We start from the raw sequence: 115,343 nt of genomic DNA, 5'->3' as shown, positions 1-115,343 counted from the left end.
TCACCGGCACCGTCGTCGGCGGGCTCTTCCAGGCCTTCACCGTCGGCCTGTTCACCTTCTACTTCACCGCCGAAGGCCCCCGGGTCCGGCGCACCGTCTGCTCGATGCTGCCGCCCACCAAGCAGGCCGAGGTGCTGCGCGCCTGGGAGATCGCGCTCGCCAAGACCGGCGGCTACCTGTACTCCCGCGCGGTGCTCGCGCTGGTCTCCACCCTCGGGCACTGGGCGTTCTTCACGATCCTCGGACTGCCCTACGCCGCCGCGCTCAGCGTCTGGGTCGGCGTCATGTCACAGTTCGTCCCCACCATCGGCACCTACCTGGCGGGCGCGCTGCCCGTCCTGGTCGCGTTCACCGGACGGCCCGTGGACGCGCTGTGGGTGCTCGTGTTCGTGACCGTCTACCAGCAGATCGAGAACTACCTGCTGCACCCGCGGATCACCGCCAAGACCGTCGATGTGCACCCCGCCGTCGCCTTCGGCGCGGTGATCGCCGGCGCCGCGCTGCTCGGCGCGGTCGGCGCGCTGATCGCCATCCCGGCCGCGGCCACCCTGCAGGGCTTCGTCGGGACCTACGTGCGCCGCTACGAGGTCGAGGACGACCCGCGGATCGACCGCGGCGAGGAGCGCCGCAGCCGGCGGCGGGAGGCCGTGCGGCGACTGCGGCAGATGGTGTCCGGCACGGAGCAGCCGGAGGAGACGCCGCGCTCCGAGGGCTGACGGCCGCGCGCCCGTGCACCTCCTCACCCGGCCCCGTCACCGCCCCGCCGTGGTTCCTCCGGCGCGAGTAAGCGGTTTCCCCCGCCGCCGGGCTCTTGATGGGTGAGGAGGTGCTCATGGGGGACCAGCAGACCGGCCCGGACGACGAGTTCCGGGCGTTCATCGTCGGTGCCTGGCCGTGACTGATACGGACGGCGTACCTGCCCGGGTGGCCGTGGTGGAGGCGAGGACGGGTCTCCACGCCGCCAAGTGGCGGTTCTTCGACAAGCAGCGCGTCGAGCTGCCGGACCCCGGTCTGCGCCTGCTGACCGACTAGACGCAATACCGGTGACTTTGTGTGGCTTTGGTCGTTGGGCTGGTTGTGCCAAGGCCTGGACAGGTGAAGTCGTCGGCGGGTGAGCGGTTCTCGGACCGGATCGCGCTGGGAGTGCTGACGCGGGCGTTCCCGCCCGAGCTGGTTGATGAGGTGGTTGCTGGGTGCGGCCGGGTCGAGCGGCGTCATCGGCTGTTGCCGGCACGGGTGGTCGTGTACTTCGTCCTGGCGATGTGCCTGTTCTGCGGGCAGGGCTATGAGGAGGTCGCGCGGCTGCTGACCCAGGGCCTGGAGCGGGAGGGCGGGCGAGGGGCTTGGCGGGTGCCGACTACGGCGGCGATCGGTCGGGCCCGGCTGCGGCTGGGTCCGGAGCCGCTGCGGGCCCTGTTCGACCGGGTCTGCCACCCGGTGGCCACGAAGGGGACGGTCGGCGCGTGGTTTCGCGACTGGCGGCTGGTCGCGGTGGACGGCACCACCTTCGACCTGCCGGACACGGCGGCGAACGCGGAGTTCTTCGGCCGGCCCGGCACCTGCCGGGGACAGGGCAGGAGCGCCTACCCGCAGGCACGGGTGGCGGCCCTGGTCGAGTGCGGCACCCATGCGGTGTTCGCGGCCGAGGCCGCCCCGCTGGCGGTCCACGAGACCGTGCTGGCCCGGCGGTTGTTCACTTCGCTGTCCGGGGGGATGCTGCTGCTGGCCGACCGGGGCTTTCGCGGGTTCGACCTGTGGCGGGCCGCCACCGGCACCGGTGCGGACCTGTTGTGGCGGGCCAGGAGCGACGCCGTGTTCCCGGTCGTGACCTCACTCGACGACGGCTCCTACCTGTCGGAGATCGTCGCGGCCCGGGACAAGAACCGCCGCGCCGACCCGATCCGGGTCCGCGTCATCGAGTACACCCTGGGCCCACGCGGCAAGGACGGCACCGTCTACCGGCTGGTCACCAGCATCCTGGACCCCGAAGCCGCCCCGGCCGCGGAACTCGCGGCGCTCTACGCCCAGCGGTGGGAGATCGAGACCGCACTGGACGAGATCAAGACCCACCAGGGCGGCAGGAACCTCGTCCTGCGCTCCCAGCACCCGCGAGGGGTGGAACAGGAGATCTTCGCATTCCTCCTGGTCCACCACGCCCTGCGCGACCTGATGCACCAGGCCGCCCACCGCACCGGCTGCGATCCCGACCGGCTCTCCTTCGTCCGCACCCTGCGCATCGCCCGCCGCCATGTCACCGGACAGGCGGCACTTTCCCCCCTCGCGACTCGCCCGGGCACTCACCCGGAGCCTGCGCGAGATCGGTGAACGGCTGCTGCCCGCACGGAGATTGCGCACCAACCCCCGCGTCATCAAACGCAAGATGTCCAACTGGGCACTCAAACGCCTGATGCACTTCGACCCGCCACGACCGGGCCGGCCCGGCGTCGTCCTGGTCGGACCGACCAAGACCACCCCGACGCGCCAAAAATCAACCTAAATCACCGGTATTGCGGCTAGACGCCTGCCGTCGCGGCCCCGCCCCCGCAGCTCGGGGCGGGGCCTTGGCGGGTCGGCGGTCTAGGATTGGATTCGAACGTATGTTCTTTGTACGCTTCGGCGCAGAGTTTTCCACAGGCTGAGCCCGTCCGGGGCCGATTGTCGGTGGGACGCGCTAGCGTCGATGACGATGAAGCGCAACGGACAGAACCCAAGGGTGGAAGCCATGGCAGGAACGGACCGCGAGAAGGCCCTGGAGGCCGCACTCGCCCAGATCGAACGGCAGTTCGGCAAGGGCTCGGTGATGCGTCTCGGCGAGAAGGCGAACGAGCCGGTCGAGGTGATCTCCACCGGGTCCACCGCGCTCGACGTGGCGCTGGGCGTGGGCGGTATCCCGCGCGGCCGAGTGATCGAGATCTATGGTCCCGAGTCCTCCGGCAAGACCACCCTGACCCTGCACCTGGCCGCCAACGCCCAGAAGGCCGGCGGCACCGTCGCCTTCGTCGACGCCGAGCACGCGCTCGACCCCGAGTACGCCAAGAAGCTCGGCGTGGACACCGACGCCCTGCTGGTCAGCCAGCCGGACACCGGTGAGCAGGCGCTGGAGATCACCGACATGCTGATCCGCTCCGGCGCGATCGACCTGGTGATCATCGACTCGGTGGCCGCGCTGGTGCCGCGCGCCGAGATCGAGGGCGAGATGGGCGACTCGCACGTCGGCCTCCAGGCCCGTCTGATGAGCCAGGCGCTGCGCAAGATCGCCGGTGCGCTGAACCAGTCGAACACCACCGCGATCTTCATCAACCAGCTGCGCGAGAAGATCGGTGTGATGTTCGGCTCCCCCGAGACCACCACCGGTGGCCGGGCGCTGAAGTTCTACGCCTCGGTCCGCCTCGACATCCGGCGCATCGAGACCCTGAAGGACGGCACCGAGGCGGTCGGCAACCGCACCCGCGTCAAGGTGGTCAAGAACAAGGTCGCCGCGCCGTTCAAGCAGGCCGAGTTCGACATCCTCTACGGCGTGGGCATCAGCCGCGAGGGCGGCCTGATCGACATGGGTGTGGAGCACGGCTTCATCCGCAAGTCCGGCGCCTGGTACACCTACGAGGGCGACCAGCTCGGCCAGGGCAAGGAGAACGCCCGCAACTTCCTGCGTGACAACCCGCAGCTGGCCGACGAGATCGAGGCCAAGATCAAGGGCAAGCTCGGCATCGGCCCGAAGCCGGCCGAGGGCGAGGGTGACGCTCCCGCGGTGGAGATCCCGGCTGCGGCCGCCCCCGCCAAGGCTGCCGCCAAGAAGACGGCGGCCGCCGCCAAGGGCTGAACCGTTGATGCATCGGCACCACACTGACCGCCCGGCACCGGGTCCGTCCGAGGACGGGCCCGGTGCGGGCGTATGGGCGGAAGAACAGAACGAGGCCGCCGGCCCGCCCGACTGGTTCGCGGCGGTGGCCGAGGAGCCGCCTGCGGCGGGCGAGTTGCCCCTGGCGGGGGAGTCGCCCGCGATGGGGGAGCTGCGCCTGGCGGGGGAGTCGCCCGCGGTGGGGGAGCTGCCCGGGCTGATGAGGGCGTCCGAGCTGGCCGGGGGGCGGCGTCGGCGACGCAGCGCGCTGGGCGAACTGCCGGTCGCGGCACCGGGGGAGGAACGACCGCGGCCCAAACGGCGGGCGAAGTCCGAGCGTTCGGAGCGCTCGGATCGGGCAGAGCGTTCGGATCGGGCAGCGCGCTCGGATCGGGCAGCGCGCTCGGAGCGTTCGGAGGGCGCGCGCGCTGGGCGGCGTGAACCGGCTTACGCCGAGCAGGGGGATCCGGCGGAGCGGGCCCGGGACATCTGTCTGCGACTGCTCACCGGGGCCGCGAAGTCCCGCAAGCAGTTGGCCGATGCGCTGCGCCGCAAGGAGATTCCGGACGAGGTCGCCGAGCAGGTGCTGTCCCGGCTGGAGGAGGTCGGGCTGATCAATGACGCCGCCTTCGCCGAGGCCTGGGTGGAGTCCCGGCACGCGGTGCGCGGTCTGTCCCGGCGGGCGCTGGCCCAGGAGTTGCGCACCAAGGGAGTCACCGGGGAGACCGCGGAACAGGCACTGCTGCAGGTCGATGCCGAGGACGAGTCGGAGGCCGCCCGGGCGCTGGTGGCACGGAAGTTGCGCTCCACCGCGGGCCTGGACCGGGAGGTGCGGATGCGCCGACTGGTCGGGGTGCTGGCCCGGCGAGGCTACTCGGAGGGCCTGGCCTACCGCGTGGTCCGGGAGGCGCTGGACGCGGAACCGGCGGAGGACGGCAACGACTGGTAGGGGAGCGGGCCCCAACTGGCGCTGTATGGCAGGCGGGTGAGCATGATGAACGCTGATCGGATCACCGGAGCCAATTCTCGATCGCATCTTGACCGTTTCGTAACCTCGGCCTAGCCTCGCACTCAGTGGCTGGACGATCGCGGAGGTCATCTCAGCGGCCGCGCGCAGGACGGGGAGTGGCCGGATGGGGATCGCTCAGGACACCGGAACGGGTTCCTCCCTGCTGCTGGTGGCGGGCGTACTGATCGGTGCGCTCGGCCTGGTGCTGGGCATCGGCTTCCGGATGCTCCGGCAGCGCCGCGCCGAACTCGACCGCCGCGAGGAGCGGTTGACCGCCGAACTCCACCGCCTGCACCTGCACGAGGACGAACTCGCCGCCCGCGCCACCGAATCCGAGCGGGTGCGCGGCGAACTCGCCGAACGGGACACCGAGAGCCGGCTGCTGCTGGAACGCACCGCCGGGCTGACGTCAGCCCAGGCCCGCGACGAAGTGGTCCGCACCGCCGAGGCCGAGGCCCGCCGGGAAGCCGCGCTGACCGTCCGGGAGATCGAACGGCAGGCTGTCGTCGAGGGCGAGGGCCGGGCCCGCGAGATCATCGCCTCGTCCATCCAGCGGCTGGCCGCCGAACACACCGCCGACACCGTGGTCACCACGCTCCGGCTGCCCAGCGAGGACATGAAGGGCCGGGTGATCGGCCGGGAAGGCCGCAACATCCGGGCGTTCGAAGCCGTCACCGGCGTCAACCTGATCGTTGACGACACTCCCGGGCTGGTCCAGCTCTCCTGCTTCGACCCCGTCCGGCGGGAGAGCGCCCGGCTCACCCTGGAGTCGCTGCTCACCGACGGGCGGATCCACCCCGCGCGGATCGAGGAGATGCACGAGCGCAGCCGCAGCGAGGTCGAGCGGCTGTGCGTCCGGGCCGGGGAGGACGCGCTGCTCACCGTCGGCATCGGCACCGTCGGCGAGATGGCGCCCGAACTGGTGCGCACCCTGGGGACGTTGCGGTACCGCACCTCCTACGGGCAGAACGTGCTCGGGCACCTGGTGGAGTCCGCACACCTGGCCGGGATGATGGCCGCCGAGCTGGGCGTCGACCCGGAGCCGGTGCGACGTGCTGCGCTGCTGCACGACATCGGCAAGGCGCTCAGCCACGAGGTGGCGGGCAGCCACGCCCTGATCGGCGCGGAATTCGCCCGGCGGCACGGGGAGTCGGCGGAGGTCGTCCACGCGATAGCGGCCCACCACGGCGAGGTCGAGGCGAAAACCGTCGAGGCGGTGCTCACCCAGGCCGCGGACGCCTGCTCGGCCGGGCGGCCCGGCGCGCGGAAGGAGTCCGTGGAGGCGTACGTCCGGCGGCTGGAGCGGCTGGAGGAGATCGCCCGGGCGCACGACGGGGTCACCAAGGTGTACGCGATGCAGGCCGGGCGGGAAGTCCGGGTGATGGTGCAGCCGGAGCTGGTCGACGACGTGCGCGCTCAGGAGATCGCGCGGGACGTGGCTCGGCAGGTGCGGGAGGAGCTGACCTACCCGGGGCAGATTCGGATCACGGTGGTGCGGGAGAGTCGTGCGACGGAGTTTGCGCGGTAGGCCAGTCCGGTAGGGCGCGTCCACGTGCAGGTCACTGTCCAGCGTCGCGATCTTGCGGTTGGGTGCGTTCCCCTTCGCGCAGTTCTCCCCCACGCGCCCCTGTCTTCGCACCCGCTCGCGTCCCTGGATTCGCATCCGCCCGCGCCAGTCTTACTGCGAAGCTTCCTTTTCCAGGCCCGGGGCAGCCGTGAGGGGGGCGGTGAGGGTGTGGAGAGTTTCGGGGTGGAGGCCGGGGGTGGTGCCGAGGAGGTGGCCGTCGGGGCGGATGAGGAGGACGGTGTGGGGGGTGGCGCCGGGGTAGGTGTCGGTGACGAGGACCTCGGTGGGGACGGGGAGGGCGTCGGCGAGCTCGGTGAGGCGGGGCAGCAGGCCGGTGCCGAGCCAGTGTTCGGCGGACCAGACGGTGGTGCCGGGGGCGACCAGGAGGAGCAGGAACGCGGTGCCGAGGCGGGCCCGGAGGGTGTCCGCGGTGCCGTCGGCGGTGACCACGGGCAGGTCGGGGACCTGGACGCCGGGGGCGGTGGGGGCGAGCTGTTCGGTGAGTGAGGTGCCGCGGCCGGTGCCGCGTTGTTCGGGGACCCGGACGGCGACGCCGGAGGGCGTCGCCGGGTAGGCGGGGGCGCCGCCGAAGCGGCCGGTGCCGAGTTGGCCGTCGGCGAGCAGCGGAGCGTTCTTGCGGAAGGAGCCGGAGATCAGCGCGCGCCGGGTCTGGGCCCAGCCGCGCAGCGGGCGCAGCAGCGGCATGGTCTGGTCGACGGCGCGCAGGCGGGCGCCGACCGCGCCGCGGCGTTCGCTCTCGTAGCCGTCGAGCAGGGCGCTGTCGGCGGGGGAGCTGCCGGGGGGCAGGTGCCAGGCGAGGGCGAGCCGCCAGGCGAGGTTGTCGGCGTCGCGCAGGCCGTCGGCGAGGTTCTGCATGCCGAGTGCGCCGTGCAGGTGGGCGGCGTCCCCGGCCAGGAAGCAGCGGCCGGTGCGGAAGCGGCCGGCCAGGCGCTGCTGGTAGGTGTGGTCGGCGGCGGCGAGCAGTTGGTGCGGGGGGAGTTCGCCGCACCAGCCGGTGAGCGCGGAGGTGACCCGGGTGAGCAGGGTGTCGCCGGTGACGATGCCGGGCCAAGTGGCGTGCGGGTCAACGGGTTCGGTGGGCTGGGGGCGGCCGGGGGGCAGGCGCCAGTCGAGTCGCCACAGGCCGTCGGGCAGCGGGCGGGCGGAGACTTCGCGGTCGCCGCGCCACGGCGGTTCGCGGTGCAGCCGGGCCTCGCCGGGGAAGGGCAGATCGACGCGGACGGTGGCGACGGCGTGCCGGTCGACGGCGGGCCGGCCGGGGAAGCGGACCTTGAGGAGCTTGCGGACGGTGGAGCGGGCGCCGTCGCAGCCGATCAGGTGGCTGCCGTGCCAGCGGGTCTCGCCGTCGGCGGAGGTGGTGCGGACCGTCACGCCGTCGCGGTCCTGGGAGAGTTCGACCACCCGGTGCTGCGGGGTGAGGCGGATCAGCGGGGTGGCGGTGGCGGCGTCGCGCAGGCCGCGCTGGAGGCGGTGCTGGGCGAGGTGCAGGACCGGCTTGTCGTCCAGCGGCAGGCGCAGCACCTCGGCGCGGCGGCGCCAGACGGTGAAGGCGTCCCAGCGGGCGGCGTCGGCGCCGACCCGGGTGTAGCCGATGCGGGAGAGGAAGGCGGCGGTGTCGGAGCCGAGGACGAGGGTGCGGGGGCTTTCGGGGCAGACGCCGGTGCCCTCGTCGAGGACCACGCTGGGGACTTCGTTGCGGGCCAGGGCGAGGGCGAGGGCGAGACCGACCGGCCCGGCCCCGACGATGATCACTGCATCCATGTCGGGGCCTTCGGGCGGGCGGCGTCGGCCGCCGCTGCGTCATATGCCGGGTGGGAGGTCCCAGGTGGTGTCACGAAGAGCAATGCAACAGATCACCTGGGTGTCCGTCAAGCAGCGGTTGTGCTGCGGCGGCTCGCGCCGCGGCGGCCGCGGGACTCGATCCACCGGGCGAGGGCGGTGAGGGCGAGGCACAGCGCGATGTAGATCGGGGTGCCGACCAGGACCACCGGGATGTACGGGTAGCCGTCCGAGTTGGAGGCGATGAGCTTCATCTCCCACAGCAGCTCGGGGTAGGTGATGATGTAGCCGAGCGAGGTGTCCTTGAGGGTGACCACCAGCTGACCGATGATCGCCGGGAGCATCGAGCGGACGGCCTGCGGCACCAGCACGATGCCCATCACCTGGGTCTTGCGCAGGCCCAGGGCGTAGGCGGCCTCGGCCTGGCCGCGCGGGACGGCGTTGATGCCGGAGCGGATGATCTCCGCCTGCACGGCCCCGTTGTAGAGGGTCAGGCCGATCACCAGCGCCCACATCGGCTGGGCGCCGAACGCCGCGCGGTACAGCGCGAAGATCATGATGACCAGCGGCATGGCCCGGAAGAACTGGACCACCACATTGCTGGCGACGCGCACCGGGAAGTGGTCGGAGAGCCGGCCGGTGGCGAGCAGCGCGCCGAGGACCAGCGAGCCGACCGCGGCCAGGCCGAAGGCCTCCAGGGTGGACAGCGCACCGTCGAGGATGCGCTGCTGGACGGCCGTGTACTCGAACGGCGACCAGAGTGCGGCGTCGAACTGCCCGGCGTCGGAGAGGCGGGCGACGATGTACCAGATCAGGGTGGCGATGCCGACCAGGCCGAGCAGACCGAGGATCAGGTTGCGGGCCCGGGCCCGGGGGCCGGGGACGTCGTACAGGACGGAGGCGGTACGGGTGCTCATCGGGCCACCGCCAGACGACGCTCGAGGGTGGAGAACACGGCGTTGATGCTGAAGCTGATCGCCAGGTAGGCGAGCGCGATCCAGAAGAAGATGGCGAAGATGTCGTAGGCCTCCTCGGACAGGGCCTTCTGGAAGCTGAACAGCTCAGGCACGTTGAAGGCGCCCGCGATGGCCGAGTTGCGGGGCAGGGCGATGAACACCGAGCCCATCGGGGCCAGCACCGAACGGGCCGCCTGCGGCAGCACCACCAGGCGCAGGGTCTGGCCGAAGCCCATGCCGAGCGAGCGGGCCGCCTCGGCCTGGCCGATCGGCACGGTGTTGATGCCGGCGCGCAGCACCTCGCAGACGAAGCTGCCGGTGTAGGCGCTGAGCGCGATCACCGCGAGCGTGAAGCTCTCGAAGTGCACGTTCAGCTGCGGCAGTACGAACGTCACCGCGAAGAACAGCAGGGTCAGCGGGGTGTTGCGGAAGATCGTCACCCAGGCGGTGCCGAATATTCGGAGCACCGGGACGGGCGAGACCCGGAAGGCCGCCAGCACGACGCCCAGCAGCAGGGCGAAGAGGGCGCTGAGCGCGCTCAGTTCGATCGTCCGCAGGAAACCCTCGGCGAATGCCGAGAAGTTTCCGTTCTCGAAGATCAATCCCATGCCGGCGGCCCTCCTTTCTCAGTAGTGGGGTCTGACCGGGCGTCAGCCGGCGATCGGGTCCAGGGCCGGGATGCTCGGCGCGGCGGAGCCGGACAGACCGAGAGTGGCGTCGTACGCCTTCTTCCAGTCGCCGTTGTCCTCGTGCGCCTTCAGGGCGTCGTTGATCGCCTTCTGCAGCACCGCGTCGCCCTGCTTCAGGCCGACGCCGTAGCGCTCCTCGGAGAAGGGGGTGCCGACGACCTTGAGCTTGCCCTGGTTCTTCGCCGCGTAGCCCTTGAGGATGGAGTCGTCGGTGGTGACCGCGTCGACCTCCTTGGTCAGCAGCTTCTCCACGCACAGCGAGTAGGTGTCGAACTGGGTGACCTTGGCGCCGTACTTCTGGATGTTGCCGATCGAGGTCGAGCCGGTGGCGGTGCAGACCGACTTGTCCTTGACGGTCTCGGCACCGGTGATGTCGGTGTTGTCCTTGTTCACCAGCAGCGACTGGCCGGCGATGTAGTACGGGCCGCCGAACGCGACACCCTTGTCCTTGCGGGTCTGGGTGATCGAGTAGGTGCCGACGTAGTAGTCGACCTGGCTGCCGGAGATGGAGGTCTCACGGTTGGCGGAGGCGATGGAGGAGAACTCGATCTGGTCGGCCGAGAAGCCGAGGTCGGCGGCGATCATCTTGGCGATCTCGATGTCGAAGCCGCTGCGCTTGCCGGTCTGCACGTCCTCGAAGCCGAGGAACGGCTGGTCGGCCTTGGCGCCGATCTTCAGCTTGCCGCGCTTCTTGGCCTCGGTCCACGCCGGAGAGCCGTCCAGCTTGACGTCGGTCTTGACGGTGTAGGTCGGCAGCTGCGGGGCGGCCGAGCCGTTTGGGGCGGTCTCGGCGGGGGAGCCGTCCTTGCCGCAGGCGGCGACGGCCGTCAGGGCGAGCACGGACAGGGCAGCGGCAACGGTGCGACGGGCCTTCATGCGGTCGTTCTTCTCCTCGGGTGGGGGGCCACGGCAGGCTCCGGGCCACTGCGAACTGACGATTGCTGACGCTTGATCGACTGCGGGAATCAGTGCTGCAGGATCTTGGACAGGAAATCCTTGGCGCGGTCGGAGCGCGGCGCGGTGAAGAAGGCGTCGGGAGTGTTCTCCTCGACGATCCGGCCGTCCGCCATGAACAGCACGCGGTTGGCCGCGGAGCGGGCGAAGCCCATCTCGTGGGTGACCACGACCATGGTCATGCCCCGCGCGGCGAGCGAACGCATCACCTCCAGCACCTCGTTGACCATCTCCGGGTCGAGGGCGGAGGTCGGCTCGTCGAAGAGCATCACCTTCGGGTTCATCGCCAGCGCGCGGGCGATCGCCACGCGCTGCTGCTGGCCGCCGGACAGCTGCGACGGGTACTTGTCGGCCTGGGCGCCGACGCCCACCCGGTCCAGCAGCTCGCGGGCCGTCTTCTCGGCCTCGGCCTTGGCGACCTTGCCCACCTTCACCTGGGCGAGCACCACGTTCTCCAGCACGGTCTTGTGCGAGAACAGGTTGAACGACTGGAACACCATGCCCACCTGGGCACGCAGCTGGGCCAGTTCGCGGCCCTCGGCCGGCAGCGGCCGGCCGTCCACCTCGATCGTCCCGGAGTCGATGGTCTCCAGCCGGTTGATGGTGCGGCACAGCGTCGACTTGCCGGAGCCGGACGGGCCGATCAGCACCACGACCTCACCCTGGGCGATCTCCAGGTCGATGTCCTGCAGCACGTGCAGGGCGCCGTAGTGCTTGTTCACCCCGCGCATGGCCACCAGCGGCGCGGCTTCGCGCAGCTCGGCACTGTTCTCGGTCATCGCCGTCCGCTCCCTCGTCCTCCGAACCCGGGGCCAACTCGCTTGGTCCGCAGAGCCGGTGATGGTCCGTGTGATGTTCGGGGGCCCGGAGCCGGCGGAGCCCTCGGCCCCCCGAACGGGGCGACTTTAGGCAGGTACACGACGTCCAGTCAGCCGATCTGAGCTGAACTTGAGGATCACGGTTCGGCTACGCCGGGTAGTCACCGAACGCCGAATACCGGAGCGGTAACGGACCGGCCGATGCGGTTGACCTGGTGACGTCGGATGGGAGTGGATGCCAGGATGGCCCGGTCCCACGTCGGACCGCGCCATGCCGCCCACCCGCCGACGGCTACCGGGCCGGCGGCCCGCACGCACACCGACGAACACCGCAGGAAGGAGCCCGATGCGCCTGCTCCTGGTCGAGGACGACGACCGCGTCGCCGCCGCCCTGGTCGCGGTGCTGGGCCGGCACGGCTTCCAGGTCCGGCACGCCCGCAGCGGCCACGAAGCGCTGGACGCGCTCGTCCCGGACGGCAGCGAGCCCTACCGGGTGGTGCTGCTCGACCTCGGACTGCCCGACCGCGACGGCTTCGAGGTGTGCAGCCGGATCCGGGCCGGCAGCGCCGTCCCGGTCATCATGGTGACCGCCCGCGCCGACATCCGCTCCCGCATCCACGGGCTCAACCTCGGCGCCGACGACTACGTGGTCAAGCCGTACGACATGGGCGAACTCCTCGCCCGCATCCACGCGGTGGCCCGTCGCGGCACCCCCAGGACCGCCGAGGACAGCGGCCCCGAGTTCGACGGCCCGCTGGCCTCCCGCGGCGTCGAGATCGACCGCGAACGCCGCCGGGTCAGCGTCAACGGACGCGATGTGCCGCTCACCCGCAAGGAGTTCGACCTGCTGGCGCTGCTCGCCCAGAGCCCCGGCGTGGTCTACCGCCGCGAGCAGATCTTCAGCGAGGTCTGGCGCTCCGGCTGGGAGGGCAACGGCCGCACCCTGGAAGTCCACATCGGCTCGCTGCGCACCAAACTCGGCCTGCCCGGCCTGGTCGAGGCCGTCCGCGGCGTCGGCTACCGGCTCATCCCCGACGACCCGGGCAGCCCCGACGGCCCGGCCGGGTCGGCCGGCGACGCCGCGGAGCGCTGACCCGCCGTGCGCAACCGCCTGCTCGGCATCCTGATCGCCCTGATGGCCTGTGTCCTCGCCGCCCTCGGAGCGCCGCTGGCCTACCTGATCGCCTCGTCCGAGCAGTCCAAGGTCGTCGTCGACCGGATCGACGACGCCGCCCGGTTCGCCCAGGACCTGCCCACCCAGGGCGGCGCCAGCACCAGCGCCGTCAAGGGCGACCCGCAGCCCGTCCCCGGCGACAGCGGCCGGCTGCACGCCCTGACCAGCGAAGCCGCCCGCTACCGCGAGCTGTACGGGGCCCGGATCGGCGTCTTCCAGCGCGACGGCAGCGCCGTCGCCATCGCCCCCGACAGCTGGCAAGCCCCCGAGGACGGTCCCGGCGCCCAGGCCTACCGGGAGGCGCTGGCCGGCCGCCGCAGCCACAACCCGCCCCAGGTGTGGCCGTGGACCGGCGACCGCACCCTCACCGTCGCGCTGCCCGTGGTCCGCGACGGCGACGTGGTCGCCGTGGTGCTCACCGAATCGCCCACCGGGCCCCTGCGCGCCCGGATCCTGCACCGCTGGCTGGTGCTGGCCGGCGGCGAGGCGCTCGCCATGATCGTCGCCATCCTGCTCGCCATGCGCCTCACCGGCTGGGTGCTGCGCCCCGTCCGCACCCTCGACCGGGCCACCCACGACATCGCCACCGGCCGGCTCGGCGCCAGGGTCGCCCCCAGCGGCGGACCGCCCGAACTGCGCCGCCTGGCCCGCTCGTTCAACGACATGGCCGACCACGTGGTGCTCGCCATCGACCAGCAGCGGGCCTTCGTCGCCGACGCCTCCCACCAACTGCGCAACCCGCTGGCCGCGCTGCTGCTGCGGGTCGAACTGATCGGACTCGCCCTCCCCGAGGGCAGCGAGGAGGAGCTCGCCGCCGTCCGCGAGGAGGGCGCCCGGCTCGCCCGCGTCCTGGACGACCTGCTCGGACTCGCCACCGCCGAAGGCTCCCGGCCCGAACCCGAACCCGTCGACCTGGCCGAACTGGTCCGCACCCGGACCGACGCCTGGCAGCCCCTCGCCGACCGGCGCCAGGTCCGGCTCCAGTGGCAGGGACCGCCGATGGCGCACGCCTGGGCCGACCCGATCGGCTTCGGCAGCGCGCTGGACGCCGTCCTCGACAACGCGCTCAAGTTCTCCGCCGTCGGCAGCGCCGTCCGGGTCGGCCTGACCATCACCAAGGACGAGGTCACCGCCACCGTCACCGACGCCGGACCCGGCCTCACCGAGGAGGAACTCGCCCGGATCGGCGACCGGTTCTGGCGCTCCTCCCGGCACCAGAACGTCGACGGCTCCGGCCTCGGCCTCTCCATCGCCCGCACCCTGCTGCTGGCCGGCGGCGGCAGCCTCGGCTTCGCACCCGCCGAACCGAACGGGCTGAGCGTGCTGCTCACCGTGCCGCGCCGGAAGCGGCGCTGAGGTCGGGGCGCGGTAAAAGCTGTAAACAGCGCCTCAGGGCTTCACGGACTGGTAATAGCGTTTCGCGCCCTCGTGCAGCGGCAGCGGGTCGGTGTACACCGCGGTGCGCAGGTCCACCAGCTGCGCCGCGTGCACCTCGCCGCCGATCCGGTCCCGGCTGTCGATCACCACCCGGGTCAGCGCCTCCACCAGCGCCGGGTCCACGTCCGCCCGGGTCACCAGCAGGTTCGGCACCGCCACCGTCGGCACCGGCGTGCGCAGCGGCTCCAGTAGCGGATAGGCGTCCGCCGGGATGGTCGCCGCCCGGTACGCGTCCATCCCGCCGCCCTCCAACTGGTGCAGCGGGTCCGACAGTTCGCCCATCGGCACGATCCGGATCCGGGTGTGCTCCGAGAGGTCGGTCAGCGCCGCCGTCGGCAGACCGCCCGACCAGAAGAACGCGTCCAGCTGCTTCGCCTGCAAGCGGTCCGCCGCCTCGCCCACCCCCAGCTTCCTCGGCTGCACGTCCGTGTCCGGGTCCAGGCCCGCCGCCTCCAGCAGCCGCCTGGTCACCAGATTCACACCCGACTTGTCCTGGCCCACCCCCACCCGCAGCCCGCGCAGGTCCGACACCTTGCGCACCGGCGAATCCGCCGGCACCACCAGCTGCATGTAGTCGTCGTACAGCCGGGCGATCGCCCGCAGCTCCGGCTTCGGCTGGTCCCTCTTCAGGAAGCTCGCCACCGCGTCCGCCGTGGCGATCGCGAAGTCGTCCTGGCCCGACACCAGCCGCTCCAGGTTCTCCAACGAGCCCTGGGAGTTGTCCAGCCGGACCTTCACCCCCGGCATCGCCGACCGCATCGAGTCCTTCAGCAGCACCCCGTACCGGTCGTACACCCCGCGCGGAACCCCGGTCGCGAACGCCGCCTCCCCGCGCAGCCCCGACCCGGCCCGCGCCGAGGCCACCCACCACCCACCCGCACCGGCCACCACCAGCAACAGCACCGCCAGCACGCGCACCAGCGGACTGCGCACCGCGGAACGCAGCACGGCACCGGTGGTTCTGGGCGGATCGGTCGAAGCAGCCATGCAGGGATACTGCCAGCCGCGACCGCCCGGCGGGAGGCCCCTGTCGCTGCCCGTACCCTTGCTCTGTGGGTATGGAGGAGAGCTTGCGAACTTACAAGGTCGTCACGTACGGCTGCCAGATGAACGTCCACGACTCCGAGCGCCTGTCCGGGCTGCTGGAGGAGGCCGGCTACACCAAGGCCGCCGGCGACGGCGAACCCGACCTGGTGGTCTTCAACACCTGCGCGGTCCGCGAGAACGCCGACAACAAGCTGTACGGCAACCTCGGCCGGCTCGCCCCCGCCAAGCAGGCCAACCGCGGCATGCAGATCGCCGTCGGCGGGTGCCTCGCCCAGAAGGACCGCGAGACCATCGTCCGCAAGGCCCCCTGGGTCGACGTGGTCTTCGGCACCCACAACATCGGCCACCTGCCCGCCCTGCTGGAACGCGCCGCGATCGAGCGGAAGGCGCAGGTCGAGATCCTGGACTCGCTGGAGACCTTCCCCTCCACCCTGCCCACCCGGCGCGAGTCCGCCTACGCGGCCTGGGTCGCCATCTCGGTCGGCTGCAACAACACCTGCACCTTCTGCATCGTCCCCGCCCTGCGCGGCAAGGAGGAGGACCGCCGGCCCGGCGACATCCTCGCCGAGGTCGAGGCACTGGTCGCCGAGGGCGTCGTCGAGGTCACCCTGCTCGGCCAGAACGTCAACGCCTACGGCTCCGACCTCGGCGACCGGCAGGCGTTCTCCAAGCTGCTGCGGGCATGCGGGGAGATCGAGGGGCTGGAGCGGGTCCGCTTCACCTCGCCGCACCCGAAGGACTTCACCGACGACGTGATCGCGGCGATGGCCGAGACGCCGAACGTGATGCACCAGCTGCACATGCCGCTCCAGTCCGGCTCCGACACCGTGCTGCGCGCGATGCGACGCTCCTACCGGCAGGAACGCTTCCTCGGGATCATCGAGAAGGTCCGCGCCGCGATGCCGGACGCCGCCATCTCCACCGACATCATCGTGGGCTTCCCCGGCGAGACCGACGAGGACTTCGAGCAGACCCTGCACGTGGTCCGCGAGGCCCGGTTCGCCAACGCCTTCACCTTCCAGTACTCCAAGCGGCCCGGGACGCCCGCCGCGGAGATGGAGAACCAGATCCCCAAGGCCGTGGTGCAGGAGCGCTACGACCGGCTGATCGCCCTCCAGGAGGAGATCTCCTGGGAGGAGAACAAGAAGCAGATCGGCCGGAAGCTGGAGATCCTGGTCGCCGAGGGCGAAGGCAAGAAGGACGACCGCACGGACCGCCTCTCCGGGCGCGCGCCCGACAACCGGCTGGTTCACTTCACGCGTCCTGAGGGGGGCGTGCGCCCCGGCGACATGGTGACCGTCGAGATCACCTACGCCGCCCCGCACCACCTCCTGGCGGAGGGCCCCGCCCTCGGCGTCCGCCGCACCCGCGCGGGCGACGCGTGGGAGCGGCGGCAGGCCGCGCCCGCGACGAAGCCGGCCGGCGTGATGCTGGGCCTCCCGTCGATCGGCGTCCCGGCACCGCTGCCTGCGGCGCCGGGCGGCTGCGGCTGACGGGTGCGAGAACAGGGGCGCGTGGGGGTACCTCCCAGCCCTGGCGGGCCGGGAGGTACCCCCACGCGCCCCCGGGTGGGGGCCCACGGCGGTGCCCCCGCCCGGGTTGTTGGGCGGAGGGGGGGGCGGGGCGGGGGGGGCCTACCCCGGGGGGGGGGGGGCCCCCCCCCCCCCGGGGGGGGGGGGGGCCCCCCCCCCCCCCGCCCCTGGTTTCGCACCCACGCAGTTCCCCGCGCCCCTGTTGTTGCCCTCACTGGTTAAAGTGATCGACATGCTTGTTGCCGCCGCCGTGTGCCCCTGTCCGCCGTTGCTCGTGCCCGAGGTCGCGGTGGGGGCCGCGGGGGAGGCGGAGGCGTTGCGGGGGGCGTGTCTGGACGCGGTGCGGGGGCTCGCGGACGTGGAGCTTGTCGTCGTGGTGGGGACGGGCGAGAAGGCCGGGGTGTGGACCGAGGGCGGGGCGGGGTCGTTCCGTCGGTACGGCGTGCCGAAGGCGGTGCGGCTGCCGCTGGGCGGGGTGGACGGCCCGGAGCTCTCGCCGGCGTTGACGGTGGGGGCGTGGCTGCTGGAGGAGGCGGGCGTCCAGGTGCCGACGCATGCCGTCGCGGTGCGGACGGACACGGCTGCCGAGCGGCTGCTGGGGCTGGGCCGGGGGCTGGCCGAACTCGCCGATCGGGTGGGCCTGTTGGTGCTGGGCGATGGCAGTGCCCGGCGTTCGGTGAAGGCCCCGGGGTACCTGGACGAGCGGGCCGAGGGCTACGACGCGGCGGTGGCGGCGGCGCTGGGTGCCGCGGACGTCGAGGCGCTGGCCGGGCTGGACGCGGAGCTCTCGGCGGAGCTGCTCGCGGAGGGCCGGGCCCCGTGGCAGGTGCTGGCGGGTGCGGCGGAGGGCGCGTCGCTCGGCGGTGAGCTGCGCTACGAGGACGCCCCGTACGGTGTCGGCTACCTGGTGGCCTCCTGGCGCTGAGCGCCAGCAGACCACCACGGCCCGGGGTTTCAGTCGTCCTTCGGCTTCGTCGCGAAGTCGTCGCGGGCGTGCTTGGCGGCCGAGGCGCCCTTCTCGATCTTCTCGCTGTACTTGTGCTTGGTGGCCTTGTCGATGGTCTCGCCGGCCTTGTCCACCATGCTGTCGATCTTGTCGCCGTGCTTTCCGGCCAGTTCGCTGGCCTTGTCCTTGAGTTCCTCGGCCTTGCCCTTGAGATTGTCCATAAGGCCCATGGAGTGCGTTCCTCGCTTTTCGTGTCAGACCGGTACCAGACATAGCTGATCTTCCCCGGTCAACGAGGCCGCGACACGAGAGGTGCCTGGGTTTTGGGAGACTGGTGGGGTGAGCGGTTCCTCCTCTTCTTCTCCTGTACATCCGCGCCGGGTGGTGTCGGTGGTCGGTTCGACGGCGGCCGGCAAGTCCGATCTGGCGGTGGCGATCGCCCGTGAGCTCGGCGGGGAGGTGGTGAACACCGACTCGATGCAGCTGTACAAGGGCATGGACATCGGCACCGCCAAGCTGACCGAGGACGAGCGCGGCGGCATCCCGCACCATCTGATGGACATCTGGGAGGTGACCGAGACCGCCTCGGTGGCCGAGTACCAGCGCCTCGCCCGGGCCGAGATGGACCGGCTGCTGGAGGCCGGCCGGGTGCCGGTGCTGGTGGGCGGCTCGGGGCTGTACGTGCGGGCGGCGATCGACGAGATGGAGTTCCCCGGTACGGACCCCGAGGTGCGGGCCCGGCTGGAGGAGGAGCTGGAGCGGGTCGGCCCGGGGGCGCTGCACCGGCGGCTGGCCGAGCTGGACCCGGCGGCGGCGGAGGCGATCCTGACCAGCAACGGGCGGCGGATCGTCCGGGCGCTGGAAGTCATCGAGATCACCGGGCAGCCGTTCACCGCGAACCTGCCGACGCAGCGCGCGGTGTACGAGGCGGTGCAGATCGGCGTGCAGGTGCCGCGGCCGGAGCTGGACCGGCGGATCGAGCTGCGGGTGGACCGGATGTGGGAGGCCGGCCTGGTGGACGAGGTGCGGGAGCTGGAGCGGGTCGGGCTGCGCGAGGGGCTGACCGCGAGCCGGGCGCTGGGCTACCAGCAGGTGCTGGCGTTCTTCGCCGGCGAGTGCACCGAGGAGGAGGCCCGGGCGGAGACCGTGCGGGCCACCCGGCGGTTCGCCCGGCGCCAGGAGTCGTGGTTCCGGCGGGACGACCGGATCCACTGGCTGGACCGCCCGGAGGGCGCAGATCCGGTCGAACTCCTGGGCCGTGCAATGGAACTGATCGACCGCCCGGAACGTCCCGGCGACACCGGCTGACCGGCGGATTTCGGCTGCCCAGGGGCGTGATCAGGCCAGTCGCCCGGGCAGCTGCACCGGCAGACGCAGGTGCAGGAGGTACCGGCGGTCACGACCGGATCACGTCCTGGCATCGGATCACCCGATCACCCCGTGGGACGCCCTGTCCGGGTCTTGCCGCGTGCCATCATCGGTAGCACCGAGGCCCGGCACGCGGGCCGGCCTCACCGCCCGCGAGCTCCGGAGCTCGCGTCGAGCCGTCAGGGGAGGCCGCGTGTCAACGGGTACCGGCCCCGAAACCGATGAGCTGCTGGGCGACGTGTCCGACGGTTCCGAGACGCTGCCCGAACTGGCCGTCCCGACCACCTCGTACGCGGTGGCGCTGCCCGCGATCGACGACCTGGCCACCGCGCCGGGCGTGGTGCACGTGCGGGACATCCGGCCGCGCCGGCGGCTGCGCTGGTGGCAGATCCTGCCGATCGCCGGGACGGTGATGCTCGGCTCGCTGATGTTCGCCTTCCCGCTGGCCTTCGGCAGCGAGGGCGCGACCGCGATGATCGGGATGCTCGGCCTGCTGATCACCGCCGCCTCGGTCGGCTGGGGTGCGATGGCCGCCCGCCGGGCCGGTTACAAGTGGCCGGGCGTGCCGCGCCGGGGCAGCTCCGAGCGGGCCGGCTGGAAGGCCATCGTGGTCTACACCCTGCTGGTGGCGCTCGCCCTGGCGCTGGCCGTCTGGCGAGTCGTCCACCTGCGCGGTTAGGGCCTGTCCGGCCGATCTTGCCGGGCGCGCGCCGCCGGATCATCCCGGCTGGAAGCACCGGCAAACCATCCAAGTACACCCAGTACGAGGACGGTTCGCCGGCACTCCCAGCCGGGCGCCCGACAACGCACGCTGATCCGACAAGATCGACCGGACAGGCCCTGGCCTCGACCGGCCGTTACCATCGGCGGTGTGAGCGAGCGCAGCGGAATCAGCGGAACGGCCTTCCTCAAGGGGCACGGCACCCAGAACGACTTCGTGATCGTCCCCGACCCGGACGGTGAACTGGAGCTGTCGGCGGCCACGGTCGCGGCGCTGTGCGACCGGCGGGCCGGGATCGGCGCGGACGGGGTGCTGCGGGTGGTGCGCTCGGCGGCCGAGCCGGATGCGGCGGGGATGGCCGGGCAGGCCGAGTGGTTCATGGACTACCGCAACGCGGACGGCTCGATCGCCGAGATGTGCGGCAACGGGGTGCGGGTGTTCGCCCGCTACCTGGTGCACGCCGGGCACGCGAAGCCGGGCGAGCTGGCGGTCGCCACCCGGGCCGGGGTGAAGCAGGTGCGGATCGCCGAGGACGCGGCCGACGGCACCCCGGGCGAGATCACCGTGGGCATGGGCCGCGCGGTGCTGCCCGGCCCGGACGGCATCACCGTCACCGTCGACGAGCGCAGCTGGCCCGCGCTGAACGTCAACATGGGCAATCCCCACGCGGTCGCGTTCGTGGAGGACCTCGCGCACGCCGGGCACCTGTACGCCGCGCCGGTCACCGCGCCCCGGGGCGTGTACCCCCAGGGCGTGAACGTGGAGTTCGTGGTGGACCGCGGCGAGCGGCACGTGGCGATGCGGGTGCACGAGCGCGGCTCCGGCGAGACCCGCTCCTGCGGGACGGGCGCGTGCGCGGTCGCGGTGGCCGCGATCCGCCGCGCGGGCCTGGACCCGGCGGACACCGGACGGGCCGTCAGCTGGACGGTCGACCTGCCCGGCGGGCGGCTGGTGATCGAGGAGTTCCCCGACGGCCGGATCGAGATGACCGGCCCCGCCGTGATCGTCGCCGAGGGCGTACTGGTGTAACGGCAGGTCAGCCCGACGGGCCGTCAGCGCCCGCTTCCCAGGCCGGTATCCGGCTAATCCCCCCGTTCGGGTGATACCGGTGGCAGAGCGGAAGCGGGGGCTCGCCGAACCTGCTGTGCTCGGTAGCATGGACCACCGGGTCGGCCGTCGCTCCGGTGTTGCTGCCGGAGGTGCAGATGACCATCCGCTCCGAGTTGGCGGGCTCGCCGTCCAAGCAGCAGGCGAGCCGCTTCAGCCGTGCGGCGCTCGGCCGGGCCGGCCGGGCGGCGCTGCTCGCCACCGGGCGGACGCCCGTCCCCGACGCCATCGAACCGATCGTGCAGGCGCATCGGGTGCACCACCCGCAGGCCGACCTGGCGCTGCTGGCCCGGGCCTACCGGGTCGCCGAGGAGAGCCACCGCGGGCAGACCCGCAAGAGCGGCGAGCCGTACATCACCCACCCGCTCGCCGTCACCATGATCCTCGCCCAGCTCGGTGCGGACACCACCACCCTGGTCGCCTCGTTGCTGCACGACACCGTCGAGGACACCGAGGTGACGCTCGATCAGGTCGGCGAGGTCTTCGGGCCGGAGATCGCGTATCTGGTGGACGGCGTCACCAAGTTGGAGAAGGTCGACTTCGGGGCGGCCGCCGAACCCGAGACCTTCCGCAAGATGCTGGTGGCCACCGGCGACGACGTCCGGGTGATGGTGATCAAACTCGCCGACCGGCTGCACAACATGCGCACCATCCGGCACATGAAGCCGGCCAGCCAGGTGCGGATCGCCAAGGTCACCCGGGACGTGCTGATCCCGCTCGCCGAACGGCTCGGCATCCAGGTGGTGAAGGCGGAGCTGGAGGACATCGTGTTCGCCACCCTGCACCCCGAGGAGTACGAGCGCACCGGCGCGGTGGCCGGCGGCCGGTCGGACGGCGTGCTCGCCCCGTTCGCCACCGAACTCGGCCGCCAGCTCGCCGAGGCCGGGATCGCCTCCGCCGTCACCGTCCGCCCCCGGCACCTGGTCTCGTTGCACCGGGTGATGATCAAGCGCGGGGCCGGCCCGGACGGCACCGGGCTGCGGCCCGCCGACTTCGGCCGGCTGCTGGTGGTGGTCGAGGAGAACGCCGACTGCTACGCGGTGCTCGGCGAGCTGCACACCTGCTGGACGCCACTGCCCGGCGAGTTCAAGGACTTCGTGGCCGCCCCCAAGTTCAACCTGTACCAGTCGCTGCACACCGCGGTGGCGCTGCCCGGCGGCGAGGTGATCGAAGTCCTGGTGCGCACCCGGCGGATGCACGAGGTCGCCGAGACCGGCGTGGTCGCGCTCGGCGACCCGCGCACCGCCGACCGGCAGGGCGCCGCCGACGACCCCGAGGACCGCACCGACCCGGCCCGCCCCGGCTGGCTGGCCCGGCTGCTGGAGTGGCAGCAGGACACCCCCGACCCGGACGCCTTCTGGTCCGCGCTCACCGCCGACCTGCGCGACGACCGCGAGATCACCGCCGTCACCGAGGACGGCACCACCCTGCACCTGCCCGCCGGGGCCAGCTGTCTGGACGCCGCCTACCTGATCGGCGAGGAGACCGGCCACCGCTGCATCGGCGCCCGGATCAACGGCCGGCTCACCGCGCTCTCCACCGAACTGCGCGACGGCGACGTGCTCGGCCTGCTCACCGCCCCGCCCGGCGAGGACAGCGGCCCCGACCCGGAGTGGCTGGAGTACGTCCGCACCCCCGCCGCCCGGCTCGCCATCGAGCGCCGGCTGGCGGCCGGACCGCTGCCCGCGCCCGCCGCCGAACGGCCGCCCGCGGGCGACGCCCCGGTACCTGCCGCCGCACCGCCCGCGCCGCCCGCCGCCGCCCCCGGCGCGCCCGCGGACGTGCCCGAACTGCCCGGCGCCGCCGTCCGGTTGGCGCGCTGCTGCACGCCGGTGCCGCCCGACGAGGCGACCGGCATCGTGCTGCGCGGCGGGGCCGTCGCGGTGCACCGGGCGGGCTGTTCGACCGGCACCCGGATGCTGCGCGGCGGCCGCCGGGCGGTCGCCGTCCGCTGGCTGCCCGGCGGCGCCCCGCAGTGGGGCTACCGGGCCACCCTGCACGCCGAGGCGCTGAACCGGCCCCGGCTGCTGGCCGACCTGACCGCCGCGATCTCCGGCGAGGGCGTGTCGATCTTCTCCGCCGAGGTCGAGCCGCCCCGCCAGCTGCGGGTGCGGCACAGCTACACCCTGGAGCTCGCCGACGCCGCCAAGCTGCCCGCGGTGATGCGGGCGATGCTCCGGGTGTCCGGCGTGTACGACGTGTACCGGCCGGGCGGGCCCGAGGAGCTGCCCGGCCGGGCCCCGGCGCCGGTGGCCGGGGCGGAGCGGGCCGTGCCGGGGCCGGTGGCGGGGGCCGCCGCGGCGGCTGGTAAAAGGGATGACTCGGGTACAGCGGGCGTGCGACCATCGTGGGGAATTCACGGCGGTTCCGCCGTGTTGTCCGAGAGCATCACCCGATCGATCCAAGGATGAAATGACCTCCACGTTCGACAGCCGCACCCGATCGAGCGAGTCGGCCAACCGCCTCGCCGACCTCAAGGCGGAAGCCCTGATGGACGAGGACCTCGCGGCGATCGACGAGGGCCTCGGCAACTACGACGGAGAGCAGTACGACCGTTCCGAGCGTGCCGCGCTCCGGCGTGTCGCCGGCCTCTCCACCGAACTGCAGGACGTCACCGAAGTCGAGTACCGCCAGCTCCGCCTGGAGCGCGTGGTGCTCGTCGGCGTGTGGACGGACGGCACGCTGGAGGAGGCGGAGAACTCGATGGCCGAGCTCGCCGCGCTCGCCGAGACGGCCGGCTCCCAGGTCCTGGACGGCGTGATCCAGCGCCGTGACAAGCCCGACGCGGCCACCTACATCGGCTCCGGCAAGGCCAAGGAGCTGCGCGACCTGGTCGCCTCCACCGGCGCCGACACCGTGGTCTGCGACGGTGAGCTCACGCCCGGTCAGTTGATCCACCTGGAAGACGTGGTGAAGGTCAAGGTCGTCGACCGCACCGCGCTGATCCTGGACATCTTCGCCCAGCACGCCAAGTCCCGGGAGGGCAAGGCGCAGGTCTCGCTCGCGCAGATGCAGTACATGCTGCCGCGCCTGCGCGGCTGGGGTCAGTCGCTGTCCCGGCAGATGGGTGGCGGTGGCTCCGGCACCTCGGGCGGCGGTATGGCCACTCGTGGTCCCGGTGAGACCAAGATCGAGACCGACCGGCGGCGGATCCGCGAGAAGATGGCGAAGCTCCGCAAGGAGATCGCCGAGATGAAGAAGGGCCGCGACACCAAGCGGCAGGAGCGGCGGCGCCACCAGGTGCCCTCGGTGGCCATCGCCGGGTACACCAACGCCGGCAAGTCCTCGCTGCTCAACCGGCTCACCGGCGCCGGCGTCCTGGTGGAGAACGCGCTGTTCGCCACCCTGGATCCGACGGTCCGCCGCGCGCAGACCCCGAGCGGCCGGCTGTACACCCTGGCCGACACCGTCGGCTTCGTCCGGCACCTGCCGCACCACTTGGTCGAGGCGTTCCGCTCCACCATGGAGGAGGTCGCCGACGCCGACCTCATCCTGCACGTGGTGGACGGCTCCCACCCGGAGCCGGAGACGCAGCTCGCCTCCGTGCGCGAGGTGATCGTCTCGGTCGAGGCGCAGAACGTGCCCGAGATCGTGGTGATCAACAAGGCGGACGCCGCGGACCCGGCGGTGCTCCAGCGGCTGTTGCGCCGCGAGCCGCACGCCATCGTGGTCTCGGCCCGCAGCGGCCAGGGCATCGAGGAACTCCTCGCCCTGATCGACGAGGAACTGCCCCGCCCCGCGGTGGAGGTCAAGGTCCTGGTGCCCTACACCCGCGGCGACCTGGTCTCCCGGGTGCACGCGGAGGGCGAGCTGATCAGCGCCGAGCACACCGCGGAGGGCACGCTGCTGCACGCCAAGGTGGCGGCGGTGCTGGCCGCCGAGCTGGAGCGGTACGCGGTCGTCACCGCGTAGCCGCAGCGCACGAACGACGGACGGCCCGAGGCGGGAGCTCCCGCCTCGGGCCGTCCGCATGTCCGGGCTACTGCCCGCTCTTGTCCTGCAGGAAGGCCTCGAACATCCGCTTGGCGTCCGGGCCGAGGTTGGGTCCGGCCATCCAGGTGTCGTCACCGATCGAGTTGTCGGAGAACAGCACCGTCTTGCCGTCGTGCTTGGTGAACCAGCCGCCGCCGGAGGCGCCGCCGGTCATGTCGCAGCCGATGGCGAGCATCGGCGGCCGGGAGGAGTCGAAGACGAACGGGGTCGGCTTGACGGCGGAGTCGCAGTGCTCCAACTCCTGGCCGTCGAACGGCTCGTCGGCCGGGTAGCCGTACGAGGACGCCGAGGTGATCTCGCCCGGCTGGGCGCCGAACCAGATCGGCATCGAACCGCCCACGGTCTCCTCCAGCGAACGGCTGGAGCCGTCCTGCGAGGCCACCCGGACCACCGCGAAGTCGAACTGGCTGATCGCGCTGCCGCTGTGGCCCTCCTTCTGGGTCGTCCACTGCGGCATCACGTACAGCGAGCGGGCCGCCCAGACGCCCAGCGGGGCGATCTGCTCACGGGTGGCGCTCTTGCCCTTGCCGTTGCTGGCCGCACCGGACTTGTTGTAGGAGGGGACGAAAACCAGCTTCTTGTAGTAGTCGCCGCCCTTGCCCCCGTGCACGCAGTGCGCGGCGGTCCACACCAGGTTGCTCTTGCCGGGGTGGCTCGGGTCGGACACCACGGTGCCCGAGCACACCATGCCGCCCTCCGGGGACTCGAAGAGGATCTTGCCGACCACCGCGGTGTCCGCGCTGTACGGGTGCGGCTGCGCCTTGGCCGGGATGGTCTTCGGGAAGACCACATTCGCCAGCGACGGCCACTGCTTGGTGTTCGGCTTGTCGACCTTGACACCCTGCGCGCCGGAGACCTTCTTCTGGTCCCAGAAGGCCTTGATCGCCTCCAGATCCTCCGGCTTGAAGCCGTTCTTGGAGGCCCAGTCGGCCCAGTCGGAGGCGCTCCAGCTGGAGACCTTGGCGAGGGCGCCCTGAATGTCCTTCACATCGACGCCCGGCTGCCCGGAGCTGTTGCTTGCCGGCGGCGCCGCGTTCGCGGTCTTGCTCTGGCTCTGGCAGGCGGCGGTGGTGACGGCGAGTACCGTCACCAGGGCGGCCGCGGCGGCGGAGCGCACACGGCGTGCGGTGCGGTGCTGGCTGGTCATGGGTGATTCCCCCCGTGGTCGTCGTTCGGTCGAGAAGGTCGTGCGGAGGTGACGGGCGGTCACTTCCGGGAGATGTAGTCGAGGGCCTGGCGGGCCACGCCCTCCAGGTAGGGGCCGTTCAGGGTGGTGTGCGCCTGGGTGCCGATGGAGGTGTTGCTGACCAGCCGCTGGCGGCCGTCCGGGCCGTCCGCGAACCAGCCGCCGCCGGAGGCGCCGGCCGTCATGGTGCAGCCGATCACCAGCATCGCCGGGCGGGTGGCGTCGAAGCTCCGGGAGGCCGGGCGCCCGGCGTCGCAGCGCTCCAGCTCCTGCCCGTCGAACGGCGCGACCGCCGGATAGCCCCAGGCCTGGATCGCGAGCTGCTCGCGCGGCGCGTCGAACCACACCGGCACGGCGGTGCCGAGCACCTCCTCCAGCGAGCGGCTCTCGCCCTCCGGGCCGCGCACCTTGATCACCGCGAAGTCGTACTGGTTCGCGGCGTCCCCGCCCCTGGTGCCCTCGGTGGTCCACAGCGGTGAGGTGATCACCTTGTCCGCCCACCACTGCCCGAGCGGGGCGATCTCGGCGAGCGAGGCCCGGTGGTGGTCGCTGGCCGCGCCCGAGCTGTTGTACGCCGGGACGAAGACCAGGTTCTTGTACCAGTCGCCGCCCTTGCCCCCGTGCACGCAGTGCGCGGCCGTCCACACCAGATTGCTGTGGCCCGGGTTCGCCGGATCGGCCACCACGGTCGCCGAGCACTGGCCGGTGCCGCCGTTCGGCGCCGTCAGGAAGACCTTCCCCGACGCCGGATAGCTGGTGTACGGCCGCGGCACCGGCTGCGCGGCGACCGCCGGGAGCGGCCCCGGCCCGCTGCTCGCGGACGGTGACGGCGATTCGGCCGCCGGCGATTCGGCAGCCGCCGGCGCGGGCTGCTGCGGCGGCGCCTGGTCCATCGTCTCGGCGCTCCACGCGCCCGCCACCACCGGATTGCGGAAGCTGTGCCGCTGCGCCCAGCGGTCCCACTCGGCGAACCCCCAGTGCTTCAACTCGGCGAAGCTGTGCGGGTTCCCGTCCCCGCCCGGGCCGCCGTCCGAACCGCAGCCGGCCACTCCGCCCAGCAGCACGGCCGCGGTCAGCGCCGCCAGCACCCCCCGTGCCCTCACTCTCAACCCCCCTGAAACGGTCCGTTCCCCCGGGACAGTCTTTCATTCGGGCGCGGGCCACCGGCGGGCGGTGCGGTCCTGTTGGCGTCCGGTCACCGAACCGTGATGGTGACGGTCCGTCAGGATCCCAGCCGGTCGGCCGCTGCGCGGATGATCGACGAAAACTCACCGGAACGGGTGAGCCGACTTTGTGCCCTGCCCGCCGGGATAGGTAACCCTTACCCGAAGGCAATCGCGCGGCTCAAGGAGCGGATTTGTCCACCATCCTCACCGAGGTTCTCCCGGTCGCCCGGCCGTCGGCCGGGCACCCCACCCCGGACCTGCTGCTCCATCCCGATCCGGCCGTCGCCGCCGAACACGCCGCCACCGAGAGCCTGCTGCGGTGCTGGGCCCGGGAGACCGCCGCCGAACGCCCCGAGGGCGACCTGCTGCGCATCCCCGTCCTCGGCGGCGCGGCCCAGCTGTCCGCGCCGGTGCGGCACTGGTCGGCCTGCGGCTGGCACCGGTTCGGCCCCGCCACCGTCTCCACCGGCAACGCCGAGCACCCGGTGGACGCCGTCACCGTCGCCGCCCTGGTGGCCGGCGCCACCGGCCGCCCCGAACCCGGCCAGCTCGCCGACCTCACCTCCCGGGTGGCCGACTCGGTCGGCCGCACCGCCGAGATCCTCGCCCACCGCCGGGCGCTCACCGCCGCCCCCGCCGACCCGTTCCTGCGCGCCGAACAGTCGCTGCTGCTCGGCCACCCGCTGCACCCCACCCCCAAGAGCCGCGACGGCCTCGGCCCCGCCCAGTCCGCCGCCTACTCGCCGGAGCTGCACGGCTCCTTCCGGCTGCACTGGTGGGCCGTCGACCGCAGCCTGCTCGCCGCGGACTCCGCCGCCGGCGCCCCCGCCGAGCGGCTCACCGCCGAGCTGTACGGCCGCCCGCTGCCCGCCGGCACCGCCGCCCTGCCGCTGCACCCGTGGCAGGCCCGGGAGCTGACCCTCCGCCCGGCCGTCGCCGAACTGCTGGAGCAGGGCCTGCTGACCGACCTCGGCCAGCACGGCGAGCCCTGGCACCCCACCAGCTCGGTGCGCACCGTCTGCCGGCCCGGCACCCCGTGGATGCTCAAACTCTCGCTGGGGCTGCGGATCACCAACTCCCGCCGGGAGAACCTGCGCAAGGAACTCCACCGCGGCGTCGAGGTGCACCGCCTGCTGGAAGCCGGCCTGGCCCGGCAGTGGCAGGCCGCCCACCCCGGCTTCGACATCGTCCGCGACCCGGCCTGGATCGGCGTCGACCACCCCGCGCTGGGCGACCCCAACGGCCTGGACACCGTGCTGCGGCAGCTGCCGTTCGGCCCCGCCGACCGGGCGCTGTGCGTGGCCGGTCTGGTCGCCGAACAGCCCGTCGCCCCGGACGGCTCGCAACTCGCCCAGCTGATCGGCGAACTCGCCGCCCGCAGCGGCCGGCCCGCGGCGACCGTCGCCACCGAGTGGTTCCTGCGCTACCTGGACGCCGTGGTCCTGCCGATCCTCTGGCTGGACGGGCAGGCCGGCATCGCGCTGGAGGCCCACCAGCAGAACAGCCTGGTCCTGCTCGACCCGCAGGGCTGGCCCACCGGCGGCCGCTACCGCGACAACCAGGGCTACTACTTCCGCAGCTCGCACGCCGACCGGCTGCACCGGCTGCTGCCCGAACTCGGCGCGCACAGCGACACCTTCGTCCCCGACGCCGTCGCCGACGAACGCTTCGCCTACTACCTCGGCATCAACCACGTGCTCGGCCTGATCGGCGCCTTCGGCTCCCAGCAACTCGCCGACGAACAGCTGCTACTGGCCGCGCTGCGCCGCTTCCTGGCCGGCCCCGCCGCCACCGCCACCGGCTCCGCACTGCCCGCCCACCTGCTGGACGCCCCCACCCTGCGCTGCAAGGCCAACCTGCTGACCCGGCTGCACGGACTGGACGAACTGGTCGGCCCGGTGGAGACCCAGTCGGTGTACGTGGAGATCGCCAACCCGGTGGCCGGGGCGTGAGGCCCATCGCCACCAGTGCCGGTGAACTCGTCCTGCGCACCGTGCGGTTGAGCGCCGATCTGGAGCTGCTCACCGGCTGGATGAACGACCCGGAGACCGACCGCTGGTGGGCCCTCGCGGGCCCGCCCGAGACCACCGCCGCGCACCTCGCCGGGCAGCTCGACGGCGACGGCCGCAGCCGCCCCGTCCTCGCCCTGCTCGACGGCGAACCCACCGGCTACTTCGAGCTGTACCGCGCCGACCTCGACCCGCTGGCCGCGCACTACCCCGCCCGCCCGTACGACCTGGGCATCCACCTGCTGCTCGCCCCCGCCGCCCGCGGCCGGGGGCTGGGCACCCTGCTGCTCGACGCGATCGCCGCCCGGCTGCTGCGGGACGAACCCCGCTGCACCCGGGTGCTCGCGGAACCCGACGTCCGCAACACGCCCTCCGTCCGGGCGTTCACCGCCGCCGGATTCACCCGCGCCGCCGACCTCGACCTCCCCGACAAACGCGCCGCCCTGATGATCCGACCGCGGCCCGAGAGCTAGGACGCCATGACTTCCCACGACGACAGGACAGGCCAGCAGCCCGAGCCGTACGACCTGATCGGCGTCGGCATCGGCCCGTTCAACCTCTCGCTGGCCGCGCTCGCCGACCGGGCCGACACCGTCAGCGCGCTGTTCCTCGACGCCCGCACCGAATTCCGCTGGCACCCCGGCATGCTGGTGGACGGCGCCCGGATGCAGGTCCCGTTCCTCGCCGACCTGGTCTCCCTGGTGGACCCCACCAACCCGTGGTCGTTCCTCAACTACCTGCGCGACCAACAGCGGCTGTTCCCCTTCTACTTCAGTGAACGCTTCCAGCTCCCGCGCCGCGAGTACGAGCACTACTGCCGCTGGGCCGCCGACCGGCTCCCCAACTGCCGCTTCGACAGCCCCGTGGACGCCGTCCACTGGGACGCCCGGCAGCAGCACTACCGGGTGCACGCGGCCGGCCGGGTGCACCCGGCCCGGAACCTGGTGCTCGGCGTCGGCACCGAACCCGCCCGCCCCGAGGCGTTCGCGGCGCTGCGCCACCACCCGGCGGTGCTGCACTCCGCCGACTATCTGACCGAGCGGCAAAAGCTGGACGGAGCACGGGACATCACAGTGGTCGGCTCCGGCCAGTCCGGCGCCGAGGTGTTCCTCGACCTGCTGCGCCGACACGCCGGCGACGGCACCCGGGTGCGCTGGCTGACCCGCACCCGGGCGCTCGCCCCGATGGAGTACTCCAAGCTCGGCCTGGAACAGTTCACCCCCGACTACACCCGCTACTTCCACGGCCTGCCCGAGCCCGTCCGGGACGCCCTGGTGCCCGCCCAGTGGCAGCTGCACAAGGCGGCCAGCGCGGAAACCCTCGCCGAGATCCACGACCACCTGTACGAGCGCACCGTGGGCCGCCCGATCGACGCCGAACCCGTCGAGATCCTCCCCGGCACCGCCGTCACCGAAGCCGGACCCGGCGCCGACGGCCGACTCGAACTGCACTGCCGGCACACCGACTCCGGCCGCCACCACCTGGTCCGCACCGACGCCGTGGTGCTCGCCACCGGCTACCGGGCGCACCGCCCCGCCCTGCTCGACCCGATCGCCGAGCTGATCGACTGGGACGATCAGGGCCGCTACCGGGTGGACCTCGACCACCGGGTCGCCACCCGGCAGCTACTCACCGGGGGGCTGTACGTCCAGAACGCCGAGTTGCACACTCACGGAGTCGGTACCCCGGACCTCGGGCTCGGCGCGCACCGCGCCGCCGTGATCCTGAACGCCGTCGCGGGCAAGACCCTGCACCCGCTGCCCCACCGCACCGCCTGGACCACCTTCGCACCCGGGCCCGCCCCGGCCCCGGTGCTTCCGCGACCCCAGGAAGGGAACGAGCGTGCCGCAGCCGGCCGTTGACACCGCACTCCACCTGCCGCCCCAGCTCACCACCGGACACTGGCAGGACGCCGCACGCGCCATGCTGGCCAAGCTGCTCGGCGAATTCTCCTACGAGGAACTGCTGCACCCCCGGCCGGAGGGCGACCGCGACCACTACCTGCTCGAACTCCCCGACGCCGACTACCGGTTCACCGCCCGCCGGGGCGCCTACGGCAGCTGGCAGGTCGATCCGGGGTCGATAACCGGCGGCGAAGACCCGCTGAGATTCCTCCAACAGGCCCGGCACACATTGAAGTTGAGCGGCGACACCACCGGCCACCTGGTCCGCGAACTCACCGCCACCCTGATCGCCGACGCCCACCTGCGGGCCACCGCGCTGACCGCCGCCGAACTCGCCGACCTCGACCACGCGGCACTGGAGGGCCGGCAGACCGGCCATCCGTGGATCGTCGCCAACAAGGGCCGGCTCGGCTTCTCCGCCAACGACGCGGCCGGCTGGGCCCCCGAGGCCCGGCTGCCCCGCACCCTGCCGTGGCTCGCCGTGCACAAGAACCTGGCCGCCTTCCGCGGCGACGAGACCATCTACCAGACCGAACTCGACCCCGCGTTCCGCGCCCAACTCGGCGCACGCGCCGACGAGTTCTGGCTGCTGCCGGTGCACCCCTGGCAGTGGGACGAAACCGTGGTCGGCCTGTTCGCGCCGTGGATCGCCAGCGGCGAGATCGTCCCACTGCCCACCGACGGCGACCTGCGGCTGCCCCAGCAGTCCATCCGGTCGTTCTTCAACCTCAGCCGCCCCGACCGGTGCACCGTCAAACTGCCGCTCGCCATCCTCAACACCCTGGTCTGGCGCGGCCTGCCCACCGAACGCGCCCTCGCCGCGCCCGCCGTCACCGCCTGGATCCAGCGGCTGCGCGACCAGGACCCGTACCTGCGCGAGGAATGCCGGGTGATCCTGCTCGGCGAGATCGCCTCCGTCACCGTCGAACACCCGCTGTACCGGGACCTGCCCGACGCGCCCTACCAGTACAAGGAACTGCTCGGCGCGATCTGGCGCGAGCCGCTCGGCCGCCACCTCGACGAGGGCGAACGCGGCCGTACCCTGGCCGCGCTGCTCCAGACCGGCTCCGACGGCCGCGCGCTGACCGCCGAACTCGTCGCCCGCTCCGGCCTGGACGTCCGCGCCTGGGTCGAGCGGCTGTTCGCGGTGATGCTGCCGCCACTGCTGCACTTCCTGTACCGCTACGGCCTGGTGTTCTCCCCGCACGGCGAGAACGCGATCATCGTGTTCGACCAGCAGGACGTCCCCGTCCGGCTGGCCGTCAAGGACTTCGTCGACGACGTCAACATCAGCGACCAGCCGCTGCCGGAACTCGCCGACCTGCCCGACGGGATCGGCGAGGTGCTGCTGCGCGAGAACCCCGACTACCTGTGCCAGTTCCTGCACTCCGGGCTGTTCATCGGCGTCTACCGCTACCTCGCGCCCCTGCTGGAGGAACAACTCGGCCTCCCCGAAGCCGAGTTCTGGGAGCTGCTGACCGAGCGGATCCGGGACTGCCAGCGGCGCTTCCCGGAACTCGCCGACCGGCACAAGCTGTTCGACCTGTTCGCGCCGCGGATCGACCGGCTCTGCCTGAACCGCAACCGGCTGCTGCTCGACGGCTACCGCGACCGCCCGGACCGCCCGCACGCCGCCGTCCACGGCCAGGTCGACAACCCGCTGCACAGCACCGCGCACCTCCCGGCCCGACCGCAGCGGATTGTCACCCCGGCCCCGTAGGCTGGGAAGGTCATGACGAACGACACCGCACCCCTGCCCGGCGGCCCGGACGCATCGGCGCCTCCCGTCCCCGCCTCCCGTATCCCGGAGCTGCTGCACGCCGCCGTCAACGCCGTCGGCGGCGTGGAGCGGCCCGGGCAGGTCCGGATGGCCGAGGCGGTCGCCGCCGCCGTAGACGAGGGCGAACACCTCCTCGTCCAGGCCGGCACCGGCACCGGAAAGTCCCTGGCCTACCTGGTGCCCGCCCTCGCCCACGGCGACAACGTGGTGATCGCCACCGCGACCCTCGCCCTCCAGCGCCAGCTCGTCGAACGCGACCTGCCGCGCACCGTCGACGCCCTGCACCCGACGCTGCGCCGCCGCCCGCTGTACGCGATGCTCAAGGGCCGCTCCAACTACCTGTGCCTGCACCGCGCCAACGAGGGCACCCCGAGCGACGAGGGCGAGGGCCTGTTCGACCCGGTCGACGCGCTCGGCGGCCCCACCGGCAAGCTCGGCCAGGACGTGCTGCGGCTGCGCGACTGGGCCGACGAGACCGACACCGGCGACCGCGACGACCTCACCCCGGGCGTCTCCGACAAGGCCTGGGCCCAGCTCTCCGTCACCTCCAAGGAGTGCCTGGGCGCCGCCCGGTGCGCCTACGGCCAGGAGTGCTTCGCCGAACAGGCCCGCGAGCGCGCCAAGTTGGCGGACGTGGTGGTCACCAACCACGCGATGCTGGCGATCGACGCGATCGAGGGCGCGCCCGTCCTCCCCGAACACGGCCTGCTGATCATCGACGAGGCGCACGAGCTGGTGAACCGCGTCACCGGCGCCGCCACCGCCGAACTCACCGTCGGTGCCGTCAACCGGGCGGTCAAGCGGGCGGCCAAACTCGCCAACGAGAAGGCGGTGGACGCGCTGCAGGCCGCCGCCGAGAACTTCCACGGCCTGATGGAGACCGCGCAGCCCGGCCAGGTCGAGGAACTCCCCGAATACCTCGGCTACGCCGTGGCCGGCATCCGGGACGCCTGCCGCCAGGTCATCACCTCGCTCGGCGAGACCCGCGACAAGGGCCTCAGCGACGAGGACGCCGTCCGCAAGCAGGCGATGGCCTCCGCGGAGACCCTGCACGAGACGGCGGACCGGCTGCTCACCGGCTCCGAGTACGACGTCATCTGGATCGAACGCAGCGACCGCTTCGGCCTCGGCACCGCCTCGCTGCGGGTCGCCCCGCTGTCCGTCTCCGGGCTGCTGCGGGAAAACCTGTACAAGGACCGTTCCGTCGTCCTGACCTCCGCCACGCTCAAGCTCGGCGGGGACTTCAACGGCGTCGCCGCGTCCCTCGGCCTGCCCGCCGAGACCAGGCTGCCCGACCACCGCACCCCCGACGGGCCGAGTGCCGAGACCGGCGAGGACGCCCCGCCGTACTGGCGCGGCCTCGACGTCGGCTCCCCGTTCACCTACCCCAAGCAGGGGATCCTCTACGTCGCCAAGCACCTGCCGCCGCCCGGCCGGGAACCCGACCGGCCCGAGATGCTCGACGAACTCACCGAACTGATCGGCGCCGCCGGCGGCCGCACCCTCGGCCTGTTCTCCTCGATGCGGGCCGCGCAGGCCGCGGCGGAGGCGCTGCGCGAACGGCTGGACGTGCCGATCCTGCTGCAGGGCGAGGACACCCTCGGCGAGCTCATCCGTACCTTCGCCTCCGACGCGCAGACCTGCCTGTTCGGCACCCTCTCGCTCTGGCAGGGCGTCGACGTCCCCGGCTCGGCCTGCCAGCTCGTCGTCATGGACCGGATCCCCTTCCCGCGCCCCGACGACCCGCTGATGAGCGCCCGCCAGAAGGACGTCGAATCCCGCGGCGGCAACGGCTTCATGGCCGTCGCCGCCACCCACGCCGCCCTGCTCATGGCGCAGGGCGCCGGCCGCCTGGTCCGCGCGGCGGACGACCGCGGCGTGGTTGCCGTCCTCGACCCCCGCCTCGCGACCGCCCGGTACGGGAGCTTCTTCCGTTCCTCCATGCCGGACTTCTGGTACACCACCGACCGCAACCAGGTCCGCAGGTCGCTGGCGGCGATCGACGCCTCCGCGCCACCGGTCAAGCCCCGCTAGGCACTCAACAGCAAGGTCCGGTCGAAGACGGGAGTACCGTCCTCGGCCGGACCTTACTGTTGGCAGCCTTCCGCTTCGCGCAGTTCCCCGCGCCCCCGGTTGTGCGCCCTCTGCCTACCTCAAAGCCTGCGCAGGACCGCCACGACCTTGCCGAGAATGGTCGCGTTGTCGCCGGGAATCGGCTCGTACGCCACGTTGTGCGGCACCAGCCAGATCTTCCCGTCCTCGCGCTTCAGCCGCTTCACCGTCGCCTCGCCGTCGATCATCGCCGCGACGATGTCCCCGTTCTCGGCGACCGGCTGGCGGCGGACCGTGACCCAGTCGCCGTCGCAGATCGCGGCGTCGATCATCGAGTCGCCCTTGACCGTCAGCGCGAACAGCTCGCCCTCGCCGACCAGCTGGCGGGGCAGCGGGAAGACGTCCTCGACGGTCTGTTCGGCGAGGATCGGGCCGCCGGCGGCGATCCGGCCGACCAGCGGGACGTAGGAGGTGGAGGGCCGGCCGGAGGTCTCCGCCGCGGCAGGGCGGGCGACCTCGACGCCGCGGACCTCGTAGGCGCGCGGGCGGTGCGGGTCGCGGCGCAGGAAGCCCTTGCGTTCCAGGGCCATCAGCTGGTGGGCGACCGAGGAGGTGGAGGACAGGCCGACGGCCTGGCCGATCTCGCGCATGGACGGCGGGTAGCCGCGCCGCTGGACGGAATCCCGAATGACCTCGATGACGCGGCGCTGGCGCTCCGTCAGGCCTGCCTCGTCGGTGCGGATGCCCGGGGGTCGGCCGGGGAGGGCACGGACGACGGGGGTGGGCACACCGAGCGGGGTTTCCTCGATCGGCTGACTACGGCTCATGGTCTGATCCATGCTCTCCTGGTCAGTGGTGCGCGCGGAACGCTCCTGCACCGGGATGGCGGTCTTGGCTTCGACGGTGTGCATGACGCTGGCGGCGCTGGGGGTGGACATCGCGGGCGACCCTCTCGACTGGTGCTCCAACTGCCCAGCTCAACTGGCGCCCCTATCGAAAGGTTGCGCCAAACACACGTTCGAGTGAATTTATTCGAGGTTGCCTGACGTGATCAAGCCTCCGGGTGTAAGTCGATTGCATGTTCGACTCGAACAGTCTATGGGGTTCCGGCGCGCGATGTCCCCGGCTCTCACCCGTTCGCCCGGCGTGGCGCGGCGTCCGCCACTAGATCTAGTGGCTAGTGTCCTCGATCGGGCACAGGTCTTGTGTTTCGAGTCGGGTAGAGTGGTGCGAGTCGTTCGCCGTCGGGTCGCAGGGAGGGAGTTCCAGGTGCACTGTCCCTTCTGTCGGCATCCGGACAGCCGTGTCGTGGACAGCCGCGCCAGCGACGACGGGTGCTCGATCCGCCGCCGCCGGCAGTGCCCGGACTGCAGCCGCCGGTTCACCACCGTCGAGACCGCCACCCTGATGGTGATCAAGCGCAGTGGTGTCACCGAGCCCTTCTCCCGCGAGAAGGTGATCTCCGGCGTCCGCAAGGCCTGCCAGGGCCGCCCGGTCACCGAGGACGCGCTGGCCCAGCTCGGGCAGCGGGTCGAGGAGTGTGTGCGGGCCAGCGGCAGCGCCGAGCTCTCCACCCACGACGTGGGCCTGGCGATACTCGGCCCGCTGAAGGAGCTGGACGTGGTGGCGTACCTGCGGTTCGCCTCCGTCTACCGGGCGTTCGACAACCTCGAGGACTTCGAGGCCGCGATCGCGGAGCTGCGCTCCGAACGGCCCGCGGCCCCGCTGCCCGTGCTGTAACGGCCGGGCCCCCTCAGTTCTTTTCATTCAAGTCACCGCAGTACCCGTGTGCCGTGGCCGGGCTTCCGCCTGCCCGCGCACCAGGAGAACGAACCAGTCGTGCCCGGACTTTTCAGGGCACTTCGGGCGTTTGCCCAGGAGGAGGAGCAAGGCATGACAGACACCACGAGCGGGTCCGCGCGCGGGTCGAAGTCGGAGAAGGCCGCGAAGGGCGCCAAGGCCCCGAAGGCGGGCCTGCGGCTGGAGCGGATCTACACCACCCCTGGGGTCCACCCGTACGACGCGGTCACCTGGGAGCGCCGCGACGTCGTGATGACCAACTGGCGCGACGGGTCGATCAACTTCGAGCAGCGCGGCGTGGAGTTCCCCGACTTCTGGTCGGTGAACGCCGTGAACATCGTCACCAGCAAGTACTTCCGCGGCGCGGTCGGCACCCCGCAGCGGGAGTGGAGCCTGAAGCAGATCATCGACCGGGTGGTGCTCACCTACCGCGCCGCCGGTGAGAAGCACGGCTACTTCGCCTCCCCGGCCGACGCCGAGATCTTCGAGCACGAGCTGACTCACGCCCTCCTCCACCAGGTGTTCAGCTTCAACTCGCCGGTCTGGTTCAACGTCGGCACCCAGCAGCCGCAGCAGGTCTCCGCCTGCTTCATCCTGTCCGTCGACGACTCCATGGAGTCGATCCTCGACTGGTACAAGGAAGAGGGCATGATCTTCAAGGGCGGTTCGGGCGCCGGCCTGAACCTGTCCCGGATCCGCTCCTCCAAGGAACTGCTCTCCTCCGGCGGCAACGCCTCCGGCCCGGTCTCCTTCATGCGCGGCGCCGACGCCTCGGCCGGCACCATCAAGTCCGGTGGCGCGACCCGCCGGGCCGCCAAGATGGTCGTCCTGGACGTGGACCACCCGGACGTCGAGGCCTTCATCGAGACCAAGGTGAAGGAGGAGGAGAAGATCCGCGCCCTGCGCGACGCCGGGTTCGACATGGACCTGGGCGGCGACGACATCGCCTCCGTCCAGTACCAGAACGCCAACAACTCGGTCCGCGTCAGCGACGAGTTCATGACCGCGGTCGAGAACGGCACCGGCTTCGGCCTGCGCGGCCGGATGACCGGCGAGGTCATCGAGACCGTCGACGCCAAGGGCCTGTTCCGCAAGATGGCCGAGGCCGCGTGGGCCTGCGCCGACCCGGGCATCCAGTACGACTCGGTGATCAACCACTGGCACACCTGCCCGGAGTCGGGCCGGATCAACGCCTCCAACCCGTGCTCCGAGTACATGCACCTGGACAACTCCAGCTGCAACCTGGCCTCGCTGAACCTGATGAAGTTCCTCCGCGACGACGACAGCTTCGACGCGCAGACCTTCGCCAAGGTCGTCGAGCTGGTCATCACCGCGATGGACATCTCCATCTGCTTCGCCGACTTCCCGACCGAGAAGATCGGCGAGACCACCCGCGCCTACCGCCAGCTCGGCATCGGCTACGCCAACCTCGGCGCGCTGCTGATGGCCACCGGCCACGCCTACGACTCCGAGGGCGGCCGCGCCCTGGCCGGCGCGATCACCTCGCTGATGACCGGCACCGCCTACCGCCGCTCCGCCGAACTCGCCGGTGTGGTCGGCCCGTACGACGGCTACGCCCGCAACGCCGCCCCGCACCAGCGGGTGATGAAGCAGCACGCGGACGCCTCCTCGGCCGTCGCCCCGCTGGACGACCTGGACGCGCCGGTGTGGGCCGCCGCCAACGACACCTGGTCCGAGGTGGTCCGGCTCGGCGCGCAGAACGGATTCCGCAACGCGCAGGCCTCGGTGCTCGCCCCGACCGGCACCATCGGCCTGATGATGGACTGCGACACCACCGGCGTCGAACCCGACCTGGCCCTGGTCAAGTTCAAGAAGCTGGTCGGCGGCGGCTCGATGCAGATCGTCAACGGCACCGTCCCGCGGGCCCTCAAGCGCCTCGGCTACCAGGACGAGCAGATCGAGGCGATCGTCGCGCACATCGCCGAGACCGGAAACGTCATCGACGCGCCCGGCCTGAAGGCCGCCCACTACGAGGTGTTCGACTGCGCCATGGGCGAGCGGTCGATCTCTCCGATGGGCCACGTGCGGATGATGGCCGCGATCCAGCCGTGGATCTCCGGCGCGATCTCCAAGACCGTCAACATGCCGGAGAACGCCACCGTCGAGGACGTCGAGGAGATCTACTTCCAGGCCTGGAAGCTCGGCGTCAAGGCGCTCGCCATCTACCGCGACAACTGCAAGGTCGGCCAGCCGCTCTCGGCCAAGACCAAGACCCCGGCGGCCACCACTGTCGCTGCGCCCGCCCCCGCGGTCGAGAAGGTCGTCGAGTACCGCCCGACCCGCAAGCGCCTGCCCAAGGGACGCCCCGGCATCACCACCTCCTTCACGGTCGGCGGCGCCGAGGGCTACATGACCGCCAACTCCTACCCGGACGACGGCCTCGGCGAGGTCTTCCTGAAGATGTCCAAGCAGGGCTCGACCCTCGCGGGCATGATGGACGCCTTCTCCATCGCCGTCTCGGTCGGCCTGCAGTACGGCGTCCCGCTGGAGACGTACGTCGCCAAGTTCACCAACATGCGCTTCGAGCCGGCCGGCCTGACCGACGACCCGGACGTGCGGATGGCGCAGTCCATCGTGGACTACATCTTCCGCCGCCTGGCGCTCGACTTCCTGCCGTTCGAGACCCGCTCCGCGCTCGGCATCCACTCCGTCGAGGAGCGCACCCGGCACCTGGAGACCGGCTCCTACGAGCCGATCGAGGAGGAACTCGACGTCGAGTCGCTCGCCCAGTCCGCGCCGCTCGCCGCCGAGAAGCCGCACGTCGCCCTCCCGGTCGTCGAGCAGCCCAAGCCGGCACCCGCCGCGCACAACTCCACGGAGCTCGCCGAGATCCGCCTCGGCCTGAACGCCGACGCGCCGCTCTGCTTCTCCTGCGGCACCAAGATGCGCCGCGCCGGCAGCTGCTACCTCTGCGAGGGCTGCGGCTCCACCAGCGGCTGCAGCTGACACGCCGTCACCGGGCAGTAGCGCGCAGGGCGTCGACCGTTAATTCGGTCGGCGCCCTGCGCCGTGTGCGGACACAATGCCGGGATGGATGAGGTATCGAACAACCGGCTGGAACTGCGCATCGACGAGGCCTCGGAGGGTCGGCGTGAACTCCGGCTGCTGGCCGACGGGCGTGACCTGCTGGACACCGGTTTCGCCGACGGGCACCTCGGCCCGGACCCGCGCTCCCTGCTCGGGCCGTACAGCCCGCTGTTGCCCGGCCCCGAGCCCCGGGAAGTCCAGCTCCACGTGGCCGGATGCGGTGAAGAGTGCTGCGGCGCCCTGTATGTGACGGTACGCCAGGACGGCGGCGCCGTGGTCTGGGACGGCTGGCGCAACCCCGACATCAAGGACCTCGACCTCCCGGCGTACCGGTTCGACGCCGCGCAGTACCTGGCGGAGCTCGACCGCGCGGGTATCGGCGTCGAGGACTGGCCCGCGCGCGCCGTCGGACGCCTGGTGCAGGCCCAACTCGCCCGCCGGCCAGAGCTGTTGGCCGCCTGGGAGTGCGAGTTCGACGCCCTGTGGACCTGGTCTTCGGGCCCCGACCGGATCGACCTGACTTTCTTCTGGCGCCCGGCCGTGCCGGACCGCCCCGGCGAATCGCCCTACCTGCAGTTCCTGGTCGAACTGACCGTCCCCGCCGGTGACCCGGTCGAACTGGCCGCCGACCTCGTCGACCGTCTCACCTCGGCGGACCCGCGCGCCCAGGCCCGGGTCTGCGGCGGCAGCGCGGAGTACGCGGAGCTGCTCGGCTACCCGTGGCCGGAGGACATGTGACCCCGGGGTGACCCCGTTCCCCCGGGTGCGTCGGCCGGGCTGCCGGGTGCGCGGCAACCGCGCAGGCTGGGGTGGAGATGGGGTGAGCGCGATGCGGCAGATCGTGGTGACGGGCGGGACGGGGACGCTGGGCCGGGTCGTGGTGGGCCGGCTGGTGGCGCGGGGCTGCCCGGTGCGGGTGGTGAGCCGGCAGGCGCACACGCCGGGGGAGCACGGCTGGGCGGTCGCCGATCTGGTGACCGGGCGCGGGGTGGAGGCGGCGGTGGCGGGCGCGACCACGGTGGTGCACTGCGCGACCACCAGCGGGAAACGGGACGTGGACGCCACCCGTCGGCTGGTCGCGGCGGCCCGCGAGGCCGGCGTGACGCACCTGGTGTACGTGTCGATCGTCGGCGTGGACACGGTGCCGCTCGGCTACTACCGGGCGAAGGCGGAGTGCGAGCGGCTGATTGCCGCGTCCGGTCTCGGCTGGACGGTGCTGCGCGCCACCCAGTTCCACGACCTGCTGGTGCGGATGCTGGACGGGCTGTCGAAGGCGCCGGTGCTGCTGCTGCCGCGCGGGGTGGCGTTCCAGCCGGTGGACGTCCGGGACGTCGCCGAGCGGCTGGCCGACCTGGCGGAGGGCGGGCCGGCCGGACGGGTGGCGGACTTCGGCGGCCCGCAGGTGCGTGCGGTGGAGGCGCTGGCGGCGGAGTTCCTGCACGCGCGGGGCCGGCGGCGGCCGGTGCTGCGGGTGCCGACGCCGGGCGGGGCGATGAAGGCGCTGCGAGCGGGCGGGAACCTGGCGCCGGAGCACGCGGACGGCCGAATCACCTTCGCGGAGTATCTGGCGGAGCGGTACTGACCCCGTGCCCGGCCCTGGAGCGGGACGGGGCGGGACGAGGGGCACCGACTCGGCCAAGCGGGTGCTCTCGCTGCGCGCGGCGGCCGGGCAGCGGGTGCGCCGGATCGAGACCGGCCACCTGTTGCCCGGACTGATCCGGGAGGGCGGCGCGGCGGCGCGCGTGCTGCGCGAGCGGGGTGTGGACCTGGCGGATCCGGAGCGGGCGGCGGAGGCGCTGACGGATGGTCGGGCGGCGGCCTCGTAGCACGGCGCGGTCACAACTGGGGTGCTGCCCGATGAAGGTCGAACGCGCTCCTTGGCGTGGGGTGGTCGGTGGGTTAACGTCTTTGAGCCAGCGATCAGCTGGGTGCACAGACCCCATCTTCGGTACAGCGCAGTGTTGTTTCTCTTACGGCTGGCATGCCCATGCCCTGGCAAGGAGGACCGCATTGATCACCCCCGTGACCACTGGACGCCGGAGGCTGCTGGCCGTACCGGCCGTTCTGGCACTGGCACTGACAGCCGCCTGTTCCAACAGTTCCTCGTCCGACGGCGGGGGCGGTTCTTCGGCCGCCACGCTCACCGGTGACTGCGCAAAGTACCAGGCGTACGCGGGTCATTCGGGCACCAAGGTGTCGATGTACGCGTCGATCCTGGCGCCCGAGTCGGATTCGCTGGAGAAGTCCTGGGCCAACTTCAGCTCCTGCACCGGCATCAAGATCGTCTACGAGGGCTCCAACGACTTCGAGTCGCAGCTGCCGGTCCGGGTGGCCGGCGGCAACGCCCCCGACCTGGCGGTCATCCCGCAACCCGGCCTGCTCGCCCAAATGGTGAAGAGCGGCAAGGTGGTCAAGCCCCCGCAGCAGACCGTCGACAACGAGAACAAGTGGTCGCCGATCTGGAAGACCTACGGGTCGGTCAACGGCACCTTCTACGCGGCGCCGATGAGCGCCAACATGAAGTCCCTGGTCTGGTACTCCCCGAAGGCGTTCAAGGCCGCCGGGTACGAAGTCCCCAAGACCTGGGCCGACTTGATCGCGCTCAGCGACAAGATCGCCAGGGCCGGCGCCATGAAGCCCTGGTGCGGCGGTATCGGCTCCGGCACCGCCACCGGCTGGCCGGCCACCGACTGGCTGGAGGAGATCGTCCTCGGCTCGTACGGTGGCGACGTCTACGACCAGTGGGTCAGCCACAAGGTGAAGTTCTCCGACGAGAAGATCACCACCGCGATGAAGACCGTCGCCGACTGGATGCAGAACCCGGCCTGGGTCAACGGCGGCTTCGGCGACGTCAAGTCGATCGCCACCACCACCTTCCAGGACGCCGGCACCCCGATCCTCAGCAACAAGTGCGCGATGCTCCAGCAGGCGTCCTTCTACCGCGCACAGTGGCCCAAGGGCACCAGCATCGCCCCCGACGGCGACGTCTTCGCCTTCCACCTGCCGGCGGTGAACCCGCAGGTCACCAACCCGGTCGAGGGCGGCGGCGAGTTCGTTGCCGCGTTCGCCGACCGGCCCGAGGTGCAGGTCGTGCAGAACTACCTGTCCAGCTCCGAGTGGGCGAGCAGCCGGGTCAAGGTCTCGCCGGGCTGGGTGTCCGCCAACCAGGGCGTCGACAAGAGCCTGTACACCGACCCGATCGACAAGCTGTCCGCCGAGTCGCTCACCGACCCGGCCGCCACCTTCCGCTTCGACGCCTCCGACCTGATGCCCGCCGCCGTCGGCGCCGGCGCCGAATGGAAGGCGCTCACCGCCTGGTTCGCCGAGGGCCAGTCGATCCAGAAGACGGCCGCCGACATCGACGCCGCCTGGCCCCAGTAGGCCGGACTCCCCGGGCAGTGCGGGCGGGTGAACCACCTGCCCGCGCTGCCCTCCCCATGCCCTGAAGATCACCAGGTCTTGAGGAAGGACCCCGCGCATGCCCAACGACACCCGGCTTGCCGGGCCGGCGCTCCACCTCGCGGACTCGCTGTGGCAGGACGCGGCGCTCAAGTTCGGCAACACCGGCGGCGCCGTGCTGGGCTTCGTCGGCGTCCTGCTCGCCGTGTTCTTCGCGGCCGGCCGCGCCACCGGACGCTTCTCCCGGCCGCTGACGATCGCGCTGATGCTCGGCCCGGCGATCGTCCTGCTGCTCACCGGCCTGGTGGTGCCACTGCTGCGCACCGTCGTGCTGAGCTTCCTGGACGCCGACGGCACGAAGTTCGTCGGTGGGAAGAACTACGGCTGGGCGCTGACCAGTTCACCCATCCACGGGGTGCTGCTGAACACCCTGCTGTGGCTGGTGGTCGCTCCCTTCGCGGCCACCGGGCTCGGCCTCGGGCTGGCCCTGATGGTGGACCGGATGCGCGGGCAGGCGATCTACAAGTCGCTGATCTTCATGCCGATGGCGGTCTCGTTGGTGGCCGCCTCGCTGATCTTCAAGCTGGTGTACGAGTCGCGCGGCGCCGGGCAGAACCAGGTCGGCCTGCTCAGCCGGCTCGCCGTCGCGCTCGGCTGGGACGATCCGCCGAACTGGATCCTGTCCCAGCCGCTGAACAACTTCCTGCTGATGGCCGTCCTGGTCTGGGTGCAGACCGGCTTCGCCATGGTGGTACTGTCCGCCGCGATCAAGGCCATCCCGGACGAGATCACCGAGGCCGCCCGGCTCGACGGCGCCACCGGCCTGCGGCTGTTCCTGCACGTCACCGTGCCGATGATCCGCACCACGCTGGTGGTGGTGCTCACCACCGTCATGATCATCACACTGAAGGCCTTCGACATCGTCCGCACCATGACCGGTGGCAACTACGGCACCCAGGTGCTCGCCAACGAGATGTACTCGCAGACCTTCGAGCAGTACAACTACGGCCGCGGCAGCGCCCTCGCGGTGATCCTCTTCCTCGCGGTGGCGCCCCTGGTGGTCTACAACATCGCCCTGCTGCGCAAGGAGCGTGCGACCCGATGAGCGCCCAGCCCACCCTGGCCCCCGCCAAGGCCGCCGAGCCCGAACTGCCGCCCGTGAAGGCCGTCCGGCGGTCCTTCAGCAGCCCGCTGGCGAGCGTCCTGGTGGTCGTCGTGACGGCCCTGTGGACCATCCCGACCGTCGGCCTGCTGGTCACCTCGCTGCGTCCCAAGGGCGACGTCGCGTCCACCGGCTGGTGGGAGGCGTTCGTCCACCCCGACTTCGGGCTGGAGAACTACCGGGCGGTGCTGTTCGACAACTCCTTCGGCACCTCCGGCGGCCTGATGCCGTACCTGGTCAACTCGGTGGCGATCAGCATCCCCGCCACCGTCTTCCCGCTGGTGCTGGCCGCGATGGCGGCGTACGCGCTGGCCTGGGTGCGGTTCAAGGGCAGCGACACCCTGTTCTTCGTGATATTCGCGCTGCAGATCGTGCCGCTGCAGATGGCGTTGATCCCGCTGCTGCGGCTGTTCTCCGGCGGCGCCCACCTCGGCTCGGTGACCGTCATTACGGCGCTCGACCTGAAGGACACGTACGTGCCGGTGTGGCTGACCCACACGATGTTCGCGCTGCCGCTGGCGATCTTCCTGCTGCACAACTTCATCGCCCAGCTGCCGCGGGACCTGATGGAGGCGGCGGTGGTGGACGGGGCCTCGCACTTCAAGATCTTCCGCTCGATCGTGCTGCCGCTGAGCGCCCCCGCGCTGGCCTCGTTCGCCATCTTCCAGTTCCTGTGGGTGTGGAACGACCTGCTGGTGGCGCTCACCTTCGCCGGCGGCAACCCGACGGTCGCGCCGATGACCTCCCGGCTCGCCCAGCTGTCCGGCTCCAACGGCAGCCGCTGGGAGCTGCTCTCGGCGGGCGCCTTCCTGTCGATGCTGGTGCCGCTGGCGGTGTTCTTCGCCCTCCAGCGCTACTTCGTCCGCGGGCTGCTGGCCGGGTCGGTGAAGGGCTGAGGCCCGCCACCGGGCTGTTCAAATGTTGAACGCGGCGACGGGTGTTGAAGGTGTGCAGACACACGGGTCGGATGCGGAGCGTTCGCGTTCGAGTTGGCCGGAAGTCGTGGCTGTGATGTGAGGGTTCTGCGGACGCGCCGGGGTCGGAGCCGATAGGACGGAGGACGGCACTTCTGCCGTTCATCCGGTCATCCGACCTTGGGGGGTTGGCGTGAGGTTCAGAAAACGGCTCGCCGGGCTGCTCGTGGCCCTGCTCGCATCCACCGGACTGATGGCGGCGCCCGCGGCACACGCGGAAACCGCCGTCCTCGGCAACAACACCATCGGCACCGCCACCGACTCCGGCGACTCCAACTACATCAACACCTCGCGCTTCGTGACCGGCTCCAGCGGCGGAACGGTCAACAGCGTCAGCGTGTACGTGGGCGCCGTCGGCTCCACGCCCAACGACCAGTACCAGGTCGCGGTGTACGGCGACGTCGCCGGCAAGCCCGGCGCGCTGCTCGGCTCCTCCGCCTCCGGCACGCTCACCGCACACGCCTGGAACACCCTGCCGGTCACCGCGACCCTCGCGCCCAACACGCCCTACTGGCTGGCGTACAACTCCAACGGCGTCTCCGCCGCGGTCAACAACCTCAACTACTCCACCGGCGGCCAGAGCGGCTACTCCACCGGCGGCGCGGCCTTCGGCAGCTGGCCCAGCAGCTTCGGCGCCGTCTCCACCGGCAACCTCAACTACTCCATCTACGCCACCTACACCCCGTCCGGCGGCGGCAGCGGCACACCCGGCAACGGCCCCGGCAACGAGGGCCCGATCCTGCTGGTCACCGACCCGGCCAACCCGTACACCTCGTACTACGGCGAGATCCTCAAGGCCGAGGGCCTGAACTACTACAAGACCGCCGACCTCGGCACCGTCACCTCCGCCACCCTCGCCCAGTACGACGTGGTGCTGCTGGCGGAGAACCAGCTGACGGCCGCCCAGACCACCATGTTCACCAGCTGGGTGAACGGCGGCGGACGGCTGGTCGCGATGCGGCCCGACAAGCAGCTCGCCGGGCTGCTCGGCCTCACCGCCACCACCGACACACTGGCCGACTCCTACCTGAAGATCGACACCACCGCGGCGCCCGGCACCGGACTGACCTCCGACACCATGGGCTACCACGGCACCGCCGACAAGTACACGCTGAACGGCGCCACCGCCGTCGCCACCCTGTACAGCGACGTCGCCGTGCCCACCACCAACCCCGCCGTCACGCTGCGCACCGCCGGCACCGGCCAGGCCGCCGCGTTCACCTTCGACCTCGCCAAGTCCGTGGTGCAGACCCGCCAGGGCAACATCGCCTGGGGCGGGCAGCAGCGCGACAACGTGGACGGCATCGAGGCCAGCGAGATGTTCTTCGGCACCGGCGGACAGCTCAACTGGAACAACCTCGACAAGGCACAGATCCCGATCGCCGACGAGCAGCAGCGCCTGCTCGGCAACCTGATCACCACCATGGACGCCGCCAAGAAGCCGCTGCCGAAGTTCTGGTACTTCCCCCGCGACGTCAAGGCCGTCGTGGTGATGACCGGCGACGACCACGGCATCGGCGGCACCACCGGACGCTTCGACGGCTACATCGCGCAGAGCCCGGCCGGCTGCAACGTGGCCAACTGGGAGTGCGTGCGCGCCTCGTCCTACGTCTACGCCAGCGGGCCGATGACCGACGCCCAGGCCAAGGCCTACTCCGACCAGGGCTTCGAGATCGGCACCCACATCACCACCAACTGCACCCCGTGGGGGACCCCCGCCGACCTGGCGAACGTCTACACCACCCAGATCGCCGCCTGGAAGGCCAAGTTCCCGTCCCTGCCCAACGCGGACAGCACCCGCACCCACTGCGTCGAGTGGGACGACTGGGCCACCCAGGCCAAGACCAAGCTGGCCAACGGCATCCGGCTGGACACCGATTACTACTACTACCCGGCCAGCTTCGTGCAGGACCGGCCCGGCTACTTCAACGGCACCGGGCTGCCGATGAAGTACGCGGACAGCAACGGCGCCACCATCAACGAGTACCAGTCCACCACCCAACTCACCGACGAGTCCGGGCAGTCCATGCCGGGCACCGTCAACACGCTGCTGGACAACGCGTACAACGCCAAGGGCTACTACACCGTCCTGACCGCCAACATCCACACCGACTACGCCGCCTCCACCGCGTCCGACCAGGTCATCGCCTCGGCCAAGGCGCACGGCACCCCCGTGGTCTCCGGCCGCCAGCTGCTGAACTGGCTGGACTTCCGCAACGGCTCCGCGTTCTCCGGGATGGCCTGGAACGCGAACACCCTGAGCTTCAGCATCACCGGCGGCGCGAACGGCCTGCGGGCCATGGTCCCGGTCAACTCGGCGGGCGGCACCCTCACCGGCATCAAGCAGGGCACCACCGCCGTCAACTACCGGATCGAGACCATCCACGGCATCACGTACGCCTTCTTCGACGGCAACGTGGGCTCGTACACGGCGACCTACGGCACCGACACCGTCCCGCCGACCGTCACCGGCTCCGTCCCCGCCAACGGTGCGACCGGCGTCGCCGCCACCGCCCCGGTGAAGGCCTCCTTCAGTGAGCCGGTCCAGGCCGCCACCGTCAACTCCACCAACGTCACGCTGAAGACCACCAGCGGCGGCACCGCGGTGGCCGGCACCGTCGCCCTGGACTCCGCGACCAACACCGTCACCTTCACCCCGAACGCCGCGCTCTCGCTCAGCACGGGCTACACGCTGAGCGTCGCCAACGTGAAGGACCTGGCGGGCAACACCCAGGCCGCCGCCTACACCGCGGCCTTCACCACCGCCGGCGCCCCGCCGCAGACCATCGGCAACAACACCATCGGCACCCAGCTCGACGACACCAACTCCAACCACCTCAACGGCTCGAAGATCACCACCGGCGCCTCGCCGATCGCACTCAGCTCGCTGAACGTGCACATCGGCCAGACCAGCGCCTCGCCCAACAACCAGTTCCAGATCGCCGTCTACAGCGACAACGGCGGCTCGCCGGACGCCCTGCTGGCCACCAGCTCGGTGGGCACGCTGAGCGCCAACGCCTGGAACAGCGCCGCCGTCACCTACACGCTGGCCGCCAACACCACCTACTGGCTGGTCTACAACTCCAACGGCACCAGCTCCACCGTCAACAACATGCACTACAGCTCCGGCCCCGCCGGGTCCGGCGTCTACAGCAACGCGAGCGTCCCGTTCGGCACCTTCCCGGCGAGCTTCGGAACCGCCGTGAAGGACAACCTCGTGTACTCGCTGTACGGGGCCTACTGATCGGGCCCGGTGGTCCTGCTCCGCAGTCCCACTGCCGGGGCGGTTTGTGTCACAACTCTGTGACCAAGCCGCCCCGGCGGCTTTTTGAACCTGTTCAGAAGTGGCCTTCGGGCTCTAGAGTCACCGGCACGACCAGGCGTGCGACTGGCCGAAAACCTTCGTGCGCCCGCATTCTGAGGGGGTTTCATGTCCCAGTCCACCGGCTCCAACGGCCCTGGTGGTTCCACCGGCTCAGGTGGTCCCGGCGAACAGCCGCAGCCGGCGAACCCGTTCGCGGCACCTGCGGGACCGCGTCCTGGGGCGTCCGGGAAGGGGGCGCCGGTGGGGGCTGCTGCGGGTGCGATGGGCTCGGCGGGTGCGGTGGGCTCGGTGGGCTCGGCGGGTGCGGTGGGCTCGGTGGCGGCGGGCTCGGTGGGCTCGGTGGGGGCGGTGGGTGCTGGGGGAGCGAATCCCTATGCGCCGTACCAGCACCGGCCGCTGGATCCGCTGCCCGAATCGGAGTGGCTGCGGCCCAGCAAGGCCCGTCCTGCCGCGCCCGCCGGGCTGCGGGTGCTGGCGGCGGCGGGCGCGTCCGGGCTGGTCAGTGCGCTGGTGCTGGGTGACGGACTCGGAGTCAACCTGCTGCTCTGCGCCGTCGCGGGTGCGGTGGGCGCCGGGATGACCGCGCTGGCCACCGGGCGGCGCGTCAAGCCCTGGCACCTGGCGTTCGCTGCGGCCGCGCTGCTGCTCTGCCTGGTGCCGGCCGTCAGCGGTGCGGACGGGGCGGTGACGCTCGCCGTGATCGCCGCGATATGCATCGGCTCGCTCACCCTGCACGGCGGTGCCCGCTGGGTCGGAGTGGCGATGGGATCGATCGGCCTGTGGGCCCACTTCCTGCCCGGGCTCGCCTGGGGAATCCGGTCGCTGAAAGAGCGTCGCTTTCCGGCCAAGGCTCGTGCCGGGCAGGTGGTGAAGGCCGTCGGAGTCTCCCTGGTGCTGCTGGTGGTCTTCGGCACGCTGTTCGCCGGCGCCGACTCCACCGTCGCCGACCTGCTGAGCCACCTCGTCCCCTCGATGGAGGCCGGGGAGACCCCGCTGCGGTTCGTGTACTTCGTCGGCGGAGTGCTGCTCGCTCTGGGCGCCGCGCACACCGCCGCCGCCCCCCGCCGCTGGGACCGCACCAGGACCCGGGCCGGCAAGGAGCGCGGCCGCCTGGAGTGGGCGATGCCGCTGGCGGTGATGAACCTGCTGTTCGGCACCTTCGTGGTGGTGCAGCTGGTGGTGCTGATCGGCGGCTACGGCTCGATCATGCGCCGCACCGGGATGACCCCCGCCGCGTACGCCCGCCAGGGTTTCTGGCAGCTGCTCTGGATCGCCGTGCTCACCCTGGTGGTGGTCGCGCTCGCCAAGTACTGGGCGCCGCGCAGCAACGCGGGCGACCGGCGGCTGGTCAAGGTGATGCTCGGACTGCTCTGCACGCTCACCCTGGTCGTGGTCGGCACCGCCCTGGTCCGGATGAGCCTGTACATGGACGCGTTCGGGCTCACCCGCCTGCGAGTCAACGTCGCCGCGACGGAGATCTGGCTCGGCCTGGTCTTCCTGATGGTGCTGTTCGGCTCCGTCCTCTCCTCCCGCCGCTGGCTGCCCCGCGCGGTGGTGCTCAGCGCCGCCCTGGCCGTGGCGCTGTTCGGCCTGCTGCGGACCGACGGCCTGATCGCCGACCAGAACGTCGACCGCTACCGCGGCGCCGTTACCCAGCTCGACGTCAACTACCTGCGTGGCCTCTCCGTTGACGCCGTGCCCGCTCTTGACCGGCTGCCCGACGATCTGCGCACCTGCGCGCTCCAGCCGATCGCCGCCGAGCTGGCGGACCAGCCCACGCCCTCCTGGTACGCCATCAGCCGGGCCGAGGCCCGCGCCCGGGAGATCCTCGCGGCACGGCCCGTGGTTTGGGACCTGGGCGAGGCCTGCCGACGGGTCGGGCTGCCCACGTACCGGGTCGAGGCCCGCTGACCTTGGGCCGCTGACGTTGGGTCGCTGGCGTGGTCCGCTGTCGTGGTCCGCTGTCGTGGTCCGCTGGCGTTGGGCCGTTGTCGTCGGGCCGCTGACGTGGTCCGCTGACGTTGGGGCGCTGATGTTGGGCCGTTGTCGTCGGGCCGTTGTCGGCGGTGGCTGTTGGAGGGTGGGGGAGGGGCCGAGTGCCGTCCCCCCACCCTCCTTGCGTGTCAGGCCGCGTGGTGCGGCGTCACATCGCCATGCCGGCTGGGGCTTCGGCGGGCAGGTCGGCGACCTTCGCCTTGACCACGAACACCGCGGACAGCAGCGCGACCACCGCGAACGCCACACCCACCACGAAGGCGTGCGAGACGGCGTGGGCGAGCACCTCGTTGGCCCACGTGCTGCCGGGTGGGAAGGTCTGGTGCTGCTGGGTGTACTGCAGATCGGCCGGGGTGGCATGGGCGAGGAAGTCCGGCTGCTGGCGGTTGCCCTCGGAGGTGGCCGCCTTGGCGAAGACCGTGGTGAGTATCGACAGCCCGACCGAACCGCCGATCTGCTGCACCGAGTTGAGCAGGCCCGAGGCCGCACCCGTCTCGTGCGCCGCAACCCCGGAGACCGCCATCAGCATCACCGGGACGAAGATCAGACCCATGCCGAAGCCGAAGGTGACCGTGGGGCCGAGCACGCCCAGGGCGTAGCTGCTGTGGACGTCGGTCCGAGTCAGCCAACTCAGCCCGATCGTCACCAGCACGCTGCCGGTGGCCAGGAACGGTTTTGGCCCGAGCCTGGCCTGGAAAGCGGAGGCGAGCTGCGCGGCGACGATGATCGCGACGCTGATCGGCAGGAAGGCCACACCCGCTTTGAGCGCGCTGTAACCGAGCACGCGCTGAACGAAGAGCGTGACGTAGAAGAAGATGCCGAACATGGCCGCGGCCAGGCAGAGCATCATGATCAATCCGCCGGTGCGGTTGCGGCTCCGCAGCAGTCGCAGCGGGGTGATCGGCTGGGCGGTGCGCTGCTCGATCACCGCGAACGCGACCAGCAGGGCCGTGCCGACGGCGAACGAGGCGATCGTCACGCCGTCGCCCCACCCGGCCTTCGGGTCCGCGGCGTGGATGAACCCGTACACCAGGCTGACCAGGCCGAGGGTGGAGGTGAGCGCGCCGGGCAGGTCGAAGGTGCCCGGGTGCCGTTCGGACTCGTTGATGTAACGCGGCGCGGCGACGGCGATCAGCGCGGCGATCGGCACGTTCACGAAGAACACCCAGCGCCAGTTCAGGTACTCCGTGAGCACGCCGCCGGCCAGCAGGCCTATCGCGGCGCCCGAGCCGGCCACCGCCGAGAAGACACCGAAGGCGCGGTTCCGCTCCGGCCCCTCCTTGAAGTTGGTGGCGATCAGCGCGAACGCCGTCGGTGAACAGATCGCACCGACGATGCCCTGCAGCGCGCGGGCGGCGAGCAGCATGCCACCGTTCTGCGCGAAACCGCCGAGCAGCGAGGCCAGACCGAACAGCAGCACGCCCACGACGAACACCCGCCGGCGGCCGAGTATGTCGCCGGCCCGGCCGCCGAGCAGCAGCAGGCCGCCGAACGTCAGCGTGTAGGCGTTGATCACCCAGGACAGGTTGGTGGTGGAGAACTTCAGGGCGTCCTGGATGTGCGGAAGCGCGATGTTCACGATGGTCGCGTCGAGGACGACCATGAGCTGAGTGGCCGCGATGACCGTGAGCGTGATGCCCTTGTGCTGGTCGCGACCGGCCCCCGGCGGAGCCGACTTGCTGAGCATGTCGGAGATAGCCACTGTTGTGCCCCCTGCTGACTGCTGCTATCGGTTGCTGTCTCGGTAAGGTGCTCGGCGATGCCATTAGTGAACGGTCTCGTTCACTGCGGGGGACATTAGTCGGCGCCGATAGTGAACGCAACCGTCTTTTAGGGTGGATGACGATGGATCAGCCGGACCGGCGGCAGTCGGCCGACGGCCCCGTGGAGGGAGCCCCGCTGCGCAGGCGCGGCAAGGCGCTGGAGGCCGCGATTTTCGAGGCCGCGCTCGACCAGCTCACCTCCGGCGGGTTCGCCCGGATGACGATGGAAGGCGTGGCCGGCGCCGCGCAGACCGGCAAGGCCGCGCTCTACCGGCGCTGGGCCTCCAAGGCGGACTTGGTGATGGACGCCCTGGTCGCCGTGATGCCGCCCCCCGCCGACATTCCCGACCTCGGCTCCGCGGAGGCCGAGCTGCGGCACGTCATCCAGGGCTACATCGCGGTGCTGGACTCCCGGACCGGTGCGGCCGTCCGTGCCCTGATGGGTGAACTCGACCACGAACGCGCCGAGTTCTTCAAGGGCTTCCTGCACGAGCGGGTGGTCGGGCCGACCACCGAGGGCATCCTCGGCATCCTGCGCCGCGGCGAGGCCCGGGGCGACGTCCGCCGGGGCGCGGCGGTGTCGATCGTGGCCGACGTGCTGCCGGCGATGCTGCTGTACCGCGCCAAGTTCTGGGTCGGGGCGATCGACGACGAGTTCTGCGAGGACCTGCTCGGACAGGTGCTGCTGCCGGCGATCCGGCCGTAACGCGCGCGGGGCGGGGCGGTGGCGGTGAGTGGTGGGTCCGGGGTTGGCCCGGGTCCGGCTCGGGTTCGGCGCGGGTCCGGCTCGGGCGGCCGGGCTGTCCGGGCGGCGGCGTAGGCTGAAAGCAGCCGCGAGCGTCCTCGGGCGCGGCCCCGGCTGTTGGCCTGCCCAGTGAAGGAACCCTCGATGCCGTACGACCCCCCGACCCACTCGGTCGAGCGCTCGCTGCGCCGGGCCGGAGCCCGCCTGGTGGTCGGGCTGGACGAGGTGGGCCGCGGCGCCTGGGCCGGGCCGGTCATGGTCGGTGCCGCCGTCACCGGCCTGCGCCGCCCGCCGGAAGGGCTCACCGATTCCAAGCTGCTCACCGAGCGGCGCCGGGAGGCGCTCGTCCCGATCCTGGAAGGCTGGGTGACCGCCTACGCGATCGGCGCCGCCTCGCCCCGGGAGTGCGACGACCTCGGCATGACGGCCGCGCTGCGGCTGGCCGCCGTCCGAGCCCTGGAGTCGCTGCCGGTGCAGCCCGACGCGGTGATTCTGGATGGCAAGCACGACTACCTGGGCGGCCCGTGGCGGGTCCGCACGGTGATCAAGGGTGACCAGTCGTGCGTCTGCGTCTCCGCCGCCTCGGTGCTGGCCAAGGTCCGGCGGGACGCGCTGATGGCCGAACTCGGGGTGGAGCATCCGGCGTTCGCGTTCGAGGAGAACGCCGGCTACCCCTCGCCGACCCACCGCGCCGCACTGGAGGAGTTCGGGCCCACCGAACACCATCGCCTGTCCTGGGCCTACATGGATGCCCTGCCGAAGTGGAGCCACCTCAAGCGTCAGCGGGTCCCGATCGACACCGGCGAGCAGCTCTCGCTCGGTTTCTGAGCGCCCTCGGTGTCGCAACGCGCCCTGGCGCAGTCGCACAATCCGATGGTCTGCTTCGACCGCCGGGAGCCTTCGGAGCGCCTCGGAGGCGACCATATCCGTTCGTTTCTGACGGTTCGTCAACATTCACCCACCCGTCACTCGGGCGTTGTCGTGTGCCCGCGCTCGGGCGGCGACACTTTCAAGTGGTGGGGTGCCCGTGCGCATCCGACCGGCATTTGATAGGAATCCGGGTATGCCTGTCTTCCCCGAGGAGCCGGAGATTCACGAGACGATCCCGGGCCCCGGCGTTCCCCTTCCCCACAAGTCGGACGCACCTGCCCCCCGTATGCCTTCCTCCACCGCTGTCGCCGCTCCGGTCCCGGGCCCTCGCCCCGGCCCGCCGCGTCCCGCACCGCCCCGTGCGGACCGTCCGATTCCCGGTCCGCGGCCCGCACCCCGACCCAAGCCCGGCAACGCGCCGCGCCCCGGCCGGCCTACCGTTCAACTCCTGCCCGTCGCTGCGGCCGAGGCGCTCGACCGTGCCAATGACGCCGTTGACGCGCTGTTGGAGTCCGGCCGCCGCCCCGGCGACGTGCTGGTCCTGACGGTCGGTGCCGCGCACCCCTGGCAGGAACACGAGCTGAGCTTCGGCGAGGACAGCTACTGGGCTCAACTCGCCGACGGCGGCGACGTGTTCTACGCCGACGCCGCCACGACTCGGACACTGCACCGCGACGTGGTGGTTTTGGTGGTCAACGAGAACCACGCGGAGCGGGTCGCCGCGGCGGCGGGCAAGGCGCTGGAGCGGGCCGCGAAGCTACTGGTGGTCTGCGGCGAGACGGACACCGTCGCCCCGCTGTTCGCCTGACCGCCTGGCCGCCTTTTTGTCGGCCCGTCGGTCCGCCTGACCGTCGGTCCATCGATCCATTGGTTCGTCTGGTTCGTCGTGCCGGTCCGGCTCCGCCTGCGGGCGGGGCCGGGTCGTCGGCGTTCCCTGGTTCCGCTGGGTCTCAACACGGTTGTCCTGCAACGCCGTTGGGTGCCGGGTCGGGCGAACGTGGGGCGTCGGCGGGCTTTGGTGTTGTTGCGTCGTGGCACGTCGGGCCGGCCGGTTCGGTGAGCGGGCCGCCGTGGGCGGATGACCGTTCAGCGGGCGGCGGTTCGGCGGATCGCCCGGCTGTCGCGGCCGGCCTCCAGGGCGCGGATCGCGTTCAGTGAGGTGACCGGGGCGACCGGCGGCTCCAAGGGGACCGGTGGCGCCGGCGGCGCGGATCGCTCGGAGTCGGCGCCGGACGGGATACGCGGCGGCAGTTCGGTGACGGTGTGGATCGGGCCGAGGGCCCACGACCCGGAGTGCGGGTTGCGCCCGTGCCGGCCGTCGCCGAGCGACTGCCAACCGGCAGGAGTGAGCGTCAGGTAGGAGCCGCAGCGCAGCCCGTGCAGTTCGGCGGCGGCGCGCAGCGCCCACATCCAGGCCCCGTCCTGCTCGGTCCAGTCCGGCCCGCCCTCGCGGCAGCGCAGCAGGACGGCGGTGCGGCTCGGGGATATGCGCTTCAGGTCGTGCGGGGTGACCCGGCGCAGGTGGCCGAGCAGGGCGTTGCGGTGGTCCCAGCCGTCGTTGAATTGCGGGCGGACGCCGAAGGAGGCCGACGCCACCACCCGGTGCTCGGGGTCGAGTACCGCGACCACCGTGGTGCCGGGCTGCGGGAGGTGCCGCTGGTGAAGTTCGGTAACGAACTCTCTGGGTGCGCGAAGGAGGGGTATGCCGAGGCGTTCCCACTCCTGCAGCGTGATGGCCCGACGGCCGTCGTAGTGGGAAGGACCTCGGTCGATGCCGTTGATCACGATCCTCCTTCCCGTGCCCGCGCTCCCGAAGGTGCGCGGGCGTACGCCGAAGGCCGGGTCCGACGGACCGGGCGCTGGATACCTTCCAATTCTCTGGCGAGAGCGGCCGGGCGGCAATGATGAACTGACAAACGCCGCCCGGAACCCGCCTAATTGCCGGAGATGTCCCAGCCCCGCCATGCAGCCATTCGGCTGACCACTGGGTGAGCGGGCTGTGGACGGCTGGAAACCGTCCGGTGAACGGGGCTCGGCGTCCGGGCGTGCCCGGCTGCCGGGCTTGGCGGTGAGCTCGATCGAATCGCCCTCACCCCCGGACAGCCAGGACGAGTGGGAGCACCGCGGTGGCGCCGGCCTGGCGGAGCAGATGGGCCGCGACCGTCAACGTCCAGCCGGAATCCACCAGGTCGTCGACCAGCAGGACCGGGCCGGGAGTCGCGGCCAGCGTGTCGGCCAGGCCCGGGGAGAGCGTGAGGGCTCCGAAGACCGAGCGCAGCCGCTGGGCGCTGTTGCTGCGCGGCCCGTGCGGGGGCTCCCCGGTGGCGTACGAGACGCGACCGAGGAGCGGCATCCGGCCGATCGAGGCGAGGCCACCCGCGAGGTCGGACACCAGCTGTGGTCGGGTGGAGGAATCCAGCGCGACCACGCCGATCGGGCGCTCCAGCCGGGTACCGTCCGGACCTTCCGGCCCGGCCCAGCCACCCGGGCTGCGCGCCCAGTCCGCCACCACGCCGACCACGGCGTCCAGCACCTCACGCGGCAGCGGCCCGTCCGGGGAACGCTCGTCGAGCAGCGAGCGCAGCCGGCTGCCCCAGCCGATGTCGGAGAGCCGGCCGAGAGCGCGCCCCGGCTCGGCCTGCTGGGCGGCGGGGATGCGGCCCCGCAGCGGGATGCCGAGGGACTCCATGCCGGTCGGCCACATTCGCCTGGTTTCGAAGGAGACACCCGGGCGGCCGAGGGCGGCGCGGGCAGCGCCCGTGGTCTCGGCCGACACCTCGGTGGAGTGCTGGGCGTGGGTGCACCGGTCGCAGCGCCCGCACGGGGCGGCCTCCGGGTCGTCGAGCTGGCGGCGCAGGAACTCCATTCGGCAGCCCTCGGTTGCGATGTAGTCCCGCATCGCCTGCTGTTCGGCCGCGCGGGCCCGGGCGACCTTGGCGTACCGCTCGCCGTCGTACCGCCACGGCTCGCCGGTGGACTCCCAGCCGCCGCGCACCCGGCGGACCGCGCCGTCCACGTCGAGCACCTTGAGCATGGTCTCCAGCCGGGAGCGGCGAAGATCGACCGAGGTTTCCAGCGCCGCTGTGGAGAGTGGGCGACCGGCCTCGGCCAGAGCGGCGAGGGTGCGGCGGACCTGCTCCTCGGGAGGGAAGCCGATCGAGGCGAAGTACCGCCAGATCGCCTCGTCCTCCCGGCCCGGGAGCAGCAGCACCTCGGCACGGTCGACGCCACGGCCGGCGCGGCCGACCTGCTGGTAGTACGCGATGGGGGAGCTCGGCGAGCCGAGGTGGACCACGAAGCCGAGATCCGGCTTGTCGAAGCCCATCCCGAGCGCGGAGGTGGCGACCAGGGCCTTGACCTGGTTGGCCAGCAGGGCTGCCTCGGCCTCGCGGCGTTCGGCGTCCTCGGTCCGGCCGGAGTAGGAGGCGACCGGGTAGCCGCGCTCGCGCAGGAACTCGGTGACCTCCTCGGTGGCGGCGACCGTCATGGTGTAGATGATGCCGGAGCCGGGCAGGTCGGCCAGGTGGTCGGCGAGCCAGGCCAGCCGGTGTGCCGGGTCGGGCATCGAGAGCACCGAGAGGCTGAGGCTCTCCCGCTCCAGCGGGCCGCGCAGCACCAGGGCCTGCGCGTCACCGACGCCGGTGCCGAGCTGCTCCGCGACATCCGCGGTGACGCGGGCGTTCGCGGTCGCCGTGGTGGCCAGCACCGGGACGCCGGGGGAGAGCTCGGCGAGCATGGTGCGCAGCCGTCGGTAGTCGGGCCGGAAGTCGTGGCCCCAGTCGGAGATGCAGTGCGCCTCGTCCACCACCAGCAGGCCGGTGGAGGCGGCCAGCTTGGGCAGAACATGATCGCGAAAGTCGGGGTTGTTGAGCCGCTCCGGGCTGACCAGCAGGACATCGACCCGGCTGTCGGCGACCTCCTGCTGGATCTCCTCCCACTCCTCCGGGTTGGCCGAGTTGATCGTCCGGGCATGGATGCCCGCCCGGGCGGCCGATTCGACCTGATTGCGCATCAGCGCCAGCAGGGGCGAGACGATCACCGTCGGACCGGCTCCGCGCGCGCGGAGCAGCGCCGTGGCGATGAAGTAGACGGCGGACTTGCCCCAACCGGTGCGCTGCACCACCAGGGCGCGGCGACTGTCGACCACCAGGGCCTCGATGGCCTTCCACTGGTCCTCGCGCAGCGTCGCGGAGGGCCCCGCGAGGCTGTGCAGCACGGCTTCCGCGGCGGCCCGGACGGCTTCGCGGTCGGCTGGGGTGGTCGGGTGGAGTTCGCGCGTCTGCATGAGGTCATGGATACCGTGCTTCACGGACGGACCGCGAATGGCAGGCTGTGGACAACCTGGCTCTTATCGGGTGATATGCCGTCAGATCTGGCTGTTCGGGCCGGAATTGTCCGCCATTAGGGGGAGCTGATGCTGAACCCCCCGGTTTATCCACAGGGCGAGCGAAATATCCGCAGTGATGGCGGAATCGGGTCCACCCTTTCCGCCATGACCGCAGACGACCGCACCACCAAGCCCTCCCCGCGCCCCGGCCACCTCCCGGTCCGGCTGCGCGGGCCCGCTGACATGGCGGAGATGCTCCCCTACCTGCTGGGTTTCTTTCCCGACGACAGCATCGTCGCGGTGGGCCTGCAGGGCCCCGCGCTCGATCAGGGCGGGGTGATCCGGATCGACATTCCGGCGGATCCGGAATCCTGGGAGCGCACCGCCGAAGAATCCGCCCGGCTGCTGGTCGAGCTGTCCGAACAGCGCGACCGCCGCCCCGTCCAAGTCCTGCTGTACCTGTGCCGGGATCCCGCAGACGGCACGCCAGTGCCGGAGGGGCAGCAGGCCGTGCTGGAGGATCTCCGCCCGCTGGCGGCCGCCCTCACCCGGGCCTTCCAGGGCCAGCAGGTGATCGTCAAGGAGTCGCTGTGCGTCTCGGCGGGCCGCTGGTGGTCCTTTCTGTGCACCGGAGTCGACTGCTGTCCGCCGGACGGCACTCCGGTCCGTGCCGCCCACCAGCCCAGCCCGCTCGCCGCCGCGGCCACCTTCGCGGGCCTCGCCCCGCGGGGCAGCCGCAAGGCGATCGTGGCCGGCCTGGCGCCGGTGGGCCCGCCGCTCTGCGAGGTGCAGCGCCGCGCGTTGGAGGACGCCGGGCCGCCGTTCATCCGTGAGCTGGCCGGCCCCGGCGGCCGTCATTCGGCAGTCGAGCGCACCGAGGAGCTACTGGCCAGCGCGATGGCCGAGTTCCGCAACGGCGCCCGGGAGCTCGACACCAGGCGGACGGCCCGGGTCCTGATCGGCCTGCAGGACAAACTCGGCCGCGATCGCGCCGCCGAGTACGCCGAACAGCACGAACTCGCCACCGCCCAGAAGCTGTGGCGCTACCTCATCCAGCGCTGCGTCGACCCGTTCGAGCACCTCGCCGCCCCGCCGATGACGCTGCTGGCCTGGACGTCCTGGCTGGCCGGAGACCCCGCCACGGCAAGGGTCGTACTGGCCAGAGCACTGGAACTGGACCCGGACTACACACTTGCCCAACTGCTCTACGAATCGCTGAACTCCGGCATCGCCCCGGAGGCCCTGCTCCGGGTGGTCCGGAGCGAACGTGCCACCCGGCTGCGCGGGGCGGGCATCCCGCAGCATCCCGAACTCCCGCCGCCGGGCGGGGAGTCGGGAGCCAACCGTCCCGCCGGTCCCTCGCGGACACCCGCTGTCCCGCCCGGGCCCACGCCCTGTGCCGGCTCCGAATCGACGGAAGCCATCGGGGCAGGCAAGAGCGGATCCGGGCTGGACCGATCGCGCTCAGAGCCCGTGCCGGGCAAATCCGATTCCGGTGAGGACGACAGCCCAGGCGGCGGTCGGTCGACAACCTCGCCCGATGCCGCGTCAGCCGCCGTCCACCGGCCGGGCGGTGAGCACCGACCGTGCCCGCTGCGGGCCGCGGCGCCGCGAATCCCCAGGCCCCGCAGCAGGGCACCCCGACACCAGCAGTCCACCGGAGGCTGACATGCGTACGCCCACCCCGCGCCCGCGCGGCAAGCGGCTAGACCTCGCCGCGCGCCATCCGCATCAGGCGGTCCAGCACCCGGCGGCCGCTCACCCGCACTCCATCGTGCTCCCACTCGTTGGTGATCCAGGTCCGCACACTGGCCACCGCGTCCGCGGTCTCCAGCGAATGCGCCGTGTCCACGTACATGTCGTCGTGATACACCGCCGCGTACACCGGTACCTGGTTCGAAGCCAGGCGCTGCGGGTCGTACAGGTCGGGCCACTCGGTGCGCTCGGCCAGCAGCTGCGCCGTCTCGCGCAGCGGCCGCAGAGACGGGTCGGTCTCGAACATCCAGGGGTAGATCATCTCGCCGGTGAGCAGTACCGGTCCGTCCCCCGCCAGCGCCGCCGCAGCGTCGAACTCGGGAAACTCCTTGCGCACCCGCTCCGCCGACCAGTCGGTGGCCCCGCCGTCGACCGAGCGCTGCCCGTAGATCGACTCGTGCAGCACGGCGTACAGCGGCCCCTGGGCGAAGGACAACTGCGCCTGCGCCCCCGCCAGGAAGGTGTCGGAGAGCTCCGGCCCGTCCGGTCCCTCCACCCAGGCCTCCTCCAGCAGGTAGTGCAGGACGAAGGAGCCGGTGCCACTGCCCAGCATCATGCCCAGCGCCTGGAAGGCCTGGACGGTGAGGAGCCCGCCGTCCGGCAGGGGCGCAGGCTGCTCGATCAGGTGCGCCGCGATTCGCCGTACCGCCGCCACGTCCTGGGGGAAGCGCGCGTAGTGCCCGGCGTTCTTGCGGGCGACCCGCGGGTACGCGGCGCGGTAGACCTCGTCAGCCGAGCGGCGAAGCCCGGCCAGCCCGCCGGTGACGAACGCCTCGCGCAGGCCCTCCGGGGCCAGCGAGAGGTAGGTGAGGGTGCAGAAACCACCGAAACTCTGTCCCAGCAGGCTCCACCGGCCGTCCTCGCCCAACAGCTGGCGGCGGATCAGCTCGGCGTCCCGGACGATCGAGTCGGCGCGGAAGTGCGCCAGGTAGTCGGCCTGCTGCCGGGCGTCGCCGCGCCGGGCCAGGCTCTGCCGGTTGGCGGGCGTGGAGCGGCCGGTGCCGCGCTGGTCCAAGAGCAGCACCCGGTGGTCGTCGAGCGCCCGGTCCAGCCAACCGTCCCGGCCGAGCGGCCGGTTGGCCTTGCCGCCCGGTCCGCCCTGCAGGTACAGCAGCCACGGAAGCTCGTCGTGCTCGCGTCCGGCGGCCACCACCTCGCGGGCGTAGACCTTGATCGCCTCGCCGCCCGGAGCTCCGTGGTCCAGCGGCACCCGGAAGACATGATCCGTGGCGACGATCCCGGGGATGCGGCTGAGGGAGGACATGCAACTCCTAGGAGTGAGCTGGTCACAGGCTGGTTGCGGCGCAGATCACCGAGGTCACCGGTGGTTCCGTCGTCGTGCTCGCACCGTATCCTGACGGCGGACAGGAGCCGCCAGGGGGCGCCCGCCAGAGGCGGAGAACCCCGAACGGCGCCACGACACAGCGGGCGCCCCGGGTGCCGACCGCAGACCGCCGATGGACCGATGGCGCGTGGCTGCATCCGACCGGAGGTCCGCCGGACAGGCGTGACCTCGGGCAGGTGTGCGGCGTTCAACCAGCAGAACGCCGCAACCAAATCCGGCACCGCCGGGCCCGTAGCGGCCAGGGCGACCGTGTCGGGCATCGGTCACGCGTCGCTCGACCCGGCACCGCCGGGCCACGCGCGACCCTGGCGTCCGGGCCGGGGCTTCATCCCGGTCGGGGCGGAGCGCCGGCGATCCGGTCCCGCCCAGGTAAGAGCCGCGTGTTCCGGCGGCAGAGCAGCACAGTCCGCGATCGAGCACGCTCGCGGCCGGCCGAGCCCGCAGCCTTCGGCCGGTCGAGGGGAGGAGAGCCTGGTGACCGATTCAAGGCCACCCCACGCAGCATCCCAACCGCTGCCACCCGCCAACCCGCCCGCACCGGGCGGCATTTCGGCACCCACCGGAGCATCGGCTTCCCCCGTCCCCTCACACCTGGCGGGCCCGCCGAATCCCCGCCAGGCCACGCCCCCCTTCGGCACACCCACCGGCCATGCGCCTGGGACGCCCGGCGCGGCCCTGACGGTTCCCGGCGGAGCCCAGGCCCTTGGCACCCCGGCACTTGGCACCCCCGCGCATGGCACGCCGTTCGCGGGTACCGCCGCCCAGCCGTACGGAGCCCCGCTCAGCACGCCTCCGTACGGCACACCCAGCACGCCCACGCCGTTCGCGCCGGGGGCAACTCCGCCGTACGGCACGCTCACCACGCCCACCCCGTATGCGCCAGGGGCGACCCCGCCGTACGGCACCCTGACCCGGCCGGGTCCGGGTGTGACGGCTCCGGGGGTGGCGACACCGGGGCGCGGTGGGGCGGGCGCGTGGTCGGAGCAGGTGGCCGGTGCGGCCGCCCCGGGGGCGGCCCGCCAGTCGAGCCCGGCGGTGGTGCCACGACCGCAGCCGTCGGCGGCGCACGACATCCTGTGCGTCAACGCCCCGGGCATGGCGGCCTCCGGTCCGGACGGGCAGCTTCGAGGCCAGAGCCTGCACGGCTTCTTCCGGCACGGGGTGCGCACCCTGGCCAGGATGGAGTTGCGCCTCGGTGGCGTGGAGCCGCTGCCGCTCCAGGGCACCCTGACGTCCGTGGCGGCGGCGCGCTTCCTCGGCTCGGTCCGGGCACCGGGCGATCTCGACCCGGATCCGGCGTTGACAGTGGAGCGGCTGCGGCACGCCGACGGTGCGGAGACCGTGACGGTCCGGAACACCGGTGCCCGGCCGGCCCGCCTCCCACTGGAGATCGCCCTGGGCACCGACCTGGGCCAGCTCACCGACATCGCGGCGGGTCGGCGCTCGGCCGACCTACCGGGCCAGGTCCAGTCCTCGGGCCTGCGCTGGGCCGGGCAGGGCCGCGCGGCCACCGTCAGCGCCCGCCCGTCGCCGCATGCAGTGCTGGCCGGTGCGGGCGTGCTCCGGTGGGACTTGGAGATCCAGCCCGGGGCCCGTTGGTCCGTGGATCTGCAGGTGGAGCTGGAGGCACCGTCGGCCGGTCGTCCACCGACGGGGCGCGGCCCGGGTGTGCCGCTGCCGTGGTCCGAGCCGGAGGTCCGGGCCGACGACCGCCGCGCCGCACGCCTGGTCGGCCGCGCCCTGGACACACTGGGCGGGCTGCTGCTCGCGGACGCGGACCGTCCGACCGACCTGTACACCGCCTCGGGCGCCCCCTGGCGTTTCGGCCTCACCGCCGCGGACGCGCTCTGGGCAGCCCGGATGACGCTGCCGCTCGGCACCCGGCTCGCCGCCGGAACGCTCCGCGCGACGGCCCGCCGCCAGCACCTCGCGCCCCAGCAACCGGCAGGCGTCGTCCGCCCGGTCGAGGGCGGCACGGCTGACGGGGCATCGAGCCCGTCTGCGGTCGGCCCGGCGCAAGCCGGGAGCGCGTCGGGGGCCGGCGGCTCCGGAGGCGCTCCGGCCGCGCAGCCTGCCGCAGTTCAGGGTGCGGGCAGCCCGTCCGCCCCCGGGGCGGAGAGCGGCGCGGCGACACAGGCGATGGACGGTGTGATTCCCGGGCCGCTGCGGCACGGAGGTCCCGAGCTGCCGGCGAGCTGCACGGCCACGGAAGCGACGCTGCTGTTCGTCACGGTGCTTGCGGAGGCTTGGCGTTGGGGCATGCCCCGGGCCGAGGTCGCCGAGCTGCTGCCGGCCGCGGAGCGTGCCCTCGGGGCGCTGCGGGCCGCGGTGGCGGAGGGGCCGGTCGGGTTCGTCACCGACCTCGGCCGCCCGGCGGAGGAACGGGCCGCGCGACCAGGTCCGGCCAGGTGCGAAGTGCAGGCGCAGGCGCATCGGGCGGCGCTCCAAGGGGCGGACTTGCTGGAGGCGTTCGGCCGCCCCGGGGCGGCCGAGTGGCGGGCCTGGGCGGCCGAGTTGAGGGAACGGTTCCGCGAGCAGTTCTGGATCGACGACCTGTCAGGTGGTCGGCCGGCAGCCGCGTTGCTGGCCCCGGACCGGCCGGTGCCGGCCCTCGCCTCCACCCTGGTCCACCTCTTCGACGTCGGGCTGGCTGCCGAGGGCGAGCTGCACGAGGGCCTGCTCGACCGGGAGCAGACCAGGTTGCTCGCCCAGCGGCTGGTGACGCCCGAACTCGACTGCGGGTGGGGCCTGCGGACGTTGAGCGCGAAGTCCCCACGGTTCAATCCGCTCGGCCACCGCAGCGGCGTGGTGCGGGTGCAGGAGACCGCGCTCGCGGTGAGCGGGCTGGTGGACGCCGGGTTCGAACGGGAGGCCGAGATCCTGCTGGAAGGCCTGCTGGAGGCGTCCGCACACTTCGAGTACCGGCTGCCGGAGATGTACGCGGGCGAGCAGAAGGTTGCCGACTGCCCACCGGTGCCGCACTCGGCGGCCTGCCGTCCGGCCGCCATGTCGGCGGCCGCTGCCGTCCACCTGGTGCTCTCGTTGGCCGGTGTCCGGCCCGACGTCCCATCAGGGCGGGTGGCGACCCGCCCGGCGAGCACCGCCCCCCTGGGGGCATTGGAACTGACCGGCCTGCGGGTGGCCGGTGAGCCGTTCTCGGTCCGGGTCAGCAGGATCGGGGTCGCGGTCGTGGAGGAGGCGCCGTCGTTCCTGCAACTGGCCGCCAGCTGACCGCCTTCAAGCGGTCCAGAAGCCGGGAGAGGCGATGGGAAGCACGCGGGAAGCACGCGGGAAGGAAGTGGGAGGGAGGCCGGAAAGGAGGCCGGAACAGGGCCGTGGTCTGTGATTATCGTCAGAGAGACGACTAAGATCGGCGACATGTCGCGTTATGACCCGTCGGCCTTCCCCCCGTTCGCAGTCACGGTTGACCTGGTGGTGCTGACGGTGCGCGACCATGAGCTGTGCGCCCTGCTGGTGAAGCGCGGTGAGGCACCGTTCCAGGGCTACTGGGCGCTGCCTGGCGGGTTCGTGCGGCCCGACGAGGGTCTGGCCGAGGCGGCGTCGAGGGAACTGGCGGAGGAGACCGGGCTGCGGGCGCAGTCCGCGCCGGGTCAAGTCCTGGCCGGGCAGAACCCGTTCGGCGCGCACCTGGAGCAACTGGCCACCTACGGTCACCCGCAGCGTGACCCCCGGATGCGGGTGGTGAGCGTCGCGTACTTGGTGCTCGCCCCGGACCTGCCCTCGCCCCGCGCGGGCGGCGATGCCAGCAGCGCCCGGTGGGCACCGGTCAGTGAGTTGTTCGGTGTCGACGGCAACGACGGCGAACTGCTGGCCTTCGACCACGGGCAGATCCTGGCGGACGGCGTGGAACGGGCCAGGTCGAAGATCGAGTACTCCTCGTTGGCAACGGCCTTCTGCCCGCCGGAGTTCACCGTCGGCGAGCTGCGCCGGGTGTACGAGGCGGTCTGGGGCGTGGTGTTGGACCCGCGGAACTTCCATCGCAAGGTCACCGGCACTCCGGGTTTCCTGCTGCCCTCCGGTGGCACGACGACCCGTCAAGGCGGGCGTCCCGCCCAGCTGTTCACGGCAGGCGGGGCGACCGTCCTCAACCCGCCGATGCTCCGCCCCGAGGCCTGACGCCCGGCCCCGGTGGGGCCGTGGTCGTCGTCGCTGAAGGGGTAGGTGCTCGCGATGCGAGGTGGGCCAGTTTCCTTGCGGCGATGGGGTGGTGGCGACCTGTAAGGAAAGCGTCAGTGGTGTGAGCGCGCTGTCCCCTGTTCGGGTGAGCTCGGCGCTAACACCGTCCACGATGCATCCGGAATGCCTGGTTTCATCGCTTCCGCGTCCTACTGTGCAGGCTCAGGCCTGGCGGACGAACCCCGGTCTGCCGGCGGGCGAGGGAGCGGGCGGCGATGATCCAAATCACCGGACTGACCAAGAAGTACCGAAGGGGCCACCCCCCGGCGGTGCTGGACCTGACTTTCGACGCCCGGCCAAGGATGATCACCACGCTGCTGGGGGACGAAGGGGCGGGCAAGTCCACCGCGTTCCGGCTGATGGTGGAGCTCGAACGCGGCCACGGCCTCACGCTGTTCGACGGCCGCACCTACCGCCGAATCCGGCGGCCGGAGCGGGAGATCGGCGCGCTGCTGCCGTCCGGCAGGCCGGAGGCCGGGCATCCGGGTCAGCGGGCCCGGGCGCACCTGCGGATGTTGGCCGGGGCGGTGGGCGTTTCGGCACGCCGGGCCGATGATCTGTTGGAGCAGGTCCGCCTCGCCCCGGTCGCCGACCACCGGATCGGCACCTTCTCGCCCGGAATGCACTGCCGGCTCGCCCTTGCCGCCGCCCTGCTCGGCGACCCCGCGACGCTGCTGCTGGACGCCCCGGCCGAGGGCCTCTCCCCGCGCAGCGAGGAGTGGCTGTACGGCTTCCTGCGTTCCTTCGCGCTGACGGGCGGCACCGTGCTGATGTCCACCCGCAGTCCGGAAGTGGCCGCCGTGCTCGCCGACCGGGTGGTCACCCTGGACGCGGGCAGGTTGGCTGCCGACCAGCCCGTGGTGGAGTTCCGCCGCAGCCGGTTGCACCCCGAAGTCCTGGTCCGGGGCCCGCAGATGGCCCGCCTCGCGGATCTGCTGGTCGCCCAGGGCGCGCAGGTCCGGCGGGAGGGTGGCGTCGGTCTCGCGGTGAGTGGGGTCGGCCGCACCGAGATCGGTGAACTCGCCTACCGCAACGGTGTCCTGCTGCACGAGCTGGCCGACCGGGTGGTGCAGCGCCCGATCTCCTTCCCCACCGCCCTGCCCAGCGGCTCGGGCCACTCCGGCCAGGTCGCGATCCGGCCGGCCCGCAAGAGCCCGGTCCGCCAGAACATCGGCGGGCAGCCCCAGATCGCCCCGGCCGCCACCCCCGTCGCCTCCGTCGCCCCGAGGCCCGCCACCGTCGGCCGCCCGGCCACCGGCCCCGACGGCGAGCGCACCAGTGAGCACCGCGCCCTCGGCCACCGCGGCCTCCAGGCCGGCCGTTGGGCCACCGCCGCCCTCGCGCCCGACCCGTCCGCACCGGCCGCCCCCGTCGCAGCGCCAGCCCTGACGGCGCCGACAGCCCAGGCCGAGGCGCCCGTTGTGGACCTCACCCGGCGGACGCCCCGCGGCGCCTCCGCGCTCCGCCGCGTGCGCGCCGAGCAGTCGGCCACCGATCATCCGGAGCAGTCGGCCGCACGCGCCTCCGAGCCCACGCCCGTACCCGCTGCGCCCGCACCAGCCGTGCCCGCAGCGACCCCGTCCGGCCCAACTCCCGCCGGGTCCACGCCGATCGTGCTCGACGCCGAGCAACTGACCGCCGAGCAGGTGGCCGCCAACCCTACCGACGCGGAGTTGCTGACTCCCGCCCGGATCAGGGGAGTCGGCCACGGTTCCACCCCGGCGCAACCCCAGGGACCGGTGCCGGCGCCGGACCAGGACCGGGTGCAGGTGCGTCTCCGGCCGATCCACACCACCGAGTTGCGACCGGCCGAGCAGACCGGGCCGGTCGGGTCGGTCGAGCTGGCCAGGCCGGCCGGGCAGGTCGGTCAGGCCGGGCAGGCCGGTCAGGCCGGGCAGGCGGTGGGTCGGGCGCAGGTGGTGGCGGGTGGGGGCGGGGCGAGCGCGGTGCGCAGGCGTGCCGTCGGTGACGAGAACGGGAGTGAGTGAGACCGTGCGGTTGGTGGCTTGTGAGGTGCGTCGGCTTCGCGGGGTGCGCTCCACGTGGGTGGTGGTCGCGGCGGCGCTGGTGCTGAACGCGGCGCTGGCGGCGGTGTCGGCCCAGCAGTTCCCGGCAGGGGAGTTGGCGGTGTCGGGCGCGGTGCGGGCGATGGCCGGCGTGGTCCCGTGGCTGCCGCTCCCGCTGACCGCGCTGGCCGCCGCGGTGCTCGGCGCGCTGGCGTACAGCAACGAGATGCGCTGGCCGGGCCTGGCCGCGTCCCGGGTGAGTCTGGGCCGTCGGCTCGGCGCGCTCCTCGCGAAGCTGGTGGTGGTCGGGGCGGCGGCGCTCCTGCTGGCGGTGCTGACGCTGGTGGTGAACACCCTGGTGGTCCGGTTCGCGCTGCCCGGCACGGTGGATGCCTCGTCGGTGCTCGCCCTGCCGCGCCCCGCCGAGCTGATGGCCTTCCCGGGCCTGACGCCCGCCCCGGCGACGGGCCCGTTCGCCCTGGGCGGGATCGGTCGCCCGCTCCCGGCGTTCCTGGCGCTGGCGGTGGCCGGCGGCTGGGCCGGCCTGCTGCTGGCGACGCTGGTGCGCAGTGCGGTCGTGGCAGTTCTGCTCACCTGCGCGACGCCCGCTCTGCTGGAGCCGACCGCCGGTCTGCTGCTGCACCGATTCGGCCGGAACTGGCCGCTGTGGGTCTGGGAGTTGCTGCCCTTCCAGTACGGCTTCAACCTGGTGCGCGAGGCGGCCGACCGGACGGCGGCGGCGCTGGACGGCGTGGTGATCGCCGCCCTGCTGACCCCGGGCGCCCTGCTGGTGCTGGCCGTGCTGGTGGCCCAGTTCCGCCGCCGCGCCCTGTAGCGACCGGCGCGCAACAAAGATCCCGTCCGCAACAGAGACCCGCCCGCCGCAAGGATCCTGCCCGCAGCAAAGACCCGCCCGCCGCAAGGATCCTGCCCACGGCAAGGGTCCGGGCGGAAACCCGCCCCGGAACTCTCGGCGCCGGCGCATTCGGCAACCGGTGCTGACGGTGCGGCAGGTGCGCCGGTGTCGGTGACGGCGCCGATGAGTGCAGGGCTGAGCGTTGTTCGGAACGGCAGCTGAATTCGAGCCAGGATGACCGATATGCGCATTTCCGCCTGATAAGAAGTCAATTATCCAGACACGGCCGATCACCCTTTCGTGTGCTTTTCAGGAGAATGCTCAAGACGGCCTCGCCGATCGCCGACAAAGGATGGCGTGAGTACCCTTGCGCACCCCACCGTGACCGCCGCTCGCCAGGCCGAGTCGATCTCCGCCTCCGAGCTGGACCGTTTTCCGTACGCCGACCGCCCGATGCCACCCGCTCCCCGCTGGGAGGGGGCGGAGAGCGAACTCGCCCGGGCCGGTCGGAAGACCACCAGCAGCCGCGGCCGCGGCCTGCACGGCCAGCTGGTTCAGCAGCTCGGCCAGATGATCGTCTCCGGAGACCTGGGCGCCGACCGCCCGCTGGTGCCGGAGGAGATCGGCCAGCGCTTCGAGGTCTCCCGCACCGTGGTGCGCGAGTCGCTCCGGGTGCTGGAGGCCAAGGGCCTGGTCTCGGCCCGACCGAACGTCGGCACCCGGGTCCGCCCGGTCAGCGACTGGAACCTGCTGGACCCCGACATCATCGAGTGGCGTGCCTTCGGGCCGCAGCGCGACGAGCAGCGCCGTGAGCTGTTCGAGCTGCGCTGGGCGATCGAGCCGCTGGCCGCCCGCCTCGCCGCCGGCCACGGCCGGGAGGACGTCCAGCAGCGGCTGGTCGAGCTGACCGAGATCATGAGCCAGGCCGGCAGCCAGGGCGACCTGGTCAGCTACGCCCGCGCCGACGCCGAGCTGCACAGTCTGGTGCTGCAGATGGCCGGGAACCGGATGCTGGAGCACCTGTCCGGGATCGTGGCCGGCGCGCTCCAGGTGTCCGGCGGCTCCGGCAGCACCTGTGAGCGCCCGTCCGAGTCGGCGGTCGGCCTGCACACCCGCCTGGTCGACGCGCTCGGCACCGGGGACGGCACCGCCGCCGAGGCGGCCGTCCGTGCGCTGCTCACCGTCCACCCGGACGTCGAGCACGCCGTTCCGGCCCCACGGGAGCACTGAGCGGTCCAGCCCTGCCCGTTCCGAACGGATGGCCCTTCTGCTGCTCCACCCGCAGCCGGGGGGCCATCGGCGTGTCGCGTCCCACACAGTTGCGCAGGCCACACCGCGAGGCGGCCCGTGCCGACTCGCGAGTACCGTTCGGCGAAGGCTCGCGGCCCGTTCGTGAAAGGCGCCCCCGAGGCCCTGGCCGCCGACCGCGAAGGCCCCGGCGCCCCGCTCGCCGATAGGCCGCCCGGGGCAGCCCGTACCGGCCGCCGGGTGGTGTGACGGGCGCCACGACGGGCATGCGTAACACTTGAGTGGCGGCAGCGATGTGTACGGAGCGGAAGCAGCTCCGGAATACCACCACAGACCAGATGGCTGTGCTGGTGCGCGGCGCTGCTGCCGTCCTGCAGACCCCGATCACCGTCCACCCACCCGAGCTGCTCGGGTGGTCGGTGCGGGATCGTCCACTCATCGTCCGAGAGGTTGTTCGTGTCGGCCAGCACATCCCGTTCGCTTCCCCCCGAGATCGCCGAGTCCGCGGCACTGCTGGCGCTCATCGAGCGGGGCAAGGCCCAGGGGCAGATCGCCGGTGACGACGTGCGCCACGCGTTCGAGGCGGACCAGATCCCGGTCACCAAGTGGAAGAACGTCATGCGCAGCCTCAACCAGGTGCTGATTGAGGAGGGGGTGGAGCTGATGGTCAGCGCGGCCGAGCCGGCCGGCGCCAAGCGCAAGAGCGTCGCGGCCAAGAGCACCACCAAGCGCACCGCGACCAAGGCGGTCACCACCCGTACGCCGGTCGCCCAGACCAAGCCCCCGGTCCGGATCGCCCCCAACGCGACCGTGTCCCCGTCGGTGGCCGTGGCCGCCGCGGTGACGACCAGCGAGGTCACCGTCGTCGAGACCATCGGTCTCGCCGAGGCCCGCCCGGCCGCCAAGAAGGCCGCGCCGGCGAAGAAGGCGGCGGCCAAGAAGACCGCCGCTCCCGCGAAGAAGACCGCCGCCAAGAAGACCGCGGCCGGCAAGCCGGGCGCCAAGGGCGAAGAGGACATGATCGGCGAGGAGGAGCTCCTCGAAGACGTGGCCCTGCCCGGCGACGGCAAGGAGGAAGGCGGCCCCGAGGAGGAGTCGGACCAGGGCTTCGTGCTCTCCGACGACGACGAGGACGACGCCCCGGCGCAGCAGGTCGCGGTGGCCGGTGCCACCGCCGACCCGGTCAAGGACTACCTGAAGCAGATCGGCAAGGTCCCGCTGCTCAACGCCGAGCAGGAGGTCGAGCTCGCCAAGCGGATCGAGGCCGGCCTGTTCGCCGAGGACAAGCTGAGCCAGGCCGACAAGCTCGCCCCGAAGCTCAAGCGCGAGCTGGAGATCATCGCCGAGGACGGCCGCCGCGCCAAGAACCACCTGCTGGAGGCCAACCTCCGCCTGGTGGTCTCGCTGGCCAAGCGCTACACCGGCCGCGGCATGCTGTTCCTGGACCTGATCCAGGAGGGCAACCTCGGTCTGATCCGTGCGGTCGAGAAGTTCGACTACACCAAGGGCTACAAGTTCTCCACCTACGCGACCTGGTGGATCCGGCAGGCGATCACCCGCGCCATGGCCGACCAGGCCCGCACCATCCGTATCCCGGTGCACATGGTCGAGGTCATCAACAAGCTCGCCCGCGTGCAGCGCCAGATGCTCCAGGACCTGGGCCGCGAGCCCACCCCGGAGGAGCTGGCCAAGGAACTCGACATGACCCCCGAGAAGGTCATCGAGGTTCAGAAGTACGGCCGCGAGCCGATCTCGCTGCACACCCCGCTCGGCGAGGACGGCGACAGCGAGTTCGGTGACCTGATCGAGGACTCCGAGGCGGTCGTCCCGGCCGACGCGGTCTCCTTCACCCTGCTCCAGGAGCAGCTGCACTCGGTGCTGGACACCCTGTCCGAGCGCGAGGCGGGCGTGGTCTCGATGCGCTTCGGCCTGACCGACGGTCAGCCGAAGACGCTGGACGAGATCGGCAAGGTCTACGGCGTGACGCGTGAGCGCATCCGTCAGATCGAGTCCAAGACCATGTCGAAGCTGCGCCACCCGTCGCGTTCCCAGGTGCTGCGCGACTACCTGGACTGACAGTTCGTCACCTGGACGGGCCCCTTCGCCACCGGCGGAGGGGCCCGTTCGCATGTCCGGGGGTCGCTCGATGGGGTGGCCGGTGCGCTCAGGTGGGGCACGGTGGGTGAGGGGATGACTACGCTGGGCAGGTTGTCGCACGTCGAACCCCCACGACGAGCCCCGCTGTCGCACGCCGAACCCCCACGCCGAACCCTTCTGGAGAACCGGTGCCCATCCTGGACCCGTCCGCGCCTCGGCTCCGCCGCCGGGCGGTCGCGCTCGTCGCCCTGGCGGCCCTGCCCGCCCCGCTGGTCGCGCTGGGTGCGGCTGCCCCGGCCGCCGCGCAGCGGCGGATCGTCGGGGGGACGAGCGCCAGCACCAGTGATCACCCGTGGATGGTGGCGCTGTCCAGCCGTGCGCAGTTCGGTTCGTCCCGTTCCGGGCAGTTCTGCGGTGGGGCGCTGGTCACCCCGACCAAGGTGGTGACGGCCGCGCACTGCTTCTACGACGAGGTCACCGGCCGGCCGGTTCAGCGGCCGGGGCTGCGGGTGATCGTCGGCCGGGACGACCTGCGGGGCAGTGCGGGACGGGAGGTGGCGGTCAGCGGGGTGTGGATCGAGCCGGACTACAGCTTCGTCGCGAACTCCCGGGACGTGGCGGTGGTCACCCTGGCCGAGCCGCTGGAGGACCAGCGGACGCTGGAGATGGTGGGCGCGGGCGAGAGCCGGCCGTACGCGGTGGGCACCTCGGCGACGGTGTTCGGCTGGGGCGACACCCGGGGCAACGGCAGCTACTCGAACACGCTGCGGCAGGTGACGGTGCCGATCATCTCGGACGCCGCCTGCGGGCGCGACTACCCGGGCGGTGCGGACAGCGCGTACGACGCGCGCAGCATGGTGTGTGCCGGCGACGAGCGGGGCGGCAAGGATGCCTGCCAGGGCGACAGCGGGGGTCCGCTGGTGGTGGCCGGGCGGCTGGCCGGGCTGGTGTCCTGGGGGGCCGGCTGCGCGCAGGCCAATCACCCGGGGGTGTACACCAGGATCTCGGCGGTGGCGGAGTCCGTGCAGGACGCGCTGTGACACGCCTGACATGACCTGCCGCAGCGGCCGGGCAAACGCCACGGCCGGGCGGCCCGCCCGGAAGGGGAGGGCCGCCCGGCCGCTCAGGCAGCTCGGGTTTCGAGCGGGAGCGTCAGCGCTCGCCCTCGGCAGCCGTTGCCGCGGTGCCGGAGAGGCGGTCGCTCTCGTCGTGTATCTCCACGGCGATCTTCTTGAGCTCGGGCTCGAACTTACGCCCGTGGTGGGCGCAGAACAGCAGCTCTCCGCCGCTGGAAAGGACGACGCGCAGGTAGGCCTGAGCGCCGCAACGGTCGCAGCGGTCTGCCGCGGTGAGCGGGCTCGCAGGGGTCAGAACAGTAGTCACGTCGCCTCTTCTCTAGCTCGACGAGCTGTGTACCAGGATCAACATCCAACCAGGTCGAATTCGTTCCCGCTCGTGGCTTTTCTCTTTGAGGATTCTGCTGTCTCGTTGATGAGGGCGTGCCCCGGGCACCGGTGGTTCATGCGTACCGATTCCGATGGTCCGCCAATCACCTCGAACGCCCGATCGGGCCGGGGTGCGAGGTCCGCGTAGCATAATCCTCCGCTGGGTTGGAGCATAAGCCCCGTCCCGGGCCCCGCTTGACCGCATCACAGCAGCTCCGCCGCCCTCTCCGGCCGCCCCGGTCCGCCAGGACCCGTGGTGTCGGCAGGAGATGGCAGGGTGAGGGCCGCGTCCGCGGTGGGAGTCGTGTTCGCGCAGCGCGTACAAGGCGCGCGGGCCTCGGCGGCCGAAGTCTCAGTTGCTGAGAGCATGCGGGGTGTCCGTCAACATCATGGAGGAGTGCAGAGCGTGAGTGGAGAAAAGACCGTCCCGTCCTCACTGGTGACCGGCGAGGGCGGGTCCGACTACACCGCGCGGCATCTGCTCGTCCTCGAGGGGCTGGAGGCGGTCCGCAAGCGGCCGGGCATGTACATCGGGTCGACCGACAGTCGCGGCCTGATGCACTGCCTGTGGGAGATCATCGACAACTCGGTGGACGAGGCCCTCGGCGGGTTCTGCGACCGGATCGACGTGCTGCTGAACCAGGACGGCTCGGTGGAGGTGCGCGACAACGGCCGCGGCATCCCGGTGGACGTGGAGCCCAAGACCGGGCTGTCCGGCGTCGAGGTGGTGATGACCAAGCTGCACGCGGGCGGCAAGTTCGGCGGCGGCTCGTACGCGGCCTCCGGCGGTCTGCACGGCGTCGGCGCCTCGGTGGTGAACGCGCTGTCCGCCCGGCTGGACATGGAGGTGGACCGGAACGGCGCCACCCACTCGATCAGCTTCCGGCGCGGCACCCCCGGCACGTTCACCGGGGACGGCCCGGACGCGAAGTTCACGCCGGGCAGCGGAATGACCAAGAAGGGCAAGTTCGCCAAGACCCGCACCGGCACCCGGACCCGCTTCTGGGCGGACCGGCAGATCTTCCTCAAGGACGCCAAGCTCTCGCTGGAGCTGCTGCACGCCCGGGCCCGGCAGACCGCCTTCCTGGTGCCCGGTCTGACCATCGTGGTGCGTGACGAGCGGCTGACCGAGAGCGAGCAGGTCCAGGAGGAGACCTTCCGATTCGACGGCGGCATCAGCGAGTTCTGCGAGTTCCTCGCCCCCGACCGCCCGGTCTCCGACGTGCTGCGGCTGCGCGGCGAAGGCACCTTCAAGGAGACCGTCCCGGTGCTCGACGAGCTCGGGCACATGACCCCCACCGAGGTCACCCGCGAGCTCGGGGTGGACATCGCGCTGCGCTGGGGCGCCGGCTACGACACCACGCTGCGTTCCTTCGTCAACATCATCTCCACCCCCAAGGGCGGCACCCACGTCAACGGCTTCGAGCGGCAGCTCGCCAAGACCGTCAACGAGGCGCTGCGGGCCGCCAAGTTGCTGCGGGTCGCCGAGGACGACATCACCAAGGACGACGTGCTGGAGGGCCTGACCGCAGTGGTCACCGTCCGGCTGGCCGAGCCGCAGTTCGAGGGGCAGACCAAGGAGGTGCTGGGCACCTCGGCGGCCAACCGGATCGTGGCCGCGGTGGTGGCCAAGGAGTTGAAGAGCTTCCTCACCTCCGCCAAGAAGGACGAGAAGCTCCAGGCCCGGGCCGTGCTGGAGAAGGTCGTCGCCGCCGCCCGGACCCGGGTCGCCGCCCGGCAGCACAAGGAGACGCAGCGCCGGAAGACCGCGCTGGAGACCTCCTCGCTGCCCGCCAAGCTGGCCGACTGCCGCAGCGACGACGTGGACCGCAGCGAACTGTTCATCGTCGAGGGCGACTCGGCGCTGGGCACCGCCAAGCTGGCCCGCAACTCGGAGTTCCAGGCGCTGCTGCCGATCCGCGGCAAGATCCTGAACGTCCAGAAGGCCTCGGTGAGCGACATGCTCAAGAACGCCGAGTGCGCGTCGATCATCCAGGTCATAGGAGCGGGCTCCGGCCGCACCTTCGACATCGACCAGGCCCGGTACGGCAAGGTCATCTTCATGGCCGACGCCGACGTCGACGGCTCGCACATCCGGACCCTGCTGCTGACGCTGTTCCACCGCTACATGCGGCCGATGGTCGAGCAGGGCCGGGTGTTCGCCGCGGTGCCGCCGCTGCACCGGATCGAGCTGACCAACCCCAAGCGCGGCCAGGAGAAGTACCACTACACCTACTCGGACGCCGAACTGCGGCGCACCCTGCTGGAGTTCCAGGGCAAGGGGCTGCGCTGGAAGGACCCGATCCAGCGCTACAAGGGCCTCGGCGAGATGGACGCCGACCAGCTGGCCGAGACCACCATGGACCCGCGGCACCGGATCCTGCGCCGGATCAACCTGGGCGACCTGGAGTCCGCGGAGAAGACCTTCGACCTGCTGATGGGCAACGACGTCGCGCCGCGGCGGGAGTTCATCGTGGACTCGGCGGCCACCCTGGACAGGTCCCGGATCGACGCCTGAGCAGACCTGCGCGAAAGGGCTCTCCACCCACGGGTGGAGGGCCCTTTCCGTCTGTGCTTCCACCCTCGCTCCGAGGATTCGGAGGACTGTCCTCCGTAGATTTCGTGGTGTCGAGAACAACCCGCCCAGGAGGCACCCGAAATGACCGCCCTGTCCAACGTCCTGATCGCCGTCGCCGTGATCGTCCTGGTGGTGGGCCGGCAGCTGCGGGCCCGCCGACTGGACACCGAACGCCGGTTCTGGCTGCTGCCGCTGATCCTCGCCGCGGTGGCGCTGCGCGACCCGGTGCTGATCGACCCGGACCACAAGGGCGCCGCCGCACTGATCCTGGCCGGCTCGCTGGTCACCACCCTCGGCATGGGCTGCGCCTGGGGCTGGACGATGCGGATCTGGCGCGACCACGACGGCCTGCTGTGGACCCAGGGTTCCGCCGCCACCGTGTTCGCCTGGGTCGGCGCGATCCTGATCCGGATCGGCTGGTACGGCGTCGCCGTCGCGCTGCACGTCCACCAGTCCAGCAGCGTGCTGATGCTGTCGCTCGGCCTGCTGCTGCTGGTCCGCTCGGCCGCCGTCAGCTGGCGGGCCCGCCAGCTGGACGACCACAAGCACACCCTGGCCGCCTGACGGACCGCCACCATCGTGCCGCCGACCCCCCACCGGGTGTCGGCGGCACCGGCATTGAGAGAGGATCATCCGGTGAGCACCCTGGAACGCTGGACCCGCTGGCCGGCCGGAGACGTCCCGATCCGGGAACGCCACTCACGGGCCCGGACGGCGCTGTCGCTCTTCGGCCGGATCGCGGGGCTGACAGCGGTGGTGTTCGGCACCTTCACCGAACAGCACTTCACGGGCTGGCGGTTGCTGTTCCCGATCGGCTGGATCACGGGCTCGGTCGCGCTGTTCGCCGGCTGGTACTTCAACTGCCGGGCCCAGCGGCTGTGGCCCGCGCTGGGCTGCGCCGCCGGGCTGCTGGTGTTTGCCGGGCTGGCCCACGAGGGCGGCGCCGACACCCTGGCCTCGGTGATCTGGTGCGGGCTCGCGGTGCTCTCCGTGGTCCGACTGCCGCTGGCCGCCGGGCTGCTCACCGCCGCTGCCGCGGTGGGCAGTTACGGCCTCGGCTCGGGCGACTCGCTGCTGATGATGCTGGCCGTCGCCGGCGGTCTCGGGCTGCTCGGCTACCTGCTGCGCCTGGACAGCCAGGCCCGCGCCGCGCAGCGCGCCCTGCTCGCGCAGGAGCGGGCCGCGCAGGTCGCGCAGACGGAGTCCGCGGCGCTCGCCGAACGGGCCAGGATCGCCCGGGAGATCCACGACGTGCTGGCGCACAGCCTGTCCGCGCAGCTGGTGCACCTGGAGGCGGCCCGGCTGATGCTGGACGCCGGCGCCGAGCGGGCGGAGATCCGCGAACGGGTGGTCGCCGCCCGGCGGATGGCGCAGGACGGGCTGGCCGAGACCCGGCAGGCGCTGTCCGCGCTGCGCGGCGAGTTCGCCCCCGTCGCCGAGTTCGTGGCCGGGCTGGTCGCGCAGTCCGGGGCGGAACTGGCCGTCGACGGGGTGCCCCGCCCGCTGCCCGTCGAGGCCGGGCTGGCCGTGCGCCGGGTCGCCCAGGAGGCGCTGACCAACGCCCGCAAGCACGCGCCCGGCGGCCGGGTGGACGTCCGACTCGGCTACCTGGACGGCGCGGTGGAGCTGCGGGTGCACAACTCCCGGGCGCCCCGCGGGGCGCACCCGGTGCTGGGGGACAGCGGGAGCGGGTACGGTCTGCTCGGGATGCGCGAACGCGCGGAACTGCTCGGCGGCGAACTGCTGGCGGGCCCCGAGGAAGGAGGGTGGCGCGTGCTGCTGCGGGTGCCGACGTGACGGGTGCGGAGACGACGGGCGGGCCGGTCCGGGTGGTGGTCGCCGACGACCAGACCGTGGTCCGCGAGGGCATTGTGATGCTGCTCGGCCTGCTGCCGGGCATCACGGTGGTCGGCTCGGCGGCGGACGGCGAGGAGGCGGTGCGGCTGGTCGCCGAACACGCCCCCGACGTGGTGCTGATGGACCTGCGGATGCCGCGCTGCGACGGGGTGGAGGCCACCCGCCGGGTTCGTGCCGAGCACCCGGGTACCGCGGTGGTGGTGCTCACCACGTACGCCGACGACGATTCGCTGTTCTCCGCGCTGCAGGCCGGGGCGCGCGGCTTCCTGACCAAGGACGCCGGGGCGGAGGAGATCGCCCGCGCGGTCGCGGACGTCCGCTCGGGGGCGGCCGGGCTTTCCCCGCAGGTCCAACTGCGGCTGCTGGAGCGGTTGTCGGGCGCGCCGGCGGCCACCGGGCCGGATCCGGAGCCGCTGAAGCCGGAGCCGCTGAAGCCCGAGCCGCTGAAATCCGGGCCGCTGAAGCCGGAGGCCGGGAAGGCCGCGCGGGCGGTGCTGCCGGACGGGCTGACCCAGCGGGAGGCCGAGGTGCTGGCGCTGATCGCGTCCGGACTGTCCAACGCGGAGATCGCCGGAAGGTTGTTCGTCAGCCCCGCAACGGTGAAAACCCATATCAACAACCTTTTCGCGAAGACGGCGGTCCGGGATCGCGCACAGGCTGTCGCGTACGCCTTCAAGCATGGAATTTCCGAAGATTGGTGAACGTACCGTCCTTTCGCCGCTTCGGTTGAAGGTTTCTTCACGGGTTTCCTTGTGTGGTTTGTGACACTCCATCATGGTTCGGTCGTAACGACCGGAATGATGAGGTGTCGGCAAGTGGCGCAGCAGGAGAGAGTCGACTGGTGGGCCGGGGCCGCCGCCCCCCAGCCCCGGGTGGTGGCGCCGCGGCGCAGCGTGGAAGTGGACGCGGTACCGCCGGAGGACCGAATCGGGGGCGCGGTGTACCGGAGCGTCCAGGACAGTGAGGCCTTCCGGGAGATCCGGCGGGGCTACCGCTCGTTCGTGTTCCCGGCCACCGCCGGGTTCCTGGCCTGGTACCTGCTGTTCGTGACGGCCGAGGCCTTCATGCCGGACCTGCTGGGCCGCCGGATCGCCGGGCCGCTGAACGTGGCCTGGACGCTCGGCCTCGGCCAGTTCGCCTCGACCTTCCTGCTCACCTGGCTCTACGCCCGTAATGCCCGCACCAAGCGCGATCGAGCCGCCCTCGAACTGCGCTGGGACACCCAGGACCAGCTGCGATGACCGCTCACCACCCCAACCACGGCCTCGCCGTCGCCCTGTTCGCCGTCGTCGTCGCGGTGACGCTGACCATCACCATCTGGGTCGGCCGCCGCGGCCACGCCGCTGAGGACTTCTTCGCCGGCGGCCGGGACTTCTCCCCGCTGCAGAACGGCTTCGCGCTGTCCGGCGACTACCTGTCGGCCGCCTCCTTCCTGGGCGTGACCGGGCTGATCGCGCTGTACGGCTACGACGGCGTGCTGTACAGCATCGGCTTCCTGGTCGCCTGGCTGGTCGTGCTGATGCTGGTGTCCGAACTGGTCCGCAACGCCGGCCGGTACACGCTGGCCGACGTGCTGGCGCTGCGGATGCGCCAGCGGCCGGTGCGGGCCGCGGCCGGCCTGTCGTCCATGGTCGTCACGCTGATGTACCTGATCGCGCAGATGGTCGGCGCGGGCAGCCTGGTCGCGCTGCTGCTGGGCACCAACAGCGGGGCCGCCAAGGCGTGGACCATCATCGCGGTCGGCGCCTTGATGATCGTCTACGTGACGGTCGGCGGGATGCGCGCCACCACCTGGATCCAGATCGTCAAGGCCTTCCTGCTGGTGGGCGGTTCGGTGCTGCTCACGGTGCTGGTGGTGGCCCGCTTCCACGGCGACCTGGGCGCGCTGATGGAGACCGCCGCGCGGCGCAGCGGCGAGGGCGAGGCGTACCTGCGGCCCGGCCTCAACTACGGCTCCAGCGCGCTCGACCGGCTGGACTTCGTCAGCCTCGGCCTGGCGCTGGTGCTCGGCACCGGCGGACTGCCGCACATCCTCAGCCGGTTCTACACGGTGCCGACCGCGCGGGCCGCCCGGCGCTCCACGATGTGGGCGATCGGCCTGATCGGCTCCTTCTACCTGATGGCGATCGTGCTCGGGCTCGGGGCGGGTGCGGTGGTCGGCGGGCACGACCTGCGGCTGTCCAACTCGGCGGGCAACACGGCGGTTCCGCTGCTCGCCCTGGACCTCGGCGGTGGCGACGGCTCGACCTGGGGCCTGCTGCTGTTCGCGGTGATCTCGGCGATCGCGTTCGCCACCATCCTGGCGGTGGTCGCCGGACTCACCCTGGCCTCCTCCGCGGCCTTCGCCCACGACCTGTACGCCCGGGCCTGGCGGCGGGAGGACAGCCGACAGGTGTCCGAGCGCGAGGAGGTGATCGCCGCCCGGGTCTCCGCCGTGGTGATCGGCGGCCTGGCGATCGTGCTCAGCCTGTACGCGCAGCGCCTGAACGTCGCCTTCCTGGTCGGTCTGGCCTTCGCGGTGGCCGCCTCCGCGAACCTGCCGACGCTGCTGTACTCGCTGTTCTGGAAGCGCTTCTCCACCCGCGGCGCGGTCTGGTCGGTGTACGGCGGCCTGGTTCCGGCGGTGGTGCTGGTGCTGTTCTCGCCGGTCGTCTCCGGGGCGAAGACCTCGGTGCTGCCCGGCATGGACTTCCACTGGTTCCCGCTGGAGAACCCCGGGCTGGTCTCCATCCCGCTCGGCTTCCTGGCCGGCTGGCTGGGCACCATGCTGGACCGGGAGCCCGCCGACGAGGACGGTTACGCCGAGCTGGAGGTCCGCGCCCTGACCGGGGCCGGCGCCGCCTGACCAGGCATCAAGGACGGGCCCCGCACCGGGTGGTGCGGGGCCCGTTGGTCATTCGGCGATGGCCACGAGGGCGGTGACGTCCATGCGGGACGGGGTGCCCGGGGCCTTGCCGCAGCTCTCGGCGCGGGGCGGCTCGCTCGCGGCTTCCGCGACCGTCGCCCGCCAGCGGCGACCGTCGGTGTGCGCCACCTCCACCGTCCAGCCGTCGCCGTCCGGGGTCTGGCGCATGGTCAGCGCGTCGGCGGCGCCCTCGCCGGTCAGTTCGCGGACGGCCTGCTCGGCGGCCTGGGACGGGCGGGGCCAGTACGAGCGGCCGCGTGAGTGGGCGGGGGTGGTGTGGCCGGCGGCGGTGGCGGACAGCACCTCCTTGGCGGACTCCGCGGTGAGCCGGCCGTAGGCGTAGCCGTGCGGCAGCACCAGCATGGTGGGGGAGAAACGGTGGCCGCCGAGGTGGGTGACCTCCCAGACCTCGCTGTGGCCGGCCGATGCCAGGTCGGCGGCCAGCGGGCGGCCGAGCAGTGCGCAGCAGCGGTCGCGCCGGCCGTTGGTGCACACCAGGGCGATCGGGCCGCCGATGTGCTCGCTGCCGAAGCCGTCGTGGTGGCCCGCGCCGAGGGCGGCGAAGTCGAGGTCGAGCAGTTCGGCGGGGGAGCCGAGCCGGGCCCGGCGCACCCACGGGTCGGCGGGTGCGGTGTGCGCGATCAGCACCTCGTGGTGGGCGGCGGTGTCGGTGTCGGCGTGCCGGCCGGGCCGGCGGATCAGCGCGATCCGGACGCCGGTGTCCTCGGCCGCCCGGTCCAGCGCGGCCCCGAGTTCGGGGTCGAGGTGGCTGGCGGTGAGCGCCTTGGCGCCCCACGGGCCGGGCTGTTCGAGCAGCAGCCAGGTGGTGGCGGTGGCCGCGGTGGCGGCCAGTGGCTCGGTCAGTTCGCGCGACAGTGTCGTACAGGTGCTCACCTGCCCACCTTATGTCCGGACGGCGGGTCGGAGCGGGTGGAGCTTCGCCTGCGGAGGGCCGGGCGGGTGCGGACTATGCTGGGCTCCATTACCTGGATTTGACGTTCTTTTGGGGGAGTCTTGGGGTCCTTCTTCGCGGTCGATGTGGCGGACCTGGACCGTCTGTTGGCGGATCTGCACCGAAGTCAGGGCGAGTTGCGCACCGCGTTGAACGCGATGCGGGACACCGGGCCGAAGACCACCGGCGCCAAGTCCTTGGATCACGCCTGCGACGAGTTCCACGACAGCTGGGACGACGCGATCAAGAAGATCGCCGAGTCCACCCAGCAGGTGGAGGAGGGGCTAACATCACCCGGCGGGCCTACGCGGAGACCGACCAGGCGCTGCGTGAGGTGTTCGGCGGCGGTGCCGCGTGAGCGACACGGCGCAGTTCCCCGCGCTGGGCTTCGACCCGGCGCCCGGAAACCCGGCCAGTGTGGACGAGTTGGTGCAGCGGTTGACCACCGCCGCCGGGGCGCTGGAGAGCGCCCACGGCACCCTGGAACGGCTCACCCGGGCCGGCGGCAGCTGGCGCGGCGACGCGGCGCGCGCGTTCGCCGGAAAGGTCGGCGAACTGCCCGGCCTGCTCCGCGACAGCGACGACGCGGTGCGCACGGCGGCCCGGCAACTGGAGGGCTGGCGCGGCCAGTTGACGCACTTCCAGGAGACCGCGCGGCGCTACGAGGCGGACGCGGAGGCGGCCAAGCGGCGCTGCGAGAGCTGCGAGCGGCAGCAGGACGGCGCCCGCTCGCGCTACGAGACGGCGGCCGGCGCCCCGGCGTTCCGGCTGGCCGGGCGGATGTACGCGGACCAGGCGCAGCTGCAGCAGGCCCAGGCCGAGATCGACGCCGCGCAGCGGGAGTTGAACGCGGCGGGCGGGGAACTCGACGACGCCAAGCGGGCGCTGGAGGACGCCGAGGACGCGTTCCAGGCGATAGTGAAGCAGGCGAAGGAGCTGCGCGAGGACCACCTCGACGCCGCCGGGAAGGTCGCCCGGGCCCTGCGCAAGGCCAACCAGAACGCGCCGACCACCAGCGCGTGGGACAGCTTCAAGGACGCCCTGAAGCGGGCCGGCCACGCGCTCAAGGAGTGGGCCACCAAGCACGCCGACCTGCTGAAGAAGATCGGCGACTGGCTGGGCATCGCCTCCACCGTGCTGGGCGTGGCCGCCCTGTGCACCCTGTGGTTCCCGCCGCTGTCCGGCGCGCTGGCGCTGGCCGGCGGCGTGCTCTCGGCGGGCGCGCTGGCCAGCCACGGCCTGGCCAAGCTCGGCGGGGCGGACGTCAGCGCGATGGACCTGGTCGGCGACGGGCTGGGGGCGCTGCCGTTCGGCAAGCTGGTCGGCACGGCGGCCAAGCCGGTGGTGAAGGTCACCACCAAGCTGGTCCCGAAGATCGAGAAGGTGACGCTGGAGACCGGTGAGACGGTGATGCGGCAGACCGGCGGGAAGGTCCGGGAGATCGCCAAGAGCCAGACCGTCGATCACCTGGGCGACGCGCTGCGCGGCTCGGCGGTCCGGGTCACCGAGATCGGCGCGGAGGGCGCGCTGAACACCACCTTCAAGGCGCTGCCCGGCATGGGCAACCGGCTGAAGTTCGCCTGGGAGAAGCACGTCGCCGAGTCGGTGTACGGCACCGCGGTCGACACCTTCAAGTCCACCCGGGTCGCCAACCTGCCGGGCCTGCGCTCGATCCCCTCGTTCCAGAACGCGATCCGGGCCGACGGCAGCCTCGACCCGATGTCCTGGTGGAGCCGGGGCATCAACGGGGTGCCCTCGCTGCCGGGCATCGTCACCGGCATCCACGACCAGTTCAGCGGAGGCAACTGATGTACGGCACACCGCCGTTGACCCCGTCGGCGGGGCGGCGCTCGCGGATCGGACTGGTGCTGTGGTGCGCCGTGCAATGGGTGGTGATCCCGGTGGACGTGCTGACCCGGCTGGTGTGGATGCCGCTCACGGTGCTCGCCGAGACGGTCGACTCGGTGGAGTGGCTGGAGCGCGGCTGGCGGCGGACGCTGGTGCGGCCGCTGAGCCGCTTCGTCGGCCCGGCGAGACTGGCCCGGGAGTGGGGCGAGGACCAGCGGCGCTGGGACGCCAGGACGGCCGAGATCTGCGGAGTCGCCGCCGCCGCGTACGCCCGCGGTTCGAACGGCAAGTACGCCCTCCGCGGCTGGGCCGACATGCGGTGGGGGTACGGGACCCGCAGCTTCCTGATGACCCCGAAGGACTACCGGGGCGCCCACCCGGAGCGGATCCGGGCGATCGCCGCCCAGCACGGCCTGGTGGCCCGCTCCCTGGGGAAGGCCGGGATCGAACTGGTGCCGGCGGTGGCCCGATGAGCAGCTACACCTTCGACGTGCCGGTGCACTTCCACGACCTCGGCATGCACCTGGACGCGCAGCAACGCGCCGTCCACCTGCGGGAGTTGGCCTGCGAGATCTGGGCGGGCGGCACCGAGGCCCAGCGCGAGGGCGTCCAGCGCTTCTACGGCGAGCTGGCCGACGCGGCCGCCGAGGACGGCGCGAGCTACGCCGGGGTGTGCCTGATGGCCACCGAGGACGACCGGATCTCCACCGCCTCGTTGATCGCCCGCAGCGAGACGCTGGAGCCGGCGGCCGACCCGGAGACGGTGATCGAAACCCTGGAGGAGACCCTCTCGCTGGACCCGGCCGCCGACGTGCACCGCACCGAGACCGAGCAGGGCCCCGCCGTGGTCGCGTTCAGCGGCGTCGAGTGGACGCCGGTGCCGGAGCAGCCCGCGCTGCCGCTGGCCAGGGTGGACGTCTACCTGCCGCTGCCCGCGATGTCCGAGCTGCTGGTGTTCTCGCTGACCACCCCGTCGCTGCCCGACCTGCCGCAGTACGTCGCGCTGCTGTCCGAACTGACCGACACCGTCGAGGTGGTGACGGACGACCCGGCGCCGCTGCCGGTGCAGCGGCCCGGGGAGCGCGCTCCGCTGTTCTGAACCCGCACGCGCGGAACGGCGGGCACCCCCACCGGGGAGGCCCGCCGTTCCGCGGGTGTCACATCCGGCCGCCGACCGCCGCGATCCTGGCCGGCACCGGGGTGCCGGAGCCGTCGCGGCGCGGGTCGCGCTCCGGGAGGGGGACGGGCTGGCCGTTGGCGGCGGCGCCGAGGGCGGGCACCGGACCGGCCCAGGCGAACGCCAGGCCGTCCTCGCCGCGCAGGAAGCGCTGGCAGCGGACGCCGCCGGTGGCCCGGCCCTTGCGCGGGTACTGGTCGAACGGGGTGAGCTTCCAGCTGGTCTGCTGCTCGCCGTCCAGCGTGCCGGAGGCGGCGGCCACCGAGAGGACCACCGCGTCCTCGGCCGGATCGACGGCGGTGAAGGACAGCACCCGGGCGCCGTCGGCCAGCTTGATGCCGGCCATGCCGCCGGCCGGGCGGCCCTGCGGACGGACCTGGCTCGCCTGGTAGCGCAGCAGCTGGGCGTCGGAGGTGAGGAAGACCAGGTCCTCCTCGCCGGTGCGCAGCTCGACCGCGCCGACCACGGTGTCGCCGTCCTTGAGCGCGATCACCTCGAACTCGTCCTTGTTGGCGGGCCATTCGGGCACCACCCGCTTGACCGTGCCCTGCACGGTGCCGAGCGCCAGGCCCGGCGAGGACTCGTCCAGGGTGGTCAGCGCGAGCGCCTTCTCGTCCGCCTCCAGCCGGAGGAACTCGGAGACCGCGGCGCCGCCGGCCAGCGCCGTGGTGCCCGGGGGCAGCGCGGGCAGGTCGATCACCGGCAGGCGCAGCACCCGGCCGGCCGAGGTGACCAGGCCGACGTCGCCGCGCGCGGTGGCGGGGACGGCGGAGACCAGCACGTCGTGCCTGGCCCGGGACGGCTCCTCGGTGACCGGCTCCAGGTCGAAGGTGCGGGCGAGCAGACCGGTGGAGGACAGCAGCACCCGGCACGGGTCGTCGGCGACCTCCAGCGGCACCGACAGCGCCGCCGACGGCACCGACCCGGCCTCCAGCAGCACGGTGCGCCGCTCGGTGCCGAACTGCTTGGCCACCGCGCCGAGTTCGGAGGACACCACGGAACGCAGCCTGGTGTCGGACTCCAGGATCTCGGTCAGCTCCGCGATCTCCTTGAGCAGCTTCGCCTGCTCGGCCTCCAGCTCGACCCGGTCGAAGCGGGTGAGCCGGCGCAGCGGGGTGTCCAGGATGTACGCGGTCTGCGTCTCGGAGATGCCGAAGCGCTCCATCAGGCGGTCCTTGGCCTGGGACGCGTCGTCGCTGCTGCGGATGATCGCGATCACCTCGTCGATGTCGACCAGGGCGATCAGCAGGCCCTCGACCAGGTGCAGCCGGTCCTGGCGCTTGCGGCGGCGGAAGTCGCTGCGGCGCCTGACCACCGTGAAGCGGTGATCGACGTAGACCTCCAGCAGCTCCTTCAGGCCCAGCGTCAGCGGCTGGCCGTCCACCAGCGCCACATTGTTGATGCCGAAGGTCTCCTCCATCGGCGTCAGCTTGTACAACTGCTCCAGCAGCGCCTCGGGGACGAAGCCGTTCTTCACCTCGATGACCAGGCGCAGGCCGTGCTCGCGGTCGGTGAGGTCCTTGACGTCGGCGATGCCCTGGAGCTTCTTCGCGTTGACCAGGTCCTTGATCTTCGCGATCACCTTCTCCGGGCCGACGGTGTACGGCAGTTCGGTGACCACGATGCCCTTGCGGCGGGCGGTGACGTTCTCGATCGTGGCGGTGGCGCGGATCTTGAAGGTGCCGCGGCCGGACTCGTACGCGTCACGGATGCCGGACAGGCCGACGATCCGGCCACCGGTCGGCAGGTCCGGGCCGGGGACGAACCGCATCAGGGTTTCCAGGTCCGCGGCCGGGTGCTTGATCAGGTGCCGGGCGGCGGCCACCACTTCGGACAGGTTGTGCGGCGGCATGTTGGTGGCCATGCCGACCGCGATCCCGGTGGCGCCGTTGACCAGCAGGTTCGGGTACGCCGAGGGGAGCACCTGGGGCTCCTGCTCGGAGCCGTCGTAGTTCGGGCCGAAGTCGACGGTGTCCTCGTGGATCGACTCCACCATCGACATCGAGGCGGCCGTCAGCCGGGACTCGGTGTAGCGCATCGCGGCCGGCGGGTCGTCGTTGCCGAGCGAACCGAAGTTGCCGTGACCGTCGATCAGCGGCAGCCGCATCGAGAACGGCTGCGCCATGCGCACCACGGCGTCGTAGATCGAGGCGTCGCCGTGCGGGTGCAGACGGCCCATCACCTCGCCGACCAGGCGGGCGCACTTGACGTGGCCGCGCTCCGGGCGCAGGCCCATCTCGTTGGCCTGGTAGAGGATCCGGCGGTGCACCGGCTTCAGGCCGTCGCGGGCGTCCGGCAGGGCCCGGGAGTAGATCACCGAGTAGGCGTACTCCAGGAACGAGCCCTGCATCTCGTCCACGACATCGACATCGAGGATGCGCTCCTCGAAGTCACCGGGCGGCGGGGTGGGCGAACTGCGGCGGGCCATCGCTGCGGGGCTCCCTTGCGGTACTGGGGTGGGCAGGGCCAAGGCATGAACGCCCCCCATTGTGGACCCTCGGTGGGACACCACCTGTCACCCGGGCCGCTTCCGCCGCTGGCGAACGCGCCCGACGCACGGACACCTGACGGCGGCACCGGGCGTTGCACCAGAATGGGGGACGTCACAAGCCCCCGGCCCGGACACTCCGGAACCGACGACGGGAAGGACCCCGCATGGCCAACCCCGGCCCCGCCAGCGGCCTCGCCATCACCGAACACCGCCTGGCCAACGGCCTGCGCGTAGTGCTCTCCGAGGACCACCTCACTCCGGTCACCGCCGTGTGCCTGTGGTACGACGTGGGCTCCCGGCACGAGGTGAAGGGGCGCACCGGTCTCGCCCACCTCTTCGAGCACCTGATGTTCCAGGGCTCGGCGAACGTCTCCAACAACGGGCACTTCGAACTGGTCCAGGGCGCCGGCGGCTCGCTCAACGGCACCACCAGCTTCGAGCGCACCAACTACTTCGAGACCATGCCCGCGCACCAACTGGAGCTCGCGCTCTGGCTGGAGGCCGACCGGATGGGCTCGCTGCTGGCCGCCCTGGACGACACGTCCATGGAGAACCAGCGCGACGTGGTGAAGAACGAGCGCCGCCAGCGCTACGACAACGTGCCCTACGGCACCGCGTTCGAGAAGCTCACCGCGCTGTCCTTCCCCGGCGAACACCCCTACCACCACACCCCGATCGGCTCGATGGCCGACCTGGACGCCGCCACCCTGGAGGACGCCCGGACGTTCTTCCGGACGTACTACGCGCCCAACAACGCGGTGCTGTCGATCGTCGGCGACCTCGACCCCGAGCAGACCATCGCCTGGGTGGAGAAGTACTTCGGCTCCATCCCCGCCCACGACGGCAAGCAGCCGCCGCGCGACGGCAGCCTGCCCGACACCATGAACGGCGAGGCCCGCGAGCTGATCCGCGAGGACGTCCCCTCCCGCGCCCTGATGGCCGCCTACCGGCTGCCGCACGACGGCACCCGGCAGGCCGACGCCGCCGACCTCGCGCTCACCATCCTCGGCAGCGGCGAGTCCTCCCGGCTGTACAACCGGCTGGTCCGCCGCGACCGCACCGCCGTCGCGGCCGGCTTCGGCCTGCTGCGGCTGGCCGGCGCGCCCTCGCTGGGCTGGCTGGACGTCAAGGCCGGGGCCGGCGCCACCCTGGAGCAGATCGAGACCGCCGTTGACGAGGAGCTCGCCCGGTTCGCCGCCGAGGGCCCCACCGCCGAGGAACTCGAGCGCGCCCAGGCCCAGATCGAGCGCGAGTGGCTGGACCGGCTCACCACGGTGGCCGGCCGCGCCGACGAACTCTGCCGCTACGCCGTGCTGTTCGGCGACCCGAAGCTGCTCAACAGCGCCCTGCCGAAGGTCTTCGACGTCACCGCCGAGGAAGTCCGCGAGCTGGCCGCCGCGCGGCTGCGCCCCGACAACCGGGCGGTGCTGGTGTACGAGCCGACCCCCGACGACAGCACCGACGAAGACAGCTCCGAGAACGAGGAGGCGGCGGCGTGAGCGACACCCCCGCGCAGTACATCCCGGCGATGGACTTCCACCCGCAGCCGAAGCCCGGCACCCCCACCCCGTGGGCGTTCCCGGCTCCCGAACGGCTCACCCTCGCCAACGGCCTGACGGTGCTGCACTGCCACCGCCCCGGCCAGCAGCTGGTCGCCGTCGACGTGGTGCTGGACGCGCCGCTGGCCGCCGAGCCCGAAGGCCTGGACGGCGTCGCCTCGATCCTCGCCCGGGCGCTCTCGGAGGGCACCGACACACTCACCGCCGAGGAGTTCGCGGCCGAGCTGGAGCGGGCCGGCGCCACCCTGGACGCCCACGCCGACCACCCGGCGCTGCGGGTCTCGCTGGAGGTCCCGGCCTCCCGGCTGGAGCGCGGCCTCACCCTGCTCGGCGACGCCCTGCGGGTGCCGGCGCTGCCCGCGGAGGAGATCGAGCGGCTGGTCGCCAACCGCCTCGACGAGATCGTCCACGAGCAGGCCAACCCGTCCCGGCGCTCCGCCAAGGCGCTGTACGCCGCGCTGTTCGCCGAGTCCGACCGGCTGTCCCGGCCGCGGGCCGGCTCCACCGACAGCGTCAAGCGGATCGACCGGGACGCGGTGAAGGCGTACTACGACGCCCACCTGCGCCCGTCCACCGCCACCGTCGTGGTGGTCGGCGACCTCGCCGGCGTAGACCTGGCCGCCCTGCTGGAGTCCACCCTCGGCCGGTGGACCGGCGAGAGCGTCGAGCCGTCGGTGCACGGCCCGGTGGTCGCCGACGACACCGGCCGGGTGGTCATCGTCGACCGGCCCGGCTCGGTGCAGACCCAGCTGCTGATCGGCCGGATCGGCCCGGACCGGCACGACCCGGCGTGGGCCGCGCAGGTCCTCGGCATCTACTGCCTCGGTGGCACCCTCACCTCCCGGCTCGACCGGGTGCTGCGCGAGGAGAAGGGCTACACCTACGGCGTCCGGGCGTTCGCCCAGTCGCTGCGCTCCGCCGCCGACGGCTCCGGGCGCGGACTGCTGGCGATCAGCGGCTCGGTGGACACCGAGTCCACCGCGCCCGCGCTGCAGGACACCTGGACCATCCTGCGCACGCTGGCCGCCGAGGGCCTGACCGACGGCGAGCGCGAGGAGGCCGTGCAGTTCCTGGTCGGCGTCGCCCCGCTGAAGTACGAGACGGCCGGGTCGGTCGCCGCCACCCTGGCCGACCAGGTCGAGCAGTACCTGCCCGACACCTACCAGGCCGAGCTGTACCGGCAGCTGGCCGAGCTCGACACCGACGCGGCCACCCGCGCCGTGGTCGCCGCCTTCCCGCCGGACCGGCTGGTCACCGTGCTGGTCGGCGATGCCTCGGTGATCGCCGAGCCGATCAAGGCGCTCGGCATCGGGGACGTCACGGTCATCCCCAACTGACCTGGTCGTTCACGAGGGTCCGACGGGGCGTCAGCCCCGCCGGACCCTCCGCGTTTTAATCGATTGCGCCGCTGCCACCGGACGTGGGTAGATATCCCCGGCCGGGCGAGAGACGCGCGGCCGTCGCGAGGCGGAAGGAGGCGGTCACCATGCGGGTCGAGCCACGACGACGCTCCCCGAGGCTGCCCTTCCACCGTTCGTCCCGAACTGCCTGAGCAGTCGCCGCGCAGCACCGTCTGCCGCCCGCGGTCCCGCTTCGCCGGGCCGCCCCCTGATCTTCCCCGCCGCCGCACCGGGCGTTTCCGTGCGGCACCATGAACTCACGGACCCTGGAGGTCGAACCAGCATGTCGTACACCGAGATTCCGGGCGCCCGGGTACCGATCCGGATGTGGACCGACCCGGCCACCGTCGAGGGCCAGGCCCTGCAGCAGCTGCGCAACATCAGCACCCTGCCGTGGCTGCACGGCCTCGCCGTGATGCCGGACGTCCACCTGGGCAAGGGCGCCACCGTGGGCTCCGTCATCGCCATGAAGGGCGCGGTCTGCCCGGCCGCGGTCGGCGTCGACATCGGCTGCGGAATGACGGCCGTGAAGTCCTCGCTCACCGCGAAGGACCTGCCGGACGACCTGTCGCACCTGCGGCACCGGATCGAGCAGGCCATCCCGGTCGGCCGCGGCCTGCACACCGACCCGATCGAGCCGGGCCGGCTGCGGCTGCACGGGCAGTCCACCACCGGCTGGAACGACTTCTGGCAGCGCTTCGACGGCATCGCCCCCGAGGTGCGCTGGCGGCGCGAGCGGGCCGCCCAGCAGATGGCCACCCTCGGCGGCGGCAACCACTTCATCGAGCTCTGCCTGGACGACGACGGCGCGGTCTGGCTGATGCTGCACTCCGGCTCGCGCAACATCGGCAAGGAGCTCGCCGAGCACCACATGTCGATCGCCCAGTCGCTGCCGCACAACCAGGGCCTGATCGACCGCGACCTCGCGGTCTTCATCGCCGACACCCCGCAGATGGCCGCCTACCGCTCCGACCTGTTCTGGGCGCAGGAGTACGCCAAGCACAACCGGGCGCTGATGATGGCCCTGTTCCAGGACGCGGTCCGGCGTGAACTGCCCAAGGCCAAGGTCACCTTCGACGAGATGATCTCCTGCCACCACAACTACGTCGCCGAGGAGCGCTACGACGGCGTCGACCTGCTGGTCACCCGCAAGGGCGCGATCCGGGCCGGTTCCGGCGAGTACGGCATCATCCCCGGCTCCATGGGCACCGGCTCGTACATCGTGAAGGGCCTCGGAAACGCGGCCTCCTTCAACTCGGCCTCGCACGGCGCCGGCCGCAAGATGAGCCGGACGGCCGCGAAGAAGCGCTTCACCACCAAGGACCTGGTCGAGCAGACCGCGGGCGTCGAGTGCCGCAAGGACTCCGGCGTGGTCGACGAGATCCCGGGCGCCTACAAGCCGATCGAGAAGGTCATGGCCCAGCAGAAGGACTTGGTCGAGGTGGTCGCGCACCTCAAGCAGGTGATCTGCGTCAAGGGCTGACACGACGCCAGCGGCCCGGTGGTGCCTGGAATCCGGGCACCACCGGACCGAATCCACGCGATCACCACCGCGTGGGTGCGTGCGTCGAGCGGCAGCCCGACCGCGGCCGACCGGCGGCTAGGCTCCGGCTTCCACCAGCGCGCGGTAGCGGTCGTGCCACAGGTCCTCGTGCGCCTGCGGCAGCAGCAGCACCCGGTCCGGGCGCAGCGCGGCGAGCGCGTCCGGATCGTGGGTGACCATCACCATCGCGCCCGGGTACCCGGCGACCGCCCGCAGCACCTCGTCCCGGGAGGCCGGGTCGAGGTTGTTGGTCGGCTCGTCCAGCAGCAGCACGTTGGCGCCCGAGTGCACCAGGCAGGCCAGGGCCAGCCGGGTCTTCTCGCCGCCGGAGAGCACCCCGGCCGGTTTGTCCGCGTCCGCCCCGCCGAACAGGAACGATCCGAGGGCGGCACGCACCTCGCCGTCCGTCAAGTGCGGTGCGGCGGCCGACAGATGCTCGAACACGGTGCGGTTCGGGACGAGCGTGTCGTGTTCCTGCGCGAAGTAGCCCAGCCGCAGGCCCGGGCCCGCCACCGTCCGCCCGCCGTCCGGGAGTTCGCGGCCCGCGAGCAGCCGCAGCAGGGTGGTCTTGCCCGCCCCGTTCGGGCCGAGCACCACGAGCCGGCTGCCCCGGTCCACCGCCAGGTCCACGCCGGCCAGCACCCGGTGCTCCCCGTACGCCTTCGCCAGGCTGATCGCGCCCAGCGGGATCCGCCCGCACGGCGCGGGCTCCGGCAGCCGGATCCGCGCCGTCCGCTCGGCCTTGCGCACCGGCTCCGTTCCCGCCAGCAGCCGGTCCGCCCGCTTGGCCATCGACTTCGCCGCCGAGGCGGTGTTCGTGTTGGCCTTCATCTTCTCCGCCTGCGCGTGCAGGCTCGACGCCTTGCGCTCCGCGTTCGCCCGCTCCCTGGCCCGCCGCCGTTCGTCCGCCGCCCGCTGCGTCAGGTACGTCGACCAGCCGGTGTTGTGCACGTCCAGCGCGGCCCGCTGCGGATCCAGGTGGAACACCCGGTTCACCGTCGCGGCGATCAGCTCCAGGTCGTGGCTGATCAGCACCAGCCCGCCCCGGTGGGACGCCAGGAAGCCGCGCAGCCAGGCCACCGACTCGGCGTCCAGGTGGTTGGTGGGTTCGTCCAGCAGCAGTGTGTCGTGATCGGCGAACAGGATCCGGGCCAGCTCCACCCGGCGTTTCTGCCCGCCCGACAGGTCGCCGACCGGCTGCTCCAGCAGCCGCTCGGGCAGCCCCAGGCCCGCCGCGACCCGGGCCGCCTCCGCCTGCGCGGTGTACCCGCCGCACCGCTGGAAGGCGGCTTCGGCCCGGGCGTAGGCGTTCATCGCACGCTCCAGCGCTGCCCCTTCGGCCGTGGCCATCGCGGATTCCGCGGTGCGCAGTGCGCGCTGCGCGCCGTCCATCCCGGATGCGGACAGGATGCGGTCCAGCACCGGGACGGCCGGGTCCGCGGCGCGGGAATCCTGCGGCAGGTACCCGGTCGAACCCGTCCGCGCGATGGTTCCGGCGGCGGGCTCGGCGAGGCCGGCCAGAGTGGAGAGAAGAGTGGTCTTCCCCGCGCCGTTGCGGCCGACCAGGCCGACCCGGTCGCCCGGTGCGAGGTGGAAGGAGAGGTTGTGCAGCAGCAGACGCGCGCCAACGCGCACGTCGAGACCACGAACGGTGATCATGAAAGGACGCTCCGGAACAGCAAGAGGACACACGGGTGGCGTGGAAGCTGGTCCTCTTGCTAGGAGATGCGGGGCGTCGGCATGGGGCCGACAGTACGCCGCCGGCGGGGCGGCCCGCATGCGAATTTCGGGGAGGGGCCGCCGCGGGGGACAGCGGTGCGGCCGTGCTGCTGCGGGTCGGAAACGGGGGCCGGAAGCGGCGGAACGCGAAGCGCGCTGCTGAAGCTACGCCGCCGGCAGTTCGTCCAGGCCCTCGTGCACCATCTTCGCGACCCGGTCCAGCGCCGCGTCCGCGCCCTCCGCGCTCGCCGACAGGATCACCGTCTCGCCGCCCTCCGCGCCGAGGGTGAGCACGCCGAGCATGGAGCCGGCGTTGACCGGGGTGCCGCCTTCCTTGGCGATGGTCATCGGGACGCCGGTGGAGGTGACGGCCTTGACGAAGATCGAGGCGGGACGGGCGTGCAGGCCCTCGGCCCAACCGATGGTGACGCGGCGCTCAGCCATGAGAGGTGCCTTTCAGGTGGTGCAAGGTGGTGCAGGTGTTGTCTAGACCAGTGTTGCACGCCGGTGCTGTTACGGCCGGGCGGCGAGCAGGGTCAGAGTGCCGTCCCCGGCAGGGGCGGCGCCATCAGGCTCGCCGACGGCTACCCTGACGACCGTGGAGCACGACACCGTCAAGCACGCCATGGCGCGCGAAGAGGCCGAGCACGGTTATCCGCAGCACTGGGAGGCCGACGTCCTGCTGCGCGACGGCGGCACGGCCCGGATCAGACCGATCACCGCGGACGACGCGGACCGGCTGGTGGAGTTCTACGAGCAGGTCTCCGACCAGTCGAAGTACTTCCGGTTCTTCGCCCCGTACCCGCACCTGTCCGACAAGGACGTGCGCCGGTTCACGCACCACGACTACGTGAACCGGGTCGGTCTCGCGCTGGTGGTGCGGGACCGGTTCATCGCCACCGTCCGCTACGACCGGATCGACAAGGCGGGCATGCCGTCCACCACCGGCACGGACGCCGAGGTGGCGTTCCTGGTGCAGGACGCCCACCAGGGGCGCGGCATCGCGTCCGCGCTGCTGGAGCACATCGCGGCGGTGGCCCAGGAGCGCGGCATCCGCCGGTTCACGGCCGAAGTGCTGCCGGAGAACCGGAAGATGGTGAAGGTGTTCACCGACGCCGGCTACACCCAGCGGCGCAGCTTCGCCGACGGCGTGGTGCACCTGGAGTTCGACCTGGAGCCGACCGCCGCCTCGCTGGCGGTGATGCGGGCCCGTGAACACCGCGCCGAAGCCCATTCCGTGCAGCGCCTGCTGACGCCCCGTTCGATCGCCGTGATCGGGGTCTCGCGCAACCCGCAGTCGGTCGGCCGGGCGCTGCTGCGCGACATCCGGGCGGGTTTCGACGGCCCGGTGTACGCGGTGAACCGCACCGTCGAGCCCGGCACCGAGCTGGACGGCGTCCCCACCCACCGCTCGGTGCTGGACATTCGCGGTCCGGTGGACCTCGCGGTGATCGCGGTGCCGGAGTCCGCCGTCCCGGCCGTGGTCGCCGAGTGCGGCGCGCACGGTGTGCGGGGCCTGGTGGTGGTCACCGCCGGGTACGCCGAGACCGGCCCGGACGGGCGCGACCGGCAGCGCGAACTGGTCCGGCAGGCCCGGGCCGCGGGCATGCGGGTGGTCGGCCCGAACGCCTTCGGCCTGATCAACACCGACCCCGAGCACCGGCTGAACGCCTCGCTGGCCCCGGTGCTGCCCGGCCGCGGACCGTTCGGCGTGTTCTGCCAGTCCGGCGCGATCGGCGTCGCGCTGCTGGAGGCCGCCCACCGGCGCGGCCTGGGCATCTCCTCCTTCGCCTCGGTCGGCAACCGGGCCGACGTCTCCGGCAACGACCTGCTCCAGTACTGGGAGGAGGACGCCGCCACCGGGGTGGTGCTGCTCTACTTCGAATCCTTCGGCAACCCGCGGAAGTTCACCCGGATCGCCCGCCGGCTGGCCGCCGCCAAGCCGGTGGTGGTGCTCAAGGGCGCCCGGCACACCGGCAGCCTGCCGCCCGGCCACGCCGTCCAGCCCGCCGCCACCCGGCTGCGCGACGCCACCGTGGACGCGCTGTTCCAGCAGGCCGGCGTGATCCGGGTGGACACCATCACCGAACTGTTCGACACCGGCGAACTGCTGGCAGGCCAGCCACTCCCGGCCGGCAACAAGGTCGCCGTCGTCGGCAACTCCGACTCGCTCGGCCTGCTCACCTACGACACCTGCCTGGGCACCGGCCTGCGCCCGCGCACCCCCGTCGACCTGACCACCGGCGCCAGCGGCGAGAACTTCCGGATAGCCCTGGACACCGCGCTCAGTGACCCGCAGGTGGACGCGGTGATCGCCGTCGCCATCCCGCCGATCGGCGTGCTGGGCGGCCCCGAGTCCGCGCCCGAACAGGTCGAGGACGCCCCGGAGATCGCCCAGGCGCTGCTGGACGCCGCCGAGCGCGGCCGGGAACTCGGCAAGCCGCTGCTGCTCGCCCACCTCGCGCTGCCCGCCCTGGTCGCCCGCCTGCGGGCCGGGGGAGTGCCCGCCTACCCGGCCCCCGAACGCGCCGTCCACGCCCTGGCCGACGCGGTGCGCTACGCGAAGTGGCGCCGCCGCAGCGCCGAGGCCGAGCAGACCGCCCGGGTCCCCGAACTCGACGGCGTGGACGAGAGCGCCGCCCGCGCCCTGGTCGAGCAGGCGCTGGGCAGCCGTGAGGCGGTCGCCGCCCGGCTGCAGTCCGGCGGAGCCCGGGTCACCCTGCCCGATCCCGACGCCGCCGCCCTGCTCGGCCACTACGGCATCCAGGTCAGCCCGACGCTGGCCGCACCCGACGAGAACAGCGCCGTCAAGGCGGCGGCCACGCTCGGCTACCCCGTTGCGCTGAAAGCCACCGCCGAACACCTGCGCCACCGGCCCGACCTCGGCAGCGTCCGGCTCGACCTCACCAGCGAGGCCGAACTGCGCCGCGCCCACCGCGAGCTGGACGCCCTGCTGGGCGGCGCCGCGCAGGCGGAGCTGGTGGTGCAGCGGCTGGCCCCGCGCGGCGTGGACACCGTGATCGGCGCCGCCGTGGACCCGGCGGTCGGCACCATCCTGTCCTTCGGCCTGGCCGGCGCCCCCGCCGAACTGCTCGGTGACGTCGCCCACCGCCTGGTCCCGGCCACCGACCGGGACGTCGCCGAACTGATCCGCGAGGTCCGGGCCGCGCCGCTGCTGTTCGGCTGGCGCGGCGCGGAGGCGGTGGACACCGGCGCCCTGGAGGAGCTGCTGCTGCGGGTCTCCCGCCTGGTCGACGACCTGCCCGAGATCGCCTCCGTGGACCTGGAACCCGTGGTGGTCGCCCCGCACGGCCTGACCGTGCTGGGCGCCCGGGTGCGAATCGCCCCGCTGCCGGTCCGCACCGATCTGGGACCGCGCGCCATGAGCACGCTGTAACCTTGCGTGGTTGCCCGCCCGGCAGGAGCGGGCAACCCCCGGGCCGGACGGCAGGACGACGGGCCGGGCGACCCCGGCGCAGTGCCACCCGCCGGACCGGCGGGACATGCCAGGATGGAGATATGGCGAAGACCGGTACCACCACGCAGGACCTGCGGTCCGCGATCGAGCGCAGCGGTTACTACCCGGCGCTGGTCTCCGAGGCGGTGGAGTCCGCGGTGGGCCCCGAGCCGATCAGCTCGTACCTGGTGCACCAGGAGACCACCTTCGACGCGAACGAGGTCCGCCGACACGTCACCGTGCTGGTGCTCACCCCGTCCCGCTTCGTGGTCAGCCACACCGACGAGCAGAACGGCGACGCGGCCACGCCCGTTCCGTACGCCACCACCTCCACCGAGACGGTCCGGCTGGACCGGATCAACTCCGTGGTGATCAGCCGCATGGTCGCCAACCCGGAGACCTACACCCCCGGCACCCTGCCCCGCGAGGTCGTCCTCACCATCGGCTGGGGTGCCGTGCAGCGCCTCGACCTGGAGCCGGCCGGTTGCTCCGACCCCAACTGCGAGGCGGACCACGGCTACACCGGCTCCGCCACCGCCGACGACCTGTCGTTGCGGGTCAGCGAGGCCGGGGACGGCCCGGAGACGGTCGCCCAGGCGCTGGTGTTCGCCCGGGCACTGTCCGAGGCGACCGTGGGCAACGGCTGAGCCTGGCATGCATCACGGCTACGACTCGTTCGAACCGCTCGACCCCGCCGACGCCCCCGCCCCGCGCTACGGCTGCGCCGCCCTCTCCGACCTGCTGCCCACCCTGGCGGCGGGCCTCGGCGTGCCCGGCTACCGGCCCACGCTGCCGCTGGAGCCCGCCGACCGGGTGTGTGTCTTCCTGGTGGACGGCCTCGGCTGGGAGCTGATCCGCCGGCACCCCGACTGGGCGCCGTTCCTCACCTCGCTGATCGCCGCGGGCACGCCGATCACGGCCGGGTTCCCGTCCACCACCGCCACCTCGCTGGCCTCCGTCGGCACCGGCCTGCCGCCGGGGCAGCACGGACTGGCCGGGTACACGGTGGCGATCCCGGGCCGCGGGCAGCTGATGAACCAGCTGCGCTGGCAGCCGCCCGTGGACCCGCACGCCTGGCAGCCCTATCCGACCGTCTTCGAACAGGCGCACCTCGCGGGGGTGGCCACCGCGCAGGTCTCCTCCCCGCTGTTCGCCACCACCCCGCTCACCCAGGTCGCGCTCTCCGGCGGCACCTTCCTCGGCCGCACCACCGGCGAGGAACGGATGGACCGGGCCGCCGCCTGGCTGGCCGAACACGACCGCGCCCTGGTCTACACGTACCTGAGCGAACTCGACGCCGCCGGGCACCGCTTCGGCGTCGACTCCGACGAGTGGCGGCTCACCCTGTCCACCGTCGACCGGCTCGCCCGCCGCCTCGCCGAACAACTCCCGCCGCGCTCCGCCCTCTACATCACCGCCGACCACGGCATGATCGACGTCACCCCGGAGAACCGGATCGACTTCGACGAGGACTGGGAACTCTCGGCCGGCGTCGCCCTGCTCGGCGGCGAGGGCCGCGCCCGCCACGTGTACGCCCACCCCGGTGCGGCCGGCGACGTGCACGCCGTGTGGAGCGAGGTGCTCGGCGAGCAGATGTGGGTCGCCACCCGCGACCAGGCCATCGCCGCGGGCTGGTTCGGCCCCGAGGTGGACGAACGGGTCTACCACCGGATCGGCGACGTGGTCGCCGCCGCGCGCGACGACATCGCGATCATCGCCAGCCGCAACGAGCCCGGCGAGTCCCAGATGGTCGGCCTGCACGGCTCGATGACCCCCGTCGAACAACTCGTCCCGCTGCTCGAAGTCCGTGGCTGAGACCGGCCCGTCAACCACCCACGCCCGAAAGGCTGACGCTCCACCCATGGCTGAACTGGTGTTCTTCTCGGGCACGATGGACTGCGGCAAGTCAACGCTCGCCCTCCAGATGGACCACAACCACACCGCCCGCGGCCGGCAGGGCATCATCTTCACCCGCCACGACCGGGCCGGCGCCGCCACCATCTCCAGCCGCCTCGGCCTGCGCGCCGAAGCGGTCGAGGTCGGCGACGCGTTCGAGTTCCAGACCTACGTGGTCAACCTGCTCTCCGCCGGCGGCAAGGTCGACTACCTGATCTGCGACGAAGCGCAGTTCTTCTCCGCCGGACAGATCGACCAACTCGCCCGCATCGTGGACGAGTTGGGCATCGACGTGTTCACCTTCGGGATCACCACCGACTTCCGCACCAAGCTGTTCCCCGGCTCCCAGCGGTTGATCGAACTCGCCGACCGGGTCGAGGTCCTCCAGGTCGAGGCCCTCTGCTGGTGCGGCGCCCGCGCCACCCACAACGCCCGCACCGTCGGCGGCGTCATGGTGGTCGAGGGAGCCCAGGTCGTGGTCGGCGACGTCGCCGTCAACGAGGACGAGATCGGCTACGAGGTGCTCTGCCGGCGCCACCACCGCCGCCGCCTCACCGCGGCCACCGCCCGGGCCGCCGTGCTCTCCCCGGACGTTCTCCCGTTCGAAGGCTGACGCCCCGCCAGGTCGGTTGCCGCGCCACAATGGCAGCATGACCTCGCCGCTGATCACCGCCGCCGAACTCGCCGCCGCGCTCGACACCCCCCACCCGCCGGTACTGCTCGACATCCGCTGGCAGCTCGGCGGCCCGCCCGGCGCCGAGGAGTACGCCAAGGGCCACCTGCCCGGCGCGCACTACCTCGACCTCGACCACGACCTCGCCGACCCGCCCGGCACCGCAGGCCGCCACCCGCTGCCCGGCACCGACCGCCTCACGGCCGCGCTGCGCCGGGCCGGCGTCACCGCGGCGCGACCCGTGGTCGCCTACGACGCCGGCCCCTCGCTCTCCGCCGCCCGCGCCTGGTGGCTGCTCCGCTGGGCCGGCCACCCCGACGTCCGGGTCCTCGACGGCGGCCTCGCCGGGTGGCTCGCCGCCGGGCAGCCGGTCACCACCGAGACGCCGGCCGCCGCCGACGGCGACTTCACGGTCAACCCCGGCCACCTGCCCGCCGTCGGCGCCGCGCAGGCGGCCGAACTCGCCCGCACCGGACTGCTGCTGGACGCGAGGGCCGGTGAGCGCTACCGGGGCGAGACCGAGCCCATCGACCCCCGCGCCGGCCACATCCCCGGCGCGGCCTCCGCCCCCACGACAGAGAATCTCGCGCTGGACGGGCATTTCCTCCCCGCAGCGGATCTGGCTCGCCGATTCGCGGCCCTCGGCGTCACCGACCCCACCCGCACCGCCGTCTACTGCGGCTCCGGCGTCACGGCCGCGCACCAACTCCTCGCCCTGGAACTCGCGGGCCACAAGGGCGCTGCGCTGTACCCGGGCTCCTGGAGCGAGTGGTCTGCCGACCCGGCCAACCCGGTCGCTTAGGCCCCTGGTTTCGTGCCCTACCGCGTTCTTACTCCGGCTTCTTGCGGCGGGAGCCGAAGACGATCTCGTCCCAGCTCGGCACCGTCGCCCGCCGCCCGGGGCGGACGCCGTCCGCCTCGGCCTGGCGGTCGGTCGCGCCGACCATGCGGTCGCGGTGCGGGGAGACCGAGCGGGGCATCAGGATGTCCGCGTACGCGGAGCCCGCGCCGACGCTCGCCGCAGGCGCACTCGCGGGTTCGTCGATCTCCTCCGGCTCCTCGGTGACCGTGGACTCCACGCTCGGCCCGACCGGGGTCAGGTCGCCGCGGTAGGAGGGCACCACGTCCAACAGGCTGGTGAGCGAGTCCCGTTCGGGGGAGACCGCGGCGACTGCCTCGCGGTGCATGATGCGGTCGGCGGAGGGACGCTCGATCATCGGGCGGGCCGGGCGATCCTGGGGGAGCCGGGCGATCCGCGGGATGAACGGGAAGACCGAGTCCTCCTCGCGTTCGACGTTCTCGCCGATCAGCGCGCGGGCCTCGTCGTCGTTCGGCTGCACCAGCCGGCGCGGCGGGTCGTAGGACCAGGCGGCACGCCGGGTCTCGCCCTCGGCGCGGTAGACGAGGATGACTTCCCAGGTGCCGTCGTCGCGGCGCCAGGAATCCCAGCGTTCGGTGTCCTTCTCGGCACCGCGCAGCGCGAGCCGCTCGGCGACGGCTTCGCCGAGCTGGGGGCCGGTGGACTCGCCGTGGCGGCGGATCGCCGTCTTGCGGGCCCGCTCGGCCATGAAGGCGCGCTCGGCCAGCACCGGACCCTCGAAGCGGCGCACTCGCTCGACGGAGATGCCGGCGGCCTGCGCGACCTCCTCGGCGGAGGCACCGGCTCGTATCCGCGCCTGGATGTCCCGCGGGCGGAGGTGGCTCTCCACCTCGATCTCGATCTGGCCGAGCCGCGGCCGGTCACCCCGGACGGCGGCGCGCAGCCGCTCGTCGATCGGAAGGGTGTACTCCGTGCTGTCGGCAGCCTTGAGCACCAGCCGTGTGCCGTCGTTGCTGACGGCCACGACGCGCAGTTCGGGCACGGTTACCTCCCGGGTGGTGCCTGCCGACGTCACCTGCGTCGCTGCTCCCGTACTGAGTGTGGCCTGCCCGCTGGCGAGTGGCCACAACCTTGCAGAGTTACCCGGCGTGTCGGGCTTTCACCCGGGCGCGCCGCTGTGGCACGGTTGCCTGTTTGCCACGTCGACGGTCGACATCGCACCCGGGCGCCGGGCCATCGTCTGACGGAGTGTCGACAGGCGGGACCGAAGGCTCAGGCTCCACGAACAGTACTCCATTCGTGGCATCCACAGGGGCGGCTCGCCGCTCAAGTGTCCCGCGAATCATCGGAATCTCAAGAGTGGGCACCCCAATGGACGGCCGATGATCAACCGACGGTGATCATCTTCACATATATCGACCGGGAGCAACCGGATTTTCGACCCTTGTGTCCTTCTTTGGGCAAGATGGAGAGACTTGTTCGAAATTCCAACACGCCGACCGAGGGGGCTGGATGCCGCAGCAGAGGGAGCAGTTCGCGCACGGAGCGGCCCAGGGCGACCAGAAGCCCGAGCGCAAGCGGCTTGACCTGACGGTCGCTCAGGTCGCGGCGAGCGCGCTGGCGACGGTGGTCGGTGCGGTACTCGCCTCGGAACTCGGAGTGTACGGAACGATACTCGGAGCGGCCGTCGTCTCGGTGGGGGCGACGACCGGAAGCGCGGTCTTCCAGCACTTGTTCAAGCGCACCGGGGAACAACTGCGCAACGTGGTGGAACGCGGCACCGAATCCGCGCCGGCCGCGCATCCCCGGCCGGTCCCGGAGGGCGGAATCAGCCAGGACTGGAACGAGCCGCAGCTGGTGCGGGCGAAACGCCGTTGGACCTGGAAGTCCTACACGGCGGTATCCGCACTGGTGTTCGTTATTGCGATGGTGCCGATCGTGTCGGTGGAACTCGCGGCCGGAAAACCGCTGCACGACATCACCACCGGCCAGGACGGCAGCGGCACTTCGTTCAACCCCCGCCCGTCCGGCAACAACGGCAACAGCAACGGCAACAGCAACAGCACCGACAGTGATGGCGGCAGTGGCAAGGGTGACCGGCCGCAGCCCGGCCCGACGCAGTCGCCGAGCGGCGAGCCGTCCCGGCCCGGGCCGAGCGACCTTCCCTCGTCCGGGAGTTCCGGCTCGCCCGCGCCCAGTACCTCGGCCCGGCCGTCCACCAAGCCCGAGCCCTCCGCCTCGCCGAGCGCTGGCGGCTCCCCGGCGCCCACCGGGGAAGCCTCGCCCGGCCCCGCCGGGGTCGGCGCCGCCGGGCAGGGCGCCTCGCCGGCCGCGGGGGCAGCGGGCTGACCGGCGGTCAGGCGCCGAGCACCCGGCGCAGGTAGTCGTTGGCGAACCGGCGTTCCGGGTCGACCTTGTCGCGCAGCGCGGTGAAGTCGCCGAAGTGCGGGTAGACGGACGAGAGGTACTCGGCGTCCCGGGTGTGCAGCTTGCCCCAGTGCGGGCGTCCCTGATGGGCTGTCATCAGCTTCTCGACCTCGGTGAAGTAGCCCAGTTCGCGGGTGCCCCGGTACAGGTGGACGGCGATGTACACGCTGTCCCGGCCGTTCGCGGTGGACAGCCACAGGTCGTCGGCCGGGGCCACCCGGACTTCGACGGGGAAGCTGATCTTCCAGTTCGAGCGCTCCACCAGGGCCTTCAGCTCGCGCAGCACGGTGGTGGCCGATTCGCGCGGCACCGCGTACTCCATCTCGATGAAGCGGACCTTGCGGGGGCTGGTGTAGACCTTGTACGCCTGGTCCGTGAAGCGGCGCTCCGACCAGGCGCGGCTGGCGATCTGGGCGATGGTCGGGATCGCGCCGGGGAAGGTCCGGCCCACCCGGCAGACGCCCTCCCAGACCGTGTTGGAGACGAAGTCGTCGTCCAGCCAGGCCTTGAACCCGGGCAGCGGCGCGGCGGGGCCCTGGCTGCGGTTGTTGCGCTTGGTCGAGCAGCGGTCGGTGTGCGGGAACCAGTAGAACTCGAAGTGCTCGTTGACGGCGGTCAGTTCGTCGAAGCGGTCGAGCACCTCGGCGAAGCCCATCGGCTGCTCGTGCGCGCTGAGCAGGAACATCGGCTCCACGGCGAAGGTCAGCGCGCTGATCACGCCCAGCGCGCCCAGGCCGAGGCGGGCGCCCTGGAAGAGTTCGGGGTTCTCGGTGGCCGAGCAGGTCTGCACCGAGCCGTCGGCGAGGACGATCTCCACCGCTCGGATCTGCGCCGCCAGCGAGCCGGAGTCCCGGCCGGTGCCGTGGGTGCCGGTGCTGGTGGCGCCGGCCACCGTCTGCACCTCGATGTCGCCCATGTTGGTCAGCGACAGGTCGGCCGCCGCCAGCAGCCGGTTCAGCTTGTGCAGCGGCAGGCCCGATTCGACAGTGACGGTGCCGGCCGCACGGTCGATCCCGCGCACCGCGGTCAGCCGGTCCGGGCGCACCATCACGGCGTCGCCGGCGGCGGCGATCGCGGTGAACGAGTGGCCGGAGCCGACCGCCTTCACCGGGCGGTCGGCCTCGGCGGCCGTCTTGATCACCGAGGCCAGTTCCTCGACCGAGCCCGGTGCCACCACCTGCGCGGGCCGCGCGCTCTGGTTTCCCGCCCAGTTCCGCCAGACCTCGGTCATCTCCAGAGCCCTCCCGCTCGCGTGTCCCGCCTGCCGGTTCTACCGGTGGGTAGGGGGGAGCGTAGTCACTGCCTCGGGCGCAGGTCCATGGCCCGAAGGGCCCAACATGAGGGCGGCTCACATCGTGGACGCCGGGGCCGGGCAGACCCTAGGAGGCGACGGCCTCCGGGACGGGCGCCTGCTCGGCTACGGCCAGCTGGTGGCGCAGCCGGGACATGCCGGCGTACGCGGCGAGCGCCCCGAAGCCCGCGGCGGCGACCGGCACCCAGTAGCCGTTGGCCGCGCCACTGGCATCCACCACCAGGCCCGCCACCGAGGAGCCGATCGCCACGCCCAGCGCCATGCCGGTGGTGGTCCAGGTCATGCCCTCGGTCAGCTGGGCGGCCGGGACCAGGCGCTCGACCAGCGCCATCGCGGTGATCAGGGTCGGCGAGATGGCCAGACCGGACAGGAACAGCGCGGTGCCGACGCCCACCAGCGCGGCGGTGCCGTGCATCAGCTGCGCGGCGAGGATCAGCGGCACCATGCCGGCGGCCATCACCGTCACCCCGACCAGGAAACGGCGGGCCATCGAGCCGGACAGCTTCAGGGTGCCGAACACCGCGCCCGCCAGGCAGGAGCCCAGCGCGTAGACGGCGAGCACCGGGCCGGAGGCGCCGGTGTGCTGCTGGGCCTTGGCGAAGGCGACGGTGACCACCTCGACCGAGCCGAACACACCGCCGGTGGCGACCAGCGTCATCACCAGGATCTGCAGGCCCCGGTTGGCGATCACCGCGGGCCCGGCGTGCTGGGTGGCCGGATGCACCGGCGGCTCGGTGCGCCGCTGGCCGGTGAACAGCAGGATGCCGACCACCAGGAAGATCCCGGCCAGCAGCACGCCGGACTCGGGGAACACCGTGGTGGCCAGCGAGACCGCGAGGATCGGGCCGACGATGAAGCAGAGCTCGTCCGCGACCGCCTCGAAGGAGTACGCGGTGTGCAGCTTCGGCGGCTCGTCCCGGTACAGGTGGGCCCAGCGGGCGCGGACCATCGATCCGGTGCTGGGCATCACGCCCATGCCCGCCGCGAACACGAACAGCGTCCAGTCCGGCAGGCCGGTCCGGGCGCCGAGCAGCAGGCCGGCCGCCGCCAGTACCGAGGCCAGGGCGGCGGGCAGTGCGATCCGGCGCTGACCGTGCCGGTCGACCAGCCGGGAGATCCACGGGCCGAGGACCGCCGCGGAGACCGCGAGGGTGGCGGACAGCGCGCTGCCGAGCCAGAAGGTGCCCTTCATCTCGGCGAGCATGGTGACGGTGCCGATCCCGGTCATCGAGATCGGCAGGCGGGCGATCAGCCCGGAAGCGGAGAAGGCCAGAGCGCCGGGGGCGGCGAATATCTGGCGGTAGCTGGACAGCACGGGATGGCTCCGTCGGACGGGGTGCGGCACGGGGGCAGGGCGGTCGGGATATAGGCGTAAGGCACAACTATCGCCCACACAGCTTACGAACCGTGATCCATCGTCCGCACCCCGGATAATTCGGACACCCCGCCATTGGAAGGCGCGCACCGGGCGCACCGCGGCGAGTGGCAGGATCGGAGCCATGCCCGACACGCGCACCCTCACCGACCCCGCGCCGTACGACGCGCTGCTGCTGCTGTCCTTCGGCGGGCCGGAGGGCCCCGAGGACGTGGTGCCCTTCCTGGAGAACGTCACCCGGGGACGCGGCATCCCGAAGGAGCGGCTGACCGAGGTCGGCAAGCACTACTTCCTGTTCGGCGGCGTCAGCCCGATCAACGAGCAGAACCGCGAGCTGCTGGCCGCGCTCCGCAAGGACTTCGCCGACCACGGCCTCGACCTGCCGGTCTACTGGGGCAACCGGAACTGGGCCCCGTACCTGGTGGACACCCTGCGGGAGATCGCCGACGCCGGGCACCAGCGGGTGCTGGTGCTCGCCACCAGCGCCTACGCGGGCTTCTCGGGCTGCCGGCAGTACCGGGAGAACCTGGCCGACGCGCTCGTCCAGCTGGCCGCCGAGGACCGGCCGGAGCTGACCGTCGACAAGCTGCGGCACTTCTACAACCACCCCGGATTCGTCCGCCCGATGATCGACGCCACCCTCGCCGCACTTGCCCAACTCCCGGACGGCACACGGGAGAACGCCCGGCTGGCATTCACCACGCACTCGATCCCGACCGCCATGGCGGAGACCTCCGGCGCCCCCGACGACCCGGCCCGAGGCACCCCGGGCGGCGCCTACGTCGCCCAGCACCTGGACGTCGCCCGGCTGATCGCCGACGCGGTCGCCGAGCACACCGGCATCACCGACCGGCCCTGGGAGCTGGTCTACCAGAGCCGCAGCGGTGCCCCGCACATCCCGTGGCTGGAGCCGGACATCTGCGACCACCTGGCGGCCCAGCACGCCGACGGCGCCGCGGCCGTGGTGATGGTGCCGATCGGCTTCGTCTCCGACCACATGGAGGTCAAGTACGACCTGGACACCGAGGCGGTGGCGAAGGCCGCCGAGCTCGGCCTGCCGGTCGCCCGGGCCGCCACCGTCGGCGCCGACCCGCGGTTCGCCGCCGCCGTGCGCGAACTCGTCCTGGAACGGGCCGCCGCGCAGCGCGGCGAGCCGGTCACCCGCTGCGCGCTGGGCGCCCTCGGCCCCAGCCACGACGTGTGCGCCGTCGCCTGCTGCCCCAACCCGCGCGCCCCCCGCCCCGCTGCCGCCCAAGCCTGAAGGATCTGATCGTGGAACTGCTGGACGACCTGCTCGCCACCGCCGTCGAGGCCGCCACCCGGGCCGGTGAGCTGCTGCGCGACGGCCGACCCGAGGACCTCGGGGTGGCCGCCACCAAGAGCAGCCCGGTGGACGTGGTGACCGAGATGGACCTGGCCTCCGAGAAGCTGGTGCTGGAGCTGATCTCGGCCCGCCGCCCCGACGACGGCTACCTCGGCGAGGAGGGCGCCGACCGCCCCGGCACCAGCGGCGTGCGCTGGGTGGTCGATCCGCTCGACGGCACCGTCAACTACCTCTACGGGCTGCCGTCCTGGGCGGTCAGCGTGGCCGCCGAGCTGAACGGCGAAGCGGTGGTCGGCGTGGTGTCCGTGCCCGCCCGGGGCGAGCTGTTCCAGGCGGTGCGCGGCCGCGGCGCCCAGCTGAACGGCAGGCCGCTCCAGGTCCGCCCGGCCCCGGTCTGGGGCCAGGCACTGGTGGCGACCGGCTTCGGGTACCTGCGCGAGCGCCGGGTGCACCAGGCCGAGGTGCTGCACGCGCTGATGGGCGAGGTCCGCGACATCCGCCGGGCCGGCGCGGCCGCCGTTGACCTGTGCGACCTCGCCGCCGGCCGCTTCGACGGCTACTTCGAGCGCGGCCTGGCCCCCTGGGACCGGGCGGCCGGCGTGCTGATCGCCCAGGAGGCCGGCGCGCTCACCGGCTCCCGCCCCGGCCTGCCCGCGGACGGCGAACTCACCGTGGCCGCCCCGCCCGGCGTGTTCGAGCCGCTGCAGGCCCGGCTGGAGGAACTCGGCGCCTGGCACGACTGAGCACCGCCGACGGACAGCGAAAGGCCCTGGCTCGGGAAACCGTGCCAGGGCTCGCTGGTGCGTTGAAGGAGGGGATCAGGCGGCGGAGCGGTGCGATCCGAGCATCGGGTCGACGCCGTGTTCGGCGGCGAGACGCTGGAGGTCTTCCAGCTCGGACTGCTCGACCTCGGCCAGGAACTCGTCCCCGGACTCGATCGCGCGGTGCAGATCCTGCTCGGCGTTCTTGATCCGCTGAAGGATTCCGGCGGTGAAGGCGTCCATACGGGCCCCCTTTTCCTGTGTCGGACGGGCACGGTCCGAGACACCCCCCGGCACGGAATCGGATGAACCCCGGACGGACACCACGACCGGTGCAGGATCCGGTCGGGCGCTCGGGCGACGCTTGAGTCGCGACCCGGTGGCTCTCGATCCACGGCCGGTGCGGATGGGGCACTCGGCGGGTGGTGGCCGTGAAAAGCCGCCACGGGGCGGCATCACGGTGTGCACGTGTCCTCCCCACCCGGGGCCCCGGGAAACCTCAACTTGCCGGAAAGTTGCCCGAGTCACAGTCCAACCGGCACCCGGAGCCTCCGTTTTCGCCGTCGGCGCACCGGACTTACGACTGCTTTACCGCGCGACCAGGCAGGATGGAGGCACCGTCGGATCCATCTGTCCGGATCCGCGCCCGGCGCACCACGGCCCGCACGGGCAGCACGGCCTGGGCCGCTCCGGGAGAAGGGAAACCACCGTGCGGGTACTCGTCGTCGAGGACGAGCAGCTGCTCGCCGAGGCCGTCGCCACCGGTCTGCGCCGGGAGGCCATGGCGGTCGACGTCGTCTACGACGGGGAGGCCGCGCTGCAGCGGATCGCCGTGAACGACTACGACGTGGTGGTGCTCGACCGGGACCTCCCGCTGGTGCACGGCGACGACGTCTGCCGCCGGATCGTCGAGCAGGGCCTGGCCACCCGGGTGATCATGCTGACCGCCTCCGGCGACATCAGCGACCGGGTCGAGGGCCTGGAGATCGGCGCCGACGACTACCTCCCGAAGCCGTTCGCGTTCAGCGAGCTGGTCGCCCGCGTCCGCGCCCTGGGCCGGCGCGCCACCGTCCCGCTGCCGCCCGTGCTGGAGCGCGCCGGGATCAGCCTGGACCCGGGCCGCCGCGAGGTGATCCGGGACGGAAAGCCGGTGCAGCTCGCTCCCAAGGAGTTCGCCGTGCTGGAGGTCCTGATGCGGGCCGGCGGCGCCGTGGTCTCCGCCGAGCAGCTGCTCGAAAAGGCCTGGGACGAGCACACCGACCCGTTCACCAACGTGGTCCGGGTCACCGTGATGACCCTGCGCCGCAAGCTCGGCGACCCGCCGGTGATCGTCACCGTCCCCGGCTCCGGCTACCGGGTCTGACCCGTCCCGCCGTAAACCCACTGTCGTCTGAGAGGACTTCCGGCCATGACCACCCCGCCACCCCCCGGCGGGGCCCCCGGCGTGCCCACCCCGGGCCCGGGCCAGGTGCCCCCGCGTCCGAACCACCCCCCGCGCCCGCCCGGCCCGCGCCGCGACGACGACGCCTACCGCCCCGGCGACGGCCTGTTCGCCTGGCTGTCGCTGCGGCCCACCATCCGCATCCGGCTCACCCTGCTGTACGGCGGGATGTTCCTGATGGCCGGCGTGGTGCTGCTGCTGCTGATGTACTACTTCGTCCGCTCGGCCTTCCAGGTCGACCTGGTGCCGCACTTCACCCTCGGCCAGGGCGTCACGCTGCGGGCCTATGACGGCACCAACCTGACCAACCAGGGCGACCTCGACCGGTGGCTGGCGAACTTCCAGGCCACCCGCAGCAGCGAGGCGCTCTCCACCCTGCTGCGCAAGGCGCTCACCGCGCTGGTCTGCCTGGCCGTGATCGCCTTCGCGGTCGGCTACACGGTGGCCGGCCGGGTGCTGCACCCGCTCGGCCGGATCACCCGCACCGCCCGCGAGGTGGCCGGCTCCGACCTGCACCGCCGGATCAACCTGGACGGCCCGGACGACGAGCTCAAGGAACTCGCCGACACCTTCGACGAGATGCTGGAACGCCTCGACCGCGCCTTCGACTCCCAGCACCGGTTCGTCGCCAACGCCTCGCACGAGCTGCGCACCCCGCTGGCGATCAACCGCACCCTGCTGGAGGTGCAGCTCTCCGACCCGAACACCTCGCCCGACCTGCAACAGCTCGGCAAGACCCTGCTGGCCACCAACGAGCGCAGCGAACAGCTGGTGGAGGGCCTGCTGCTGCTGGCCCGCAGCGAGAACGAGCTGACCGAGCGCCGCCCGGTCGACCTCGCCGAGGTCGCCCAACGCGCCCTGGAACAGATCCGCCCGGAGGCCGGCAACCGCGAGGTCGAGCTGCGCCCCGAACTGGCCGCCGCGCCCGCCCACGGCAACGGTGTGCTGCTGGAGCGGATCGCGCTCAACCTGCTGCAGAACGCCGTCCGCTACAACAGCCCCGGCGGCTGGGTCGAGATCACCACCACCACGGTCCGCGGCGGAGGCGGAGAGCTGGTGGTGAGCAACACCGGTCCGGTGGTCCCCGGCTACGAGCTGGACCACATCTTCGAGCCGTTCCGGCGGCTGAAGAACACCGACCGCACCCGCAGTGACAAGGGCGTCGGCCTCGGCCTGTCGATCGTCCGCTCCGTGGTGCGCGCCCATGGAGGCACCCTGGAGGCCACTGCCCGCCCCGGAGGAGGCCTGCGCATCCAGGTCCGTATCCCTTAGCCGCCGGACCGCCCTCCGGGCCGCCTGCGCCCGTCCGTGGCGCTTCCCGCTGCCGGACGGCCCCAGCCGCCCCTGCTCAGCCTTTGTCGGAACGACATAAGTGCTGGACAGGGGCGGCTTGTCATTTGCGGCCGGAAGAACTTACGGTGTCGTAACCTACGCAGCCGTAGGTCCGCCCGCACATCCGCAGGAGCAACCGCCGTGACCATCGCCCCCGTGCAGCGCATCGCAACGACCGCCTGGACCGACGCCAGGCTGATCCTCGCGCTCGAAGAGGTCGTGGAGACCGAGCTCAACCGCCACCTCAAGGCGGCCAAGGAGTGGATGCCGCACGAGTACGTGCCGTGGAGCCAGGGGCGGGACTTCGACGGCGTGCTCGGCGGCGAGGCCTGGTCCCTCGACCAGTCCAAGGTCACCCCGCTGGCCCGGATCTCGCTGGTGGTCAACCTGCTGACCGAGGACAACCTCCCCAGCTACCACCACGAGATCGCCACCATGTTCGGCCGCGAGGGCGCCTGGGGCACCTGGGTGCACCGCTGGACCGCCGAGGAGGGCCGGCACGGCATAGCGATCCGCGACTACCTGCTGGCCACCCGCGCCGTCGATCCGGTCGAGCTGGAGCGGGCCCGGATGGCACACATGTCGGCCGGCTTCGAGTCCGACAACGCGCACAGCATGCTGCAGTCCGTCGCCTACGTCGCCTTCCAGGAACTGGCCACCCGGATCGCCCACCGCAACACCGGCCACCACTCCGGCGACCCGCTCTGCGACCAGCTGCTGGCCAAGATCGCCAACGACGAGAACCTGCACATGGTCTTCTACCGGAACCTGCTCAAGGCCGCCCTGGAGATCGCCCCCGACCAGGCCATGCGCGCCATCGCCGACGTGGTGCTGAACTTCCGGATGCCCGGCCACGGCATGCCCGGCTTCGAGCGCTCCGCCGCCCAGATCGCCATCGGCGGCATCTACAACCTGCGGATCCACCACGACGACGTGCTGCAGCCCGTGCTGCGCCACCTGAAGGTCATGGAGTTCACCGGCCTCGGCCCGGCCGGCCGGCAGGCCCAGGAGGAGCTCGGCGCCTTCCTGGAGGGCCTGGACGCCCAGGCCACCCGCTTCGACGAGCGCCAGGCCGCGCTGCTCGCCCGCCGCGCCGCCGCGGCCGCCGCCCGCGGCTGAGCACGGCCCGCCGCGCCGAGTCGGGCGCGGCCGTCGTACAGAGCCGAATGCGGTCGCCGCGCGGGGCCCAGTATGGTCGCCCGGGAGCGGAACGCCTCTGTTCGATTCCGGTCGGTATGCGGACAATCCGACCGCGCACAGCTGAGCCAAAAGGCCCGTTTTTGCGGGAAACGCCCGCACTCGCGCCAGATGTGACGAACATCACACTCCGCCGGGTGGCCCATGCGCGCCACCCGGCCGAGTGATCACCCGTTCGGATGGGTCGATTGCGTTGAGTCACTGCACCGGGCGGTCGCGGGCAGCTCGACCATTGGTCAAGAACCTTTCCTGCCCGCCGAGTTGCCGCCCCCGGCGCCGATCGGCCACCACGCACCGTGACGACCGCTGACTCGCGCCCCTGGCCCGTTCACTCGCACGGTGGACCTCGTTCGAACTCTGTTCGATCATCCCAACGGGCCTCGGGTCGGGTGTCGATTGAGTAACAGGGCTTGAAGTAAGGCACAATCTCGGCCTCGGGTCGGGCACAAGACCGGCCCCCCAGGCGTTACGTGCGCTGGAGATACCGCACACACCCAAAGGGGGAGAGCGAAACATGGCAACGGACTACGACACCCCACGCAAGACCGATGACGACCTCAACGAGGACAGCATCGAGGAACTGAAGGCCCGCCGGAACGAGAAGGCCTCCGGCTCCGTCGACGTCGACGAATACGACGCCAACGAGGGCCTGGAGCTCCCCGGTGCCGACCTCTCCAACGAGGAGCTGTCGGTCCGCGTGCTGCCCCGGCAGGCCGACGAGTTCACCTGCATGAGCTGCTTCCTGGTGCACCACCGGAGCCAGCTCTACAGCGAGAAGAACGGCCAGCCGATCTGCCGGGACTGCGGCGCCTGAAAACGGAGCGGCACTGGCCCGGGCGGGCGGCACCCCTCCGCCGGCCCGGTACGCCGCCCCGTCCGGCCTTGAGCAGCGAGGCCGGAGGCAGAAGCAGCGACCGTCCCGAGCGGTCGCACCCGGCAGAGCGCGAACCGCGCGCCTGCACCCGCAGTGCACGCAGACAGACCGAAAGGGACGGCCCCGGAGTGTGGGGCCGTCCCTTTCGGTCTGTCTGCGTTGTGGCGCGGTCCGCCCGCGCCTTGTTCCTCGGGCGGTCAGCGGCTCCGGCCGCCCGCCTCGCCCAGTGCGTCCGCCAGCCGCTGCGGGGAGCGGGTCGACAGATACAGGTACGGGGTCGGGTCGGCCGGGTCGGTCACCGGGACCTTCAGCGCCGTCGGCACATAGCTGCGCAGCAGCATGAACGCCCGCGGGTCGGCCTTCACCGAACGCCAGGCCACGGCCTCCTTCGGGTTCAGCACCTCGGCCTCGCCCAGCGCGCTCACCGGGATCCGGGCCTGCCCGGCCACCAGCGAGCCCTGCACCACCCGGATCCGTGCCGAGCCGTAGCTGCTCAGAGCGGCCGCACCGGCGGCCACCCCCACGACCAGCCCGACCAGGGCGCCCAGTCCGCTGAACCGGAGCAGGATCAACCCGAACGAAAGCCCGAGCGCCACGGGCAGCAGCCACCAGGACCGCGGGACGGTGAGACGTTCCTCGTACATGCCTCCATTGTGGGCGCAGCACACGCCGTGCCCGGTGGCCGGGGCCCCTCGGCGCGCCTGTCCCGGAAAGCTACTGGCAGGTAGGGTCGCGACCGTGAACGGACCCACCCCCACCACCCCGCCCGCGGACGCCGTCCTGCCGTCCCGCTCCCCGATCGCCCCCGCACCCGGCACCGTCATCGGCTCCCACTATGACGATTGCTTCGGCTGCGGCCCGCACCACCCGCACGGCCTCCAGCTCACCGCCGTCGCCGGCGAACAGCTCGACGTCACCGCCCGGTTCACCGTCAAGTCGGCCCACCAGGGCGGCCCCGGACTGGCCCACGGCGGCATCCTGGTCAGCGCCATGGACGAGACCCTCGGCACGCTCAACTGGCTGCTCGGCGCCCCCGCCGTCACCGGCCGGCTGGAGACCGACTTCGTCCGCCCCGTCCCCGTCGACTCCGTGCTGCACATCCACGCACGGGTGACAGGCGTCCACGGCCGCAAGGTCTACAGCGCCGCCGAAGGCCGCATCGGAGGCCCCGAGGGGCCGGTCGCCATTCGCGCCCAGGCACTGTTCGTCCAGGTGAAGCTGGAACACTTCACCACGCACGGCCGCCCCGAGGACGTGCAGAAGGTCCTGGACGACCCGGACCGGATCAAAAGCGCCCGAGCCTTCGAGGTGAACCCGTGACCGACTCCGCCCGCCAGCCCGTCGACATCCTGATCCGCCGCCTCGACCCAGAGATCCCGCTCCCCGCCTACGAGCACCCCGGCGACGCCGGAGCCGACCTGCGCACCACCGTGGACGCCGAACTCCAGCCCGGCGAACGGGCGCTGCTCCCCACCGGCATCTCCATTGCGCTACCGGACGGCTACGCCGCGTTCGTGCACCCGCGCTCGGGTCTGGCGGCCCGTTGCGGAGTTGCACTGGTGAACGCCCCAGGGACGGTCGATGCCGGGTACCGTGGTGAGATCAAGGTGATCGTCGTCAACCTGGACCCTCGGGAGCCGGTCAACTTCAAGCGAGGCGACCGAATTGCCCAGCTGGTCATCCAGCAGGTCGAGAAGGCCCGCTTCCACGAAGTGGGTGAACTCCCGGGTTCGGTCCGGGCCGAAGGCGGGTTCGGCTCGACCGGCGGTCACGCCGCGGTCTAGCATGCGCCGCGGTCTCGGCTCCGCCGAGCAGCACGCGAACGGGTGGAAGCGATTGCAGTCGCAACGATTTTCGGCCGGTCCGATGGGTAGCAGGTAGCACATATTCGCGTTCGGTCTTGGATTCGGTCTTGGACCGGGAAGGACAGTGACCGTGTTCCGTCGTCGCAAGAGCGAGGACGCTGTCGAGCAGCTCGCCGAGGACGCCATCAGCGCCGACGAGACGGCCGATGACGTCGAGGATTCCGTCGAGAACGACACCGAACTCGACCCGGCCGACCGGGTCGGCCTCCCGCCGGCCCCGCGCCCGGACGGGCCGTGGGACATCTCCGAACTGGAGAAGCCCGAAGAGGGCCGCGTCGACCTGGGTGGCCTGCTGGTCCCCGGCGTCGAGGGCATGGAGCTCCGGGTCGAGGTGGCCGGGGACGCGATCGTCGCCGCCACCCTGGTGCTCGGCAACAGCGCCATCCAGCTGCAGGCCTTCGCCGCCCCCAAGTCGGAGGGCATCTGGGGCGAGGTCCGCGAGGAGATCGCCAACGGCATCACCAGCCAGGGCGGCGCCATCGAGGAAGAGGAGGGCCCGCTCGGCTGGCACCTCCGCGCCCAGGTCCCGGTGCAGCTCCCCGACGGCACCCAGGGTGTCCAGCTGGTCCGCTTCGTCGGCTGCGACGGTCCGCGCTGGTTCCTCCGCGGTGTGATCTCCGGCCAGGCCGCGGTCCAGCCCGAGACGGCCGGCCTGCTCGAAGAGGTCTTCCGGCAGACCGTCGTGGTCCGCGGCGAAGCCCCCATGGCGCCCCGCGACCCGATCGTCCTCAAGCTCCCCGAGGACGCCCAGATGGTCGCCGACGGCGCCGCGGCCCCCACCGCCGACGCCGAGTCCCCTTACACGGGCGGCTCCATCGACCCGTTCTCGCGCGGCCCCGAGATCACCGAGGTCCGCTGACCTCACGGACGTCCCGCGTCCCCTTCCGCCCCTGCACCGTTCGCGTGCGGGGGCGGATTTGCTTTGCGGACGCGGATCCCCGTACAGTTCCGGAGTCGCACCGAGAGGGGCGAACGAAAGCAAGTCGGACTGAATGAAACTCCGGAAAACGGAGCGGAAAACATCTGATAAGCTGGAGACACGAAAGAACGAAGCACCCGGAGAGTTCGCAGGAATGCGGCTCGAAGGAAGTGTCCGTTCCTTGAGAACTCAACAGCGTGCCAAAAGTCAACGCCAGATATGTTGACATCC

At 72.1% G+C, this 115,343-nt stretch carries 92 protein-coding genes (1 of these 92 running past the window's edge); 68 read left to right on the top strand and 24 right to left on the bottom strand.

The features are described 5' to 3' along the window. The 6 genes from ACZ6R9_RS31195 to rny all read left to right on the top strand — a co-directional run. A protein-coding gene (locus ACZ6R9_RS31195; RefSeq protein ID WP_465541924.1) for an AI-2E family transporter crosses the window boundary here: on the top strand, positions 1–716 show its 3' portion. It extends 577 nt beyond the left edge of the window; only the last 716 of its 1,293 coding nucleotides appear in the window; the start codon falls outside the window, past its left edge; its stop codon occupies positions 714–716. 178 nt (positions 717–894) lie between these two features. After that, positions 895–1,032 (top strand): hypothetical protein, encoded by a 138-nt coding sequence (locus tag ACZ6R9_RS31190; protein WP_465541922.1) that lies wholly within the window; start codon positions 895–897, stop codon positions 1,030–1,032. A gap of 45 nt (positions 1,033–1,077) precedes the next feature. Then, positions 1,078–2,325 (top strand): IS4 family transposase, encoded by a 1,248-nt coding sequence (locus ACZ6R9_RS31185; protein WP_465541920.1) that lies wholly within the window; start codon positions 1,078–1,080, stop codon positions 2,323–2,325. A 397-nt stretch (positions 2,326–2,722) separates the two neighbouring features. After that, positions 2,723–3,820 (top strand): recombinase RecA, encoded by a 1,098-nt coding sequence (gene recA, locus ACZ6R9_RS31180; RefSeq protein ID WP_380486827.1) that lies wholly within the window; start codon positions 2,723–2,725, stop codon positions 3,818–3,820. Positions 3,821–4,370: 550 nt separating this feature from the next. After that, positions 4,371–4,787, top strand: coding sequence for a regulatory protein RecX (locus ACZ6R9_RS31175; RefSeq protein WP_465541917.1), 417 nt, complete (start codon positions 4,371–4,373; stop codon positions 4,785–4,787). 184 nt (positions 4,788–4,971) lie between these two features. Next, the gene (rny, locus tag ACZ6R9_RS31170; protein ID WP_465541915.1) at positions 4,972–6,375 is read left to right on the top strand and encodes a ribonuclease Y; all 1,404 of its coding nucleotides are present in this window, start codon (positions 4,972–4,974) and stop codon (positions 6,373–6,375) included. Positions 6,376–6,525: 150 nt separating this feature from the next. On the opposite strand, the gene ACZ6R9_RS31165 is transcribed toward rny, so the two are convergent. The 5 genes from ACZ6R9_RS31165 to ACZ6R9_RS31145 form a co-directional block, all read right to left on the bottom strand. After that, a complete protein-coding gene (locus ACZ6R9_RS31165; protein ID WP_465541913.1) occupies positions 6,526–8,196 on the bottom strand; it encodes an FAD-dependent monooxygenase in 1,671 nt (556 codons plus the stop codon). Between the two features lie 107 nt (positions 8,197–8,303). After that, complete coding sequence (locus ACZ6R9_RS31160; RefSeq protein WP_380486836.1) at positions 8,304–9,131, bottom strand: amino acid ABC transporter permease; 828 nt, start codon at positions 9,129–9,131, stop codon at positions 8,304–8,306. Then, positions 9,128–9,778 carry an amino acid ABC transporter permease gene (locus ACZ6R9_RS31155; RefSeq protein WP_380486838.1) on the bottom strand — a complete coding sequence of 217 codons (651 nt, stop codon included), beginning with the start codon at positions 9,776–9,778 and terminating at the stop codon, positions 9,128–9,130. The genes ACZ6R9_RS31160 and ACZ6R9_RS31155 overlap by 4 nt, the downstream gene beginning before the upstream one ends. Before the next feature lie 42 nt (positions 9,779–9,820). Further along, complete coding sequence (locus tag ACZ6R9_RS31150) at positions 9,821–10,735, bottom strand: glutamate ABC transporter substrate-binding protein (RefSeq protein WP_380486840.1); 915 nt, start codon at positions 10,733–10,735, stop codon at positions 9,821–9,823. 89 nt (positions 10,736–10,824) lie between these two features. Then, a complete protein-coding gene (locus ACZ6R9_RS31145) occupies positions 10,825–11,553 on the bottom strand; it encodes an amino acid ABC transporter ATP-binding protein (protein ID WP_380486971.1) in 729 nt (242 codons plus the stop codon). A 424-nt stretch (positions 11,554–11,977) separates the two neighbouring features. Here ACZ6R9_RS31145 and ACZ6R9_RS31140 point away from each other — a divergent pair, with 424 nt between their 5' ends. Continuing rightward, entirely contained in the window at positions 11,978–12,724 is a 747-nt protein-coding gene (locus ACZ6R9_RS31140; RefSeq protein ID WP_380486842.1) for a response regulator transcription factor, read from the top strand. 6 nt (positions 12,725–12,730) lie between these two features. Next, positions 12,731–14,161, top strand: coding sequence for a sensor histidine kinase (locus tag ACZ6R9_RS31135; RefSeq protein ID WP_380486844.1), 1,431 nt, complete (start codon positions 12,731–12,733; stop codon positions 14,159–14,161). A 33-nt stretch (positions 14,162–14,194) separates the two neighbouring features. Here ACZ6R9_RS31135 and ACZ6R9_RS31130 read toward each other — a convergent pair whose 3' ends face one another. Next, on the bottom strand, positions 14,195–15,229 hold the full coding sequence (locus ACZ6R9_RS31130; RefSeq protein WP_380486846.1) for a TAXI family TRAP transporter solute-binding subunit: 1,035 nt from the start codon (positions 15,227–15,229) through the stop codon (positions 14,195–14,197). A 71-nt stretch (positions 15,230–15,300) separates the two neighbouring features. Here ACZ6R9_RS31130 and miaB point away from each other — a divergent pair, with 71 nt between their 5' ends. Both miaB and ACZ6R9_RS31120 read left to right on the top strand, forming a co-directional pair. Then, on the top strand, positions 15,301–16,782 hold the full coding sequence (miaB, locus tag ACZ6R9_RS31125; RefSeq protein ID WP_465541951.1) for a tRNA (N6-isopentenyl adenosine(37)-C2)-methylthiotransferase MiaB: 1,482 nt from the start codon (positions 15,301–15,303) through the stop codon (positions 16,780–16,782). A gap of 271 nt (positions 16,783–17,053) precedes the next feature. After that, positions 17,054–17,746: a class III extradiol dioxygenase subunit B-like domain-containing protein gene (locus ACZ6R9_RS31120; RefSeq protein WP_380486848.1), complete on the top strand. Its 693-nt coding sequence runs from the start codon at positions 17,054–17,056 to the stop codon at positions 17,744–17,746. 29 nt (positions 17,747–17,775) lie between these two features. On the opposite strand, the gene ACZ6R9_RS31115 is transcribed toward ACZ6R9_RS31120, so the two are convergent. Next, positions 17,776–17,988: an antitoxin gene (locus tag ACZ6R9_RS31115; RefSeq protein WP_380486850.1), complete on the bottom strand. Its 213-nt coding sequence runs from the start codon at positions 17,986–17,988 to the stop codon at positions 17,776–17,778. 118 nt (positions 17,989–18,106) lie between these two features. On the opposite strand from ACZ6R9_RS31115, the gene miaA reads away from it, so the two are divergent. The 5 genes from miaA (at position 18,107) to hflX (ending at position 24,875) form a co-directional block, all read left to right on the top strand. Beyond that, positions 18,107–19,075, top strand: coding sequence for a tRNA (adenosine(37)-N6)-dimethylallyltransferase MiaA (gene miaA / locus ACZ6R9_RS31110; protein ID WP_465541908.1), 969 nt, complete (start codon positions 18,107–18,109; stop codon positions 19,073–19,075). A 253-nt stretch (positions 19,076–19,328) separates the two neighbouring features. Further along, positions 19,329–19,814 (top strand): hypothetical protein, encoded by a 486-nt coding sequence (locus ACZ6R9_RS31105; protein ID WP_380486854.1) that lies wholly within the window; start codon positions 19,329–19,331, stop codon positions 19,812–19,814. A 192-nt stretch (positions 19,815–20,006) separates the two neighbouring features. After that, complete coding sequence (gene dapF, locus ACZ6R9_RS31100; protein WP_465541906.1) at positions 20,007–20,885, top strand: diaminopimelate epimerase; 879 nt, start codon at positions 20,007–20,009, stop codon at positions 20,883–20,885. Between the two features lie 176 nt (positions 20,886–21,061). Beyond that, positions 21,062–23,374: a RelA/SpoT family protein gene (locus ACZ6R9_RS31095; protein WP_380486858.1), complete on the top strand. Its 2,313-nt coding sequence runs from the start codon at positions 21,062–21,064 to the stop codon at positions 23,372–23,374. Between the two features lies 1 nt (position 23,375). Beyond that, positions 23,376–24,875, top strand: a complete 1,500-nt coding sequence (gene hflX / locus ACZ6R9_RS31090) for a GTPase HflX (RefSeq protein ID WP_380486860.1) — start codon at positions 23,376–23,378, stop codon at positions 24,873–24,875. A gap of 67 nt (positions 24,876–24,942) precedes the next feature. Here the strand turns inward: hflX and ACZ6R9_RS31085 are convergent, their stop codons facing one another. Both ACZ6R9_RS31085 and ACZ6R9_RS31080 read right to left on the bottom strand, forming a co-directional pair. Then, complete coding sequence (locus tag ACZ6R9_RS31085) at positions 24,943–26,103, bottom strand: trypsin-like serine peptidase (protein ID WP_380486862.1); 1,161 nt, start codon at positions 26,101–26,103, stop codon at positions 24,943–24,945. Positions 26,104–26,162: 59 nt separating this feature from the next. Continuing rightward, a complete protein-coding gene (locus ACZ6R9_RS31080; RefSeq protein WP_465541903.1) occupies positions 26,163–27,245 on the bottom strand; it encodes a trypsin-like serine peptidase in 1,083 nt (360 codons plus the stop codon). Between the two features lie 254 nt (positions 27,246–27,499). On the opposite strand from ACZ6R9_RS31080, the gene ACZ6R9_RS31075 reads away from it, so the two are divergent. From ACZ6R9_RS31075 to ACZ6R9_RS31055, 5 genes are read left to right on the top strand one after another with little or no spacing between them, the layout of a single operon-like run. Further along, the gene (locus ACZ6R9_RS31075) at positions 27,500–29,260 is read left to right on the top strand and encodes an IucA/IucC family protein (protein ID WP_465541901.1); all 1,761 of its coding nucleotides are present in this window, start codon (positions 27,500–27,502) and stop codon (positions 29,258–29,260) included. Next, complete coding sequence (locus tag ACZ6R9_RS31070; protein ID WP_380486975.1) at positions 29,152–29,790, top strand: GNAT family N-acetyltransferase; 639 nt, start codon at positions 29,152–29,154, stop codon at positions 29,788–29,790. The genes ACZ6R9_RS31075 and ACZ6R9_RS31070 overlap by 109 nt, the downstream gene beginning before the upstream one ends. A 6-nt stretch (positions 29,791–29,796) precedes the next feature. Beyond that, positions 29,797–31,179, top strand: coding sequence for a lysine N(6)-hydroxylase/L-ornithine N(5)-oxygenase family protein (locus tag ACZ6R9_RS31065; RefSeq protein WP_465541899.1), 1,383 nt, complete (start codon positions 29,797–29,799; stop codon positions 31,177–31,179). Further along, positions 31,160–32,941 carry an IucA/IucC family protein gene (locus ACZ6R9_RS31060; protein ID WP_465541897.1) on the top strand — a complete coding sequence of 594 codons (1,782 nt, stop codon included), beginning with the start codon at positions 31,160–31,162 and terminating at the stop codon, positions 32,939–32,941. The genes ACZ6R9_RS31065 and ACZ6R9_RS31060 overlap by 20 nt, the downstream gene beginning before the upstream one ends. Positions 32,942–32,953: 12 nt before the next feature. Further along, positions 32,954–35,035, top strand: coding sequence for an ATP-dependent DNA helicase (locus ACZ6R9_RS31055; RefSeq protein ID WP_380486872.1), 2,082 nt, complete (start codon positions 32,954–32,956; stop codon positions 35,033–35,035). Positions 35,036–35,154: 119 nt separating this feature from the next. Here ACZ6R9_RS31055 and lexA read toward each other — a convergent pair whose 3' ends face one another. Further along, a complete protein-coding gene (gene lexA, locus ACZ6R9_RS31050; protein ID WP_380486977.1) occupies positions 35,155–35,880 on the bottom strand; it encodes a transcriptional repressor LexA in 726 nt (241 codons plus the stop codon). A gap of 442 nt (positions 35,881–36,322) precedes the next feature. Here lexA and nrdR point away from each other — a divergent pair, with 442 nt between their 5' ends. The 10 genes from nrdR to ACZ6R9_RS31000 all read left to right on the top strand — a co-directional run bounded on the left by nrdR (position 36,323) and on the right by ACZ6R9_RS31000 (position 50,672). Further along, positions 36,323–36,793, top strand: a complete 471-nt coding sequence (nrdR, locus tag ACZ6R9_RS31045; protein ID WP_380486874.1) for a transcriptional regulator NrdR — start codon at positions 36,323–36,325, stop codon at positions 36,791–36,793. Between the two features lie 153 nt (positions 36,794–36,946). Continuing rightward, positions 36,947–39,820: a vitamin B12-dependent ribonucleotide reductase gene (locus tag ACZ6R9_RS31040; protein ID WP_465541894.1), complete on the top strand. Its 2,874-nt coding sequence runs from the start codon at positions 36,947–36,949 to the stop codon at positions 39,818–39,820. A gap of 84 nt (positions 39,821–39,904) precedes the next feature. After that, complete coding sequence (locus tag ACZ6R9_RS31035) at positions 39,905–40,639, top strand: hypothetical protein (RefSeq protein WP_465541892.1); 735 nt, start codon at positions 39,905–39,907, stop codon at positions 40,637–40,639. A gap of 91 nt (positions 40,640–40,730) precedes the next feature. Then, on the top strand, positions 40,731–41,483 hold the full coding sequence (locus ACZ6R9_RS31030) for an SDR family oxidoreductase (RefSeq protein ID WP_380486978.1): 753 nt from the start codon (positions 40,731–40,733) through the stop codon (positions 41,481–41,483). Positions 41,484–41,487: 4 nt separating this feature from the next. Next, positions 41,488–41,727, top strand: a complete 240-nt coding sequence (locus tag ACZ6R9_RS31025) for a Clp protease N-terminal domain-containing protein (protein ID WP_380486881.1) — start codon at positions 41,488–41,490, stop codon at positions 41,725–41,727. A gap of 184 nt (positions 41,728–41,911) precedes the next feature. After that, positions 41,912–43,282 (top strand): ABC transporter substrate-binding protein, encoded by a 1,371-nt coding sequence (locus ACZ6R9_RS31020; RefSeq protein ID WP_465541890.1) that lies wholly within the window; start codon positions 41,912–41,914, stop codon positions 43,280–43,282. Between the two features lie 97 nt (positions 43,283–43,379). Next, on the top strand, positions 43,380–44,405 hold the full coding sequence (locus ACZ6R9_RS31015; protein ID WP_380486885.1) for a carbohydrate ABC transporter permease: 1,026 nt from the start codon (positions 43,380–43,382) through the stop codon (positions 44,403–44,405). Continuing rightward, positions 44,402–45,358 (top strand): carbohydrate ABC transporter permease, encoded by a 957-nt coding sequence (locus tag ACZ6R9_RS31010; RefSeq protein WP_465541887.1) that lies wholly within the window; start codon positions 44,402–44,404, stop codon positions 45,356–45,358. Before ACZ6R9_RS31015 ends, ACZ6R9_RS31010 begins: the two co-directional genes overlap by 4 nt. 211 nt (positions 45,359–45,569) lie before the next feature. Continuing rightward, entirely contained in the window at positions 45,570–48,680 is a 3,111-nt protein-coding gene (locus tag ACZ6R9_RS31005; RefSeq protein ID WP_380486889.1) for an Ig-like domain-containing protein, read from the top strand. A gap of 321 nt (positions 48,681–49,001) precedes the next feature. After that, positions 49,002–50,672, top strand: a complete 1,671-nt coding sequence (locus ACZ6R9_RS31000; protein WP_465541885.1) for a DUF4153 domain-containing protein — start codon at positions 49,002–49,004, stop codon at positions 50,670–50,672. A gap of 232 nt (positions 50,673–50,904) precedes the next feature. Here the strand turns inward: ACZ6R9_RS31000 and ACZ6R9_RS30995 are convergent, their stop codons facing one another. Next, positions 50,905–52,458, bottom strand: coding sequence for an MFS transporter (locus ACZ6R9_RS30995; RefSeq protein ID WP_465541883.1), 1,554 nt, complete (start codon positions 52,456–52,458; stop codon positions 50,905–50,907). 137 nt (positions 52,459–52,595) lie between these two features. Here ACZ6R9_RS30995 and ACZ6R9_RS30990 point away from each other — a divergent pair, with 137 nt between their 5' ends. From ACZ6R9_RS30990 to ACZ6R9_RS30980, 3 genes are all read left to right on the top strand, one after another. Then, positions 52,596–53,225: a TetR/AcrR family transcriptional regulator gene (locus tag ACZ6R9_RS30990; protein ID WP_380486895.1), complete on the top strand. Its 630-nt coding sequence runs from the start codon at positions 52,596–52,598 to the stop codon at positions 53,223–53,225. 183 nt (positions 53,226–53,408) lie between these two features. Next, positions 53,409–54,092, top strand: a complete 684-nt coding sequence (locus ACZ6R9_RS30985; RefSeq protein WP_380486897.1) for a ribonuclease HII — start codon at positions 53,409–53,411, stop codon at positions 54,090–54,092. Positions 54,093–54,639: 547 nt separating this feature from the next. Then, positions 54,640–54,942, top strand: a complete 303-nt coding sequence (locus ACZ6R9_RS30980) for a hypothetical protein (RefSeq protein WP_380486899.1) — start codon at positions 54,640–54,642, stop codon at positions 54,940–54,942. Between the two features lie 278 nt (positions 54,943–55,220). On the opposite strand, the gene ACZ6R9_RS30975 is transcribed toward ACZ6R9_RS30980, so the two are convergent. Beyond that, complete coding sequence (locus tag ACZ6R9_RS30975; protein ID WP_380486980.1) at positions 55,221–55,916, bottom strand: hypothetical protein; 696 nt, start codon at positions 55,914–55,916, stop codon at positions 55,221–55,223. Positions 55,917–56,223: 307 nt separating this feature from the next. After that, on the bottom strand, positions 56,224–58,419 hold the full coding sequence (locus ACZ6R9_RS30970) for a RecQ family ATP-dependent DNA helicase (RefSeq protein WP_465541880.1): 2,196 nt from the start codon (positions 58,417–58,419) through the stop codon (positions 56,224–56,226). Positions 58,420–58,626: 207 nt separating this feature from the next. Between ACZ6R9_RS30970 and ACZ6R9_RS30965 the strand changes: the two genes are divergently transcribed. Next, a complete protein-coding gene (locus tag ACZ6R9_RS30965; RefSeq protein ID WP_465541879.1) occupies positions 58,627–60,129 on the top strand; it encodes a DUF4192 domain-containing protein in 1,503 nt (500 codons plus the stop codon). A 37-nt stretch (positions 60,130–60,166) separates the two neighbouring features. Here the strand turns inward: ACZ6R9_RS30965 and ACZ6R9_RS30960 are convergent, their stop codons facing one another. Beyond that, a complete protein-coding gene (locus tag ACZ6R9_RS30960) occupies positions 60,167–61,480 on the bottom strand; it encodes an alpha/beta fold hydrolase (RefSeq protein ID WP_465541878.1) in 1,314 nt (437 codons plus the stop codon). Between the two features lie 1,068 nt (positions 61,481–62,548). On the opposite strand from ACZ6R9_RS30960, the gene ACZ6R9_RS30955 reads away from it, so the two are divergent. From ACZ6R9_RS30955 to ACZ6R9_RS30925, 7 genes are all read left to right on the top strand, one after another. Next, positions 62,549–64,792, top strand: coding sequence for a glycogen debranching N-terminal domain-containing protein (locus ACZ6R9_RS30955; RefSeq protein ID WP_465541948.1), 2,244 nt, complete (start codon positions 62,549–62,551; stop codon positions 64,790–64,792). A gap of 147 nt (positions 64,793–64,939) precedes the next feature. Further along, complete coding sequence (locus ACZ6R9_RS30950) at positions 64,940–65,698, top strand: NUDIX hydrolase (RefSeq protein ID WP_380486908.1); 759 nt, start codon at positions 64,940–64,942, stop codon at positions 65,696–65,698. Positions 65,699–65,973: 275 nt separating this feature from the next. After that, the gene (locus ACZ6R9_RS30945; RefSeq protein WP_465541877.1) at positions 65,974–67,746 is read left to right on the top strand and encodes an ATP-binding cassette domain-containing protein; all 1,773 of its coding nucleotides are present in this window, start codon (positions 65,974–65,976) and stop codon (positions 67,744–67,746) included. Between the two features lie 43 nt (positions 67,747–67,789). After that, positions 67,790–68,599 carry a hypothetical protein gene (locus ACZ6R9_RS30940; RefSeq protein ID WP_465541875.1) on the top strand — a complete coding sequence of 270 codons (810 nt, stop codon included), beginning with the start codon at positions 67,790–67,792 and terminating at the stop codon, positions 68,597–68,599. Positions 68,600–68,977: 378 nt separating this feature from the next. Beyond that, positions 68,978–69,850: a FadR/GntR family transcriptional regulator gene (locus ACZ6R9_RS30935; protein WP_465541873.1), complete on the top strand. Its 873-nt coding sequence runs from the start codon at positions 68,978–68,980 to the stop codon at positions 69,848–69,850. 474 nt (positions 69,851–70,324) lie between these two features. Next, on the top strand, positions 70,325–71,944 hold the full coding sequence (locus ACZ6R9_RS30930) for an RNA polymerase sigma factor (protein WP_380486916.1): 1,620 nt from the start codon (positions 70,325–70,327) through the stop codon (positions 71,942–71,944). A gap of 209 nt (positions 71,945–72,153) precedes the next feature. Further along, on the top strand, positions 72,154–73,005 hold the full coding sequence (locus tag ACZ6R9_RS30925; protein WP_465541871.1) for a S1 family peptidase: 852 nt from the start codon (positions 72,154–72,156) through the stop codon (positions 73,003–73,005). 112 nt (positions 73,006–73,117) lie between these two features. Here the strand turns inward: ACZ6R9_RS30925 and ACZ6R9_RS30920 are convergent, their stop codons facing one another. Continuing rightward, positions 73,118–73,348 carry a DUF7455 domain-containing protein gene (locus ACZ6R9_RS30920; RefSeq protein WP_043909846.1) on the bottom strand — a complete coding sequence of 77 codons (231 nt, stop codon included), beginning with the start codon at positions 73,346–73,348 and terminating at the stop codon, positions 73,118–73,120. A gap of 429 nt (positions 73,349–73,777) precedes the next feature. On the opposite strand from ACZ6R9_RS30920, the gene ACZ6R9_RS30915 reads away from it, so the two are divergent. From ACZ6R9_RS30915 to ACZ6R9_RS30890, 6 genes are all read left to right on the top strand, one after another. Continuing rightward, positions 73,778–75,928: a DNA gyrase/topoisomerase IV subunit B gene (locus ACZ6R9_RS30915; protein ID WP_380486920.1), complete on the top strand. Its 2,151-nt coding sequence runs from the start codon at positions 73,778–73,780 to the stop codon at positions 75,926–75,928. A 141-nt stretch (positions 75,929–76,069) separates the two neighbouring features. Beyond that, entirely contained in the window at positions 76,070–76,552 is a 483-nt protein-coding gene (locus tag ACZ6R9_RS30910; RefSeq protein ID WP_380486922.1) for a DUF1453 domain-containing protein, read from the top strand. A gap of 72 nt (positions 76,553–76,624) precedes the next feature. Next, positions 76,625–77,785, top strand: coding sequence for a sensor histidine kinase (locus tag ACZ6R9_RS30905; protein WP_380486924.1), 1,161 nt, complete (start codon positions 76,625–76,627; stop codon positions 77,783–77,785). Then, on the top strand, positions 77,755–78,546 hold the full coding sequence (locus ACZ6R9_RS30900; RefSeq protein ID WP_465541867.1) for a response regulator: 792 nt from the start codon (positions 77,755–77,757) through the stop codon (positions 78,544–78,546). Before ACZ6R9_RS30905 ends, ACZ6R9_RS30900 begins: the two co-directional genes overlap by 31 nt. Before the next feature lie 114 nt (positions 78,547–78,660). Continuing rightward, entirely contained in the window at positions 78,661–79,086 is a 426-nt protein-coding gene (locus ACZ6R9_RS30895; protein WP_380486927.1) for a DUF485 domain-containing protein, read from the top strand. Further along, positions 79,083–80,690, top strand: a complete 1,608-nt coding sequence (locus tag ACZ6R9_RS30890; protein ID WP_465541865.1) for a solute symporter family protein — start codon at positions 79,083–79,085, stop codon at positions 80,688–80,690. The genes ACZ6R9_RS30895 and ACZ6R9_RS30890 overlap by 4 nt, the downstream gene beginning before the upstream one ends. Positions 80,691–80,738: 48 nt before the next feature. Here the strand turns inward: ACZ6R9_RS30890 and ACZ6R9_RS30885 are convergent, their stop codons facing one another. Further along, complete coding sequence (locus tag ACZ6R9_RS30885; protein WP_465541863.1) at positions 80,739–81,644, bottom strand: sucrase ferredoxin; 906 nt, start codon at positions 81,642–81,644, stop codon at positions 80,739–80,741. A 412-nt stretch (positions 81,645–82,056) separates the two neighbouring features. Between ACZ6R9_RS30885 and ACZ6R9_RS30880 the strand changes: the two genes are divergently transcribed. From ACZ6R9_RS30880 to ACZ6R9_RS30870, 3 genes are read left to right on the top strand one after another with little or no spacing between them, the layout of a single operon-like run. Further along, positions 82,057–83,511: a putative T7SS-secreted protein gene (locus tag ACZ6R9_RS30880; protein ID WP_380486935.1), complete on the top strand. Its 1,455-nt coding sequence runs from the start codon at positions 82,057–82,059 to the stop codon at positions 83,509–83,511. After that, positions 83,511–84,023, top strand: a complete 513-nt coding sequence (locus ACZ6R9_RS30875) for a hypothetical protein (RefSeq protein ID WP_465541861.1) — start codon at positions 83,511–83,513, stop codon at positions 84,021–84,023. Before ACZ6R9_RS30880 ends, ACZ6R9_RS30875 begins: the two co-directional genes overlap by 1 nt. After that, positions 84,020–84,649 (top strand): hypothetical protein, encoded by a 630-nt coding sequence (locus tag ACZ6R9_RS30870; RefSeq protein ID WP_465541859.1) that lies wholly within the window; start codon positions 84,020–84,022, stop codon positions 84,647–84,649. Before ACZ6R9_RS30875 ends, ACZ6R9_RS30870 begins: the two co-directional genes overlap by 4 nt. A gap of 58 nt (positions 84,650–84,707) precedes the next feature. Here the strand turns inward: ACZ6R9_RS30870 and ACZ6R9_RS30865 are convergent, their stop codons facing one another. Then, a complete protein-coding gene (locus ACZ6R9_RS30865) occupies positions 84,708–87,155 on the bottom strand; it encodes a DNA gyrase/topoisomerase IV subunit A (RefSeq protein WP_380486941.1) in 2,448 nt (815 codons plus the stop codon). A 227-nt stretch (positions 87,156–87,382) separates the two neighbouring features. Here ACZ6R9_RS30865 and ACZ6R9_RS30860 point away from each other — a divergent pair, with 227 nt between their 5' ends. The 3 genes from ACZ6R9_RS30860 to ACZ6R9_RS30850 all read left to right on the top strand — a co-directional run bounded on the left by ACZ6R9_RS30860 (position 87,383) and on the right by ACZ6R9_RS30850 (position 91,660). Further along, on the top strand, positions 87,383–88,717 hold the full coding sequence (locus ACZ6R9_RS30860) for a M16 family metallopeptidase (protein WP_380486942.1): 1,335 nt from the start codon (positions 87,383–87,385) through the stop codon (positions 88,715–88,717). Between the two features lie 29 nt (positions 88,718–88,746). Next, positions 88,747–90,114 carry a M16 family metallopeptidase gene (locus ACZ6R9_RS30855; RefSeq protein ID WP_380486981.1) on the top strand — a complete coding sequence of 456 codons (1,368 nt, stop codon included), beginning with the start codon at positions 88,747–88,749 and terminating at the stop codon, positions 90,112–90,114. Between the two features lie 346 nt (positions 90,115–90,460). Next, positions 90,461–91,660, top strand: coding sequence for an RtcB family protein (locus ACZ6R9_RS30850; protein WP_380486944.1), 1,200 nt, complete (start codon positions 90,461–90,463; stop codon positions 91,658–91,660). 117 nt (positions 91,661–91,777) lie between these two features. Here the strand turns inward: ACZ6R9_RS30850 and ACZ6R9_RS30845 are convergent, their stop codons facing one another. After that, positions 91,778–93,379 carry an ABC-F family ATP-binding cassette domain-containing protein gene (locus tag ACZ6R9_RS30845; protein WP_465541856.1) on the bottom strand — a complete coding sequence of 534 codons (1,602 nt, stop codon included), beginning with the start codon at positions 93,377–93,379 and terminating at the stop codon, positions 91,778–91,780. Between the two features lie 225 nt (positions 93,380–93,604). Continuing rightward, positions 93,605–93,883 (bottom strand): HPr family phosphocarrier protein, encoded by a 279-nt coding sequence (locus tag ACZ6R9_RS30840; protein WP_380486947.1) that lies wholly within the window; start codon positions 93,881–93,883, stop codon positions 93,605–93,607. A 181-nt stretch (positions 93,884–94,064) separates the two neighbouring features. Here ACZ6R9_RS30840 and ACZ6R9_RS30835 point away from each other — a divergent pair, with 181 nt between their 5' ends. The 5 genes from ACZ6R9_RS30835 to ACZ6R9_RS30815 all read left to right on the top strand — a co-directional run bounded on the left by ACZ6R9_RS30835 (position 94,065) and on the right by ACZ6R9_RS30815 (position 100,267). Beyond that, positions 94,065–96,836, top strand: coding sequence for a bifunctional acetate--CoA ligase family protein/GNAT family N-acetyltransferase (locus ACZ6R9_RS30835; RefSeq protein ID WP_465541945.1), 2,772 nt, complete (start codon positions 94,065–94,067; stop codon positions 96,834–96,836). A gap of 122 nt (positions 96,837–96,958) precedes the next feature. Further along, entirely contained in the window at positions 96,959–97,543 is a 585-nt protein-coding gene (locus ACZ6R9_RS30830) for a DUF5998 family protein (RefSeq protein WP_380486948.1), read from the top strand. A 7-nt stretch (positions 97,544–97,550) separates the two neighbouring features. Continuing rightward, the gene (locus ACZ6R9_RS30825; RefSeq protein WP_380486950.1) at positions 97,551–98,711 is read left to right on the top strand and encodes an alkaline phosphatase family protein; all 1,161 of its coding nucleotides are present in this window, start codon (positions 97,551–97,553) and stop codon (positions 98,709–98,711) included. A gap of 46 nt (positions 98,712–98,757) precedes the next feature. Then, complete coding sequence (locus ACZ6R9_RS30820) at positions 98,758–99,405, top strand: thymidine kinase (RefSeq protein ID WP_380486952.1); 648 nt, start codon at positions 98,758–98,760, stop codon at positions 99,403–99,405. 37 nt (positions 99,406–99,442) lie between these two features. Beyond that, the gene (locus ACZ6R9_RS30815) at positions 99,443–100,267 is read left to right on the top strand and encodes a sulfurtransferase (protein ID WP_380486954.1); all 825 of its coding nucleotides are present in this window, start codon (positions 99,443–99,445) and stop codon (positions 100,265–100,267) included. A gap of 28 nt (positions 100,268–100,295) precedes the next feature. On the opposite strand, the gene sepH is transcribed toward ACZ6R9_RS30815, so the two are convergent. Continuing rightward, on the bottom strand, positions 100,296–101,360 hold the full coding sequence (gene sepH / locus ACZ6R9_RS30810; RefSeq protein WP_380486956.1) for a septation protein SepH: 1,065 nt from the start codon (positions 101,358–101,360) through the stop codon (positions 100,296–100,298). A 437-nt stretch (positions 101,361–101,797) separates the two neighbouring features. On the opposite strand from sepH, the gene ACZ6R9_RS30805 reads away from it, so the two are divergent. After that, positions 101,798–102,634 carry a hypothetical protein gene (locus tag ACZ6R9_RS30805; RefSeq protein ID WP_465541851.1) on the top strand — a complete coding sequence of 279 codons (837 nt, stop codon included), beginning with the start codon at positions 101,798–101,800 and terminating at the stop codon, positions 102,632–102,634. Positions 102,635–102,641: 7 nt separating this feature from the next. Here the strand turns inward: ACZ6R9_RS30805 and ACZ6R9_RS30800 are convergent, their stop codons facing one another. Together ACZ6R9_RS30800 and ACZ6R9_RS30795 are read right to left on the bottom strand one after the other, a co-directional pair. After that, the gene (locus ACZ6R9_RS30800; protein ID WP_465541849.1) at positions 102,642–103,943 is read right to left on the bottom strand and encodes a D-arabinono-1,4-lactone oxidase; all 1,302 of its coding nucleotides are present in this window, start codon (positions 103,941–103,943) and stop codon (positions 102,642–102,644) included. A 148-nt stretch (positions 103,944–104,091) separates the two neighbouring features. Further along, positions 104,092–105,339, bottom strand: a complete 1,248-nt coding sequence (locus ACZ6R9_RS30795; RefSeq protein ID WP_465541847.1) for an MFS transporter — start codon at positions 105,337–105,339, stop codon at positions 104,092–104,094. Positions 105,340–105,523: 184 nt separating this feature from the next. Between ACZ6R9_RS30795 and ACZ6R9_RS30790 the strand changes: the two genes are divergently transcribed. Further along, positions 105,524–106,660, top strand: coding sequence for a ferrochelatase (locus ACZ6R9_RS30790; RefSeq protein ID WP_465541845.1), 1,137 nt, complete (start codon positions 105,524–105,526; stop codon positions 106,658–106,660). A 5-nt stretch (positions 106,661–106,665) separates the two neighbouring features. Beyond that, a complete protein-coding gene (locus ACZ6R9_RS30785; protein ID WP_380486985.1) occupies positions 106,666–107,466 on the top strand; it encodes an inositol monophosphatase family protein in 801 nt (266 codons plus the stop codon). A gap of 75 nt (positions 107,467–107,541) precedes the next feature. Here the strand turns inward: ACZ6R9_RS30785 and ACZ6R9_RS30780 are convergent, their stop codons facing one another. Continuing rightward, the gene (locus ACZ6R9_RS30780) at positions 107,542–107,727 is read right to left on the bottom strand and encodes a hypothetical protein (protein WP_380486965.1); all 186 of its coding nucleotides are present in this window, start codon (positions 107,725–107,727) and stop codon (positions 107,542–107,544) included. 466 nt (positions 107,728–108,193) lie between these two features. Between ACZ6R9_RS30780 and ACZ6R9_RS30775 the strand changes: the two genes are divergently transcribed. From ACZ6R9_RS30775 to ACZ6R9_RS30760, 4 genes are all read left to right on the top strand, one after another. Then, a complete protein-coding gene (locus ACZ6R9_RS30775; protein ID WP_099903185.1) occupies positions 108,194–108,847 on the top strand; it encodes a response regulator transcription factor in 654 nt (217 codons plus the stop codon). Positions 108,848–108,892: 45 nt separating this feature from the next. Further along, on the top strand, positions 108,893–110,197 hold the full coding sequence (locus ACZ6R9_RS30770) for a sensor histidine kinase (protein ID WP_380486967.1): 1,305 nt from the start codon (positions 108,893–108,895) through the stop codon (positions 110,195–110,197). A 201-nt stretch (positions 110,198–110,398) separates the two neighbouring features. Next, entirely contained in the window at positions 110,399–111,376 is a 978-nt protein-coding gene (locus ACZ6R9_RS30765; protein WP_380486969.1) for an acyl-ACP desaturase, read from the top strand. 592 nt (positions 111,377–111,968) lie between these two features. Then, the gene (locus ACZ6R9_RS30760) at positions 111,969–112,268 is read left to right on the top strand and encodes a DUF4193 domain-containing protein (protein ID WP_043909894.1); all 300 of its coding nucleotides are present in this window, start codon (positions 111,969–111,971) and stop codon (positions 112,266–112,268) included. A 257-nt stretch (positions 112,269–112,525) separates the two neighbouring features. Here the strand turns inward: ACZ6R9_RS30760 and ACZ6R9_RS30755 are convergent, their stop codons facing one another. Further along, positions 112,526–112,972 carry a DUF3093 domain-containing protein gene (locus tag ACZ6R9_RS30755; protein WP_465541841.1) on the bottom strand — a complete coding sequence of 149 codons (447 nt, stop codon included), beginning with the start codon at positions 112,970–112,972 and terminating at the stop codon, positions 112,526–112,528. 94 nt (positions 112,973–113,066) lie between these two features. On the opposite strand from ACZ6R9_RS30755, the gene ACZ6R9_RS30750 reads away from it, so the two are divergent. The 3 genes from ACZ6R9_RS30750 (at position 113,067) to ACZ6R9_RS30740 (ending at position 115,052) form a co-directional block, all read left to right on the top strand. Continuing rightward, entirely contained in the window at positions 113,067–113,648 is a 582-nt protein-coding gene (locus ACZ6R9_RS30750; RefSeq protein WP_380488970.1) for a PaaI family thioesterase, read from the top strand. After that, complete coding sequence (gene dut, locus ACZ6R9_RS30745; protein ID WP_380488969.1) at positions 113,645–114,112, top strand: dUTP diphosphatase; 468 nt, start codon at positions 113,645–113,647, stop codon at positions 114,110–114,112. The genes ACZ6R9_RS30750 and dut overlap by 4 nt, the downstream gene beginning before the upstream one ends. Positions 114,113–114,263: 151 nt before the next feature. Then, a complete protein-coding gene (locus tag ACZ6R9_RS30740) occupies positions 114,264–115,052 on the top strand; it encodes a DUF3710 domain-containing protein (protein WP_380488968.1) in 789 nt (262 codons plus the stop codon). Positions 115,053–115,343 lie beyond the last annotated feature (291 nt).

It is taken from the genome of Kitasatospora sp. NPDC048662 (assembly GCF_055587065.1).
Note: the sequence above shows the minus strand (reverse complement) of the source record. Positions and strands in the feature narration are given on the sequence as shown.

Coding starts and splice junctions, on each gene's coding strand:
- ACZ6R9_RS31155 (WP_380486838.1), bottom strand. CDS start 9,778: ATGGGATTGATCTTCGAGAACGGAAACTTCTCGGCATTCGCCGAGGGT.
- ACZ6R9_RS30755 (WP_465541841.1), bottom strand. CDS start 112,972: ATGTACGAGGAACGTCTCACCGTCCCGCGGTCCTGGTGGCTGCTGCCC.
- ACZ6R9_RS30990 (WP_380486895.1), top strand. CDS start 52,596: ATGACGATGGATCAGCCGGACCGGCGGCAGTCGGCCGACGGCCCCGTG.
- ACZ6R9_RS30890 (WP_465541865.1), top strand. CDS start 79,083: ATGACCGCTCACCACCCCAACCACGGCCTCGCCGTCGCCCTGTTCGCC.
- ACZ6R9_RS30950 (WP_380486908.1), top strand. CDS start 64,940: ATGTCGCGTTATGACCCGTCGGCCTTCCCCCCGTTCGCAGTCACGGTT.
- ACZ6R9_RS30835 (WP_465541945.1), top strand. CDS start 94,065: ATGGCGCGCGAAGAGGCCGAGCACGGTTATCCGCAGCACTGGGAGGCC.
- ACZ6R9_RS31120 (WP_380486848.1), top strand. CDS start 17,054: ATGCTTGTTGCCGCCGCCGTGTGCCCCTGTCCGCCGTTGCTCGTGCCC.
- ACZ6R9_RS30770 (WP_380486967.1), top strand. CDS start 108,893: ATGACCACCCCGCCACCCCCCGGCGGGGCCCCCGGCGTGCCCACCCCG.
- lexA (WP_380486977.1), bottom strand. CDS start 35,880: ATGAGCCGTAGTCAGCCGATCGAGGAAACCCCGCTCGGTGTGCCCACC.
- ACZ6R9_RS30845 (WP_465541856.1), bottom strand. CDS start 93,379: ATGATCACCGTTCGTGGTCTCGACGTGCGCGTTGGCGCGCGTCTGCTG.
- miaB (WP_465541951.1), top strand. CDS start 15,301: ATGGAGGAGAGCTTGCGAACTTACAAGGTCGTCACGTACGGCTGCCAG.
- recA (WP_380486827.1), top strand. CDS start 2,723: ATGGCAGGAACGGACCGCGAGAAGGCCCTGGAGGCCGCACTCGCCCAG.
- ACZ6R9_RS31140 (WP_380486842.1), top strand. CDS start 11,978: ATGCGCCTGCTCCTGGTCGAGGACGACGACCGCGTCGCCGCCGCCCTG.
- ACZ6R9_RS31165 (WP_465541913.1), bottom strand. CDS start 8,196: ATGGATGCAGTGATCATCGTCGGGGCCGGGCCGGTCGGTCTCGCCCTC.
- ACZ6R9_RS30820 (WP_380486952.1), top strand. CDS start 98,758: ATGGCTGAACTGGTGTTCTTCTCGGGCACGATGGACTGCGGCAAGTCA.
- ACZ6R9_RS30985 (WP_380486897.1), top strand. CDS start 53,409: ATGCCGTACGACCCCCCGACCCACTCGGTCGAGCGCTCGCTGCGCCGG.
- ACZ6R9_RS30945 (WP_465541877.1), top strand. CDS start 65,974: ATGATCCAAATCACCGGACTGACCAAGAAGTACCGAAGGGGCCACCCC.
- ACZ6R9_RS31010 (WP_465541887.1), top strand. CDS start 44,402: ATGAGCGCCCAGCCCACCCTGGCCCCCGCCAAGGCCGCCGAGCCCGAA.
- ACZ6R9_RS31030 (WP_380486978.1), top strand. CDS start 40,731: ATGCGGCAGATCGTGGTGACGGGCGGGACGGGGACGCTGGGCCGGGTC.
- ACZ6R9_RS31160 (WP_380486836.1), bottom strand. CDS start 9,131: ATGAGCACCCGTACCGCCTCCGTCCTGTACGACGTCCCCGGCCCCCGG.
- ACZ6R9_RS31085 (WP_380486862.1), bottom strand. CDS start 26,103: ATGACCAGCCAGCACCGCACCGCACGCCGTGTGCGCTCCGCCGCCGCG.
- ACZ6R9_RS30910 (WP_380486922.1), top strand. CDS start 76,070: ATGACCGCCCTGTCCAACGTCCTGATCGCCGTCGCCGTGATCGTCCTG.
- ACZ6R9_RS30865 (WP_380486941.1), bottom strand. CDS start 87,155: ATGGCCCGCCGCAGTTCGCCCACCCCGCCGCCCGGTGACTTCGAGGAG.
- ACZ6R9_RS31065 (WP_465541899.1), top strand. CDS start 29,797: ATGACTTCCCACGACGACAGGACAGGCCAGCAGCCCGAGCCGTACGAC.
- hflX (WP_380486860.1), top strand. CDS start 23,376: ATGACCTCCACGTTCGACAGCCGCACCCGATCGAGCGAGTCGGCCAAC.
- ACZ6R9_RS30965 (WP_465541879.1), top strand. CDS start 58,627: ATGACCGCAGACGACCGCACCACCAAGCCCTCCCCGCGCCCCGGCCAC.
- ACZ6R9_RS30855 (WP_380486981.1), top strand. CDS start 88,747: ATGGACTTCCACCCGCAGCCGAAGCCCGGCACCCCCACCCCGTGGGCG.
- ACZ6R9_RS30915 (WP_380486920.1), top strand. CDS start 73,778: ATGCGGGGTGTCCGTCAACATCATGGAGGAGTGCAGAGCGTGAGTGGA.
- ACZ6R9_RS30780 (WP_380486965.1), bottom strand. CDS start 107,727: ATGGACGCCTTCACCGCCGGAATCCTTCAGCGGATCAAGAACGCCGAG.
- ACZ6R9_RS31115 (WP_380486850.1), bottom strand. CDS start 17,988: ATGGACAATCTCAAGGGCAAGGCCGAGGAACTCAAGGACAAGGCCAGC.
- ACZ6R9_RS30830 (WP_380486948.1), top strand. CDS start 96,959: ATGGCGAAGACCGGTACCACCACGCAGGACCTGCGGTCCGCGATCGAG.
- ACZ6R9_RS30760 (WP_043909894.1), top strand. CDS start 111,969: ATGGCAACGGACTACGACACCCCACGCAAGACCGATGACGACCTCAAC.
- ACZ6R9_RS31055 (WP_380486872.1), top strand. CDS start 32,954: ATGACGAACGACACCGCACCCCTGCCCGGCGGCCCGGACGCATCGGCG.
- ACZ6R9_RS31015 (WP_380486885.1), top strand. CDS start 43,380: ATGCCCAACGACACCCGGCTTGCCGGGCCGGCGCTCCACCTCGCGGAC.
- ACZ6R9_RS30805 (WP_465541851.1), top strand. CDS start 101,798: ATGCCGCAGCAGAGGGAGCAGTTCGCGCACGGAGCGGCCCAGGGCGAC.
- ACZ6R9_RS31095 (WP_380486858.1), top strand. CDS start 21,062: ATGACCATCCGCTCCGAGTTGGCGGGCTCGCCGTCCAAGCAGCAGGCG.
- ACZ6R9_RS30860 (WP_380486942.1), top strand. CDS start 87,383: ATGGCCAACCCCGGCCCCGCCAGCGGCCTCGCCATCACCGAACACCGC.
- ACZ6R9_RS31040 (WP_465541894.1), top strand. CDS start 36,947: ATGACAGACACCACGAGCGGGTCCGCGCGCGGGTCGAAGTCGGAGAAG.
- ACZ6R9_RS30970 (WP_465541880.1), bottom strand. CDS start 58,419: ATGCAGACGCGCGAACTCCACCCGACCACCCCAGCCGACCGCGAAGCC.
- ACZ6R9_RS30850 (WP_380486944.1), top strand. CDS start 90,461: ATGTCGTACACCGAGATTCCGGGCGCCCGGGTACCGATCCGGATGTGG.
- ACZ6R9_RS30790 (WP_465541845.1), top strand. CDS start 105,524: ATGCCCGACACGCGCACCCTCACCGACCCCGCGCCGTACGACGCGCTG.
- ACZ6R9_RS30840 (WP_380486947.1), bottom strand. CDS start 93,883: ATGGCTGAGCGCCGCGTCACCATCGGTTGGGCCGAGGGCCTGCACGCC.
- ACZ6R9_RS30960 (WP_465541878.1), bottom strand. CDS start 61,480: ATGTCCTCCCTCAGCCGCATCCCCGGGATCGTCGCCACGGATCATGTC.
- ACZ6R9_RS31150 (WP_380486840.1), bottom strand. CDS start 10,735: ATGAAGGCCCGTCGCACCGTTGCCGCTGCCCTGTCCGTGCTCGCCCTG.
- ACZ6R9_RS31130 (WP_380486846.1), bottom strand. CDS start 15,229: ATGGCTGCTTCGACCGATCCGCCCAGAACCACCGGTGCCGTGCTGCGT.
- ACZ6R9_RS30815 (WP_380486954.1), top strand. CDS start 99,443: ATGACCTCGCCGCTGATCACCGCCGCCGAACTCGCCGCCGCGCTCGAC.
- ACZ6R9_RS30875 (WP_465541861.1), top strand. CDS start 83,511: ATGTACGGCACACCGCCGTTGACCCCGTCGGCGGGGCGGCGCTCGCGG.
- ACZ6R9_RS30870 (WP_465541859.1), top strand. CDS start 84,020: ATGAGCAGCTACACCTTCGACGTGCCGGTGCACTTCCACGACCTCGGC.
- ACZ6R9_RS30825 (WP_380486950.1), top strand. CDS start 97,551: ATGCATCACGGCTACGACTCGTTCGAACCGCTCGACCCCGCCGACGCC.
- rny (WP_465541915.1), top strand. CDS start 4,972: ATGGGGATCGCTCAGGACACCGGAACGGGTTCCTCCCTGCTGCTGGTG.
- ACZ6R9_RS30800 (WP_465541849.1), bottom strand. CDS start 103,943: ATGACCGAGGTCTGGCGGAACTGGGCGGGAAACCAGAGCGCGCGGCCC.
- ACZ6R9_RS31035 (WP_465541892.1), top strand. CDS start 39,905: ATGGATGAGGTATCGAACAACCGGCTGGAACTGCGCATCGACGAGGCC.